Origin of the sequence: Oceanidesulfovibrio marinus (assembly GCF_013085545.1) — a bacterium.
In the GTDB taxonomy this organism is placed as follows: Bacteria; Desulfobacterota; Desulfovibrionia; order Desulfovibrionales; family Desulfovibrionaceae; genus Oceanidesulfovibrio; species Oceanidesulfovibrio marinus.
This window is the reverse complement of the sequence record NZ_CP039543.1, coordinates 342,300-457,642: the sequence shown is the minus strand read 5'-3', so window position 1 is coordinate 457,642 and position 115,343 is coordinate 342,300. Positions and strand designations below refer to the sequence as shown.

At 62.0% G+C, this 115,343-nt stretch carries 102 protein-coding genes and 1 tRNA gene (2 of these 103 cut by a window edge); 52 read left to right on the top strand and 51 right to left on the bottom strand.

Annotation, left to right across the window (positions count from 1 at the left end; translation table 11 throughout):
- From coaE to E8L03_RS02035, 8 genes are all read left to right on the top strand, one after another.
- On the top strand, window positions 1-888 hold the 3' portion of the coding sequence (gene coaE / locus E8L03_RS02070) for a dephospho-CoA kinase (RefSeq protein WP_171266426.1). It extends 792 nt beyond the left edge of the window; only the last 888 of its 1,680 coding nucleotides appear in the window; its start codon lies off the left edge, out of view; it ends in the stop codon at window positions 886-888.
- A 6-nt stretch (window positions 889-894) separates the two neighbouring features.
- On the top strand, window positions 895-1,629 hold the full coding sequence (locus E8L03_RS02065) for a rhomboid family intramembrane serine protease (protein ID WP_171266425.1): 735 nt from the start codon (window positions 895-897) through the stop codon (window positions 1,627-1,629).
- Between the two features lie 74 nt (window positions 1,630-1,703).
- Window positions 1,704-2,753, top strand: a complete 1,050-nt coding sequence (locus E8L03_RS02060) for a RodZ domain-containing protein (RefSeq protein ID WP_171266424.1) — start codon at window positions 1,704-1,706, stop codon at window positions 2,751-2,753.
- Window positions 2,754-2,793: 40 nt separating this feature from the next.
- The gene (locus E8L03_RS02055) at window positions 2,794-3,072 is read left to right on the top strand and encodes a 4Fe-4S binding protein (RefSeq protein ID WP_144305505.1); all 279 of its coding nucleotides are present in this window, start codon (window positions 2,794-2,796) and stop codon (window positions 3,070-3,072) included.
- 5 nt (window positions 3,073-3,077) lie between these two features.
- Entirely contained in the window at window positions 3,078-4,229 is a 1,152-nt protein-coding gene (locus E8L03_RS02050) for a 2-oxoacid:acceptor oxidoreductase subunit alpha (protein ID WP_144305504.1), read from the top strand.
- A gap of 16 nt (window positions 4,230-4,245) precedes the next feature.
- Complete coding sequence (locus tag E8L03_RS02045) at window positions 4,246-5,085, top strand: 2-oxoacid:ferredoxin oxidoreductase subunit beta (RefSeq protein ID WP_171266423.1); 840 nt, start codon at window positions 4,246-4,248, stop codon at window positions 5,083-5,085.
- On the top strand, window positions 5,082-5,714 hold the full coding sequence (locus E8L03_RS02040) for a 2-oxoacid:acceptor oxidoreductase family protein (protein WP_171266422.1): 633 nt from the start codon (window positions 5,082-5,084) through the stop codon (window positions 5,712-5,714). The genes E8L03_RS02045 and E8L03_RS02040 overlap by 4 nt, the downstream gene beginning before the upstream one ends.
- Before the next feature lie 235 nt (window positions 5,715-5,949).
- The gene (locus tag E8L03_RS02035; protein ID WP_171266421.1) at window positions 5,950-7,677 is read left to right on the top strand and encodes a SulP family inorganic anion transporter; all 1,728 of its coding nucleotides are present in this window, start codon (window positions 5,950-5,952) and stop codon (window positions 7,675-7,677) included.
- 219 nt (window positions 7,678-7,896) lie between these two features.
- Here the strand turns inward: E8L03_RS02035 and sucD are convergent, their stop codons facing one another.
- Window positions 7,897-10,059, bottom strand: coding sequence for a succinate--CoA ligase subunit alpha (sucD, locus tag E8L03_RS02030; RefSeq protein WP_171266420.1), 2,163 nt, complete (start codon window positions 10,057-10,059; stop codon window positions 7,897-7,899).
- Window positions 10,060-10,168: 109 nt separating this feature from the next.
- Between sucD and E8L03_RS02025 the strand changes: the two genes are divergently transcribed.
- The gene (locus E8L03_RS02025) at window positions 10,169-11,533 is read left to right on the top strand and encodes a radical SAM/SPASM family putative metalloenzyme maturase (protein WP_171266419.1); all 1,365 of its coding nucleotides are present in this window, start codon (window positions 10,169-10,171) and stop codon (window positions 11,531-11,533) included.
- A 63-nt stretch (window positions 11,534-11,596) separates the two neighbouring features.
- On the opposite strand, the gene E8L03_RS02020 is transcribed toward E8L03_RS02025, so the two are convergent.
- From E8L03_RS02020 to E8L03_RS01990, 7 genes are all read right to left on the bottom strand, one after another.
- Window positions 11,597-11,866 carry a hypothetical protein gene (locus E8L03_RS02020; RefSeq protein WP_144307468.1) on the bottom strand — a complete coding sequence of 90 codons (270 nt, stop codon included), beginning with the start codon at window positions 11,864-11,866 and terminating at the stop codon, window positions 11,597-11,599.
- A gap of 795 nt (window positions 11,867-12,661) precedes the next feature.
- Complete coding sequence (locus E8L03_RS02015) at window positions 12,662-13,009, bottom strand: DsrE family protein (RefSeq protein ID WP_171266418.1); 348 nt, start codon at window positions 13,007-13,009, stop codon at window positions 12,662-12,664.
- Window positions 13,010-13,447: 438 nt separating this feature from the next.
- Window positions 13,448-14,296 carry a 2-oxoacid:ferredoxin oxidoreductase subunit beta gene (locus tag E8L03_RS02010; protein ID WP_171266417.1) on the bottom strand — a complete coding sequence of 283 codons (849 nt, stop codon included), beginning with the start codon at window positions 14,294-14,296 and terminating at the stop codon, window positions 13,448-13,450.
- Window positions 14,297-14,477: 181 nt separating this feature from the next.
- A complete protein-coding gene (locus E8L03_RS02005) occupies window positions 14,478-16,163 on the bottom strand; it encodes a 2-oxoacid:acceptor oxidoreductase subunit alpha (RefSeq protein WP_171266416.1) in 1,686 nt (561 codons plus the stop codon).
- An 87-nt stretch (window positions 16,164-16,250) separates the two neighbouring features.
- Entirely contained in the window at window positions 16,251-16,766 is a 516-nt protein-coding gene (locus tag E8L03_RS02000; RefSeq protein ID WP_144307464.1) for a hypothetical protein, read from the bottom strand.
- Window positions 16,767-16,875: 109 nt separating this feature from the next.
- Window positions 16,876-17,382 (bottom strand): ferritin, encoded by a 507-nt coding sequence (locus tag E8L03_RS01995; RefSeq protein ID WP_144307463.1) that lies wholly within the window; start codon window positions 17,380-17,382, stop codon window positions 16,876-16,878.
- Window positions 17,383-17,673: 291 nt separating this feature from the next.
- Window positions 17,674-18,645: a deoxyhypusine synthase family protein gene (locus E8L03_RS01990; protein WP_144307462.1), complete on the bottom strand. Its 972-nt coding sequence runs from the start codon at window positions 18,643-18,645 to the stop codon at window positions 17,674-17,676.
- Window positions 18,646-18,977: 332 nt separating this feature from the next.
- Here E8L03_RS01990 and E8L03_RS01985 point away from each other — a divergent pair, with 332 nt between their 5' ends.
- A complete protein-coding gene (locus E8L03_RS01985) occupies window positions 18,978-19,625 on the top strand; it encodes a class I SAM-dependent methyltransferase (RefSeq protein WP_171266415.1) in 648 nt (215 codons plus the stop codon).
- 278 nt (window positions 19,626-19,903) lie between these two features.
- A tRNA-Arg gene (locus E8L03_RS01980) sits at window positions 19,904-19,980 on the top strand.
- 158 nt (window positions 19,981-20,138) lie between these two features.
- On the opposite strand, the gene E8L03_RS01975 is transcribed toward E8L03_RS01980, so the two are convergent.
- Window positions 20,139-21,089 carry an AraC family transcriptional regulator gene (locus tag E8L03_RS01975; RefSeq protein WP_144306485.1) on the bottom strand — a complete coding sequence of 317 codons (951 nt, stop codon included), beginning with the start codon at window positions 21,087-21,089 and terminating at the stop codon, window positions 20,139-20,141.
- Window positions 21,090-21,652: 563 nt separating this feature from the next.
- On the opposite strand from E8L03_RS01975, the gene E8L03_RS01970 reads away from it, so the two are divergent.
- The 11 genes from E8L03_RS01970 to E8L03_RS01920 all read left to right on the top strand — a co-directional run bounded on the left by E8L03_RS01970 (window position 21,653) and on the right by E8L03_RS01920 (window position 31,995).
- On the top strand, window positions 21,653-22,228 hold the full coding sequence (locus E8L03_RS01970; RefSeq protein WP_244963630.1) for a flavodoxin: 576 nt from the start codon (window positions 21,653-21,655) through the stop codon (window positions 22,226-22,228).
- Between the two features lie 100 nt (window positions 22,229-22,328).
- Window positions 22,329-22,829, top strand: coding sequence for a (R)-mandelonitrile lyase (locus E8L03_RS01965; RefSeq protein ID WP_171266413.1), 501 nt, complete (start codon window positions 22,329-22,331; stop codon window positions 22,827-22,829).
- An 84-nt stretch (window positions 22,830-22,913) separates the two neighbouring features.
- Entirely contained in the window at window positions 22,914-23,567 is a 654-nt protein-coding gene (locus E8L03_RS01960) for a carboxymuconolactone decarboxylase family protein (RefSeq protein ID WP_235896696.1), read from the top strand.
- Window positions 23,568-23,660: 93 nt separating this feature from the next.
- On the top strand, window positions 23,661-24,422 hold the full coding sequence (locus E8L03_RS01955) for an SDR family oxidoreductase (protein WP_171266412.1): 762 nt from the start codon (window positions 23,661-23,663) through the stop codon (window positions 24,420-24,422).
- A gap of 25 nt (window positions 24,423-24,447) precedes the next feature.
- On the top strand, window positions 24,448-25,464 hold the full coding sequence (locus tag E8L03_RS01950) for a zinc-dependent alcohol dehydrogenase family protein (protein ID WP_171266411.1): 1,017 nt from the start codon (window positions 24,448-24,450) through the stop codon (window positions 25,462-25,464).
- 119 nt (window positions 25,465-25,583) lie between these two features.
- Entirely contained in the window at window positions 25,584-25,997 is a 414-nt protein-coding gene (locus tag E8L03_RS01945; RefSeq protein WP_171266410.1) for a cupin domain-containing protein, read from the top strand.
- Window positions 25,998-26,056: 59 nt separating this feature from the next.
- Window positions 26,057-26,434 (top strand): tautomerase family protein, encoded by a 378-nt coding sequence (locus tag E8L03_RS20860; protein ID WP_208738263.1) that lies wholly within the window; start codon window positions 26,057-26,059, stop codon window positions 26,432-26,434.
- Window positions 26,435-26,444: 10 nt separating this feature from the next.
- Window positions 26,445-27,311 (top strand): cyclophilin-like fold protein, encoded by an 867-nt coding sequence (locus E8L03_RS01935; protein WP_235896695.1) that lies wholly within the window; start codon window positions 26,445-26,447, stop codon window positions 27,309-27,311.
- Between the two features lie 415 nt (window positions 27,312-27,726).
- Complete coding sequence (locus E8L03_RS01930; protein ID WP_171266409.1) at window positions 27,727-29,451, top strand: tetratricopeptide repeat protein; 1,725 nt, start codon at window positions 27,727-27,729, stop codon at window positions 29,449-29,451.
- Between the two features lie 213 nt (window positions 29,452-29,664).
- Window positions 29,665-30,294, top strand: coding sequence for a nitroreductase family protein (locus E8L03_RS01925; protein ID WP_144306477.1), 630 nt, complete (start codon window positions 29,665-29,667; stop codon window positions 30,292-30,294).
- 402 nt (window positions 30,295-30,696) lie between these two features.
- On the top strand, window positions 30,697-31,995 hold the full coding sequence (locus E8L03_RS01920; RefSeq protein ID WP_171266408.1) for a PP2C family protein-serine/threonine phosphatase: 1,299 nt from the start codon (window positions 30,697-30,699) through the stop codon (window positions 31,993-31,995).
- A 98-nt stretch (window positions 31,996-32,093) separates the two neighbouring features.
- Here the strand turns inward: E8L03_RS01920 and E8L03_RS01915 are convergent, their stop codons facing one another.
- The 9 genes from E8L03_RS01915 to E8L03_RS01875 all read right to left on the bottom strand — a co-directional run bounded on the left by E8L03_RS01915 (window position 32,094) and on the right by E8L03_RS01875 (window position 38,873).
- Complete coding sequence (locus tag E8L03_RS01915; protein ID WP_171266407.1) at window positions 32,094-32,654, bottom strand: DsrE/DsrF/DrsH-like family protein; 561 nt, start codon at window positions 32,652-32,654, stop codon at window positions 32,094-32,096.
- Between the two features lie 112 nt (window positions 32,655-32,766).
- Window positions 32,767-33,141 carry a DsrE family protein gene (locus tag E8L03_RS01910; protein WP_144306474.1) on the bottom strand — a complete coding sequence of 125 codons (375 nt, stop codon included), beginning with the start codon at window positions 33,139-33,141 and terminating at the stop codon, window positions 32,767-32,769.
- 33 nt (window positions 33,142-33,174) lie between these two features.
- A complete protein-coding gene (locus E8L03_RS01905) occupies window positions 33,175-34,101 on the bottom strand; it encodes a (Fe-S)-binding protein (RefSeq protein ID WP_171266406.1) in 927 nt (308 codons plus the stop codon).
- Window positions 34,101-34,403, bottom strand: a complete 303-nt coding sequence (locus E8L03_RS01900; protein ID WP_144306472.1) for a 4Fe-4S dicluster domain-containing protein — start codon at window positions 34,401-34,403, stop codon at window positions 34,101-34,103. The genes E8L03_RS01905 and E8L03_RS01900 overlap by 1 nt, the downstream gene beginning before the upstream one ends.
- 49 nt (window positions 34,404-34,452) lie before the next feature.
- On the bottom strand, window positions 34,453-34,764 hold the full coding sequence (locus E8L03_RS01895; RefSeq protein ID WP_171266405.1) for a winged helix-turn-helix domain-containing protein: 312 nt from the start codon (window positions 34,762-34,764) through the stop codon (window positions 34,453-34,455).
- Window positions 34,765-34,796: 32 nt separating this feature from the next.
- Window positions 34,797-36,764 carry a CoB--CoM heterodisulfide reductase iron-sulfur subunit A family protein gene (locus E8L03_RS01890; RefSeq protein ID WP_171266404.1) on the bottom strand — a complete coding sequence of 656 codons (1,968 nt, stop codon included), beginning with the start codon at window positions 36,762-36,764 and terminating at the stop codon, window positions 34,797-34,799.
- Entirely contained in the window at window positions 36,757-38,121 is a 1,365-nt protein-coding gene (locus tag E8L03_RS01885; RefSeq protein ID WP_144306469.1) for an FAD-dependent oxidoreductase, read from the bottom strand. The genes E8L03_RS01890 and E8L03_RS01885 overlap by 8 nt, the downstream gene beginning before the upstream one ends.
- Window positions 38,122-38,190: 69 nt before the next feature.
- Window positions 38,191-38,607: a hydrogenase iron-sulfur subunit gene (locus E8L03_RS01880; RefSeq protein WP_144306468.1), complete on the bottom strand. Its 417-nt coding sequence runs from the start codon at window positions 38,605-38,607 to the stop codon at window positions 38,191-38,193.
- Window positions 38,608-38,618: 11 nt separating this feature from the next.
- Window positions 38,619-38,873, bottom strand: coding sequence for a sulfurtransferase TusA family protein (locus E8L03_RS01875; protein WP_144306467.1), 255 nt, complete (start codon window positions 38,871-38,873; stop codon window positions 38,619-38,621).
- 485 nt (window positions 38,874-39,358) lie between these two features.
- On the opposite strand from E8L03_RS01875, the gene E8L03_RS01870 reads away from it, so the two are divergent.
- On the top strand, window positions 39,359-40,729 hold the full coding sequence (locus E8L03_RS01870) for a sigma-54 interaction domain-containing protein (RefSeq protein ID WP_144306466.1): 1,371 nt from the start codon (window positions 39,359-39,361) through the stop codon (window positions 40,727-40,729).
- 249 nt (window positions 40,730-40,978) lie between these two features.
- On the top strand, window positions 40,979-42,574 hold the full coding sequence (locus E8L03_RS01865) for a polysaccharide deacetylase family protein (RefSeq protein WP_171266403.1): 1,596 nt from the start codon (window positions 40,979-40,981) through the stop codon (window positions 42,572-42,574).
- A 56-nt stretch (window positions 42,575-42,630) separates the two neighbouring features.
- On the opposite strand, the gene E8L03_RS01860 is transcribed toward E8L03_RS01865, so the two are convergent.
- From E8L03_RS01860 to E8L03_RS01780, 17 genes are all read right to left on the bottom strand, one after another.
- Window positions 42,631-43,185, bottom strand: a complete 555-nt coding sequence (locus E8L03_RS01860) for a hypothetical protein (protein ID WP_171266402.1) — start codon at window positions 43,183-43,185, stop codon at window positions 42,631-42,633.
- A gap of 67 nt (window positions 43,186-43,252) precedes the next feature.
- On the bottom strand, window positions 43,253-44,464 hold the full coding sequence (locus E8L03_RS01855; protein ID WP_171266401.1) for a glycosyltransferase family 4 protein: 1,212 nt from the start codon (window positions 44,462-44,464) through the stop codon (window positions 43,253-43,255).
- Window positions 44,461-45,864: a right-handed parallel beta-helix repeat-containing protein gene (locus tag E8L03_RS01850; RefSeq protein WP_171266400.1), complete on the bottom strand. Its 1,404-nt coding sequence runs from the start codon at window positions 45,862-45,864 to the stop codon at window positions 44,461-44,463. The genes E8L03_RS01855 and E8L03_RS01850 overlap by 4 nt, the downstream gene beginning before the upstream one ends.
- Window positions 45,864-46,757: a glycosyltransferase family 2 protein gene (locus E8L03_RS01845; RefSeq protein ID WP_171266399.1), complete on the bottom strand. Its 894-nt coding sequence runs from the start codon at window positions 46,755-46,757 to the stop codon at window positions 45,864-45,866. Before E8L03_RS01845 ends, E8L03_RS01850 begins: the two co-directional genes overlap by 1 nt.
- On the bottom strand, window positions 46,747-47,733 hold the full coding sequence (locus E8L03_RS01840; RefSeq protein WP_171266398.1) for a glycosyltransferase family 2 protein: 987 nt from the start codon (window positions 47,731-47,733) through the stop codon (window positions 46,747-46,749). Before E8L03_RS01840 ends, E8L03_RS01845 begins: the two co-directional genes overlap by 11 nt.
- Window positions 47,730-48,719 carry a glycosyltransferase family 2 protein gene (locus E8L03_RS01835; RefSeq protein ID WP_171266397.1) on the bottom strand — a complete coding sequence of 330 codons (990 nt, stop codon included), beginning with the start codon at window positions 48,717-48,719 and terminating at the stop codon, window positions 47,730-47,732. Before E8L03_RS01835 ends, E8L03_RS01840 begins: the two co-directional genes overlap by 4 nt.
- The gene (locus E8L03_RS01830; RefSeq protein WP_171266396.1) at window positions 48,716-50,179 is read right to left on the bottom strand and encodes a flippase; all 1,464 of its coding nucleotides are present in this window, start codon (window positions 50,177-50,179) and stop codon (window positions 48,716-48,718) included. Before E8L03_RS01830 ends, E8L03_RS01835 begins: the two co-directional genes overlap by 4 nt.
- A complete protein-coding gene (locus E8L03_RS01825) occupies window positions 50,176-51,660 on the bottom strand; it encodes an O-antigen ligase family protein (RefSeq protein ID WP_167512574.1) in 1,485 nt (494 codons plus the stop codon). The genes E8L03_RS01830 and E8L03_RS01825 overlap by 4 nt, the downstream gene beginning before the upstream one ends.
- A 17-nt stretch (window positions 51,661-51,677) precedes the next feature.
- On the bottom strand, window positions 51,678-52,430 hold the full coding sequence (locus E8L03_RS01820) for a polysaccharide deacetylase family protein (RefSeq protein ID WP_144306456.1): 753 nt from the start codon (window positions 52,428-52,430) through the stop codon (window positions 51,678-51,680).
- Between the two features lie 24 nt (window positions 52,431-52,454).
- Window positions 52,455-53,558, bottom strand: a complete 1,104-nt coding sequence (locus tag E8L03_RS01815; protein WP_171266395.1) for a DegT/DnrJ/EryC1/StrS family aminotransferase — start codon at window positions 53,556-53,558, stop codon at window positions 52,455-52,457.
- 2 nt (window positions 53,559-53,560) lie between these two features.
- The gene (locus E8L03_RS01810; protein WP_171266394.1) at window positions 53,561-54,043 is read right to left on the bottom strand and encodes an acyltransferase; all 483 of its coding nucleotides are present in this window, start codon (window positions 54,041-54,043) and stop codon (window positions 53,561-53,563) included.
- Window positions 54,043-55,083 carry a Gfo/Idh/MocA family protein gene (locus E8L03_RS01805; protein ID WP_171266393.1) on the bottom strand — a complete coding sequence of 347 codons (1,041 nt, stop codon included), beginning with the start codon at window positions 55,081-55,083 and terminating at the stop codon, window positions 54,043-54,045. Before E8L03_RS01805 ends, E8L03_RS01810 begins: the two co-directional genes overlap by 1 nt.
- 2 nt (window positions 55,084-55,085) lie before the next feature.
- Window positions 55,086-56,345, bottom strand: a complete 1,260-nt coding sequence (locus E8L03_RS01800; RefSeq protein ID WP_171266392.1) for a sugar transferase — start codon at window positions 56,343-56,345, stop codon at window positions 55,086-55,088.
- A gap of 216 nt (window positions 56,346-56,561) precedes the next feature.
- A complete protein-coding gene (locus E8L03_RS01795) occupies window positions 56,562-57,287 on the bottom strand; it encodes a CpsD/CapB family tyrosine-protein kinase (protein WP_144306451.1) in 726 nt (241 codons plus the stop codon).
- Window positions 57,288-57,307: 20 nt separating this feature from the next.
- Window positions 57,308-58,945 (bottom strand): ExeA family protein, encoded by a 1,638-nt coding sequence (locus E8L03_RS01790; RefSeq protein WP_171266391.1) that lies wholly within the window; start codon window positions 58,943-58,945, stop codon window positions 57,308-57,310.
- Window positions 58,936-60,537, bottom strand: a complete 1,602-nt coding sequence (locus E8L03_RS01785; protein ID WP_171266390.1) for a GumC family protein — start codon at window positions 60,535-60,537, stop codon at window positions 58,936-58,938. Before E8L03_RS01785 ends, E8L03_RS01790 begins: the two co-directional genes overlap by 10 nt.
- Window positions 60,534-61,301, bottom strand: coding sequence for a polysaccharide biosynthesis/export family protein (locus E8L03_RS01780; RefSeq protein ID WP_171266389.1), 768 nt, complete (start codon window positions 61,299-61,301; stop codon window positions 60,534-60,536). Before E8L03_RS01780 ends, E8L03_RS01785 begins: the two co-directional genes overlap by 4 nt.
- 1,049 nt (window positions 61,302-62,350) lie before the next feature.
- On the opposite strand from E8L03_RS01780, the gene E8L03_RS01775 reads away from it, so the two are divergent.
- From E8L03_RS01775 to E8L03_RS01765, 3 genes are all read left to right on the top strand, one after another.
- Entirely contained in the window at window positions 62,351-62,833 is a 483-nt protein-coding gene (locus tag E8L03_RS01775) for a hypothetical protein (RefSeq protein ID WP_144306448.1), read from the top strand.
- A gap of 284 nt (window positions 62,834-63,117) precedes the next feature.
- Window positions 63,118-64,656, top strand: coding sequence for a B12-binding domain-containing radical SAM protein (locus E8L03_RS01770; protein ID WP_171266388.1), 1,539 nt, complete (start codon window positions 63,118-63,120; stop codon window positions 64,654-64,656).
- 802 nt (window positions 64,657-65,458) lie between these two features.
- Window positions 65,459-65,701, top strand: a complete 243-nt coding sequence (locus E8L03_RS01765; RefSeq protein WP_144306446.1) for a hypothetical protein — start codon at window positions 65,459-65,461, stop codon at window positions 65,699-65,701.
- 190 nt (window positions 65,702-65,891) lie between these two features.
- On the opposite strand, the gene E8L03_RS01760 is transcribed toward E8L03_RS01765, so the two are convergent.
- The 6 genes from E8L03_RS01760 to E8L03_RS20950 form a co-directional block, all read right to left on the bottom strand.
- Complete coding sequence (locus E8L03_RS01760) at window positions 65,892-66,545, bottom strand: amino acid ABC transporter permease (protein ID WP_144306445.1); 654 nt, start codon at window positions 66,543-66,545, stop codon at window positions 65,892-65,894.
- Window positions 66,546-66,725: 180 nt separating this feature from the next.
- Window positions 66,726-67,505: an ABC transporter substrate-binding protein gene (locus E8L03_RS01755; protein ID WP_171266387.1), complete on the bottom strand. Its 780-nt coding sequence runs from the start codon at window positions 67,503-67,505 to the stop codon at window positions 66,726-66,728.
- Window positions 67,506-67,519: 14 nt separating this feature from the next.
- Window positions 67,520-68,071, bottom strand: coding sequence for a CD3072 family TudS-related putative desulfidase (locus E8L03_RS01750; RefSeq protein ID WP_171266386.1), 552 nt, complete (start codon window positions 68,069-68,071; stop codon window positions 67,520-67,522).
- Between the two features lie 294 nt (window positions 68,072-68,365).
- The gene (locus E8L03_RS01745) at window positions 68,366-69,529 is read right to left on the bottom strand and encodes a multidrug effflux MFS transporter (protein WP_171266385.1); all 1,164 of its coding nucleotides are present in this window, start codon (window positions 69,527-69,529) and stop codon (window positions 68,366-68,368) included.
- Between the two features lie 425 nt (window positions 69,530-69,954).
- Window positions 69,955-72,096 (bottom strand): xanthine dehydrogenase family protein molybdopterin-binding subunit, encoded by a 2,142-nt coding sequence (locus tag E8L03_RS01740; protein WP_244963627.1) that lies wholly within the window; start codon window positions 72,094-72,096, stop codon window positions 69,955-69,957.
- On the bottom strand, window positions 72,093-72,572 hold the full coding sequence (locus E8L03_RS20950; protein ID WP_244963626.1) for a (2Fe-2S)-binding protein: 480 nt from the start codon (window positions 72,570-72,572) through the stop codon (window positions 72,093-72,095). The genes E8L03_RS01740 and E8L03_RS20950 overlap by 4 nt, the downstream gene beginning before the upstream one ends.
- 700 nt (window positions 72,573-73,272) lie before the next feature.
- Here E8L03_RS20950 and E8L03_RS01735 point away from each other — a divergent pair.
- From E8L03_RS01735 to E8L03_RS01720, 4 genes are all read left to right on the top strand, one after another.
- Window positions 73,273-74,103, top strand: a complete 831-nt coding sequence (locus E8L03_RS01735) for a glycine betaine ABC transporter substrate-binding protein (RefSeq protein WP_171268412.1) — start codon at window positions 73,273-73,275, stop codon at window positions 74,101-74,103.
- A 354-nt stretch (window positions 74,104-74,457) separates the two neighbouring features.
- Window positions 74,458-75,441 (top strand): TRAP transporter substrate-binding protein, encoded by a 984-nt coding sequence (locus tag E8L03_RS01730; protein WP_144306439.1) that lies wholly within the window; start codon window positions 74,458-74,460, stop codon window positions 75,439-75,441.
- A 5-nt stretch (window positions 75,442-75,446) separates the two neighbouring features.
- Entirely contained in the window at window positions 75,447-75,938 is a 492-nt protein-coding gene (locus tag E8L03_RS01725; protein WP_144306438.1) for a TRAP transporter small permease subunit, read from the top strand.
- Window positions 75,935-77,269: a TRAP transporter large permease gene (locus E8L03_RS01720; protein WP_144306437.1), complete on the top strand. Its 1,335-nt coding sequence runs from the start codon at window positions 75,935-75,937 to the stop codon at window positions 77,267-77,269. The genes E8L03_RS01725 and E8L03_RS01720 overlap by 4 nt, the downstream gene beginning before the upstream one ends.
- 181 nt (window positions 77,270-77,450) lie before the next feature.
- On the opposite strand, the gene E8L03_RS01715 is transcribed toward E8L03_RS01720, so the two are convergent.
- Window positions 77,451-78,119 carry a sugar transferase gene (locus E8L03_RS01715; RefSeq protein WP_144306436.1) on the bottom strand — a complete coding sequence of 223 codons (669 nt, stop codon included), beginning with the start codon at window positions 78,117-78,119 and terminating at the stop codon, window positions 77,451-77,453.
- A gap of 188 nt (window positions 78,120-78,307) precedes the next feature.
- A complete protein-coding gene (locus E8L03_RS01710) occupies window positions 78,308-79,024 on the bottom strand; it encodes a hypothetical protein (protein ID WP_171266383.1) in 717 nt (238 codons plus the stop codon).
- A gap of 894 nt (window positions 79,025-79,918) precedes the next feature.
- Between E8L03_RS01710 and E8L03_RS01705 the strand changes: the two genes are divergently transcribed.
- The 13 genes from E8L03_RS01705 (at window position 79,919) to E8L03_RS01645 (ending at window position 93,916) form a co-directional block, all read left to right on the top strand.
- Complete coding sequence (locus E8L03_RS01705; protein ID WP_167512570.1) at window positions 79,919-80,923, top strand: polysaccharide biosynthesis/export family protein; 1,005 nt, start codon at window positions 79,919-79,921, stop codon at window positions 80,921-80,923.
- Window positions 80,924-80,956: 33 nt separating this feature from the next.
- Window positions 80,957-82,441: a GumC family protein gene (locus E8L03_RS01700; protein WP_171266382.1), complete on the top strand. Its 1,485-nt coding sequence runs from the start codon at window positions 80,957-80,959 to the stop codon at window positions 82,439-82,441.
- Window positions 82,438-83,127 (top strand): CpsD/CapB family tyrosine-protein kinase, encoded by a 690-nt coding sequence (locus E8L03_RS01695; protein WP_171266381.1) that lies wholly within the window; start codon window positions 82,438-82,440, stop codon window positions 83,125-83,127. Before E8L03_RS01700 ends, E8L03_RS01695 begins: the two co-directional genes overlap by 4 nt.
- Window positions 83,128-83,308: 181 nt before the next feature.
- Entirely contained in the window at window positions 83,309-84,040 is a 732-nt protein-coding gene (locus E8L03_RS01690; protein WP_171266380.1) for a polysaccharide deacetylase family protein, read from the top strand.
- Window positions 84,037-85,347, top strand: a complete 1,311-nt coding sequence (locus tag E8L03_RS01685) for a lipopolysaccharide biosynthesis protein (protein ID WP_171266379.1) — start codon at window positions 84,037-84,039, stop codon at window positions 85,345-85,347. Before E8L03_RS01690 ends, E8L03_RS01685 begins: the two co-directional genes overlap by 4 nt.
- On the top strand, window positions 85,344-86,663 hold the full coding sequence (locus E8L03_RS01680; RefSeq protein WP_144306429.1) for an O-antigen ligase family protein: 1,320 nt from the start codon (window positions 85,344-85,346) through the stop codon (window positions 86,661-86,663). The genes E8L03_RS01685 and E8L03_RS01680 overlap by 4 nt, the downstream gene beginning before the upstream one ends.
- Window positions 86,660-87,709, top strand: a complete 1,050-nt coding sequence (locus E8L03_RS01675) for a glycosyltransferase family 2 protein (protein ID WP_171266378.1) — start codon at window positions 86,660-86,662, stop codon at window positions 87,707-87,709. The genes E8L03_RS01680 and E8L03_RS01675 overlap by 4 nt, the downstream gene beginning before the upstream one ends.
- The gene (locus E8L03_RS01670) at window positions 87,706-88,878 is read left to right on the top strand and encodes a glycosyltransferase family 4 protein (RefSeq protein ID WP_171266377.1); all 1,173 of its coding nucleotides are present in this window, start codon (window positions 87,706-87,708) and stop codon (window positions 88,876-88,878) included. The genes E8L03_RS01675 and E8L03_RS01670 overlap by 4 nt, the downstream gene beginning before the upstream one ends.
- The gene (locus E8L03_RS01665) at window positions 88,875-89,684 is read left to right on the top strand and encodes a WecB/TagA/CpsF family glycosyltransferase (protein ID WP_171266376.1); all 810 of its coding nucleotides are present in this window, start codon (window positions 88,875-88,877) and stop codon (window positions 89,682-89,684) included. Before E8L03_RS01670 ends, E8L03_RS01665 begins: the two co-directional genes overlap by 4 nt.
- Window positions 89,681-91,075: an MBOAT family O-acyltransferase gene (locus tag E8L03_RS01660; protein ID WP_171266375.1), complete on the top strand. Its 1,395-nt coding sequence runs from the start codon at window positions 89,681-89,683 to the stop codon at window positions 91,073-91,075. The genes E8L03_RS01665 and E8L03_RS01660 overlap by 4 nt, the downstream gene beginning before the upstream one ends.
- Window positions 91,076-91,077: 2 nt before the next feature.
- A complete protein-coding gene (locus tag E8L03_RS01655) occupies window positions 91,078-92,058 on the top strand; it encodes a hypothetical protein (RefSeq protein WP_171266374.1) in 981 nt (326 codons plus the stop codon).
- A complete protein-coding gene (locus E8L03_RS01650) occupies window positions 92,055-93,200 on the top strand; it encodes a GNAT family N-acetyltransferase (RefSeq protein WP_167512567.1) in 1,146 nt (381 codons plus the stop codon). Before E8L03_RS01655 ends, E8L03_RS01650 begins: the two co-directional genes overlap by 4 nt.
- 32 nt (window positions 93,201-93,232) lie before the next feature.
- Window positions 93,233-93,916, top strand: coding sequence for a GNAT family N-acetyltransferase (locus tag E8L03_RS01645; protein ID WP_144306425.1), 684 nt, complete (start codon window positions 93,233-93,235; stop codon window positions 93,914-93,916).
- A 29-nt stretch (window positions 93,917-93,945) separates the two neighbouring features.
- Here E8L03_RS01645 and E8L03_RS01640 read toward each other — a convergent pair whose 3' ends face one another.
- The 4 genes from E8L03_RS01640 to E8L03_RS01625 all read right to left on the bottom strand — a co-directional run bounded on the left by E8L03_RS01640 (window position 93,946) and on the right by E8L03_RS01625 (window position 98,303).
- The gene (locus E8L03_RS01640) at window positions 93,946-95,658 is read right to left on the bottom strand and encodes a right-handed parallel beta-helix repeat-containing protein (RefSeq protein ID WP_171266373.1); all 1,713 of its coding nucleotides are present in this window, start codon (window positions 95,656-95,658) and stop codon (window positions 93,946-93,948) included.
- 1 nt (window position 95,659) lies between these two features.
- Entirely contained in the window at window positions 95,660-95,950 is a 291-nt protein-coding gene (locus E8L03_RS01635; RefSeq protein ID WP_144306423.1) for a hypothetical protein, read from the bottom strand.
- Between the two features lie 41 nt (window positions 95,951-95,991).
- Complete coding sequence (locus E8L03_RS01630; RefSeq protein WP_167512565.1) at window positions 95,992-97,089, bottom strand: ExeA family protein; 1,098 nt, start codon at window positions 97,087-97,089, stop codon at window positions 95,992-95,994.
- 128 nt (window positions 97,090-97,217) lie between these two features.
- Entirely contained in the window at window positions 97,218-98,303 is a 1,086-nt protein-coding gene (locus E8L03_RS01625) for an OmpA family protein (RefSeq protein WP_216367929.1), read from the bottom strand.
- A gap of 906 nt (window positions 98,304-99,209) precedes the next feature.
- Here E8L03_RS01625 and E8L03_RS01620 point away from each other — a divergent pair.
- Window positions 99,210-103,661: a hybrid sensor histidine kinase/response regulator gene (locus E8L03_RS01620; protein WP_171266371.1), complete on the top strand. Its 4,452-nt coding sequence runs from the start codon at window positions 99,210-99,212 to the stop codon at window positions 103,659-103,661.
- A 179-nt stretch (window positions 103,662-103,840) separates the two neighbouring features.
- Here E8L03_RS01620 and E8L03_RS01615 read toward each other — a convergent pair whose 3' ends face one another.
- Window positions 103,841-105,478 carry a HAMP domain-containing sensor histidine kinase gene (locus E8L03_RS01615; protein WP_171266370.1) on the bottom strand — a complete coding sequence of 546 codons (1,638 nt, stop codon included), beginning with the start codon at window positions 105,476-105,478 and terminating at the stop codon, window positions 103,841-103,843.
- A 316-nt stretch (window positions 105,479-105,794) separates the two neighbouring features.
- Between E8L03_RS01615 and E8L03_RS01610 the strand changes: the two genes are divergently transcribed.
- The 3 genes from E8L03_RS01610 (at window position 105,795) to E8L03_RS01600 (ending at window position 109,556) form a co-directional block, all read left to right on the top strand.
- A complete protein-coding gene (locus E8L03_RS01610; RefSeq protein WP_144306418.1) occupies window positions 105,795-107,027 on the top strand; it encodes an inorganic phosphate transporter in 1,233 nt (410 codons plus the stop codon).
- A 44-nt stretch (window positions 107,028-107,071) separates the two neighbouring features.
- Window positions 107,072-107,749 (top strand): DUF47 domain-containing protein, encoded by a 678-nt coding sequence (locus tag E8L03_RS01605; RefSeq protein ID WP_144306417.1) that lies wholly within the window; start codon window positions 107,072-107,074, stop codon window positions 107,747-107,749.
- 451 nt (window positions 107,750-108,200) lie between these two features.
- A complete protein-coding gene (locus tag E8L03_RS01600) occupies window positions 108,201-109,556 on the top strand; it encodes an oligosaccharide flippase family protein (protein WP_167512562.1) in 1,356 nt (451 codons plus the stop codon).
- Window positions 109,557-109,565: 9 nt separating this feature from the next.
- Here the strand turns inward: E8L03_RS01600 and E8L03_RS01595 are convergent, their stop codons facing one another.
- Window positions 109,566-110,525, bottom strand: a complete 960-nt coding sequence (locus E8L03_RS01595) for a glycosyltransferase family 2 protein (RefSeq protein WP_171266369.1) — start codon at window positions 110,523-110,525, stop codon at window positions 109,566-109,568.
- A gap of 370 nt (window positions 110,526-110,895) precedes the next feature.
- Here E8L03_RS01595 and E8L03_RS01590 point away from each other — a divergent pair, with 370 nt between their 5' ends.
- The 3 genes from E8L03_RS01590 to E8L03_RS01580 all read left to right on the top strand — a co-directional run bounded on the left by E8L03_RS01590 (window position 110,896) and on the right by E8L03_RS01580 (window position 112,944).
- Window positions 110,896-111,474: a hypothetical protein gene (locus E8L03_RS01590; protein ID WP_171266368.1), complete on the top strand. Its 579-nt coding sequence runs from the start codon at window positions 110,896-110,898 to the stop codon at window positions 111,472-111,474.
- Window positions 111,467-112,099, top strand: a complete 633-nt coding sequence (locus tag E8L03_RS01585) for a hypothetical protein (protein ID WP_171266367.1) — start codon at window positions 111,467-111,469, stop codon at window positions 112,097-112,099. Before E8L03_RS01590 ends, E8L03_RS01585 begins: the two co-directional genes overlap by 8 nt.
- A 338-nt stretch (window positions 112,100-112,437) precedes the next feature.
- The gene (locus E8L03_RS01580; RefSeq protein ID WP_171266366.1) at window positions 112,438-112,944 is read left to right on the top strand and encodes an AbrB family transcriptional regulator; all 507 of its coding nucleotides are present in this window, start codon (window positions 112,438-112,440) and stop codon (window positions 112,942-112,944) included.
- A 108-nt stretch (window positions 112,945-113,052) separates the two neighbouring features.
- On the opposite strand, the gene E8L03_RS01575 is transcribed toward E8L03_RS01580, so the two are convergent.
- On the bottom strand, window positions 113,053-113,475 hold the full coding sequence (locus E8L03_RS01575; RefSeq protein WP_144306411.1) for a hypothetical protein: 423 nt from the start codon (window positions 113,473-113,475) through the stop codon (window positions 113,053-113,055).
- A gap of 273 nt (window positions 113,476-113,748) precedes the next feature.
- On the opposite strand from E8L03_RS01575, the gene E8L03_RS01570 reads away from it, so the two are divergent.
- Complete coding sequence (locus E8L03_RS01570; protein ID WP_171266365.1) at window positions 113,749-114,642, top strand: hypothetical protein; 894 nt, start codon at window positions 113,749-113,751, stop codon at window positions 114,640-114,642.
- Window positions 114,643-114,671: 29 nt separating this feature from the next.
- Here the strand turns inward: E8L03_RS01570 and E8L03_RS01565 are convergent, their stop codons facing one another.
- On the bottom strand, window positions 114,672-115,343 hold the 3' end of the coding sequence (locus E8L03_RS01565; RefSeq protein ID WP_171266364.1) for a flavocytochrome c. It continues 753 nt past the right edge of the window; only the last 672 of its 1,425 coding nucleotides appear in the window; its start codon lies beyond the right edge, outside the window; its stop codon occupies window positions 114,672-114,674.

Genomic DNA, 115,343 nt, shown 5'->3' with positions numbered 1-115,343 from the left:
ATCGGCCACCCGCTGCTGGGCGACCCGGTCTACGGCCCAGCGGATGCTGCCGCAACGTCTTTACTCAACGCCCTGCCCGAGGCCCTGCGCCCTACACGGCAGATGCTCCACGCCTGGAAGATCGGCTTCGACCACCCCATCACCGGCGAACGCATCGAGCTGGCCAGCCGCCCGCATCTGGACATGCGCCGCCTGCCCCTGCTGCTTTCGCGCTCGGTCCAGCGCGTCATCGTTACCGGCGTGGCCGGCAGCGGCAAGACCACCGCGGCGCGGCTGCTGTCCGAGGCTGGCTCCCCTGGTGTTTCCGCTCCGGCCCCGCTGTTCAGCGCGGACGCGGCCGTGGCCGAGCTCTACGCTCCAGGCGGCGACGGCGCGCGGTACATTGCCGGCCGATACGGCGACCGCTTCACAGCTCCGGACGGCGGCGTGGACAAGCGCGCGCTGTTCCAGGCCATGTGCGAGGAGCCGGGTCTGCGGCGCGAGGTGGAAGAGGCCGTGCACCCCATGGTCGGCCACATGATCGCCGAGTTCTGGAGCCGCCACGGCCGGGAGCGGTTCGGCGTGGCCGAAATTCCGTTGTTCCACGAAGCGGGTTGGAGAGATGATGCCGACGTGATAGTCTGTGTCTACTGTCCGGAAACGACCCGGAGCACACGGCTGCAGGAGACCAGGGGCTGGTCCGCACACACGGTGGCGGCCTTTGACGCCTGGCAGCTGCCGCAGGCGGCCAAGGTCCGCGGCTCCGACCTTGTGGTGGACAACGGCGGCGATGAGGAGCACCTGCACAAAAACATCGCCAGCCTGGCCGGCGTGCTGGCTTGGCTGCGGCGAAACCGCATGCATCGACTGCGTGAACGATTCCGCCGGCTCATGACGCCGGATACATAGGATACGATGTTTCCGATCCGCGACTCCATCCCCAGAATTCATACTCCCTGGGGCGTGTACATCATCATCGGCCTCAACCTCCTCGTCTTCCTTCTGGAGCTCACCCTGCCGCACGACGCGCTGGTAGGCTTCATCCATCTCTACGGCGTGGTGCCGGCGCGCTACTTCCACGCCCAGGGCACCATCTGGGAGCAATATCCCGGCGGCATTCTCAGCCTGTTCAGCTACATGTTCCTGCACGGCGGCTGGATGCACTTCATCGTGAACATGTGGACGCTGTGGATTTTCGCGGACAACATCGAAGACGTCATGGGCACGGTGCGCTTCCTTCTCTTCTACGTGCTCTGCGGGCTCTGCGCGCTGGGGCTGCACATGGCCTTCAACCAGCACTCCATGATGCCTGTGCTGGGGGCCTCCGGAGCCATTGCCGGCGTGATGGGCGCGTACTTCATGCTCTATCCCCACGCCAAGGTGCTCACCCTGATCCCGATCATAATTATTCCTTTATTTCTTGATCTCCCGGCCGTGCTCTTCCTGGGTCTGTGGTTTATCATCCAACTTTTCTCCGGCATCTCATCCGTGGGAGCCGCTGAAACGGGCGGCATAGCCTGGTGGGCTCATGCCGGAGGATTTATTGCGGGAATTTTGCTATTACCGTTATTCAGACAATCAAAGCGCTGTTACTTCTGTTACAACAGCCGCGGAAAGCGTATCGGGGTGGCCCGCTGGAGCGATCACTGAGCTTGTCAGAAATGGCCGCTTGCACTATGCCATAGCTCGCTCCCCCGGACATCTCATACAACCGCGAGAACGACATGCGAACGACACTATTTCTCCTCCTCACCTCCCTGCTCATTGTCGCCTCCGGCTGCTCTGTCGCCGGCAACAGCGAGGCCGTGGTCCTCGACACCATCGAACCCGGTGTTCAGAAGGTCACGCCCCTCGTTGACCGCAACACTTTCATGCCGGGCGACAACTCCACTGCGCCCTGGTACCGCGTGTACGACGACCAGACCAAGCAGTGGTACCCAGCCGAGAAAGACTCGTCCGGAGCCTGGGTGCCCACCAAAGAAGGCAAGCAGATGCGCGCCGACGACCTGAAGGCGCTGAGCACGCCGGACGAGGACAAGGTGACGGATTGGCGCAACGACACCACGGGCTTCATCTACAACCCGTCCCTCAGATCCACCAACGCCACCGGCAGCGGCGTGAAGGTTCATCCCACGCCCCAGCTGGACCTTGAACGGCAGAATGCGACCAATACGACCGAAGCGGATGACACCAAGGACATGGCCGTTGCCGAGGACATAACCGCTGGCGAGGATACGGCCGTCGCCGAGGACATGACCGCTGGTGCGGAGAACGAGCAAGTGCTGTGGGATGATAGCGGCGCCGAAGATTCTGCCCTCGCGGATAATGGCGGCGTCGAAGATCCTGCGCCCGCGGCGGACACGGCTGCCGAGGCATCCCCTCAGCCCACCGAGCGCGAAATGCCCTTTGCCGAAACCTCCGCGGCAGACACGGCCCCGGCGACCTCCTCTCCGGCTACCGTGGAAGTGCCCTCTGCCGACGCCCCCGCTACGGACATGGCCGCCGAGACCTCCACTCCGGCCACTGTGCGCGAGGTGTCCTTTGCCAACGCCTCCACCATGACCCTCGAAGGCTACGGCCCAACCTGGGTCACGGCGCTTATCGACGGCAGCGAGAAGCAGGACTACTACATCCGCGACGGCGAAACCATCAACATCAACTTTGGATCGTCCCTCAAGTTGGAAGTGGGGAACGCCCACTCCGTGCGGTTCACCCTGGACGGTGATCCCTACCCCGTCTCTTCCAGCGGCAAGGCGACAATCAGCATACCCTGAGGCTCTGGTTCACCAAACACCAACCAAAGGATCGTTTCAGATGCCCCCAAAGAAAGGTCAGACATGTGTGTATGCCTACCCTGACTGGTGCAAGGGGTGCGGCCTGTGCGTAGCGTTCTGCCCCACCAAGGTCTTTGAGCTCGGACCAACCGGCAAGGTCCAGGTGGTGCACGAGGAGGAGTGCATCAACTGCGGCTTCTGCGAACTCCACTGTCCCGACTTCGCCATCGCCGTCCTCCCCCGCGAAGAGGGATGCGCCGCCGATCTCCATGTGGCTCAGGAAATCCGCCAAAAAATGAAAGGATACCAGAAAGGATAGCCCTCATGGCACAGAAGGCCCGTCGCAAGAACAAGGAACTCTTCGCATTGGGCAACGAAGCCGTCGTTGAAGGAGCACTTCTGGCCGGCTGTACATTCTTCGCCGGCTATCCCATCACACCCTCAAGCGAAATCATGGAAGGCATGGCGCAGAGGCTGCCATGCAGCGAGGACGGCGTCTTCATCCAGATGGAGGACGAGATCGCCAGCCTCGGCGCGGTCATCGGCGCTTCCCTGGCTGGCCGCAAGGCCATGACCGCCACCTCCGGCCCCGGGTTCTCACTCATGCAGGAGCACGTGGGCTACGCCTGCATGGCCGAAGCGCCGTGCGTCATCGTCAACGTCATGCGCGGCGGCCCCTCCACCGGCCTGCCCACCTCCCCGGCCCAGGGCGACGTGCAGATGGCCCGCTGGGGCACCCACGGCGACCACCCCATCATCGTCCTCTCCGCATCCACCGTGCAGGAATGCCTGGAGATGACCATCGTGGCCTTCAACTTCTCCGAAAAGTACCGCGTGCCCGTCATCCTGCTCATCGACGAGGTCACTGCCCACACCCGCGAGAAGATCACCATCCCTTCGGAGCGCGAGTACGAGATATTCTCCCGCGTGCTGCCCTCCATGCCGCCGGAGTGGTTCAAGCCCTTCGAGGAGACCACCCGCGGCGTGCCGCCCATGGCGCCCATCGGCTCCGGCTACCGCATCCATGTGACCGGCCTGACCCACGACCCCATGGGCTACCCCACGCAGCGGCCCGACGAGGTGGAGGAGTTCACCCACCGGCTGTTCCGCAAGATCGACCAGCACTTCCCGGACATCGTCATCACCGAAGAGCACAACACCAAGGACGCCGAGGTGGCCGTAGTGGCCTACGGCTCGGTGGCGCGTTCGGCGCGCCTGGCCGTGGACCAGGCCCGCGAGCAGGGCATCAAGGCCGGCCTGCTGCACCTTAAAACGCTCTTCCCCTTCCCCCGCGCCGCCGTGGAAAAGCTCACCCGCCGCGGGGCCGCCATCCTGGTGCCCGAGATGAACATGGGCCAGATGTCGCGAGAGGTGAAACGCGTCAACTCGGGACGGGTGCGCGTGCGCACCATCAACCGCGTGGACGGCCTGATCATCACTCCATCGCAAATCCTCAAGAACATCGCCCAGATGTAGAGAGGGAGCGAACCATATGTCTCAAGTCACCCAGCTTATCCATCAATACCTTCGGCACAACAAGCGCTTCCCGCACGTGTTCTGCCCCGGCTGCGGCCACGGCATCGTGCTCGGCTCGCTGGTGCGCTCCGTGCACAACGCCGACCTGTCCAAGGACGAGGTCTGCCTGGTGGCCGGCATCGGCTGCTCCGGCCGCATGGCCGTGTACGTGGACTTCAACACGGTCCACACCACCCATGGCCGCGCCCTCACCTTTGCCACGGGCATCAAGATGGCCAACCCGGAGCTCACCGTCATCTGCGTCATGGGCGACGGCGACGCCCTCTCCATCGGCGGCAACCACCTCATCCACGCCGCCCGGCGCAACGTCGGCATCACGGCGCTCATCCTCAACAACAACATCTATGGCATGACCGGCGGGCAGTGCTCCTCCACCACGCCCATGGGCGCGCGCTCCATGACTACTCCCCACGGCCAGCTGGAGAACACCTTCGACATCGCGGAGTTGGCCAAGGTGGCCGGCGCAAACTACGTTGCGCGCTCCACGGCCTTCCACGCCAAGATGATGGACGCCCAGATCACAGCGGCGCTCACCCGGCCCGGCTTCTCCCTGGTGGAGGCCTTCTCGCCCTGCCACACCCAATACGGCCGCAAGAACAAGTTCCGCACCGTGGTGGACATGTATCAGGACCTCAAGACCCGCTCCATGCCCATGGACAAATGGAACGAGACCGACCCGGCCAAACGCGGCGACAAGTTCCCGGTGGGCGTATTCGTTGAACGCGACGAGCCCGGCCTGGAGGAGCGTTACGCCGCCATGTCCGCCGGCCTGCGCGCAAAGGAGGCAAGCGCATGAGCACCGCCGACAACCACACCGAGCTCAACCGATTCGAGCTGCGCCTCTCCGGCCTGGGCGGCCAGGGCATCATCACCCTGGGCAAGCTCCTGGGCTACGGCCTGGCCATCCACCACGACTACTACGTCACGCAGACCCAGAGCTACGGCCCCGAGGCCCGCGGCGGCTCCTCCCGCGCCGACCTTGTCATCAGCTCGCACCCCATCAGCTACCCAAAGACCGAGAACGTGGACCTGCTCGTGGCCCTCTCCCAGGAAGCCTGCAACGAGTACTACGGCGTGCTCAAGCCCAACGGCGTCCTGGTGGTGGATACGCTGATGGTCACCCAGACGCCCACCAACCGCTTCCTGGGCATGGAGTTCACCACCCTGGCCAAGGACAAGATCGGCAACACGCTGACCTTGAACACCCTGACCCTCGGCGCCATCACCCACCTTTTGCCGTTCGCCCAGCCGCGGCTCATGCGCAAGGCGCTGGAGGAGAACATGCCGGCCAAGATCGTGGAGCTGAACAAGAAGGCCTTCAACCTGGGCCTGCGCGAGGCCAAGAAGCACTTTGGCGAGGCACCCGCCATCTGGGAGCAGGCTGCGGAGCTCGCCGAGGAGGAAAACATCGAAGCGCTGGAGTAGCAGGAAATAATAACGGCCAATTAATTTTTCTTGACCTTTCCTGTCACTAAGGTAAATGACTGGGCCGGCCCGTGGTGCAATAGTCGCTACGGATGAGAATGCACTAGATGCCCTGGCCCTCCGGAGCCAACGCGACCAGGCCTCTGCGAAAGGGAACGACTTTCAGCCCCCGCTTTGCGGGGGCTTTCTTTTTTTGGTGCCACACCATCTTCCCCTATACGGAGTCTATTTCCCCATGAATCTTCTGCCTTCCCGCAAGGACGACCGTCCCTTTCTACCCGCCTCCATAACTACCATAGCCACCCACGGCTATGGCGTCGGACCCTTCACCCGCGACCTCATGGCCGGCCTCACCGTGGGCGTGGTCGCACTGCCCCTGGCCATGGCCTTTGCCATCGCCTCCGGCGCGTCGCCGGAACGCGGCCTGTTCACATCCATCGTCGCCGGTTTCATCCTCTCCGCCCTGGGCGGCAGCCGCTTCCAGATCGGCGGGCCCACCGGCGCTTTCGTTGTCATCATCTACTCCATCATCTTCAAGCACGGTTACGACGGCCTCGTGCTCACCACGCTCATGGCCGGCGTGCTCCTGCTCATCTTCGGCTTTTTCCGATTCGGCGCGCTCATCAAGTACATACCTTACCCGGTCACCACAGGTTTTACGGCCGGCATCGCCGTGCTCATCTTCTCCTCGCAGATGAAGGACTTCTTCGGCCTGACCATGGCCGACGTGCCGCCGCAGTTCGCGGACAAATGGACCGCGTACTTCCAGCACGCGAACACCATTAACATGCAGACCTTGCTCGTGGCCGGCCTCGGCCTTGGCGCCATCCTGGCCATCCGCAAGTACAAGCCGCGCATCCCGGGTCCGGTGGTGGGCGTGGTTCTCGCCTCCCTGGTGGCCTACATCTTCGGCCTCAACGTGGAGACCATCGGCAGCCGGTTCGGCGGCATTCCCAGCACCATGCCGGACATCGTGCTGCCCGAAGTGACCTTTGCCAGGCTACAGACGCTGTTGCCCGAGGCCCTGACCATCGCCCTGCTCGCCGGCATCGAGTCCCTGCTCTCCTGCGTGGTGGCAGACGGCATGACCGGCGAGAAGCACAACTCCAACGTGGAGCTCTCAGCCCAGGGCGCGGCCAACATCTGCTCCGTGCTCTGCGGCGGCATCCCGGCCACGGGAGCCATCGCCCGCACCGTAACCAACATCCGCGCCGGCGCCTTCTCCCCCATCGCGGGCATCATCCACGCCGCCGTACTGCTGGCCTTTGTCCTGCTGCTGGCCAACCTCGCCTCCTACATCCCCCTGGCCAGCCTCGCCGCCGTGCTCGTGGTGGTGGCCTGGGACATGAGCGAGGCGCGCAAGTTCCTGCGCCTCATGCGCGCGCCCAAATCCAACGTGGCCGTCATGTGCCTCACCTTCGGCATTACCGTGTTCATGGACCTCACCGTGGCCGTGGGCGTGGGCGTCGTGATGGCCTCCCTGCTGTTCATGCGCCGCATGAGCGAGGTCACGAGCATCGATGCCGAGGAAGAGGACACCGAGACCTGGAGCAACGAGGTGCCGCTGCCGGACGGGGTGCAGGTCTACACCATCGACGGCCCCTTCTTCTTCGGCGTGGCCGACCGCTTCCAGTCCATCCTCGCCGCTATGCAGAAGCCGTCCAAGGTCTTCATCGTCCGCTTCCACCAGGTGCCCTTTCTGGACTCCACGGCCATCAACGCCCTGGAGTCCGTGCACCACCGCTGCCAGATCAACGGCAGCACCCTGCTGCTCGCCGATGTCGGCCCCTCGGCCCGGGGCATGATGGAACGCCTCGGTGTGGACCTCCGCGTGGGCACGGACCACATCTTCACCAGCCTGGACGACGCCCTCAAGGCCGCGCACTGCCTGGTGGGCCCCGATCCCACCAACTGCCTGCCGCAGCAGCCCATCGCAGCCAGACCGGCTTTGTGTGAAGAGTAAAAAACGAAATGCGAGAGGGAGACCCTTTGCAAAGGGTTCTCCCTTCCCAACCTTTTCAATTAGGGGCGTATTTCTCGTTCGCGGACGAGAAATACGCCCCTTAAATTTTTCAACAAACCAATTGAAAGTCTTTGGAAAGGGGGTCCGGGGCCATAGCTGCGCATCCCTTTCTACCAGAAAGGTTTGCCCCCGGTCCGTTCTTCATTATTAAGCGATCTTCTACCCCAAAACCTTCCTGGCCAGCATCGACAGGCTTTCCAAATCGGGCGAGATGACGAAGCCGGCGGCGTGCAGGGCATGGAGCTTGCCGGCGATGCCGCCGCTGGACTCGTCGAGGATGGCGCCGGCGTGGCCCAGACGTTTGCCGGGAGGCGCGGTACGTCCGGAGACAAAGGCGATGAGCGGTTTGTCGTAGCCCGAGGCGGCAACGACCTCGGCGAACTCCTCTTCGGCCCGGCCGCCGATCTCTCCAATAACCATGACGGCGCTGGTCTCGGTGTTGTTGCGGATGAGCTCGAAGCACTCGGCAAAGGTGCAGCCGACAAAGGGATCGCCACCCACGCCGATGCACACGGACTGGCCCAGGCCAGCGGCGCTGAGCCGGGCGGCGGCCTCGTAGGTCAGGGTGCCGGAGCGCGAGAGCAGCGCGATGGAGCCGGGAGAGAACACGTGGCCGGGCATGATGCCGATCTTGGTCTGGCCGGGCACGATGAGCCCCGGGGTGTTGGGCCCGAAGAGCCGCAGACCGGCCTCGTGCACGGCGCGGCGCACGTAGAGCATCTGGGCCTGGGGAATGCCCTCGGTAATGCAGACGATGTTGGGGATGGCGTTATCCACGGCTTCCAGCACGGCGTCGGCGGCAAAGGCGGCCGGCACGAACACAATGGAAGCGTCGAAGGGCCCGGCCTTGCGCACGGCCTCGGCCACGCTGTTGAACACCGGCACACCGTGCACCTGCTGCCCGCCCTTGTACGGCGTGACGCCGGCGGCAACGGTGGTGCCGTACTCCTGCATCAGCCTGACGTGCTGCATGGCGGCGCGGCCGGTAATGCCCTGCACGAGAAGCCGCGTCGAACCGCTAAGCCCGAGCTCGGTCAGGGTGGCGGGGCCGGCGGGGCATTCCGGTTGAAGCGCCGGTTTCGCGGCCGCCTCCGCCCGCGGCACACTGGTGGACTCGTCCTTGGGGAACGGCTGCAGCGTCCGGTTTTTGGACAGGGTCTTCAGGATGGCCACGGCCTCGCTGACCTCGGAGGCCAGGTGAATGGAGTCGTAGCCGAGCCCGGTGAGAATTTTTCGGCCCTCCTCGGCCCCGTGCCCGGCCAGCCGCGCCACCAGCGGCTTGGGCGGCGCAGCCCCGGCCAGAGCTTCGGCCACGGCGCGCGCCACGGTCTCGCAAGAGACGATGCCGCCGAAAAGATTGAGGAAAACCATCTCCACGCGCTCATCGGAAAAGAGCATGTCAAAAGCCTTGGCCATGCGCTTCTGGTCCGCAGCCCCGCCCAGGTCCATGAAGTTGCCGGCGCGCAGGCCGGCGTAGTTGAGCAGGTCCATGGTGGCCATGGCCAGTCCGGCGCCGTTGGCCATGAGCCCGACCCAGCCGTCCAGCCGCAGATAGGCCAGCCCGGCGGCGCGGGCCGCGTTCTCCTCCGGCGTCACATGCGCGGGCTCGTAGAACCGCTCCAGCGTGGTGTCGATGTCGGCCACTGCGTCGTCGATCTCCACCTTGCCGTCCAGAGCGGTCCACTCTCCACTGTCCGAGTGCACCAGCGGATTGATCTCCAACAATAACAGGCCGTAAGACTTCACAGCGTCGAAGCACTTGCGCACCAGGGCCTTGAAGCCCGGCCACAGCCCCTTGAGCTTTTCCGGCGTGTTTTCGGGATGCTCCGGCCCGGAGGGAAAGAGGTGGAAAAAGGCGGCGCGGACCTGGTGCTCCGAGAGCCGGCCGCCGGAGGGCGACGGGGCAAGGTACTGCACCAGCGGCCCGGCACCGGCCGCGGCCTGCTTTTCCACATCCATGCCGCCGCCGCGCGCCACGGTGAAGGCGATGCGCTCCCTGTCGCGCGAGACCATGAAAGAAAGGTACAGCTCGCGGTCGAACCGCATGGCCGGCTCCACCCGGACCAGTGGCACGGCCTCGCCGTTGATCTCCATGGCGAAGAGCTTCTCGCACACGGTGGTGAGCTTGTCCGGGTCCTCGACGCGCACGACGCCGCCGGTCTTGCCCCGGCCGCCGGTAAGGACCTGCGCCTTGACGTACCACGGCCCAACGCCGATGGGTTTGTAGCTCGATGCGTCTTCCGGGAAGAGCAGCTTGCCGGTGGGAACGGCGATGCCAGCCTCGTGGAACAGCTTCTTGGAAATGTGCTCGTTACACAGCATGAAAGGTCGCCTCGGTTTTTCTCCGATAGAGATTCCTGCGGATGCGTGTATGTCGCCCCTTGTCGGCCGTGGCTTTCATGAATAGCCTATCCGGCAGGAGTTCGAAAGCATGACATCATCCATATCCTTCATGAATTGGCCCGAGTTCGCGCCCGCGCCGGTTGGTGCAACGCAGACGCTCTGGCCCCGCCGCGTAGTGGCGGAGCTGACCACCCGCTGCAACCAGCGCTGCCCCATGTGCGTGAAGCAGTCCCCGGGCTGCGGCATCGACGAGGGCGACATGGCCTGGGAGGTGTTCCGGCGGCTCGAACCGGCCTTCCCTCACCTCGAATCCCTGGTGCTCTCCGGCATCGGCGAGCCCATGCTCCACCCGCGGCTGGCGGATGCGGTCGCGCTGGCGCGCGCCTCCATGCCCGCGGATTCGCGCATAGCCTTCCAGTCCAACGGCGTGGTGCTCGGCTCACCACAGGGCCAGGACAAGGCAACCGCGCTCATGGACGCCGGGCTCACCTCCGTCTGCCTGTCTGTGGACAGCGCCGACCCCGGCGAGTACCGCCGACTGCGTCCCGGCGGTGAAACATCCCTGCTGGAACGCGCCTTCGCCTCCCTGAAGACCGCCCGCAAGCGGACCGACGCGCAGTTCGCCATCGGCGTGGAGACCGTGCTGTTGCGCGATACGCTGGAAGGGCTGCCCACGGTGCTGCGCTGGGTTGCGGAGCACGGGGCCGACTACGCCATCGTCTCCCACATGCTGCCGTACCACCCGGCCATGGAGCCGCAGGCCGCCTGGGACTGGCACACGGCCGAGGCCGTGGCGCTGTATCGAGAGTATGAGGACATTGCCCACCGCGAGGGATTGTCCCTGGCGGACCACGGCCGCATCGCCTTCAAGTACGCCAAAAGCGAGAAGGAAAAGCGGCTGTGCGCGCTGGTGGCCGCCATGCAGCGGGAGGCCGACTCCCGCGGGCTGACCATCAACCCGGAACGGCTCATGGCCGGCGGCAACGCTCTGGAGGAGACAGCGCGGCGCATCGAAGAGGTCATGGACAAGGCGCGCGAGATCGCCGCCGAGTACTCCATGGAGCTGCGCCTGCCACAGGTGCAGCCACGGCAGGAGCGACGCTGCGAGTTCGCCGAGGCGGGCACGCTGTTCGTGGCCATGGAGGGCACGGTCCACCCCTGCCATTTCCTGTGGCATCGCGCGGCCATACACCGCCACGGCGCATGGCGCACCCTGCCGGCGCGCAGCTTCGGCTCGCTGTTGGAGTCCGAGCTCCGCGACATCTGGACCAGCCCGGAGTACGCGCGCTTCCGCGAGGCAACCCTGCGCTACGACTACCCCTTCTGCGGCAGCTGCCGGCTGGGGCCGTGCAACCTGGTGGAGGATGCGGCGTTCGAGGCGGACTGCTTCGGCGTGGAGGTGCCGTGCGGGGAATGCCCGTGGGCGCTGGGCCTGCTGCAGTGCCTGAGCTGACGGACCGGTAACAGGCCGGTGGCCAACGCGCCACGCCGGCGTGCTTCCAAGGATGGAGAAAGGTCAGGAACGATAGACCGAGGCGAAGAAGAGCCAGGCGTCCTCGGCCTCGGCCAGCACGCTCTGGCGCAGCTCCTCGCCGGGTTTGGGATCGAGCCAGTCGAAATCGCAGAACATCTCGCCGGAGCGCAGGATATAGCGGCAGCCCCATTCCGCAGGAGCCGGGTGGCCCTCCTCCGTACGCTCAACCCGCGCCACAAAACGCGGAACCACGAGGCGGACCAGGTACGAGCCGCCGGTTTCCGAGATGCCGAAGACGTAGCGATCTTTCATGGGCTGCATTGTCCAACAAACGCCCGCGGCTGTCGAGGCGTGAGACATGGTGCTGCGCCATGGGATTTTCACACATAATCAGCTGTGATTACTTCATAAAAAAATCACATTTCTACAGTGCGCCACAATCTACTGAAAAGGTTAGGTTTTCCACAGACAGCTTGTGCACTGCTGGCCCTGCCTGTGGATAACCCCCTGAGGCCGATGAAATTTCGCGACGTGCAATTTTCTGTTGCAGCCTCTTTACACAACGCTTCGGGAGCAGTATTCTGAAATCAATGCTGGAGGAAGGTCCTCAGCAGAATGGTGATAACAGCAACGGAGGGTATCTATCGTTAATTCTCATTCCCATACCGGGCAGATGAGTGCCCTCTGGAATACACCCAGGAGCGCATAAGGTCCACCCCAGACGTCTGTCGCAGTGCAGTTGCACGTCGTCGCTGTACACAAGGTACTACTTGACGACATAAAAACATCGACTTCGCAACGAAGATCCATGCAACTGTCCACTTTGCAAAGTGCGGAACGACCTTGAAGGACACCGCCGCATAGCGCGGTCCGCGCAAATCCGGGTGTATTCCTTTTTGTTCACTGAAAAAGAACCGACCCATCCCCGATCGAGTTTTCCACAACAACAAAGCCCCTTTACAAGGGGCTTTATCATGCGCACCCTACGGCCGGCTGTCACGACGGCCGGGGTGCACAGTGTCCGGAACATAGAATCCGAGAGGTTCTGTCCCCCTCAGTTCCGCCTATTGCCACTGCGTATCTACTGCGCCAGATACGCCTGCAAGATCAGAATGTTACGATGGCGTACCCCTTCTCCGCATACTCGGCCATGGATGGATGGCCGCTCATGCCTTCGAGGAGCGGCAGCCCTTCGGCCAGCACGGCATCGGTTGCTTTCAGCTTGGCCGAGCACGCCTTGCACGCCCCGGCGATGAGCCCCTTGTCTTTGGCCTTTACATAGAGCGGATGCAGCATGTGCCCTTCCTGGGCCATCTTGGCCACCAGCGTGACGGACTCCCCCTCCAGCACGATGATCGCCTCGTGGCCGCGCTCATTCATATCCAGAACGTTGAGCAGCACGTGGATGAAGCACAGAGGCTCGCCGCGAAACGGAAACAGTGCGAACTTCGACATGGTATTACTCCGAGCAGAAAGTTATTAACTTTGCGCTCTTGCGGCATTCGCCGTTTGGCCCCGCCTGGGCGGGGCAGTTCTTATAACTGGAGAGCGAAAATGCATGTATTTTCTGCTCCCAGTAATATTTCTCCGTATCCATTAGATGTTCATGGGGTTCCGCTCCATCATACGTGAATCCCTCCGCACCGCAATAACCCGCCTCATCATTCGGACAATTTTCTTGTGCACAAAAAACGGCTCCCCCGAGTGGAAGGAGCCGCGTCATACAAGCGATTTCTGAAGAAAAATGTCCGTCGCCAGCTCACCGGCAGGCTGGTGAAAAACCGCGCCGGCAAAGCGCAAGAAAAGATCAAGGCCGACGCGTACATACAATACGTGAGGATTTGATCTTTTCGAAGCAACGCCGCCGGCGTGGAAATTTCACCTGCCTGCCTGCTAGGCGTACTGCATCATCACGCTGCGCACCAGGCCGCGGTCGGCCGGCTTGTTGAAGAGCTCGCCGCCGCAGGTGACCAGGGCCTCGCAGAAGTTGGGCCGGTCGTTGCGGTAGATCACGCCGGTGGGGATGCGGTCCCCGAACTCCTCGGCCTTTTTCATGGCCGCATCGAAGTCCGTGGGGTCGTAGCTGTCGTCCAGCTCGTACACGCGCTCCTTGTACCAGGCAAAGGTGTTGACCTTGTTGAAGGTGACACACGGCTGCAGCACGTCCACCAGGGCGAAGCCCGGCGTCTCGTGGGCCTGGCGGATAAGATCGGCCAGCTGGTCCACGTTGCCGGCAAATCCTCGGGCCACAAAGTTGGCGCGCAGGGCCACGGCCACGGCCAGCGGCTTGAACATGGAGCTCTTCACGCCCCAGGGCTGGGCCTTGGTCACGTGCCCTTCCTCGGTGGTGGGGCTGGCCTGGCCCTTGGTCAGACCGTAGATCTGGTTGTCGTGGGCCACCAGAACCATGTCCACGTTGCGCCGCAGCGCCGCGAGAAAGTGGTTGCCGCCCTCGCCGTAGTTGCAGCCGTCGCCGGAGTGGCAGAACACGGCCAGCTCCGGGTTGACCAGCTTGGCGCCCTGGGCCGGTGGCAGGCCGCGGCCGTGCAGGCCGTTGAACATGTTGCACTTGAAGTAGTGCGGCAGCTTGGCGGCCTGGCCGATGCCGGAAAAGTAGGCCACCTTGTGCGGCGGCAGGTCCATATCCGCCAGGGCCTTTTTCACGGCATCCAGTATCCTGAAGTTGCCGCAGCCCGGGCACCACGCGGTTTCGAACTCGCCGTAATCTTCAATGCGTCCCATGGGATATCTCCATGACCGATAGTCGGGTTTAGAAAGCTATTGCAAAATCCTCTTCCGGCAGGCTGTTCAAACATCACGCTGGCAAGGCGCACAACGAAGTTCAATGCCGACGCGCATACAGGTGACGTAAGGGTTTGAACTGTCTGCAGCAGCGCAACCAGCGGTGCTTCTCATCAGCCTGCTAGCCCAGCCGTTCGAGGATGTACTGCGCGGTAAAGGGCAGGCCGTCGTAACGCAGCACGCGCCCGTCCGGCTCGAAGCAGCCGGCTATCTTGAGCAGCGTGGCGAACTGGCCCGTGGCGTTGCCCTCCACGACCACCACCTTCTTGGCCGCGTCCAGGGTTTCGGCGTACTGCTCCGGCACCAGCGGCCAGACCTGGGAGAAGTGCAGCACCGCGGCGCTGGTCCCCTGCTCGTTCAGGAGCTGCGCGGCCTCCAGCGCCGGGCCCTGGGTGGAGCCCCAGCAGACCAGCAGCACGTCCGCGCCCTCCTCGCCCACGAGCAGCGGCGGCACCACATCGTTCTTCAGAATTTGCTCCTTGCGCATGCGCTTGTCCTGCATCTCGATGCGCACGCCGTGGTCCTCGGTGATGTGGCCGTTCGGGTAGTGCTCGTCCGAGTCCACAACCACCAGGTGCTCGCCCGTGCCGGGAACCAGCCGCGGCGAAACGCCGCTTTCGGTCACGGCGTAGCGCTCGTACGACGCCGGATCGTCCGTGGACTCGCCGGGCATAACCGGCTCGGGCAGGGAATCCAGATCAAAGGGCACGACGTCGCGGTAGTTGTCCGCCAGATATTGGTCCGTGAGCACAAAGACCGGGCCCTGGACTTTCTCGGCCTGGTCAAAGGCGCGGTGCGTAAGCCGGAAGCACTGCTCCAGGTCGCCCGGAGCGAAGATGGCGCGGGGGAACTCCCCGTGGCCAGCATAGAGCACCAGGTCGAGGTCGCCCTGCTCCGTGCGGGTGGGCAGGCCCGTGGCCGGGCCGGGCCGCATGGCCAGCACAAAGACCAGGGGCGTCTCGGTGATGCCGGCCAGGCTGATGCCTTCGCACATGAGCGCGAGCCCGCCGCCTGAAGTGGGCACGATGGCCCTCGCTCCGGCGAATGACGCGCCCAGGCCCATGTTCACGGCAGCAATCTCGTCCTCGGCCTGTTCAGCCACCATGCCCAGGGTTTCGGCGTTGGCGATGAGCGTGAGCGCCACCGAGGTGGACGGCGTCATGGGGTAGAAGGAGCAGAAGCGTACGCCCGCGGCCATGGCGCCCAGGGCGATGGCTTCGTTGCCGTTGATCATGATCTTTTCGCGGCCGGCGTCCGGCGGTGCGGGCAGAGCCGGAAAGTCCGGGCTCTGGTCGCGCAGCCACTGCATGGACTTGTCCAGCACTTCGAGGTTCTGGTTGATGATGTCCTCGCCCTTCTTCTTGAAGGTCTGGCGCATCAGCTCGGCCGGCACCTCGCGGTCTATGCCCAGGAGTGCGCAGAGCACGCCCAGGGCCGAGGTATTCTCGAACAGCCGCTTGGGAATGAGCTGCTTGTAGGGCACGGCCAGGGCCCTGGCGCCCTCGTCGTCTATGGACTCGCCGAGCAGCGCGATGCCGCGTTCGCCGAGCTGGTCCTTGTGCAGGGTGACGGTCTCCTGGTTAAGCGCCACGAGCACGTCCACCCTGTCCAGCGGCGCGGACACGGGTTGCGCGCTGCAACGGATGGCGAACGTGTTGTGGCCGCCGCGGACGCGCGACATGTAATCCTGGGTGACCGAGATATGGTATCCGGAACGGACGAGGCATTTGGAGAGCAGCTGGCCGACTGTCGCCAGCCCCTGCCCTGCCTCGCCGCCTATAAGTATATTGATGCACTCGATGGCCATGGGGCCTGACCTCCTTGGCTGCGTTGTGTTGGTTTGGGCGCGCGGCGAAAAGGCTTCGGTTCCGCCGGTGCTGGGCGACTGTGGGCGCTACGCCTCGTAGGGCTTCTTGTCGGCAAAGGTCCAGGCCTTGGGGTCCTCATAGTACCACTTCATGTCGTTGATGAGCATGAACTGGCCGCGGGCATCCTGCACCAGGTAGTGGAGGAACTTCTTCTCCACCGGCCCGGCGGCGGCCTGCTCCTGGTCCTCGAAGAAGCGGACAAGATCCAGCTCGATGGCCGCGGCCTCGTCGATGGAGGCGATCTCGTCCAGCGGGCAGCTCACCGGCTCGTGGCTCGTGGCGATCTTGCGGAACATGTTCGCGCCTTCGGCCGCCTCCAGCTCCATGGACCCGCAGGCCTCGGCAAAGCTCACACCGGCCTCCACCTTGTCGTGCAGCTCCTGCAGCCTGTCGCGGCGGGTTTTCTTGAGATCGCGCAGACGGACGAACACGTCGCGGATGACGCCGCCCTGGCAGGACTCGGCGTGCGCGTCGTAAAAATCAATGGCCTTGTCCACCATGCCCAGGGCCTGACAGAGCATCTCTCTGGAGCTCTCGGACATCGGTCCTCCCTTGTTCTCGGGCTCGGCGGCCCTCCCGGCGCAACAATGCGCCGCGCCGGGAATGCGCCGGGTTCGGATAGTGTATGGATGCGGATGGCTGCCGGGGGCCTTACTCGGCCGCAGGCGCCGGCGCGCGGCCGCCCAGCTCTTTATCCAGCATGAACAACCCTTCGCCCTTGTTGCCCACCAGCCGGAACCGGGCCACCACGTCGGAGAAGTTGTCCTCTTCCTCCACCTGCTCGGTGACGAACCATTGCAGGAAGATGCTCGTGGCATGGTCGCGCTGATCCATGGCCAGGTTCACCAGCTCGTTGATACGGCGGGTGACCTCGCGCTCGTGGCTCAGCCCGTATTCGAACACGTCCAGCATGGAGTCGAACGCGCCCTTGGGCTCATCGATGGCGTGCAGGCGCACGGAGCCGCCGCGCTCCAGAATGAAGTCATAGAACTTCATGGCGTGCATACGCTCCTCGTCCGCCTGGAGCCGCATCCAGCTGGCGCAACCGGGAAGGCCCTGCTCCGCGCAGTACGCGGCCATGGCAAGATACAGAAAGCTGGAGTAGAATTCCCACTTCACCTGCTCGTTCAGTGCATCGTTCATGGTTTCGTTCAGCATGATTCTCGATCTCTCCTGTATGGATTATCTCGTTTCGGCGCGACGTTGCGCAGCCGGAGCATGCGCCGGACGCGCGCAAAAACGCCGTCCGGAACATTCCATCTGTAATCTTAGACCATGAACGGCGCACGAGCGCAAGAGGGAGACCCGTGTCGAGTCTCCCTCCTGCGTTCGATATATGGTGCGCGAAAGAGCCGGCATGCGCCGGCAGGCGGGCTTAGAGCCGCCAGCAAAACCTTGTCTGCGTTTGCACGGTGTGCTCGGCGTAGCGACCGGCTTTGCTGGAGGCTCCTACTCGCCCATGAGGTAGGAGAAAATGAGTGGCGCCACGACAGAGGCGTCGGAGTTGATCATGAACTTGGGCGTGTGCGGGTCCAGCTTGTGCCAGGTGATCTTCTCGTTGGGCACGGCGCCGGAGTACGAGCCGTACGAGGTGGTGGAGTCGGAGATTTGGCAGAAGTACGCCCAGTGCGGCATGTCTTCCTTGTGCAAGTCCTGGATGAGCATGGGCACCACGCAAATGGAGAAGTCACCGGCGATGCCGCCGCCGATCTGGAAGAAGCCCACCGGCGTCTTGCTGTCAGCGCGCTCGGAGTACCAGTTGGCCAGGTGCTCCAGCTGCTGCGTGCCGCTCTTGATGAGGTTGTGCGAGGAGAGCTTGCCGGTCATCACCAGGGCGGTGAACTTGTTGCCCAGGGTGCAGTCCTCCCAGCCCGGCGTGTAGATGGGCAGGTTCTTCTCCTTGGCCGCCCAGACCCAGGAGCTCTCCTTGGGCATGCGGAAGTGCTCCTGCACCTCGGGCATGTCCAGCAACGCGTACATATACTCCCAGGGGAAATGCGACTTGCCCGCGGCCTCGGCCTCTTTCCAGAGGTCGATCAGGTACTTTTCCGCCTTGAGCATGGCCCATTCCGGAATGCACGTGTCGGTGACGCGGTTCATGCCCTCGTCGCGCAGCTCCGCTTCCTGCTCTGGCGTCAGGTCCTTGTAATGCGGCACCAGGCGGTAGTCCGGGTTGTCGAAGAGGTTGAAGAGGTCCTCTTCCAGGTTGGCCGCTGTGGTGCAGAGGCCATGGACCTTGCCCGCGCGGATGAGCGGGGCCAGAGAAATGCCCAGCTCGGCCGTGGACATGGCTCCGGCCAGGGTCACGAACATCTGTCCGCCGCCGGCCAGCAGCTCTTCCCACGCACGCGCGGCATCCAAGGTCTCGCGGGCATTGAAGTGCTTGTAATTCTTTTCCATAAACGCGCGCACCGTAGTCACTTCCTTCCTCCTTCCATATGGTCCATGTAATTTTTGACGGTTCTGTGACGGAACGTGGTGCTTACCACCATGCCGTGGTCCTGGCAACGCGCGCCCCTGGCAACAATCCAGGCAGGCCGGGACTCGAAACGGTAGCGCCGCGCCGCCAACCTGGCCGCCAGGACCGCTTGCATTGCGCATGAACCTTCCCTGGGATAATGAACATATCCGATGGTCAGGCACAACCGTTCCCGCCCCCCCCCGATCACGCACGCCTGGCACATGACCGGGCTCCGCCATCGGTCACCACACCAAAGACACGCGGGGCTGATCCCCAAAGAATACCGAAAACTATGACCGACTACCCAAAGCGTCTCAATATCGGCAGCGGCAAGCTCTTCAAGCACGACTACCTGAACGTGGACTGCGATCCCTTCTGGCGGCCGGACGTGGTGGCCGACCTGAACAGGCCCTTCCCGCCCCACGGCGTTGCCCAGACCGCGCGCTTCGGCGAGATCCGCATCGAGCCCGGCACCTTCGAGGAGATCGTGGCCCGCGACGTGCTGGAGCACATCCCCAATCTCGTCACCTGCATGAGCTCGTGCCTGTCCCTGCTGGCTCCCGGCGGCCACATGCGCATCATCGTGCCCTACGACCTCTCGCACGGTGCCTGGCAGGACCCCACCCATGTGCGCGCCTTCAACGAGCGCAGCTGGACCTATTATACGGAATGGTACTGGTACCTTGGCTGGCAAGAGGCGCGGTTCGAGCTGACGCGGCTCAATTTCGTGCGCTCCGAGCTGGGCCAGCGCCTGGCCGGCGAGGGCATGGACGAGGAGCTTATCCTGCGCACGCCGCGCGCCGTGGACGCCATGGAGGTGACCCTGGAGAAGGTGCTGCTCAGCGACAAGGAAAAAGCGTACGTGCAGAAATACCTGAAGAACCAGCTCGACCCGCCGGCGGAATGCTTCCCGGGCAATCCAGTGTGCGGGTGTGAGTGAGGGCCAGGCGACAGGAATACCGCCCCGTGACCACGGGTGAGGGCTGACTCGACAAACAAACCGCCGCGCAACTGCAAGCGAGGCCGGCGCAACCGACAAACCGCCGCGTGACGGCTGGCGAGGCCGGCGCGAAAGCCACCGAGCCGACTACACATTCAACGCGCTTAACTTATTATATTTTAACGCTATCCATAGGCCGCATCGGTATTTTTTTGAAACTTTTTCTCAAGTTGCTTGACACATCCAGGGGCATACCTTAGAAACTCTTTCTTCACGACGCGCCCGTAGCTCAGCCGGATAGAGCGCCGGACTACGAATCCGTAGGTCAGAGGTTCGAATCCTCTCGGGCGCACCAGAAAAATCAACCCCTGCCGACCACTGTCGGCAGGGGTTTTTCTTTTGTCGCTTATCTGCCCCTACTCTGCTCCCTTCTCCTGGATACGCCAAGCGTTCGAAGCCGACGGCTGCGGGCGCAAACTCCTTATAACTTCAGGCCCGAAGGGAGCTCGATGCTCACGCCCCCATCTCCCCTGCGTTGGGTTGTACTGTCTGGTGCAACCGCTTGATGTCGCGCAGCGGCGGGGCGCCGAATAGCCGGCTGTACTCGCGGCTGAACTGGGAGGGGCTCTCGTATCCCACCTGAAGCGCTGCGCTCGTGGCGTCCAGGTGGTCCATGAGCATCAGCCGTCTCGCCTCATGCAGCCGGATCCACTTCTGGAACTGCAGAGGGCTCATGGCCGTCACGGAGCGGAAATGGTGGTGGAAGGTCGAGGTGCTCATACCGGCCTGTTTCGCCAGGCCCTCCACCCTTAACTGCTGCGTGTAGTTTTCCTTCAACCAGTCGATGGCGCGCGCGATCTGATGGCTGTGGCTCCCTGCCGCCGCGATTTGCCGTAGCCGGGCGCCCTGTTCGCCGATCAGGAGACGATACGCGATTTCCCGCTGCAACATCGGCGCGAGAATCGGTATGCTTTCCGGTTCGTCAAGCAGGTCCAGCAACCGCAACAGCACGTCGAGCAGGGATTTTGAAACCTCGCTGACGGCCATGCCCCGGCCGGTCTGTTGCGTGCGGGATATTGGCAGGTTGCTGTCCACCATCAGCTGGGTCACGGCGCGCAGGTCAATCTTCAGCACAAGGCCGAGGAGCGGCACCTCCCTGCTCGCTTCGACAACATTCGCCACCACCGGCAGACCCACGGACGTAATCAGGTACTGGTTGGCGTCATAGATGTACTCTTCATCGCCGAGCAGCACACGTTTGGCCCCCTGGGCAACCAGACAGATGCTCGGCTCGTGCATGTAGCTCATCGGCTCTGTCGGCTCTTCGTAATGCATCAGCATCAATCCCGGGACCTCGGTTTCCAGGGGTGCTTGCTGCTCGGTCCATCGTGCTATCCGCTCAGCCAGCGCTCCACGCGAGAGACTCAGGTCGTCGCGCGCCAGGGTATTCTCATGGTTGCTCATTGAAGCCTCCTTTCACGGCCGTAATATAAGCCCTCCTCGTATTCAGACAACATATTTATCGGGCCGATCGGATAATCAGACAAGAATTCAAGAGAATCAGTCTATGCGCCAGTCTCTGTCGGCAGGAAAAGGCGATCACGGTTGAGAAAAAAGAGCCCCGGACGATCAGGCAAAAAAATCGCAGGATCGGTCTACTAATTGACGGCCCCTCTGCTCTAAAAAGCAATATAGGAAGAAACCAGCGCTGTTCGCAATCTGCATGGGGTTCGGCTCCGGAAAACCGTCGTGAACGATGCAGCGCCTGGAAGATTCGGCAGCACCATGGATGCAGCCACGATCATGGCGGCGGCTGATTGTTCGGATGATTACTCGCCCTGGACACAGGAGTCCGGAGCGAAATCCTGCAAGCCGGTGCAAGCGAATCCGGCGAATCCGCAGTCGTTGGCGTGCCCTTGGAGACAGTTTGTCAATCGTTGGCCAAATCGTGATGCGCGTGAATAGGAGATAATAATATGATCAGGTTCGTTAAAGGAACCGGGCCCATCAATTCTTCAAGAAGAAGCATGCTGAAAAGAACCATCGCCGGTCTTTTGGCCGGCATTGCCGCGCCTGCGTTCTCCCGGCTGTCTCTGGCCCATGCTGCGTCCACCAGACTTCAAGGCAAAAACGTCCTGGTCGTGTATTTCTCCCGCACCGGCAATACACACGTCATGGCCGAATATATCCATGAGATGGTCGGGGGCGATATTGTCCGGATTCATACGGTGGATCCGTATCCCGAGGAGTATCCGGCCACTGCGAGCCAGGCCAAGAAAGAGTTGGAGTCCGGCTATAAGCCGCCGCTGACGACAAAGATCGAGAACATGGCCTCGTATGACGTGGTCTTCCTGGGGTCCCCGCGCTGGTGGGGCACCATAGCCACCCCGGTCATTTCCTTCCTTTCCGAATACCCCCTGCCCGGCAAGACCGTTGTCCCGTTCATGACGCACGGGGGGAGTGGGCTCGGCCGTACCATGGCTGATGTCGGCTCGCTGTGCCCCGACGCTACGATCGAGCAGGGGCTCGCCATCCGGGGTGATGCGATCAGGTCATCACGTGAGGAGGTTTTCGACTGGCTGCAGACGCTCGGCATGGCATAGCGCCTCGCTTACGGTACCGACCGACAATGCAACATATCTGCACGAAAGGACGTGTTTTTCTCATTCTACCAAATCGGCTGCAAACGACAGGAGAGGAACAATGAAGTATCTGGCTCTTTTTATGACGCTTTTACTCTGTACCGCATCCGCCGTATACGCCGGCCAGGAACAGACCACGGCGCAGGAGAACACACCGCAGGTTGTCTACCGGGGTGAATCGCAGAAGTCCTTCAAAGGCCCCGAGGACCTGTTCACCGATGATGTTCAGGTAGATTTGCTGTTTCCCGCCAATGACACCGCGCATTACTCGGGAGCATATGTTACCTTCCAGCCTGGCGCCCGCACCAATTGGCACTTCCACCCGGCCGGACAGCATATGATCGTTACCTCCGGGATTGGCCTGACCGGGACCCGGGATGGCAAAGTCATCGAGTTCAAGGCTGGTGACACAATCTGGTGCCCGCCGGACATCGATCATTGGCACGGCGCCACGCCGGACTCCCCTATGACGCACCTCGTCATTACCGGTGATCTCAATGGTGAAAACGTGATCTGGAAAGAAAAGGTCACTGACGAGCAATATAACGCCAGGAAGGAGTAAGCCATGCGCCTGCAACATACGATTATTCTGGTAGTCGCAGTTTTTCTTATATTCAGTATCGCAACACGTTCGGGAGCTCAGAGTATGACAAACGAAACGTCTTTGGATGAAAAACAGCAGAGTATCGTCACCATTGCCGCGTTCACGGCAAGCGGTGAGCTCGACAGGCTCAAACCGGCATTGGTTGAAGGCCTGGACGCCGGTCTGACCATCAACGAGATCAAGGAAGTTCTGGTTCAGATGTACGCCTATGCCGGCTTCCCCCGCAGCCTGAACGGCATCTTTACCTTCATGGGCGTGCTGGAAGAGCGGAAGGCGCAAGGCATCGAAGACGAGGTGGGCAAGGAGGCCAGCCCGCTGCCCGCGGATATGGACCGGGACGAGTACGGCGCCAGGATTCGGGCCCAACTCTCCGGGCTCGACGAGGTGCCGCCTCCTGCCGCGTGGCAGAAGTTCTCGCCGGTCATCGACTCATACCTCAAGGAACACCTCTTCGCGGATATATTTGCGCGTGACGTTCTGGACCATCAGGCCCGGGAGCTGGCTACCATCGCGGCGCTTGCGAACATGACCGGCACCGCCGGGCAGCTCAAGTTCCACTTTGGCGCGGCCATGAACTCGGGGCTCACGGAAGCCCAGATGCAGGACTTCATCGTGGTGCTCGACTCCCGCGTGGGAGAAAAAGAAGCTGCACAGGCCAAAGAGGTGCTTCAAAGCGTTTTGAGCGAACGGAAGTAGCCTCAAAGGCGTCTCCCTCTATCACCCCGCGCTGATCCCGATGTGCCGATCGAGGGAGGCGCTATCCAAGGCCGTATTTATTGGAGAATTGCCATGAACATATCATTCGAGAACCAGGTCGCCCTTATCACCGGCGGTGCTTCCGGCATCGGCTGGGCAACGGCCAAAGCCTTTGCCGAGGCCGGCGCCGCGGTCGTCATCTCGGCGCGAAGCGAGGACAAGCTGCACGCGCGGGTCAAGGAGCTCGAATCGGCGGGACACAAGGCACTGGCCGTACCCTGCGATGTGAGCGTCGAAAGCCAGGTGCAGGAGATGGTCGAGAAAACCGTATCAACCTTCGGCCGGCTCGACGCGGCGTTCAACAATGCCGGCGTACAGAGCCCCATCGCGGAAACCGCGGATGCGAGCGGAGAAGAGTTCGACCGGGTGAATGCGATCAACCTGCGCGGCATCTGGAGCTGCATGAAGTACGAGCTGATCCAGATGCGCGAGCAAGGTAGCGGCGCCATCGTCAACACCTCATCCCTTGGCGGGCTTGTCGGCATTGCCGGCCGGGCTGCGTACCACGCCTCCAAGCACGGGGTGATCGGCCTCACCAAGAGTGCGGCGCTCGAGTATGCATCCAGGGGCATCCGCATCAATGCCGTGTGCCCCGGAATCATTGACACACCGATGGTCGCCGGCATGAAGGAGAGCGAAGGCGACGCCATGGCCGAGCTGATGAAGCTGGTGCCGATCGCGCGCCTCGGCCTGCCCGAGGAAATTGCCTCCGCCGTGCTTTGGCTCTGCAGCCCCGGAGCCGCCTACGTGATCGGCCATGCCCTCGTCGTGGACGGCGGCTATACCATTCAATGAGGTGGCGACACACAGGAGAATCATCATGAAAGGAGCTATGCTGTACGGTCCACGCGACATCCGTTTCGAAGAGCGCGACGACCCGAAAATCATTCATCCGACAGATGCCCTCATCCGGGTTTCGGCGGCCTGCGTTTGCGGGTCCGACCTGTGGCCATATCGGGGCATCCAGGAGATCACCGAGCCGACGCCCATGGGGCACGAGTACTGTGGCATCGTCGAAGAGGTTGGCAGTGACGTCACTTCGATCAAGCCCGGCCAGTTCGTTATCGGCTCGTTCTTCGCTTCCGACAACACCTGCCCCCACTGCCAGGCCGGATACCAGTCGTCGTGCCAGCACAGGGAGTTTGTCACCACAGCGCAGGCATCCATGCTGCGCGTGCCGCTTGCCGACGGAACCCTGGTGGCGACTCCGGAGATCCCGGCCGACGACCTGTTGCCAAGCCTGCTGGCGCTCTCCGACGTCATGGGCACCGGCTGGTTCGCAGCCGTTGCGGCCAATGTGCAGCCGGGCAAGACGGCCGTTGTTGTTGGCGATGGAGCTGTAGGACTCCTTGGCGTGCTCTCCGCCAAGCAGATGGGCGCCGGACGGATTATCGCCATGAGCCGCCACGAGCCGCGGCAAAAGCTTGCCCGGGAGTTCGGCGCAACGGACATCGTGACAGAACGCGGTGACGAGGGCGTGGCCCGCATCAAGGAGATGACGTCCGGCATCGGCGCAGATTCCGTGCTGGAATGTGTCGGCACGCAGCAGTCGATGATGCAGGCGATCGGTTCCATCAGGCCGGGCGGATATGTCGGCTACGTCGGCGTTCCGCACGGCGTCGCGCTCGACGGAGAGGCGCTGTTCTTTGCACACGTCCACCTCCATGGCGGTCCGGCCCCGGTGCGGCGCTTCCTGCCCGAGCTGATCGATCTTGTCTGGAGCGGAAAGATCAGCCCTGGCAAGGTATTCGACATGACCCTGCCGCTGGACCAGGTGGCGGAAGGCTACCGCGCGATGGACGAGCGCCGCGCGATCAAGGTGCTCCTGCGCCCGTAGCTGGACAATCCTGGTCCACGAGACTCTGCTGGCGTCAGCGTGTACAGTTGGATGAGCACGCTGACGCGGTTGCAGTGTGATGCTTCAACAACAAGGATAAACGAAAAGGAGTGATACCAATGTCTGAATCCTGCGATACGAATGTTTTTGGACGGGGTGAGGAAAACACAGCGTATGCGAAATACTTTGTGGGGCAGAGCTATCTGAAGATCCTCTCCACGGAGGGCGTTACCGTTGCCAATGTCACCTTTGAACCGAAGTGCCGCAACAACTGGCACATTCACCACGCGGACAAGGGCGGCGGACAGATTCTGCTGTGTACAGCCGGACGCGGCTGGTACCAGGAAGGGGAGAAGCCGGCTCGTGCGCTGAAACCCGGGGATGTCGTCAATATTCCCGCCGGCATGAAGCACTGGCATGGAGCGGCCAAAGACAGCTGGTTCACGCACCTGGCCGTGGAGGTTCCTGGCGAGAACACAAGCAACGAGTGGCTGGATCCGGTTTCGGACGACGAGTACGCCGCGCTCGATTAGGCTGTTTTTGCATCACGTTCCATGTGGTGAACATACGGAGACTCAGCATCGAGGGAAGGATGGAGAGCAAACTGTCGCGCCGCAACTTCATGGCCACGGGTGCTGTCGCCCTCGGTGCTGCTGTCACATGGGAGCTTACCGGGATCATCAGCGCTGGAGGAATCGCAGAGTCCGAAGCGCTGGCATCGGAAGGACTAGAGGAGAACACCATGCCGCATATCAGCGTCAAGCTCTTCCCTGGAAGGTCGGAAGAGACCAAGCAACGACTCGCCGACGCCATTGTGCAAGATGTGGTCGATATCATCGGATGCGAAGAAAGATCGGTAACTGTCTCTATTGAAGAAGTCTCCTCCGGCGACTGGAAGGAAAAGGTCTATGATCCGGAAATTCGAGAACAGATGGACACCCTTTACAAGAAACCAGGGTACTCCATGTAGGGAGACGATTGTGTATACGAATATAATTCGCCTTGCGCCTATGCTTTTGTTTGGGTTCATCGTTTGTGCTTCCATTGTTGCCTGCATCGGAAAAGCGAGAGCGTCTGAAGCGGATAGTGATTCCTTGGTCAATGGCCTTGCTTTGTCCGATATGAAGGTAACAATCACCTCCAAGGGACATACGGCAACATTCCAGTTGTATGGCACCAAAGCCGCACAAGAGTTCTACGACCAACTGCCCCTTAAACTGGATTTGACCAACTTTCGCGATGCCCAGTGGATGTTTTATCCACCCAAAAAGCTGAGCGTGACTGCCAACGAGGCGTATCACGACGGCAAAAAGGGAGAGCTGAGCTACTATGAACCCTGGGGTGACGCGTTCATGCTCTACAAGGACTTCTACGCGGGCGATGAAATGCACCGCCTTGGTGTCGGCTTAAGCGGAATCGATGATATAGCCGAAATGTCGGGCAATGCCATCATCCAAAAAATCGAACAGAATGCAGCAGGAGATGAAGCAACCATGCAGATGACCGTGAGTGCGAATGGAAATACTATTGTGTTTGAACTCAATGACAGCTCGGCAGCTAAAGAGCTTTACAGCCAGCTGCCGTTGGACATAGCCGTAGAAAACTACAGCAGCAATGAGAAGATCTTCTATCCGCCCAAGAAGCTGAATACTGCCAACACACCGCTCGCCAAAAACGTTCAGGCTGGAACTCTCGCCTACTACGCACCATGGGGAGACGTCGTCATGTTCTACGGCAGCTTTGGCTCGGCTTCTGGTTTATACGAACTGGGCCATGCCATAACGGGACGCGAGCATATCAAGCAATTATCTGGAACGATACGCATCGGGACAGGAAACACGCCGTAACAATGACACTGCTCAACGTCTGCAAATAACATTATGGAGTGCAGCGCTATTGCGCATGGTTCTCTATACTCGATACTATAACAACAACCTGAATTGCACGAGTTTTTGACTCGCAAAATTCAGTACATTGGGATTACGCCTTGCAGACTGGGCCGTGATCGCCTCCACATCGAATGTAAGTATCTCAAAGTCCGAAGGCGCCCTCTCACGCCTGGGTTTTGTCCTACGCCATCTCCAGATAGCCTAAAAACGCCTTCCCGGTGCAAAGCATTGGACACGGCATTCTATTTACTGTACCAGATCGTTTGAAATTATTCTGTCCTGGTGGGCTGTTAGGCTCTATGGACCGGACCAATGGCAAAAGAATTTATCTAACGTGAACGCAACACACATCTTTACCCTGATAGAATACGGTATGAAAATATCACAAAAATATTCCAAGCTGATATTCCTGGGAATACTAGCTATACTCGTATTGACTGTATATGGCCGCTCCTTGCATTTCAACTTCGTCTCTGACGATACTTTGCATATTACACAAAACACCCACATTCACCCCATTACTTTTAATAATCTTACATACTTCTGGAAAAATTCATATCAGGGTCTTTACATCCCCTTATCCTACACGCTGCTGATGATCCCTGCTTCTTTGGCTGCAGATGGTTCCTCTCCAACGAGTTTCGATCCTACTCCATTCCACGCAGCTAATATTGTTCTTCATTTTGCAAACTGCGCATTGCTCTTTGCTCTACTACTATCCATAACAGAATCATGTGCGGCATCGTTTGCCGGTACGATGTTATTCGCCATTCACCCCATACAAGCAGAGTCCGTAGCCTGGATATCGGAGTTCCGTGGTCTCTGGGCAACGCTATTCTCTTTCTTGGCCCTACGGTTTTACCTGACAGGTGTAGAACGCGACACCATTGGGAAGCGGTACATACTCGCCTTTGTTTTTTATATCATGGCATTGCTCTGCAAGCCTTCTACAACAATTGTACCGCTCCTGGCGTTGATCTTGGAACACATGATGTACAGGCGTTCAATTCTGACATCATTGCGGAGACTCTGGCCTTGGTTTTTTGCTGCCATTATACTAACGTGTATTAACTTCAGCGTGCAGGACCCAAACAGTTCGATGAGTATACATTCGGTATTGCTCCGTCCTTTGGTCGCGCTGGACGCTTTGGGTTTTTATATATCCTCGCTACTATTTCCAACCAGTCTTAGCTTCGGCTACGGCCGGACTCCGCAGGTAGCTCTCGCGAACTCGTTATCCAACATCAACATTTTCTTGCCGCTCGCCCTGCTCCTCATCCTTTTTGTATTCCGACGTCGTATTGGATTCGCCATCTATCCAATGCTGCTTATGGTCGCTGCCTTGCTTCCTGTCTTGGGTCTTATTCCGTTCGGCTATCAGGCCTACTCGACTGTTGCTGATCGGTACATGTACCTGGCGATGATCGGACCTGCGCTCTTGGTGGCATTATTTTGGCAGCACCTTAAGATAGTTGGACATGTTTCTATATTAATACTGTTATCATGTTTTGCCGCCCTTGGATTTCATCAGGTCGGATACTGGAAAACCAGAGACACGCTGCACATACGGGCTGTGGAGGTGAATCCGGAAAGTTACTCCTCTTTAACTTACCTCGCCCAGCTTGCTTTTGAGAAATACAAAAACCTCGATCTCACTGAAAAATTATACCGACAGGCAATACAGGTTTCGCCTAATGGAATCATGGCATACGCCGGTCTTGGTAAGATATTGGTTTTAAAAGGCAAAACAAAAGAAGCAATTCATTATCTTGCGATTGCTGATAGATCCAAATTCGTTCCAAGTGGAGTTAGTTACTACCTTGGATATGCATACTACAAGCAAGACAATAACGAAAAAGCCATACAATCGTTGGATAAATCCATTCGCGACTATCCTAGCGTGATGGAATCTTGGATACTTAAGGCAAATTTATTAAAGATGATGCAACACCCCAATGCTTCTGCTCACACTCTGCTTGATGCATTGAAAGTTGCCCCGAACAATGAAAAAGTCCTGCACGAGCTTGAAGCTGTCACTCCAGAGGTCGACGATCCTGAGCTTTTGAAGGAAATCGACGCCCGTCTGCACACACCGTGATACGTGTTGCAGCCGCCCGCTGCTGCCATCTACTCTTCCGGCGTACCTTTTCCATCCAACCCGTGACGCTGAACGGCGCTCCCTGAGCGTTGAACGACGATCGCGCGTTTCATTCCCTACAATTTCGCCACACCGTCTTGAAGGAGCCCTGCATCAGGAGTATACGATTCTTTTTAGCTGGAATTATAAACCCTTCAAACAAGGTGGTTCGTCATGAGCACAGCATCCCTCGGCGTCATGGACGCCATCTCGCAGCGGCACAGCGTCCGCGCCTTCACCAAGGAACCAGTCACCCCCGAGCAGTTGGACGCCCTGTTCCAGGCGGCGCGGCTGGCGCCGTCCAGCCTGAACTCCCAGCCGTGGCGCTACAAGGTAACGCAGGACCCGGCCATCCTTGAACAATTCGGCACCAAGGAGGTCTCCCGCACGCAGACCTGGCTCGCCGGCGCCGGGGCCATCATCGCCTGCTGCGCCGACATCTCCGGATACGTGCGCGATACCCAGGCCAGCGTATTTTTCTACAAGGAACACAACATCATGCAGGGCGACACCATGGAAGGCGTCGAGGCATATGCCGAGCGTGAGGCTTCGGCGGCAGAGAGTGCCAAGTTTGGCGCCGCGGCCATGAACGTGGCGCTCTCGGTCTCCTTCATGATGCTGCGCGCCGTGGAGATGGGGCTCGGCACCTGCTGGGTAGGCATGTTCAACGAGCAGAAGGTCAAGGAATTGCTGGGCATCGACCCCGCGCTACGCATCGTGGGCCTGCTCGCCGTGGGGCACCCGGCTCCGGGCCAACCCACGGAGCACAATCGCAAGCCCCTGGAGGAGATCATCCTTCCGTAAGCTGGTTGAATCGTTGATGTGCGCCGCGGCCAGCGCTTCTGCTCCAAGCCGTGAGATCGCATTCACAACACACAAAAGGGGACGTGCGAAAAATCGTATGTCCCCTTTTCCTTTGGTCTCTATCATATTGCCGCGCTCCAGCAGCGTAATTCGTATCCGATACAGACAAGTTCTGGCTCGCACTCTACCGCGCATTGTGCATGCACTGCCGTCTGTCTCAAGTATTTTGTAGCGCAACAACAGCATTCTATTGCCAAGTAGTCATCGTTGAACTAATATTCATCCATTACACAAGGCACTATACGGCCATATTTCATAGTGCTGTTGTATGATACTTCCAGATACACTTAAGTGTTATTAACATTCTTGCATCATTATTTAATTTTGGAGTACAGTAACGCAATGAATATAGACATCGACCAACTGAAGCGATCACACAGGCAACTGATGCGCCTGCGCCAATGCTTCACCTCCTGCTACGACATCTCCTCGTCTCTTTCTCTGGAGGTGGTGCTGGACAGCCTTATGCTCAATGTCATGGACAACTTGGGCGCGGAGAACTGCAGTCTCTACCTGGTGGACGAATCCAGAAACGAGCTCTTCCTGAGCCTGTCCAAGGGCCCCCTCGGCAGCGCCATCCCTGCGGGACAGCGGCTCAAACCCGGCGAGAAGATTCCCGGCCGCGCCTGGCAGGAGCGGCGCACCATCCACGTAACCAGCGAAGAGCTGGAGCCCGGCAGGGACCTCATCTCCCCACTGGCCGGATCCTGCGAAGTAGAGACCACCCTGTGCATCCCGCTCATGGCCAACGACCGCGTGCTGGGCGTGGCCAAGATCACCAACAAGCGCCTGGGCGGCGTGTTTGACGACGACGATCAGGAGATCTTCGAGCTGGCCTGCCGCCAGGCCGCCATCTCCATTCAGAACGCCTACCACCACCTGAATGAGCTGGAGCTCCAGAGCCTGGAGTCCGAGTTTCTGCGCGCCGAGGAGCTGCGCAAGATGCTCCTGCCGGATTCAGATCCGGCCCTGCCCGGCTGCCGCATCAGCGCATCCTCCATAAGCTGCAAGAAGTTCGGCGGGGACTACCTGGGCTACCTTGCGCCGCAGAACGGGGAGAGCGTGCTGGGCATCGTGGTGGCTGACGCCGTGGGCCACGACCTGTCCGCCGGCCTGCTGATGGTCTCGCTGCGCGCCTACATCCACTCCCAGTCCAAATTTCTGGACAAGCCCCAGACCATGATCGGCAACGTCAACGCACTGTTCGCGCAGGATACCGAGGGCGAGGGTTACTTTTGCACCCTCTTTTTGCTCGTACTGGATCAGGAACACAAACGTCTGCGCTGGGTCAGCGCAGGCAACCCGCCAGCCCTGCTCTACGACCCGGCCGCCGACAGCTTCCAGGAGCTCAAGGGCGGCGGCCCCTGCCTGGGCTGCATTGCGGAGACCGAGTACCAGGTCTTCGAGTGTCCTGCGCCCGCGCCGGGCAGCGTCTGCGTGGTGGCCACCGACGGCATCTATGAGGCGTCCCGCCTGGACGGCGGCATGTTCGGGGCCGAGCGCGTCAAGGAGATAATCCGCAGCCATGCCGGGCAGCCGGCGGAGGCAGTCCGCGCCGCCCTGCTCGACTCGCTCCAGGATTACTGCGGCACCGAGGAACGCGACGACGACATCACCATTGCCGTGGTCAGCTTTGACTAAAAACACGCCGGGGAGCTCCGGCAGCTCTTCATCCTGCCAGGGCTCCCCCCAACTTGTTGTATCCAGCGGTCGGCGGCATGCTCTGCATGCCGCATCCTTTATATGAACAGGGTCACGGCACTCTGGTTGGCCTCCTGCAGGAACTTGGCAACCCCGGCCAGGGTGATGTTGGGGTAGTCGCGCAGCTCGTCCGCGGACAGGCCCATGACATCCAGAGACATCTCGCAGATCACGATCTCCACGCCGTAATCCGCGGCCTGCCGAATCAGATCGTCCAGCGAGAGGACGCCCTTCTTCTTCATGATAGACTTCATCATCCTGCGTCCCATGCCAAACATGTCCATGCGCGAAAGGTGCACGCCGTCCGGTCCGCTGGGCAGCATCTTGTCGAACATCTTGGCCGTGAACTCCGGCTTGGATACGGTCTTGGCCGGGTCCCGCATCACCGTGGTTCCCCAGAAGGTCATGAACATCACTACGCGGTCGTACATCGCGGCCGCGCCCACGGCGATGATAAACGCCGCCAGCAGGCGGTCGAGCTCGCCGCTGAACACAACCATCGAGAGCTGGTCCTCGGGCATCCGCGCCTGCATCTCCTCGATGCGTTCTTCCAAGAGTGCGATGCGTTTTTCGAGATTCTGCATGAGATCGGCTTCCATAATACGCCATCCTTGTAAAATGCTTCAATAATCAATGCGGAGAGAGGCAATCCTCTCTCCGCTTCTGGGGCTCGGACTGCAACGCAGCCAGCCGGAGATTCTCAACAGCCGGCTAAAATACGAACACGGCGTCGGCCTCGATGGCCGCCACGTTGACTGCGCCGCCGGCCGTGGTCTCCGCACCCTCGATGAGTTCGCTCTCGTCGATGTTGCGCTCGGCGATGCACGGCTTGCAGACCTTGATCTCGCCGCCCAGGCTGCGGAAGTCTTCCATCAGCTTCTTGATGGGCGGGAACCCGCCGCCGGCCACCATGTTGTCCACAAAGCCCTTCTTACCCAGGTACACGCCGTTGGACTGCAGCACCACAGTGGCCTGGATATCCATGGCCAGGGCTGCGTTGCCCAGCACGAACGGCAGGTGGGCCTTCTCGGGGTCGTCGTTGGCGTGGGTGGCGATATACAGAATCTTTTCCTGTTTCTCGGACATGGCTCTTCCCTTCCTTGCGGGTTGATTATTCGGTTACACGCTGTTGGCCAGCACCGTGGAAAGATCCACGATGTTTGCGCCGGATTTCTCAAGATTATTCAGACAGATCGGGCACATGGCCACGACCTGCTCGCCTGTGGAGTCCAGGGACTCCAGCCGCCGCGAGCCGATCTGGGAGGACAGCTTGGGCGAGATGGACTCGGCCGGCCCGCCGCAGCAGCTCGTGTAGGTGCCGCACTCGCGCACATCCACGCACTCGTAGCCCAGATCCTGCAGCGCCTTGCGCGGCTTGTCCGAGAGTTCCAGATAGCGGCCGTAGAAGCAGGGATCGTGCAGGGTCAGCTTCTTGCCGCCGTTCTCGCCGTGCAGGGTGAGGTTCTCGAAGTACGTGTGCACCTCGAAGGACGCGCCCACATACTTTGGGTACAGCACCTTGAGCGCATAGGTCGTGTGCGGGTCGATGGTGATGATCTTGTGCACGCCGGCCTTGAGCAGCTTTTCGGCCACGCGCTCGGCATGGCGGACAAAGCTCTCCTGGTCGCCCAGGTCGTACAGCAGGATGCCGCTGTACTCGTCCAGCTCGGGCCGGTAGCCAAAGCTCTGCCCGGACTTGCGCAGCACCTTGACGATATCCTTGAGGTACTGGCCGGCCTTCTGCTTGCCGGCCGCCGGGGTGAGCATGGCCAGGCCGGCGCCGGAGATGAGCTTGGGCACGAAGCGCGCGTATCCCAGATACGACATCCACCTGGTGTCCTCGAACCGTTCCAGCTGCTTGGTGGCCGTCTCGATGTACGGCACGAACTGGTACATCAGACCGGTCATCAGCAGGGCGTCGCCGTCCCTGTCCAGCTTCTGGTCCTTCCACCACGTGTTGACCATGCCCTTGGGCACGCCGAACGGGCTCATGGTCTTGCGCACGTTGTCGGCCAGAACCTCTATGATGTCCCTTGGATTGTACATCAGGACCTCCTCCACTCGGCCACGACGCGCCGTTTCAGGGTCATGAGTACTTCGCCCGGGTTGGCGCCCCGGGGGCACGTCTGCGTGCAGAGCCCGCAATGCAGGCAGCGCCACAGCTCCTGCGCGTGCTTCAGGATCAGATCCTCGGCCCCTATCTGGATGTAGCGGATCATCTTCCTGGGAAAATGGTCCGAGACCAGGGGGCATATCGCCGCGCACGTGCCGCAGTTAAAACACTCGGCTCCGGTATCTGTGCCGGATTGTTCCAGCTCTTTGATGAACTCGGAATTGACCGTGGCCATCTTGATTCTCCTTAACGTAAAGGCGTACGGCGGTTTGGAATCGTCCGCATTACTCGTCGCCCGCATCCGTGCCGGTCAGGGCGTAGCGGTAGTAGCTGCCGTCCTTGTCGGCCTCGGCCACCTGGCCGAACTTGCGCATTGTGGCGATGATCCAGAGCGTCTTGTCCGTGGGCAGGCCGGCGGCCTCGGCAATCTCCGGCACCGTAGCGCTGTCCTTGGCCAGAAACTCCTTCACGGCCTTGATCGCCTTCCTGCTTTCGCGGGACTTTGCGGAGGCGGCCTCCACCCACTGTTTGCGCTCGCCGCGCAACGCCTTCATCGCTTCCTTGTCCAAAACGCCTTGTGTCTGTTCGTGTGCCATGGGGTCCTTCCTTATAAATCTGACCTTATGGATCAGGCGGCTGTCTCTTCTTCGACGGCGGGTTCTTCCTTGGCCTCCCCAGAGTCCTCAAAGGCGACGTCGGAGATGATCATGTCCACCATCGATTCGTACTGACGCAGAGTCCAACCGTTGACGTTGATTGCGTTTTCCGGACAGACCGCCACGCATGCGCCGCAGCCGAGGCACAGGGCGGGCGTCACCTCCGCGCGGGTCACGGTCTCGCCGCCAACCTCCATCTCGACCAGCTTGAGCGCGCCGTCGTTGAGGCAGGCGTCCACGCAGGCGCCCGCGCCTGTGCACTTCTGCAGGTCCACCTCGGCCACGAATGGATCGAGCTCCACAAAGCCCTTGCCCAGGAGCGAGACGGCCTTGACCGCCGCAGACGACGCGGCGTTGCTGACCTCGCCCACGTCCATGGGCGCCTGGCAGGTGCCGGCCAGAAACACGCCGGCCATGGGCAGCTCCACCGGCCGCAACTTGGGATGCACCTCCAGCAGGAAGCGGTCCGCGCCCACGGGCAGCTTGAGCATGTCCACCAGGTCGTGGATGGGCGCGGGCTCCATGCCTGTGGCCAGGACCACCAGATCCACCGGGACCTGCAGTTCCTCGCCAAAGGTCAGCTCGTCCTTCACCTCGATCTCCAGGGGATACTCGCCGGCGATGCGGCGCACCACAGGCGGCTCCTCCACGTTGAAGCGCATGAAGACCACCCGGTTGGCCGAGGCCTGGGCGTACATCTCCTCCTGCCCGCGGCCGTAGGTGCGGATGTCGCGGTACAGCTCGTACACGGAGGTGTCCGGGAAGGACTCGCGGATGGTGTTGGCCGCGTTGATGGAGGCCGAGCAGCAGACCCGCGAGCAGTACTCGTTCAGGTGCCCGTTCTCGTCTTCCTCGTGGACTCCGGGAATCTGCCGGCTGCCCACGCAGTGGATGATAGCCAGGCTGCGGATGCGCCGGCCGTCCAGATGCAGCTGGCCGCCCTTCTCGTCCTTCATTTCCGACAGCTTCTGGAGCAGGTCCGGCAGGGTTATGACCTCCTGGTTCTCGCCAAAGCCGTACTCGCCGGTATGGGGTGTGTACGAGGAGAAGCCGGTAGCCAGGACCACCACGCCGGTTTCCAGCGCGATGTTCTGCGGCAGCATCGGCCCGCCAACGCCCTTGCCCGGAACGTACTGCCCGGGGCTCGGGGCCTCGTCTTCGGCTGCTGTTGTGGAGAGCTCTATGGAGAACTTGCCCACGTAGCCGCCGTAGGAACTCAGGCTCGCGCCGCAGTACACGGTGATGCGCGGGTGGCTCAGGGTCCTGGCGGCCAGGTCCCTGACCACGGTCTCGGCGTCCTCGCCGTAGGGGGCCAGTTTTCCTAACCGGGAGACGCCGCCGCCCAGGTATGGAGACTTCTCGATAAGCACAGTCTCGATGCCGCGATCGGCCATGTCCAGGGCAGAGCGCATGCCGGCCACACCGCCGCCAATGACCAGGCCGCGACGCAGTGCGTCCACGCGCAGTGGCTCCAGGGGTTGCATCAGCCGGGCCTTGCCCGTGGCCGCACAAACCAGGCGCGTGGCCTTGTCCGTGGCGGCATCGCCGTGGTGCACCCAGCTGACCTGCTCGCGGATGTTGGCGTGCTCGTACTGGTAGGGGTTGCCCCCGGCCCGGGCGATGGCCGAGCGGAACGTGGTCTCATGCAGGCTGGGCGCGCAGGACGCGACCACCACCCGGTTGACGGCCCCGCTCCGGAGGTCGTCCATGATCAGCTCCTGGCCGGGGTCCGAGCACATGAACATGTTCGTTCTGGCCACGGCCACGCCGGGAACGTTCTCCATACGGCTGCGCACTTTCTCCACATCCACGTGGTCGGAGATGTTGCCGCCGCAGTAGCAGATATAGACGCCCACCTTGGCCTGGTCCTGCGACTCCTTGTTCTCCAAAGACTCGGGGGCCGGTGCGTTTTCGGGGCTGTTTTGCTTTGCGTCACTCATGGACGGCCTCCTTGATTCTCTCGTCCCCCAAACCTTGCGGGGAACTTGCCAACTGGCCTTCTGTGGCGTCTTCATGCAGAGCGGTCAGATACTTTGCGGCTTCCATGGCCGCGCCACCCGCCTCGGTGATGGTGTCCACGATGTCCTTGGGTCCTGCCGCCGTGCCGGCTACGAACACGCCTTCCAGATCGGTGAGGGACGGGCCGGTCTTGGGCTGGATGGTCTTGATGAAGCCGTCCCCGCCGATGGACACGGGGCACTGGCCCTGCGGCGACCAGCCGGGCAACATGCCGGCGGAGAGGACGACCATGTCGTGCTCGCGGGTCGTAACGCCCTCGCCTTGCTGATCCTCGTAGTGAACCGCCACGGCGCCGTCCTCGCCCGTATCCAGCGAGGCGACCTTGGCCTTGACGAACTCGATGCCCATGGCCTTGGCGTTCTGGTAGAACTGCTCGTAGTTCTTCCCGAAAGCCCGGATGTCCATGTAGTAGATGGTGATGTCCGCCAGCGGCAGCGAGCCCGAGAGCAGCATGGCCTGCTTGATGGCGTACATGCAGCAGACCCGCGAGCAGTAGGAAACGCCCATGCTCGCATCGCGGGACCCGGCGCACTGCACGTAGGCAATGGAGTCCGGGATCATGCCGTCGGAGGGCCGCAGCACCCGGCCATAGGGCCCGTGGGGCGCCAGCAGCCGCTCCATCTGCATGGAGTCGATGACGTTGGGGATTTCGCCCATGCCGTACTGGCGCTTGTCGTTGATGGATGTCAGCTCGAACCCGGTGGCCAGGACCGCGGTCTTGGCCGTGATCCGGTAGCTCTCGGGCTGCTGGTTGTAGACGATGGCGCCGGTGGGGCAGATGCTGGCGCACTTGCCGCAGAGCATGCAGTTGGTCACGTCCAGCACGGCCTTTTGCGGAATGGCGTTGGAGAACGGGATGCGGATGGCCTTGCGGCCGGAGAACCCGCCCTGCTCCACGTCCGGCACCGAGACCGGGCATTCGTACTCGCATTTGCGGCAGCCGATGCACTTGTCGATGTCCACGTAGCGCGGCCGCTGCGTTACCGATGCCTCGATGGCGCCGTCCTTGCGCTCGATATCGTTAACGTCGCAGTAGGTGAACAGGGTTATCTGCTCGTGGTGCGCCGCGGCGGCCATCTTGGGCGTGGTGATGCAGCTTGCGCAGTCCAGGGTCGGGAAGACCTTGGACAGCCTGATCATCTTGCCGCCGATGGAGGCGTCCTTCTCTATGACGGCCGTGCGGTAGCCCTGGTCTGCCAGGTCCAGCGCGGATTGAAGGCCGCCTATGCCGCCTCCGATCACGATGGCGTCAAACTCGTATTCGTGTGCGGAGTCCATGTAGTGCTCCCTGACAAAGCACGCCGGGGTCGGCGCGGCTTGTCGTGTGCCGGGGCCGGGCCGGCCTGCTCATGCCTGAGTAGGCCGGTCCAGCTCCTCGATAACCTGGTTCATCTGATTCACTTCGTTGAGGAAGGCCCTGTTGCACACCGTGCAGATGGCGGTGAGCCGGAGCCTGCGGATATCCAGCCCCTGCTCCTTCATGAGGGCGTAGATATTGTCCAGCCGCTGCGCCATGGCCTTGTATGCGCCCTCGTAGGGGCACTCTTCGCCGCACGACATGATGATGATTCCGCCGATCCCCTTCTTGAAACAGTCCAGGTAGAATTGCTCCGGAAAGAGAACCGGGGCCTTCACCTTGAGGATGTACGTGTTGGGCGGATACGAGGCGTGCGCCTGGCCCACGGAGTCCGCGCCCGGATAGGCGCAGCTCTCGGTCGCCAGAATCAGGATCTTTCCGTGCTCGTTCACGCGTGCCTGGCCCATAGCTACCTCGCTTACTTCTTCCGGCGGACGAAGTGCTTGTCGTAACCGTCCACGGAGAGCATACCCAGATACTCGTGGCCCACCTTCTTGGACCAGGCCGGGATGTCGGTCCGGGTGCCGGAATCGTTGGAGTAGATCTCGATGATCTCGCCGACCTTGACCTTGCCGATGCCTTTCTTGGCTTCGAGAAGAGGGCCAGGGCAGGCGCTGCCACGCGCATCTGCGGTGCTGCTGACTTCGACTGTGGAAAGATCGATCTCGGACATGGCTACATCTCCTTGTGTGTGGTTCGTTTCAAAACAAAGGTGATTACCGTGTACGGCCCTTTGACTTCGAAGTTGATATGGTCAAAACAACAGTCCTTCCGGATTCGTTTCAGATCCTCCACGAACGATTCATCGTCGCACAAGATCTCGATGCTCCCCCCCGGCGGCAATCTGTTCATGATCGCTTCCACCTGAAGTATGGACAGAGAGGTGATTGAGTTTCGGATGTCGACACGGACCATTCCCTTTCGCTCCATGTGTGCCCAATCGTTTGCATCGTTGCCCTGGGTAATAGCGACATGCGTGCCAACGCGGCCGGGCCGTGGCGAATTTTCGACATTACTCAGCAACTGTTTGTATTGACTGTAAATTTTTTTAAAAGCGGGGTGACTGGACCAGAGAATTCGCCACGCCCCTTGCGTAGAGGGTGTTCAACTGTTATGTTTCTGAACAGCTGTTTCGTTAACAAGCTGAACAGGTGAACCATGAAGCCATACGACCTCAACGAGTATTGGAAGACCGTGGTGAACACGATCCAGGACGGCGTGATGATCGTCGATCCCGATGGCCTGATCGTCTCCACCAACCGCGCCTTCGAGGACATCACCGGCTACTCCCACCAGGATTTGATCGGCGAGCGCTGCACCGTGCTCAAGTGCACATCCTGCGAGTACGCCCGCGACCACAAGGGCTGCCACTGGTGCGCCATGTTCCGGGTGGGAGAGCTGCGTCAGCAGCGCTGCGCCGTGACGCGCAAAGACGGCTCCACCGTGCATGTGCTCAAAAACGCCAAGGTCTTGCGGGATGGTGAAGGTGAGGTCATCGGCGCGGTGGAGACCATGACCGACGTGAGCGACCTTCTGGAGAAGGAGACGCAGATCGAGTCCTATCGCAAGGTGCTGCTGGCCGAGGACTCCTACCACGGGCTCATCGGCAACTCCCCAGCCATGCTCAAGGCCTACGACATGATTGCCAACGCGGCGCAGTCGGACGCGCCCGTGATCATTTACGGCGAGAGCGGCACCGGCAAGGAGCTGGCCGCCGCCGCGGTGCACGAGGCCAGCCCGCGCAAGGACAAGCCCTTCGTGAAGGTCAACTGCGCCGCGCTGAACGAGGCCCTGCTGGAGAGCGAGCTCTTTGGACACGTCAAAGGCGCGTACACCGGCGCGCACCGCAGCCGCACCGGCCGCTTCGAGCTGGCCGGCGACGGCGACATCTTTCTGGACGAGATCGGCGACATCCCCCTGAGCACGCAGGTCAAGCTGCTGCGCGTGCTGGAGGACAAGATCATCGAGCGCGTGGGCGACCACAAGCCCATCCCGGTGGAGGCGCGGATCATCTCCGCCACCAACCGCGACCTGCAGGCGCTCATCGAGGCGGGCTCATTCCGACGGGACTTTTTCTACCGCATCAATGTCATCCCCATCCGCATGCCCGCCCTGCGCGAACGCCAGGGCGACATCCCCCTGCTGGCCGAGTCCTTCTTCCGCCGCATCAAGCTGCGCAGTGGAAAGAACATTCAGGGCATTGCGCGTGAGACCATGGACCTGCTGGTGAACTACGCCTGGCCGGGCAACGTCCGGGAGCTGAAAAGCGCCTTCGAGTACGCCTTCATCGCCTGCCGCGGCGACATGCTGGAGCCCGGCAACCTGCCCGGCGAGATCACGCAGAAGGCAAACGACGCCTGCCCGGAGCCGCAGCAAATCTCCGGCGACATCGACGAGATCAAGAAGCAGCGGCTGGTCCAGGCCCTGCAGACAGCCAACGGCAACCAGTCCGAGGCGGCGCGGGCCCTGGGCATCTCCCGCACCACGGTCTGGAACCAGATGAAAAAGTTCAATATCGCGGCCGAGTGAGGTTCTTATAAGGCCGGACACATTGCCGGAGCGCATCGGGGTCCACGCCCCGCCATTACCGGATCGCTTGAGAAACGGTCCGCCTGCGGATATCGTGCAGCGACTGGTAGTGGCGGCTGCGGCGCATGTTCAGCTATTGAACACACGCCAGACCCGGCGTTTCCATCCTCTGGTAACAAACGATAATGCCGCGCAGCCGCGCACCGTCCGGAACCAATAGCCGCTAAATGTCCTGCCTGGAGCCTTGTAATGATTACGGTGTGCTGTGCCGATGCGGATCGCCCGCTCGTCAACGAGCTGTTCGAGCTGTTCAAGACGCCCTTCCGCTTCCATACGCCGGGCGAGGAGGCGCGCATCCTGCTCCACTGCTCTGGTCCGGCGCCGGAGCTGCCCGCACCTCCGTCCTGCGTCATCACGTACAGCCCGACCGCGCAGAACGACTCGGGGCAGAGCAATCCCCCTCGCGCTGTCCAGTTTCTTGGACACGAGCTGCCTATCTACGGCCTGCTGCGCGCGTTTTCCCCCGAGGACGGCGAACCCTTTCTCGTGTCCAGGGACGGCGTGTGGGGCGTGCGAAAAATGGGCGAAGAAACCGACGCATTCCACCTGGGCTATGACCTGCTCGCGGAGCTGCGTCTGCTGCTCACGGACGGCCAGCCGCAGGAGTGGGCCCCGGTCCCGACACTGGACCTGCACATCGCCCTGCTGCGGGAGTGCCTGCGCGCCGCCGGCGTGGAACTCTGCGAGGTGCCGCCGCGGCCGCACGGCGTCAGCCACTTTGTCTGCCTCACGCACGACGTGGACTTCGCGCGCCTGCGCGACCACGGCCTGGACCACTCTACCCTCGGCTTTCTGCACCGCGCCACGGTGGGCTCGTTCCGCAAATGGCTGCGCCGGGACATACCCGCCCGCTATCTCGCGGCCAACCTCCTCGCCGCGGCCAAGACGCCGCTCATCCTGGCCGGGCTGGCCAGGGACATCTGGCTCTGCTTTGACGAGTACCTGCGCTTGGAGGACGGCAGGCCATCGACATACTTCATGATTCCCTACAAGGACCGGCCCGGCGAGAACGTGGGCCTGGACCATCCGGAGCGCCGCGCCGCGCGCTACGACGTGCTCAGCCTCGCCCCGGAGCTGCACAAGGTGCGCGAGGCCGGCTGCGAAATCGGCCTGCACGGGCTGGACGCCTGGCGCGACCCTGCCGCGGCGCAGGACGAGCGCCAACGCATCGCACAGGCCAGCGGTGAGACACCCGCCGGCGTGCGCATGCACTGGCTTTGCTTTGACGAGGGCTCACCCGCCGTGCTGGACCGGGCCGGCTTCGCCTACGACTCTACCTGCGGCTACAACGACGCCGTGGGCTTCCGCGCCGGCACGGCCATCGTCTTCCGGCCGTCCGGGACTGAGAATTTACTGGAAGTACCCATGCATATTCAGGATATGGCGCTCTTCAACAGCAAGTATATGGACAGGAACGCGGCGCAGGCCATGGACGACTGCATGCCCGTGGCCGACCACGTCCTGGCGCACGGCGGCGTGCTCACCCTGCTGTGGCACATGCGCAGCGTGGCGCCGGAGCGCAACCTTGGCGAGTTTTACCAGGAGCTGCTGCAAATCCTCAGCGAACGTGCGACCCGCTTCGCCACGGCCGCCGATATCGCGGCGTGGTTCCGGGGACGGCGGGGAATTATCTTCGGGGATGACGGGGATGACGGGGCTGTTCTGCTCGCGGAGGGGGCGGCCACGCAGGGGTACGCGCTGCTGCGCTATCCGGCCGGAGCGCGCACGGCCATGGGGCAGGCTCCTGCGCCCAGGGAAACGCCGCTCCAAAGCGATGTGGACTGATGGCCCTACAGATTGATTGATTCGGGGACGTACATCTTACGCAGCGTGGCCGATGGCTACTGCATCTCCCGCACCTCGCCTTCATTGATCTCCTGCGCCTCTTCCTCGTTCACCTGGTTGGGGGCGTACTCGTCAGTGGTTTTCAAGCCATAGGAGTACTCATAGAGGTGCTCTTCCTCTTCCTTCAGATGCACCTCGCAGATGTTGGGATCGCGGTTCACCACGGCAAGACAGAAGTACATATCCTCGCCGGATAGTCTGTTCCTGCAGATATCCGGTCGTTGCTGAACAATGGCCTCGCACATGGCTCTGTCCCAACGCACAAGCTCTGTCTGGCAGATGGAAACATCCTTTGTAATGATGGCGGTGCACATGGCCCTCATGCGTCCTTCCAGATGCATGTTGCAGACGCCGATGTACGAGTCCGTAATGCCCAGACACAGATAACCGTCGTCATCGCCGGTGCCGTCGTAGCAGGAGTCCGGGCTGTCCAACGCCAGTGCGCGGCACATGTTGCGTCCATGGCCGAACACGGTGAAGCCGTATGAGTCCGCCACGGCACCCACGATAAATATGCACAGCAATACGATTGTGTAGAATATCCTGATCATATGTCCGGCCTCTGCGTATAATACATATTACTGCGATACAACATGAATACATTTCGTGTCGCTGGTGTCAGCGATGCATGCTCTCGACTATCTCCAGGTACTCGACCTTGTGGCGCTCCCACATCACCGGTTCCATGCGTTGCCACGCCTGCGCGGTCATGGCTGCGCGGCGCTCCGGGTTGTCCATCAGCGCCGCAATGGTCCGCGCCATGTCCTCCGGCGATTCAGACTCGTAGTACGCCAGGGCATCCTCGCCAAAGAAGTCCAAGACCGCCTCGGTCCGGGAGGCGATGACCGGCTTGCGCATGGCCACGTACTCGAACAGTTTATTCGGCAGCATGATGTCCGTGTAGACGTCCTTGATAAGCGCCACCACGCACAGATCGGCCGCGCGCATGGGCTTCAGCAGCTCGGTAAAGGGCTGATAGCCGTGGAAGGCCACCGCATCCCCCAACCGCAGCTCCGCGCACAGCGCCTCCAGCTCGGACTGTTGCTCGCCCTGGCCCACGATGTCCAGCCGCACGTTGCGGCCCTGGTCCAGCAGCAGCCGCATGGCCCGGATGAGCACGGCGTAGCCGTACCGCGGCAGGATGCTGCCGTGGCTGAAGAGCCGGAACGGCTCGCCCTCCTCGTTCTGCAAAGACGCATCGGATTCCGCCGCTGCCTGCGCCTCTTCCGGCAGCTCCGGGACGTTCAGAATAATGGAGAGCTTGCCGGGCGCGAGTCCCCTGCTCCGAAAAATCGCGGCGCACTGCTCGTTCACCGTGATGATCCGGTTCGCCGCCTTCAGGCTCAGCCATTCCAGCACCTTGAGCAGCCGCACCAGGGGATGCCGGCTGGGGATAGCGTAGATGCTCATGAACAGCTCGGGCATGACCTCGTGCATGTCCAGCAGCACCCGAGCCCCCAGCAACCGCGGCATCAACGCGCTGAACACCAGGATGTCGGGCATGGTGTTCACCTGCACCACATGGAACCGCCTGCGGACGTGAAGCTTCAGGCACGCCAGCGTCGCGAGCAGAAGGAAAACGGAGTAGTTCCAGACATATCCCAGCACACCGCCACGCTTGTGCGACATGGGCAACCTGTGGATGCGGGCTCCGCGCCATGTGTCCTCCCGAGGTTCGCCCTCCTTGCGCAGGCAGACCACGTCCACCTCGTGCCCGCGCTCCAAAAGCGCGCTCACCTCCTTGCGCACGCGCGGGTCCTGCGGAAAGTAGTACTGCCGCACCACGCAGACGCGCATGGGGTCGCCGGTCCTGCCGCCGCGCTCACTCATTGCTGCTGGAACTCGAATGCGCCGATGTCCGGCGCCTTGCCTTGTGGCCTGGGGTTGCCGTCGAAATCGTCCTCCACGCCGGCATCGACGCCGGCATCTATGGCCGGGCTGCCCTGGGCCAGATGGAAATCAAGGCCGGCCGGGTCCATAAATTGGGGATCGACGCCCATAAGGTTGGCCCCCTGCAACACCGTGAGCGGCGGGTTGTCCTCGCTGGTCACCTGCATGTCCTCGTCGTTGCTCCAGAAAATGTTGTTCTGAACTACGTCGAACGCCGGCCCCGGAGGCCATGGCCCGCCTGAGTCGAGGTAGCTGGTGAACAGGCCGATGCTGTTGCCGTAGAACACGTTGTGCAGGATCAGGTTGTCCTGACCGGCGTTGACCTCCAGGCCGATGCCCGGCCCCACGGCCGGGTCGCCGGAGTCCATATTGTCGAGAAAGAGGTTGTTGCGGATCACCAGCCGGTCAGAGGTGTAGCAGTCCATGCCCCAGCCGGGCCCGTTGGAAAAAACGCTCTTCTCCACAATGCTCCGGGTGGCGCGCTGGATGAGCACGTTGCCCAGGCGGTAGCGCATGTCGCCGATGGTGTGAACCGCGCCGAAGCCGTTGTGGTCGAAGCGGCAGTTGATGATGCGGATGTCGGTCAGCTCGCCCGGAGACTCGGCCATGAGGCTCGCGCCGTACTCCGGATGGTCGTGGATATTGACGTTGCGCAGGATGATGCCGTTGGACTCCCCGGCCTCATAGGCGTTGATCCCGGTTTTCTGGATGCCGGTGCTGCTGATGTCCACGTCCTGGACCACGAGGTCGTACACCGATCCCGCCAGCCAGATGCCCACGGCGTTGCCGGGTCCGTTGTCGTAAATCTCGCCGTTTTGGATATGCACGTCCATGGCCCCATCCACGCGGATGCCGTCGTGGCGGTTGTGGTGGACGTAGTTGCCCAGCAGATTGACGTTGGAGCCGGTGACGTGGATGCCGAAGACGCCCCCGGATACGTCGAAGCCCTGCACCGTGACGTGGTTGCCGGAAATGAAGAATCCAGGACCGCCGGCGCCATGGACCTCGGGCCGGTCCTGGCCGACGAAGATGATGGGCGTGTTTTCCTTGCCGGAGTGCTCCAGCACGACCGACTCGTTGTACTCGCCCTGCTCCACATAGACCGTATCCCCGGCCCGGGCCACCCTCGCGGCCTGGGCAATGGTGGCGAACGGCGCCGTGGAGGAGCCGTCGTTGGCCCCGGTAGCGCCAGCCTCCACATGGTAGGTGGCCGCCTGCGCCGAAACAGCCAGAAACGCCAGCGCGAGCACGGCGATGCACGTCAGAATGCGCCGCAGCAAGGATGCCCGCGACGCGTTGAACCGGCCATGCGGCCGGCATTGCGGCGTATCATACATCATCAGACGCCTCCTTCGTGGTTTCCTCGTAACCCGATCCGCGCCTTCAGGCGGTGGAGCTGCTCCCGGCGGAAGTACGCGCGGAACTCGCTCGAAACCTGGTACGGCTCCCGGCGCAGGCGTGCGCCGAAGTAACCGGCCAGGAGCGCGGCCGCGCCGAGCACGCAGGGCCGCTCCCGCAGGCGCGATACGGCCCGCACGATCTCGAACAGGGGCGTGTAGCCGATACGGTGGTCCTGCACGCCCAGGCGCACGCGCGCCTTCCACACGCCGGCGCCTTCCGTGCCGGTGAGGCGGTGGTGCAGCACCTTGAGCTCCGGAAAGGTCCGCGTCTCCCAGCCATGCATGCGCGCGGATATCTCGGCCACAGCGTCCTCGCCGCAGGTCACGGGCTGGTACCCGCCGATCTGCTCGTAGCACGCGCGACGGAACATCTGCACCGGGCCGGACACGCTGCCCAGGCTTTGCACCTGGCGCACGAACCCGCCGGGCGTCTTGTCCCACAGGCCGCCCCCGGCTATGCCCAGCTTCGGATTTTCATCGAACAATTGCAACAGCGCGCGGTAGTAGTCCGGCCCAAAGGTCACGTCGGCGTCCAGGATGCCCAGGTACGGGCAGGCGATGTCTTCGAGCAGCGCCATGCCCTCGCGCAGGGCCATGACCTTGGAGGAGAAGTCGCGCTGTGCGCTCCCCTGCCTGCGCAGCAGCCGGATGAAGCCATGGCGGCCGGCAAAGGACTCCACAATGGCGTCGGTTTCGTCCGTGGAGCCATCGCTGACAATAACCCAGCGCAAAGGCTGGATATCCTGCGCAATGACCGACTCGATGGTCGCGCCGATGTACTGCGCCTCGTCGCGCGCCGCCGTGATGAGGACGTATCCGCCGTCACCCGCCATGGCCCAATTGCTCCTTCGGTCGCTCCTTCGGGCTTTGCAGGCCCCATCCCGGGTTGAGCAGCCGGCCCAGACAGGCGAGGCTGCGGCGCGCCTTGCTTTGGAAAATATCCCGCTGCGACGGCCGCGCGATCATCCCGGCTACACCGAAAAGCACGCGCACCGCCTCGTGCAGCATGGTCACCAGCCGGCACCAGACCATTCCGAGCATCCCGTAATGCTTGGCCCAGTACCGCAAAGAGCTGCGCTTCAGCTCCAGATAGAACGGCACTGGTGCGTTGTCCGAGCTGCCGCCGCCGTAGTGGATCACGGCGACCTGCGGGCACAAACAGATGGACCATCCGGCTTGGTGGAATCGCTTGCACCAGTCCAGGTCCTCTCCGTACATGAAAAAGTCCGAGTCCAGCGGCCCGACCTGGTCCAGGGCCTCGCGCCGCACGCCCAGAAAGCAGCCCACCAGGGCGTCCACCTCGTGCTCCCGGTCATAAGCCGATTCCGGGGCGAACTCCCCGCTGGCTATGCCGAACCGCGCGAGAAGCCGATCCAAAGCCAGAGCGCGCAGCACGATGTTCCATGGGTTCGGCAGAATCAGGCAGTTGGCCTGCAGGGTCAGGTCCGGGTTCAGCACCTTCGGCCCCACCATGCCCGCCTCGGGATGCGCATCCATATAGGCGTAGAGCTCGGCAAAACCGCCGGTGTGCATCTCGATGTCCGAGTTGACCAGAAACACGTATCGGCCCTGGCAGTAGTCGAAGCCGAGGTTGTTGCCGCGGGCAAAGCCCAGGTTGGAGCCGCTCTCCACCAGTGTCACCTGCGGAAACTGCTCGCGCACCATGGCCACGCTGCCGTCGGTGGAGGCGTTGTCCACCACCACGCACTGGAACTCCGCCTCCCCCATGGAGCCGTACACGGAGCGCAGGCATTTTTCGAGATAGCCGCGGCCGTTCCAGTTGACGATGAGCACGGAAAAATCGGTCATGCCGCACCGCCGCGGGGCCTGTAGTTTCTGAGGAACGCCCGGTGGCCGACGTGGAAGAGGATCAGCCGGGTCAGGGGGTTGCCAATGGCCGGGATACGATCCAACAGAAAGCTCGCCAGCGGCACGGTGAGCGGCCGGACAAGGGCGTTGCCCACCGCGGCTCCCAGAATGCTCTTGGCCACGACGCGCGGGCCGGTCTCGCAGTACCAGCTTTCGTGGACGTGCTCGTACAGCTCCGGGTCGTCGCGGCTGCCGAGCTCGGCAAAGTACCGGCCGTACGCCTCGCTGAAGCGCACGATCTGCGGCAGTGTCCTGTCGTGGTAGTGGCTGCCCACGGCCTTGTCCGCCAGGTAGAGCCGCATGCCCTGGTCGTGCAGCCGCTTGCCCAGCTCGATATCGTGGAAGATGGCCAGGTCCTCGTCGAACCCGCCCACGGCGCGTACAAACGACGCCTTCATGGAGACGTGGCCGGAAAAGACGTTCCACCAGGGCAGCTCAGCCCCGGGCTCGATGTCGTCCCACTGCCCGGCCGGGTTCATCAGCCTGCGCAGGCCGGTCAGGGGCAGGTCCTCGGGAAAACGGACCACGCCCAGCAGCACGACATTCTCCTCTGGCCGGAGGGTGTGCCCCTCCAGATGCGCGGCCAGCACGTCCGGTCTGGTCACGATGTCCGCATCCAGGAACAGCACCAGTGGCGCGCGAACCCTGGCCAACCCGGCGTTGCGCGCGGCCGAGGCGTTGGAGTTGCGCTCCAGCCGGATGGCCTGCAGCCACTCGCCGCGCGATTGCGCGAACTCCTGGATCAGATCCCAGCTGCCATCCGTGGAGCAGTCGTCCACCACAATCACTTCATACGGTGCGTCCAGCCGCTGCTCTTCCAAGGCCTGCAGGGTCCGCAGCACGATGTCCCCGCGGTTGTAGTGCGGTACGACAACGCTGATGGCCGGGGTGGCGGCCGAGGTAGATTTCTGCGTCAGCTGCGTCATGGCTCGCTCCTGCGCAGCTTGCCGGGCAGGCGGCTGGCGAGCATGTCGATGCCAGTGCGGGCCTCGTGGGTGCTCACCTCCCGAACCACGAAGACCAGAGCAGCCGCATACACGGCCATGGCCAGCGGCACCCGCACAAAGAGGTTCCAGCCCAGACTGTCCATCAGCACCAGCGCGCCGGCCATTACGGCAGTAGCCACGGCTATGCGTCCCATGCACGCCAGCAGCGGACCAAGCCGCAACGATTTATGCAGCAGCCGGACCAGGACAACGAACATCAGGCTCTCGGAGATCAGGCAGGCGGCGGCCGCGCCGGCCGGGCCGAACGCAGGGATGAGCCCTACGCAGGCGATCAGCGTGCAGGCCGCGCCGGCCGCGGATACCCGGAGGGCGGTCCGCTCCCGATTCATGGACATGAGCATGGAGCTGAACAGGGAGTTCATGTAGTCCGGCACCAGGGACAGCGCCAGCAGAGACAGCACCGCGGCGCTCTTGAGGTACTCCTGCCCGAAGATGAGCACCACGGCGTCGCGCCCCACGAACAGGATGCCCACGGCCAGGGGCAGGCTGAGCAGCGAAAGATAACGCAGGCCGTCATGCAGCGTGGTCGAGAACTCGGCCTCGGACCGCCCCCAGGCCAGGGACAGCGCCGGCAGGATGGCCCAGCTCATGGCCTCCGGCAGCATGCCGAACGGCTCCACGAGCTTCAGGCCAGCGGCGTAGATCCCGGCCGCGGCGTCGCCCTGGAACATGCCCAGTGCCACCGTGGGCAGAAACATGTTCAGGTTGATGCAGATGACCATGAGCGCGAACGGGATGCCGCGGACGAGCAGTCGCTTGGCGTAGCGCTTATCGGGCCGGACCCAGCGCAGCCCGAGGTCCCGTTTCGCAAAATACAGGGCCAGGCCGATGGCCAGCGTCAGGGCGGCCAGCCTGGCGAACAAAATCTCTTTGAGTCCGAAGTGAAGCAGCAGCAACACGACGCTGAGCATAAAGGAGCAGGAGGCGAAGACGAACCGCACCTGCCCTTCCCGCATCATGATCTGTCCGGCGCGGAACAAGGAGCAGATGAACCACATATGCCGTTGCGCAGCCACGGCCAGGAAGGCCAGCATGATGACGAACAGCGAGCCGTGGTCCTGCCCGCGCAGGGAGACGAAAAGCATGCAGCACAGCGCGGCCGGCAGGTAGAGCCCTCCCTTGATGACCGAGATGTTGACCAGGAAGCGGCTGGCCCGTTGCGGCTTTCTGGCCACGTCCCGCACGGCCATCCTGTCGAACCCGAAGTCGAAGACGATCAGAAACATCTCGGACGTGGCATAGGCAAAGGCCAGCAGGCCGAACTGCTCCACGCCCAGAAACCGCGCGATGAGCACGGTGATGACGATGCCGAGGATCTTGACCAGGACTTCGGTCGCGATGAGGATGGCGGCGTTGCCGAGGAACCGTTTCCTGCTCATGGCCTGCGCACGCTTCTCTCTGCCCCGCCGTACCGCGCAAAACGGGAGCAGCCCAGAACGATGCCTGCCAGAAAGCACATGTACTGGAAGCGCGTGCCGCCGAAGGAGACGTCCTCGAACATGGAGGAAGCGAATATCCCGGCCAGGCCTGCAAAAGTTCCGAGACACAAGAGGTTTATTTCCGCCAGCCTGGTCCTGATGCCGCGCAGCCCCTTGAAGAACAGGGACGTGCAGGCGAACAGGAAGAGGACCAGCGCGGGTATGCCGAGCTCCGCGGCCAGGTAGAGCAGCATGTTATGTGCGGCCAGCGGTCCGTCGTCCTCGCCGCCGATCATCACGCCAGGATCATACTCCAGCACCACCTGCTTGTAGTTGCCCAGGCCCACGCCCTCCACCGGGTTCGCTTGGATGACTTTGAGCGCCGACTTGGCCAGGGGAATGCGCGACTGCGCAGCGTCGGACTCATCGGAGGACAGCCGGTTGACGATGGTCCCGGCGAACGGCGCGGCCATCATCCCCAGCAAGGGAATGAGGATGGCGAGCATCACGAACGCGCCGCGCAGCCTCCTGCGCGAAAAGCTGCGCTGGGACAGCGCGATAATCACCATGATGGCCAGGAAGAAGCCGATCCAGCTGCCGCGCGACAGGGTGGTGAGCAACGCGATGAAGCCCAGGATGAACGCGCCGAGGCACAGCGCCTTGAACCGCGGCTCCAGCCTGGCGACGCCGAACAGTCCCAGCGCCGGCAGCATGCCCACGAATATCAGGCCGAGGTCGTTGGGGTGGCCCATCAATCCCCTGGCGCGGATCATCTCCGAGCCCACAACCCAGAAGTCCTCGGGCGAGCCGAGAATGTTCAGCCCCAGGACGGCTACCGTAACGTACTGCAGGATGGCGAGGAGCCCGCTGAAACCAGCGGTGAGCGCCATGCAGGTCATGACGAACCGGGCCTTCTCCGCGGAGTCGATGTAGTTGGCCATGAACAGCACAAGGAAGAAGGACGTGAGCAGGCCGGGGATGCGATCCGCCGTGAACTCGGGGTACGTTGCGAAGGTCAGGCTGAAGATGCCCCAGGCCACCAGCACGCCCAGCGGCAGCATGACCGGGGCGAACCAATCCACAGCCGTCTTGCGCCACAGCACCCGGCTGATCCAGATGAAAACCAGCGCAGCCAGGAACACCGCGGTGATCTTGATGGTGATGCCCGGCTCCAGCACGGTGTTGCCGTAGCCGCGGCGAATCCAGGGGTTGATGTCGTACGGCGTGGCCATGAAGAAGACCAGGCCGAGGAACAGCGGCTTCTCCAGCGACCTCATGGCGCGGACCATGAGCGGCAGTACGGCGGCGAACACGGCTATGGCCAGGGTCCATTTGCTGGAGCTCCCCAGGGCAATGGCGGAGCCCAGCACCACGGCAAAGCCGACGATGCTGACCGCCAGAATGTTCTTCTTAAGGTTGTGCTCGTGCAATGCCGTGCTCATGTCCGCTCCCTGCCCGTTCAATCCAGGGGGCATTTCAACCGCCGCAAGGTCTCGGCCCACGGCCGGGAGGCCAACGCAAACCGCGCCGGACCGGTCCTCGCGCCCATGGCGATGCGCGGCAAGGCCCATGCCCCGCCTTCGGACATGCCTGCTGCGCATGCGGTTGCATACCCCGCCTGCCGCGTCCGGGCCGCCACCCTGTCGTCATAGGCGCCGTACGGATACGCCAGATGTTCCACCGGCGCGCCCAGCGCGTCCTCCAAGGTCTTCCGGGAGCGCTCCAGCTCTTCAGAGGTCTGGGCCTCGTTGCACCGGGTCAGGTCGCAGTGGGTGTGGGTGTGGGATTGGAAGGATATCCCGTCGTCCGACATCTCCCGCGCCATGTCCCAGGTCAGCAGCGCCTTGTCCCCTCCGCCCTGCCAGTCCGAGCGGCCGCCCACGCGTCCGGTTGCGAGAAAGATCGTCGCAGTCATGCCCAGCCGGGCCAGCACAGGAAAAGCGTTGGCATAGTTGTCCAGGTAGCCGTCATCAAAGGTGATTGCAACCTGACGCCCGCCTCTGCCCAGCGGCCCGCGCATCTTCGAGCGGTACGCCCCCATGGTGACCGTCTCCACGTCGCGTTTGTGCAGCGATTCCATCTGCCTTGCAAACGCCGCCGGGCTGACGCACAGCCCGTCGTCCTCGCCCGGAGCCAGATCCGCAATCCGGTGGTACATCAGGATCGGGATCGCGTTGAACGATTGCAGCAACCTGGAGATGAAGGAGCCCATGGTGGTTGTGCAAGCGTGCGCCGTCTAGCTCACGAAGTCCTTGATGCAGCCGGCCACGTACTCGATCTGCTCCCGGGCCAGCTCCGGGAACATGGGCAGGGAGAGGGTCTGCCGCGCGCATTGCTCGGCCACGGGGAAGCTGCCCGCCGGCACGCCGAGGTGGGCGTAGGCCTTAGTCAGATGAATCGGCACGGGGTAGTGGATGCCGCAGGCCACGCCTTTGCTTTGCAAATGCTCGATCAGCGCGTCGCGCTCCGCGTGCTGCACCGTAAAAAGATGGAAGATATGCGTGCGGCCCTCGGCAATCCTGGGCAGGGAGAGACCGGGCACGCCGTCGAGCAGCTCCATGTACACGGCGGCGTTCTCGCGCCGGGCCTGGTTCCAGGCTTCGAGCTGCTTCAACTTGACCGACAGCACCGCGCCCTGCAACCCGTCGAGCCTGGCGTTGAAGCCGATCTCGTCGTGATAGTACTTGGCGGACTGCCCGTGCTCCCGGAAGCGGCGGACCGCAGCGGCCAGCTCGGCATCGTCCGTCACCACGGCGCCGCCTTCGCCGCACGCGCCGAGATTCTTGCCGGGGTAGAAGCTGAAGCAACCGGCCGTGCCCATGGAGCCGGCACGGCGTCCGTTATACGCTGCGCCGTGTGCCTGCGCTGCGTCTTCAACAACGGAAATACCATGTTTATCCGCTATGTTGAGGATGGCGTCCATATCGGCCATCTGTCCATAAAGCTGGACAGGGAGAATGGCCTTCACGCGCGGGCAGATGGCCTGCTCCAGCTTGGCCGGGTCCATGGTCCAGGTGCCGGGCTCCACATCCACGAAGATCGGGGTGGCCCCGCACAGCGAGATGACCTCCACCGTGGCGATGAAGGTATTTGGCACGGTGATCACGGCGTCGCCGGGTCCCACGCCCATGGCCATGAGCACGGCCCACAGCGCAGCCGTGCCGTTGCTCACGCCCACAGCGTGTTGCACGCCGCAGAACGCGGCGAACTCGTCTTCGAACGCTTTCACAAACGGCCCGCCGGCAAACGCGGCGGACTCCATGACCTTGCCCATGGCCTCTGAAAGCTCGCTGGCTATAGAGCTGTTCTGGGCTTTGATATCGAGAAACGGAACGTTCACGTTCAGTCTTCCTTGCTTTCTTTTTGTAAAATTTTCGCCGGATTGCCGACAACAGTGCAGCCGGCGGGCACGTCCTTGGTCACCGTACTGCCCGCGCCCACCAGGGCATTCTCGCCGATGACAATCCCGCCCAGAATGGTTGCTCCCGAACCGATGGACGCGCCGGCCCGGACCAGCGTGGCTTGGCACTCCCAGTCCCCGTCCGTCTGCAACGAACCGTCCGGGTTCACAGCCTTCGGGTACTTGTCGTTGACGAACACCACGCCGTGGCCCACAAACACACCGTCCTCGATGGTCACGCCCTCGCAGATAAAGGTGTGGCTGGAAATCTTGCAGTTGCGGCCTATGCGCGCATTCATCTGAATTTCCACAAAGGTGCCGATGCGGCTGTTCTCGCCGATGAAGCAGCCGTAAAGATTGACGAAATCCCGGACAACAGCGCCCTGGCCCAGGACCACGTCGTCAGCGATGCGCTGGGTGGACATCAGGCTCCCACCGCTGCGAGCATGCGCTCCTCGGCCAGATCCACCTTGGCGCCGCCATTGCGGAGCGATGCCGTGGCGGCTTCGAGAATCCGGACAACCTGGAGGCCGTGCAAGCCGCTGGACTGCGGATCGTGATCTTTGAGAATGCAGTCGATGAAGTGCTGGCACTGTATCTGCAGCGTCTCAATCTGCTTCACATATGGCGCGTAGACGTCGCCGTAATGGTACGAGAAGTGGAAGTCGGCAAAGGTATCATAGTACGGCGGGTTCTCGACACGCTTGTCGAATATCTTGATCTTCTCCATGGACTCCATGTCGTTGTACACAAGCATTCTTCTGCTGCCTACAATGGTCATCTCGCGGACCTTGTTGGGGTCCAGCCAGCTGCTCTGTATGGTGGCGAACCCCCTGCCATCGAAGTTCAGCGTCATGTTCGTGATGTCTTCGATATCTTCGCGGATGTTGCCCTTGCCCTGACAGTTCACGGACTCGGGGTACTTCTCCATGAGGTGGAGAATTATGGAGATATCATGCGGCGCAAGGTCCCAGGCCACATTGATGTCGGATTGGAACAGACCGAGGTTGAGGCGTCGGCTGGAGATGTACAGGATGTCGCCCAAGGCACCATCCGCGATGATTTCCTTTATCTTGCTCACCACTGGATTGTAGATAAAGGTGTGACCGACCATAAGCTTGAGATTTTTCTTTCGCGCCAGCTCTATAAGCTCTATTGCTTCGGCCGATGTCTTTGTCATCGGCTTCTCGATAAGCACGTGCTTGCCGGACTTCAATGCCTTCTTGGCCATGGAGTAATGCAGGCTTACTGGTGTGGATATCACCACGGCATCCACGCTGCTGTCTGCCAGGAGCTCATCATAGTCGTTCGTAGGAGTGATGGTCCCGTACAGCTTTGTGATGTGCGCAAGGCGCTTGCTGTCCAGGTCGCATACGCGTGTAACAGCACAGTCCGTCAGATTATTGAAGTTGCGAACATGGTTTGGTCCCCAGTATCCACAACCAACCACTGCTATATTCAGCATCTTTAGCCCCCGCTTCCTTCCTGAGCGCCTATCTGTTTTTTCTCGAACATCTGATGTAAAATGACAGCAGGAGTGAGGAAAATGATTCTGCAATCCAGCCAGAAAGACATCTGCCTGGAGTAACGGATATCCAACCGGGCCATCTGCCGGAAGGACAGGCTGTTCTTGCCGCTCACCTGCCACAATCCAGTCAAACCAGGAAAGCTGTCGAATCGTCCGGTCTGCCAGCAGGCGTACTCCGAAACTTCATATGGTATTGGCGGGCGAGGCCCGACAATGCTCATTTCCTTACGCAGTACATTGAAGAGCTGTGGCAGCTCGTCAATACTTGCCTTCCTCAAAAAGTCCCCAAAAGGAATAACGCGTGGATCTTTGCCCAGATCCAGCTTCACCATCGGCTTATCTTCATCCTCGTCACTGCTCCGAGCACTTTTGATGAGCTGTTGCACATACTTTTGATGCACGTCGTGATCGATATTCACGTGCATTGTGCGGAACTTGTACAGCTCGAACCGTCTTCCGGCATAGCCGATGCGTTCCTGCTTGAAGAAGACGGGCCCCGGAGAAACAATTTTTATCAACAGCGCAACGGCGAGAAAGAGCGGCGAGAGCAGCACCAGAGCCACGGACGCAATGACGATGTCCATGGTGCGCTTCCACAACGGCATGGCCCGTTTGCTCATCAGCTTGAGCTCGGTGATAGGCGCCGGCTTGGCCTTTTCTCGCAAGCCCACGGGTTCGGAGCTGCGCATCGCGCCCGAGTCCCGTCCTGGCCCGCTCCCCGCGCCGCTTCGGGCGTCGCCTCTGCCCTCTGCTGAGCCACCAGCACCCTTGCCGGGTCCACAGCCCGCGCCGTCGTCAGAGCCTCTGCCGTCCTGCGCAGAGTGCACGGTATACACGGGCTTCGGTTCAACGGTCATGGCCGCCAGGATCTCCTCGGCCACATTGACGGCGGCTTCCATGCTGGCGGCGCCGATGAGCAGCGCGCCGATGCACTCGTTGCCGCACCAGCCGACCTCGTCCGTGGTCCGCAGCCGCCGCGCCAGTACGCCCAGCAGGTCCTGCGCAATCTCGGGGTAGGTATCCAGGTCGACCAGATGGAACTCGATAACGAAAAACGGGACGCCGGTGCGGGCAGAGCGATTGTATTCGCGCTGTACAAAGGTCGCGAACTCCTCCTGGCTGCAAATACTGACAACCGGCCCCTTCTTGGGCTTATTCCCGTGCAAGACGAGCCCACGCAAGCGTTGTCCAAAGCTCATGGCTTACCAACCAAAGCATCTCTCAGAAACCAAGACGCCAATGCAAAATTTACAAAACAATCAGTACACATGCCATTGACAAAATTTGCGAACTTTCAAACAACAAAGTTACGCTTTCAAAGCACAATGGATATCATGCTGATTGATCCCCCCCACCACGGTGGACTGCTACCAGCATATACAACTACGACACCAGGTACGACATTAAAACTCAAACTAAATGTGATTATAAATAAACTGTGGTATATGATATTGCTGCTTGTTGAGAATTACCCCAAGAATGTTACTATTATGCGTCATGATAGACTTGACAGACTTGTTGGCCACCTGCCAACGCGTCTTTTCGGATTCAACCACCAGAATTGCGCCGTCTAGGAATTTCGTAATGACAAGACTGCTCGGATTAATGACAACAGGAGGCATGTCGAGGAGAATCATGTCGTAATCGTTCCGCAATGCCTCGAACATCGGCTTATAGTCGGCGTCACGGTTCACGCGGGCCCTGCACACATACAACGTGGAGGACTCGATCTGATGCACCGCATCGCTGTTGAGCATTGGCGCATCGTCATCCTGTGAGGTGGCGCCGTTGCGATGGATATTGAAGTAGCTGGCAGTACCGTAATTATGCTCCGAGAAATCGAGAACCAGCACCTTCTTGCCAAGCTGCGACACGAGCACCTTGGCGAATTCCCTGCACAGCACCGAAGAGCCCTCGAACATGCGAGACTCGTTGAATGATATTATCCGGCAATCCATGTCCGGCAGAGCCGTCATGACATACTGGTAAAGATTCACCATCGAGTTGCTGAGGCCCTCGCTATTGCAGATAACGCTGCCAGCAGTGTTCGACATATGCCCATAGCTGGTCTGCATCGAGCTACTATCGTAACCCTTGTGCTCTTTTTCAACACGCTGCAGTGCTTCAAAAATCTTTGTCATTGCAACCTCGCAACATATTCCTAATCGGCTTGCACGATACGGGTATTCCCATCCGCACGGCTACCAGATGCATTCGCGCCCAGAGGAAGAATCAGCTGCTCGCCAGGGTATATTTGATCAAAGTTCTGCAGCGATGGATTAAGCTGCTTTACACGCGCCATAAGACTATGGGAAACAGACTGAAAATGCGCCTTCAGGATCATGGATACGCAGTCTCCTGGCAGGACCTCCACTGTAAAGGTATGATCCGACACATCCTTCTTCAGCGGTTGTTCCAGACGATCAACGGACGATTCGCCAGCCGTAGCGACGGGAGAGACATCCTGAGGAGCACGGCTGCTTTGCATTGAGACGGAAGTGGCGTCCACACCCGGCGTTTGCGCCGCAGGAGCAGCCGCCGGTGATGGTTGGGGTGTTTTTGCTGCCGAGGCGACACGAGGCTCCGTCGGGATCGGCCCCTCCGTTCGCGCTGGCGCCGCCGTTGAAGCCGCTATCGCAGGCTTTGCTACGTCCGCGCTTTGCTGCTGCGCAAGGCTGGCTGCGAGCCCGCCCTGCCGCCCTGCCGGAGGAACGGTCTCCGGCTCCGCTGCTTTCTCCACGCTCTTGCTCGCCGGCTTCGCTGCTTCCACCGCAACGGCTGGAGCTGCGGGGCTCACCGGGGACGCGGAGGACACCGCCGTCGCCCCGGCCGCTGGCAGCAACGGCTGATTCCGATCCGAAAGCTGAGTCTGCTGGCTGGACAGTGAAATGTTCGAGCCCAGCATCACAACAGCCAGAATTACGAGCGCCAGCCCGGCAAGGGCTGTGGCGGGCCGCCGTATCCAGGTGGTCCGGACTGTGGAGCGCGCCTGGTAATCCCGAATTACGTGGCGGATCAGCTTCCGCGTGATGGAGGACTGCTGCTCCGCAAACCCGGCTATCAACGCGTTGTCGCAGATGATGTTCAGGAGGCGCGGCGCGCCCTTGGCAAATCGGACGATGGACTTGAGCGCACCGGCCGAGAAGATGGCGGCGCCTTTGCCGCCGGCCAGGGCCAGGCGGTGCTGGATGTAGTCCCGGCTTTCCCGCGCGGTCAGGGGCCGGATCACGGCGCGAACGGCGATGCGCTGCCGCAGCTGCCGCAGCTCCGCGCTTTCCAGCTTCTGCTCCAGCTCGGGCTGGCCGACGAGCACGATCTGCAAAAGCTTGTCCTTGCTCGTCTCCAGGTTGGAGAGCAGCCGGAGCTGTTCCAGCGTCTGCACGGGCATGGCCTGGGCGTCATCAATGACCAGCACCACGGTCCTGCCGGCGCTGTACTCCTCGATGAGTATCCGCTGCAGCTGGTCGAGCAGCCGGCTCTCGTCGGCGCCAGGCTCGATGGCGGTCTCGGGCGAGAGCTCCTCAATGAGCATGCGCAGCAGGGAGACAAAGTCGACGCCTGTATTGAAGATGTACACCAGACGGTTGCGGCTTTGGTCGCACTCGTCGATAAAGGCCCGGACTACCGTGGTTTTGCCCATGCCTATCTCGCCGGTGATGGAGATGAACCCCTTCCTCTTCTCCACGCCGTACAGGATCGCGCCCAGCGCCTCCTTGTGGCTTGGGCTGAGGAACAGAAACTCCGGGTCCGGCGTGATGTGGAACGGCTCTTTGTCCAGGCCGTAGTAGTTCAGATACACTTCTCGAACTCCTTATTGGAGACCGAGGCGATGACCGGCAGCTTGAGCCGCCTTTCGACCTCCTCCTCGGACTTGAGCGAGTCGTCGAAGTACTCGAGCAACAGGGCCAGGCCGATACCGCCGAACAAGCCGAAGAACATGCCCACCAGCAGGTTGATGGTCCGCTTGGGCAGGATGTGCTCCACAGGGAAGGTGGGCGGCTGCACGATGCTGACGTTGGAGATCTTGGCCTGATCCAGAGCGTTGGCGATCTTGGAGCGCAGCAGGTTGTCGCGGTACTGCAGGTACTCGTTCTGCAGCACGTTGACCTCGCGCTGGAGCTGTTTGAACTCGACCTCGCTGGAGACCAGCTCGTTGAGTTCATTCTCGGCGTTCTGCAGCGACTCTTCGATGGCGTCCTTGCGCGCAAGCTGCTCCCGCAGAACAACGCGCTCCTCTTCCAGCTCCCGGGAAAGCGCGCTGTAGATGGGGTCGGGCATCTCCGTGACCTGCGTCAGCGTCTCCTTTTCCTTGGAGAGGGCGAGCTCCGCCTCCTTAATCTGCTCGCGCAGATTGATGAGCGGCCGGTAGGAGTCGGTGTAGCGGCCGGCCATGTCGATCTCCTTGAGTCGCAGGTCCAGCAGCCGGCGCTTGATGGCGTTGGACGCCACGCCGCCGTTGGTTTCGCCCACGACCTTTTCCTGGACCGATACCTGCGGAATGTCTTTGAGGACCTTCTCGATGTAGGCGATTCTGGCGCGGCTGGAGCTGATCTTCGGCATGGCGCCGTCGAGATTGCCGTGCTGGGTGCCACCGCCGAGCTCCGCCTTGAGCCTGCTGATGCGGTCCTGCAGAGTCTGCTTTTGCAGATCCACGGAAGCGATATGGTGCTTTTTCTGGAAGTCCTTGAGATCGTTTTCCTTATCCGTCAGGCGCTGGAGGATGGAGGCTGCTTCCCTCTCGAAGAACTCGGGCGTGGCCTGGGACTTGTAGACCTCGATGTGGTGCTGCAGATAGGCGTCGATGTAGGCATGGAGCACCTCCTGGGCGAAGTGCGGGTCCTCATCCCTGTAGGAGAGCGTCAGTGTGGCGCTCTTCTTCAGGGCCTCCACCTTGAAGTGCTTGTGCACCTCCTTGATCACCTCCATCCGGAGCTTGTCCTGCCTGGACAGGTCGTCCGGATTGTCGCCCAGGCCCAGGCCGATGGAGTTCAGCAGCTTCGAGATCAGGCCGCGGTCGTGCGAGAAGGCTTTGACCCCCAGCTTTTCCACAACCTTTTCGCTGAGGAACCGGCTTTCGAGCACGCTGAGCTCGGAGTTGACCTCCTCTTCGCGGAACTGGTTGAGGTTGGACGTGGGCCCCACGACGGAGGCGTCCACCCCAACGCTCTCGCGCCCGACACGGAGCAGCACCCGTGCGTCCGATTCGTAGACGTTGGGCGTCAGCAAGGACACGATCAGCACGGAAACGACCACGCCCAGGAAAAAGAGCACGATCGTCCTCTTGTGCCGGAACATGGACTGCAGAATGTCGCGGATAGAGCTGCGCCCCTCCCGCGGCAGCAACTCTTCCAGGGCTTCCCGGTGGAGCGTGTGTTCGCGGTCGGCTATCATTGCGGTACAACCCCTATGGTCTCGGTCACGTCCCCGGTTGTGGTCGAACGCGTATACTGCAGCGCGGTGTTGGGGATCGTCTTGTTGATGTACTGGTCCACGAACTGATCTATGTGGTCGATCGGGGTCCTGGGCACAAAGACGATGTCCCTGGGCTGCAGAACGACCGGCACGCTCTCCTTGCCGTCGATCTGCTCGGCGAGGTCGATGGCCGCGGCGTAGCGCTTGCCGCCCGTGTGCCGCACCAAGATGACGCCGGACATGCGCGCCGAGGCTTTGAGCTGGCCGCCGGCGGCCATGATGGCTTCAAGCGCCGTCATTTCCGGGCCCAAAGCGATGAGGCCGGGCGTGAGCACCTCGCCGCCGACGTACACGTACTCCTTGGCGTAGTTGCGGACAACTATGGAGATTTCTGGATTCTTGAGGGTCGAGGCGTAACGCGTTTTCAGCTCGGCGGTCAGCTCGGGCACGGTCTTGCCGGCCGCCCTGACCTCGTTGACGATTCCGAGATCGACGTAGCCGTCCGGACGGATCTGCTGAATCTCGTTGAGCTCCGGCCAGTAGGTGAAACGGACCTCGATCTCGTCCCCGGTGCTGAGCGTGTGGAGCTCCTGCTGTGGCTCGTTGTGGATCTCACTCTCTGCAATGGGCTGGGCATAGTAGCCACACCCGGAAAGCGCCAGACAAACACACAGCCAGACCAGCCGCCGGAACGCTCCGCCAACGTGACGTGTGGCATGCCGGCTGACCAAAGATTGAACCATGGCAACCATCTTCAGCTCCACTTCTCTGCTGCAAATATCATTGATTCCCCCCATTGAGACGTCATCCGAAGGGCGGACCATGCAACGCATGGTGAACTCAGAAGAGACATAGTCGCTCCGCCGCCTTATATTCCGGCCCAGCAACCGAATTCCTACCTCCGCAAGATGTGAATCAAGCCGATTTCAAAGACTTCGGCCCATGCGGAAAGTGTTTCTCGCAGTACCCGACAACTTGTACTCAATAGCTTCGCACGATGGTGCCGCCCCAAGACCTATAAACACACCCTAATTATATGCGAACTTTGTTACTTGTCGTCTCTGCGTTGAGCGGTTGCCGTACACACATTCCAACGACCAATCGTGTGCGGATCAGACACTTCCCCCTGTACTGCAACATCCGATCATTACACCTGTTTTTCTGGGGCTACGGCCACTCTGCAAGTATGCTACGCACGTTGGCCCCACCTATTTTTGCGACAACCAGTCGATAGTATAAACCTATACCAATCGTTTTTGCCGAAATAGAATACCTGTATTATACATGAAGGACTGGTGCGATTCCGCGCACAGCCGTCCAAGAAACTCCCCACAGGTCGTATCATGATGGATAGGCCTTGCTAGTACAATATTGCTACTATTTCAACAAGTAATTTACAGCTCGCCTGCCCGGCCCGATCTGTGACGGGTATTTCGCACAGCAATTATGTGATTTTTCGGGATATCGCCATGCGCCACCCTACTTGGGCATATAATTCCCCCCTGCTGGCAGACTCCGCCGCCGACATGGTCAAAGTCCGCATTCCATATCAGCAAGTTACCCTAGTCCCATGACCATTGGGGCAATATTGCAAATACTGTTCCCAGCACAACGCCTTTACAATTCTTTGCATACAAAAATTCTTAGTTGTAACTATTTGAAATAACACGATACTTTTCGCCAGACAGAATATCGCTAACACGAACGACAACAGCCGCGCCCTGACTTCGGTCAAAATTTTGCTTGGGAACCAGTACTAAGAAAAATTTGCCACCCCCGCAGGAGGTCCCTAATGACAACAGTTTCCGGCTTGTCCGTCTCACAGTGGCTGGCATCGACAAATGTCAGCGAAGCGAACGCCATTTACAACAGGAACGATCAGAACTACGGCGGCTCCTCCGCCTCCACCTCGACCGGCGACACCGTGACCATCTCCGACCAGGCCAGGGAGATGCTTCAGGCCCAACTAACGGCCCCGTCGGACGGGGAGGCTGGCCAGAACGGCTCGTTCGACCAGAACGGCTCATCCGACCAGGGACTGCCGGCCGGCACTTCCGCCTCGGCAGGCGCATCGAACGGCATGAGCCGCACCTCGTCTTCGGAAGACCAGATCAAGGAGATCGAGAAGAAGATCGAGAAGCTCGGACAGGAGATCAGCGAGCTCCAGGCCAAGGCGGCAACCGATCCCATCGCCAAGGCCCAGCTCGGCACCAAGCTCAACGAGCTCGCGCAGCTCCAGACGCAGCTTGCCGAGCTGAAGCAGCAGCAGGGATAGCGCTCCCGCCACAGGCTCACAGGGAGCGGAAAGGGGCCGGCCGGTGCATATCCGGGCGGCCCTTTTTATTGCCCCCGCGCCGGCCGCCGTGCCGAAGAAATGCCTTGGCCACTTATTTTCACCGCCCGCCCCGAAAGCGTTCCGCAGCAACGCTAGGCCGTGCATCCCTACCACTCCCATCAATCGCCATCCCCAAATTATCCCCATTCGGGTTCACCCGGTCCGGGAGTACGATGTGTCGTTTGCTTGTGGACGTGTGCGGCTGCAACTTAACGGAGCGCTCGATGAACATTTTGCTCGTCTACCCCAACTGTCCGGAAACGTTTTGGAACTTCAGAGCAGCCCTGAGCTATGTCTCCAGAAAGGCGACCCTGCCTCCGCTGGGGCTGCTCACGGTGGCGGCCATGCTTCCCGCGTCCTGGGAGCGCCGGCTCATCGACCTCAACGTGCGCTCCCTGAGCGATGCGGACATTTCCTGGGCCGACATGGTCTTTATCGGCGGCATGATTGTGCAGAAGGACTCGGCGCTGCAGGTCGCCAGGCGGTGCAAGGACATGGGCAAAACCGTGGTGGGCGGCGGTCCCTTGTTCAACGCCTTGACCGATGACTTCGCCGAGGTTGTGGACCATTTCGTGCTCGGCGAGGCAGAGATCACCCTGCCGATGTTCCTGGAAGATCTCGCCCAGGATGTCCCGAAACGCGAGTACGCATCCGACGTCCGGCCCGAGATCACCACGGTGCCCATACCTGAATGGCGGCTCATCAACCCGCGCGATTACTACGTCATGCCCCTGCAGTACTCCCGCGGCTGCCCCTTCAACTGCGAGTTCTGCGACATCGTCCTGCTCAATGGCCGCATCCCGCGCACCAAGCCGCCGGAGCAGATGATGGCCGAAGTGCAGGCGCTGTACGACGCCGGCTGGCGCGGCGGCGTGTTCATCGTGGACGACAACTTCATCGGCAACACCCGCGCCGTGAAGCGCTTCCTGCCGGAGCTCATCGCCTGGCAAAAGGCCCATCGCTACCCCTTCACCTTCATCACCGAGGCCAGCGTGAACCTCTCGGACGATGCGGAGCTGATGCGGCTCATGAGCGAGGCCAACTTCAATAAGGTCTTCCTGGGCATAGAGACGCCGGAGGAAAGCAGTCTGAAGGAGTGCGGCAAGCACCAGAACACCTCCCGCGACCTGGTCCAGGCCGTGCGAACCATCCAGGGCCACGGCATGCAGGTGATGGCCGGCTTCATCGTAGGGTTCGACAGCGACACCGAGTCCACCTTCGACATCCAGATCCGCTTTATCCAGACCGTAGGTGTGGTCACAGCCATGGTGGGCCTGCTCAACGCCCTGCCCTACACCCGGCTGTGGCACCGGCTCCGCGAGGAAAAACGCCTGCTTGCGGAAACAAGCGGCGACAACACCGACGGCCGCATGAACTTCATCCCCAAGATGGATTGCGCAACCCTGCTGGCCGGGTACCGGCGCATCGTCGCAGAGATCTACTCCTGCCGGTCCTACTACCGGCGCATCGGCACCTTCCTGGAGCACTACACCCCCACGGCGCGGCGGCACTGGAACGGCGAGCAGACCCTTGCCCTCTGCCGGAGCATCGTGCGCCTGGGCGTGCTCTCGCGCCACCGGCTGCACTACTGGCGGCTCGTAGGCAAGACGCTGTGCACGCAGGTCCGGGCACTGCCCGAGGCCATCGAGCTGGCGATCATGAGTGAGCACTTTTTCCGGCTGCGCGAACGCCTGATCCGCGAGGTGGACGGCTGCCTGGAGCAAAGCGCGCCCAAGGAAGTCCTGCCCGCCGCTGGGCGCTGATCAGACGCACCCTCCAACCCACCGCGGTCTTTCCGAATCCCTTCTCCGGGACGCCTCTCTATGTTTCCGGCAGCGTCATTTTTTTGCGCCTCGTACGCATCATCTTGGCATCACATACTATTCTCGACTTCGACAATGTCGTTGAACCGGCGAAAATTGGTCCTCCCCGTGCCGAAAATTTTTTCATAAAAAAATTGTTCGGGTTGCCCATTTCTTTCCAGTTGAAATCACGACGCATCCGCGACGCTGACCCATAAAGTGTAGCTCCTCCAAAAAGTCGTGCTTCCTGACTGCGTTTCCAGGCCGCTGAAATTCCGCAAAATCCCAAACGAGCCTTTCGCATTCTTCAATTCATGATGCATCAAATTGGAGACGATCTACACTTCACACAAACTCCGATTGTGATTATGAATTTGTCATTCACTTGTGCTTCTTTGGGTCCGGTTCATTTTGGAGTGAGCGTTTCTCTCCTGCTCAAATCTGCATTTCGCGTTTGGACATGACGCGCTCATGCAGCTCCCAAATGCTCCAATATGGCAGCATATGTCTTGTCCGGGCAGTGCATGCCCAGGCGATACTCTGTTCAATGCTGCGGTATACGCTGCGTATGTAGTGTCAATATGCCCTAAAAAGGCTCATACGCAGCAAACTCCTTCATTATATATGGAGTAAAACTATGAAAAATGCTTTCGTTGTTCTTGCTCTTCTTTGTGCACTTGTTCTTTCCGGATGCGGGGAGCAGAAAAGTGCTGAAAACACAAAGGACAAGTTCGCCGGGACATGGGTCAGCGAGAATCACTCCATGTACATCTGGCCCTGCGGCGCCAAGTACATCCTCGAGTACACGTTCCCTTCCGAGGACGATCCCCACGCGATGAAGAAGGTCAAGGTCCCGGCAGAGCCCAAAGGCGGCCGTCTCTACGTCACGGTCCGGTTCGACGAACAGACCATCGCGCCCATGGGCAACGGCGATATGCTCGTCTTCCAGGACCGGCCCTACAAGCGCACCCAGACCGTCTCCGAGCTGGGAAAGCGTAAGAAGTAGCAGCGATCAAGGACCCCTTCCCTCCTTGAGACGCCGAAAACCCCGCCGGGAATGCGCTCCTGGCGGGGTTTCTGATTTCACGCGGCCGCTGCTCAACCAGCCTTGGTATGGTTCTGCCCTCAATATCGAAGAGCATCCAGGCCGGCGTGCGCCTTCCTTATATATGGAAGAAACGGAAACGAGCTTCCGTCTACCTGCCGTACGACAGCCTGTGTTCCAGAAATTTGGACAGCCAGGACACGCAGTAGGTCATGAGCAAGTAGATGGCGCCGATGGCCAGGTAGATCTCGAACGGCCGGAAAGTGCGCGTATACACGAGCTGCCCCATGCGCGTGAGCTCGGTGATGGCCAGCACCGAGACCAGGGACGAGTCCTTGAGCAGCGCGGAAAACGAGTTGACCAGCGGCGGCACGGCCGTGCGTAGCGCCTGGGGGAAAAGCACATAGAGCAGCGCCTGGATAGGCGTCAGGCCGGTGGAGAGCGCGGCCTCCTCCTGCCCGGGTTCCACGCCCAGGAGCGCGCCGCGGATGATCTCCGCAATGTACGCCCCGCCGTTCAACCCCAGCCCCACGTAGGCGGCGGTCATGCCGCCCAGCTTGATGCCCACCGTGGGCAGCCCGTAGTAGATGAAAAAAAGCTGGATGAGCAGCGGTGTGCCGCGGAAGATCTCCACATACGGCGCCGTGATGCGTGACCAGAAGGCGGACCTGGCCCGCGCCGCCCCCACCACGAAGCCGATGATCAGCGCCAGCAGAAACGACAGCACGCTGATCTTGATGGTGATCCACGCCCCCAGCAGCAAATCGCCGGAGGCGCGGGTCAGGATATCAAACTGAAAATCCATGATTTCAAAATAAAATCAATCTATTACGCATTTAAGCGCTGCTCCGAGGGGCGCTGCCCCTCGGCCACCCTGCAAGGGGCCAGTGGCCCCTTGACCTCGTTCTGGGGGTCCGGGGGAACTGTTCCCCCGGCCGCCGGAGGCATACAAACGCAGCAAGATCTTTCTTTATAATGACAGGCCCTACTCCACCGTCAGCCACTTATCCAAGGCGGCCTGATAGGCGCCGTTCTCGCGGATGGCGGCCAGTGCTTCGTTGAGCCTGGCGGTCAGCGCCTCGGAGTCCTTAGGCAGCACCATCACGATCTCGGCCTCGTCCAGGGGCGCGCCGGTAACCTTGTAGGTGTCCGGGTCCTGCTTGATCTGGTTCACGGCGTAGGCGTAGCCCACCACCAGGGCGTCGATGCGCTCGGCCTTGAGGTCCAGGAACGCCTCGGGGTTGTAGTTGTAGCGCTTGATCTCCTTGAGCCCGTCCAGCTTATCCACTAACTGCTCGCTGCCGGAGCCGAGCTGCACGCCCACGACCTTGCCCTTGAGGTCATCCGCGCCGGCCAGCTCGGGTGAATCCTTGCGCACCACGATGACGTCCGCCAGCTTGTAGTAGACGTCGGTGAAGTTGACGTTCTTGCCCCGCGCCTCGGACTTGGACATGCAGGTGATGAGCACATCGTAGTCGCCGGTCATCAGCCCGCCCAGCAGGCCCTGCCACTCGGCGTCCATGAACTTGGCCTCCACGCCGAGCTCCTTGGCCACGGCCTTGCCCATATCCACGTCAAAGCCCTCAAACTCACCCGTGCTCTCGTTCTTGGACTCGAACGGCGGGTAATGCGCGGCAAAGCCTACGATCAGCTCGCCGCGATCTTGCACCTTGGACAAGGAATCGTCCTCTGCACGGCATACGCCGCCTGCGACAAGCAGCGCCACAACGGCGGCCACAACCATGAAAACTGAGCGACGAAACATGGATATCTCCTTTATTAAGAAGTTCGCCTGTCTACGGCAACAAGCTGTTCGGGATTGGACTCCTCCACGGCGAAAAGCGGCACGTCGATGTGTCGCGCGCCAAGCCCGGCCAGCAGCTCTTCCATGAACACGCCCTGGCCCGGGCCGAATGTGATGTTTGCTAGCTGCTCGGGAATATTGGATTCCGGCGCGGAAATTTCGCCGCCCTCGTAGCCGAAGCAGGTGGTGCGCACGCCGCAGTTGGGGCTGCCGTCCACACCCACGAGGCCGGTAATCTCGTACCCGGCCGCGGCGAACGCCTGAATCTGGTCAAGGACAGGCTCCAGCATGGCCCGGCACTGCCGGCGGAAAGCGGCGTGCTCGTACTGCTCCTTGGTCATGCCGAAGCGGCGCATGCCCATGGCCACGGTCTCCGGGCACGGCAGCTGCACCAGGCCCACGCCCGCCTCGATGCTGGCGCGCAGGGGCTCCATGCACACGCCCGGGCAGGTGGCCAGCGGAACGACCTTGGCGTTGGCGTTGAGCAGACAATGACAGACGACGAGAATGCGCTTGCCGCGTTTCACGGGCATCCGTTCCTTGTGATTTGTTTGTCAGTGGTTCCAGATTGTTCGCACACAGGCGCATCCACGGCCAATACATTGTATGGACAATTTTTAATCACATTCATCGGAAATAAAAATACATAACTCCACCGGCGATCCGGGTGTGCAGCCGACACGCCGATCTTGGGAAGGAACCATCCAGATTTTGCGCATGCCCCGACCGCATAAGAAACAAAAAGGACCGAGACGGTATTCGCCTCGGCCCTTGAGTGGCAGGTATCGGAGCGCCCAGGGCGTCCAGAACTCTGGACTGCCTTAACGTGCTTCGCGCTTCTGCTGTCGGTGCAGGTAGACCACGGCTACAAAGGGCAGGGCCGAGCCGATCACGGACAGCATGCCGATGAACATGGCTTTGGACGGCCACCAGTCAAAGGATATCAGCTCCATGGCGATGGCGCCGAGGAGGAAGAAGGCGAAGGTCACCAGAGCCGATGCTGCGCCCACGTCTTTCTCCACCTGCTCCAACACGATGTTCATGCTGATGGGCCGGCTGAGGCCCACGAAAAAGGAGATCGCGCCCATGGGGACCAGGAACAGCATGGGGGTGGCGCCGCCGGTGACGAGCATGCCGACCCCGCCCGCCAGGAGCCCCACCAGGGAGAACAGCAGGATGGCGTACGTGGAGTGCCCAACGCACAGCCGTGAGCAAAGCAAGGACCCGATCATCATACACAGAGCGTTGAAGCCGAAGTACAGGCCATACGTCTCCGCGCTCATACCGAAGCCCACAATATAGATGTTCGAGGACGCCGCGACAAAGGAGAAGAAGCCCGCCGGCATGATGCAGAAGGCAAGCGTGTACGAGATGTAGCTGCGGTTCTTCAGAAGCACGACATATCGCTGCGCCACAGAGAGAATGCCGCCGCGCGTGCGCTCGAACTCCGGCTCCTTGAGCCGTAGCGCGCCGTACAGCCCGGCCAGGGCGAGCGTTCCCTGGCAGATAAAGATCCACCGCCAGGACAGGTACTTGAGCATGAACCCGCCCAGCATGGGCGCAACCATGGGGCACAGCGGTATGATGACGCCGATGTAGGCCAGAATCTTCTGGCGCTCCTGGCCCTCGTAGAGATCCTTGGCCAGGGCCAGTGACAGGGCCGATGCCGCAGCGGCGCCGGTGGCCTGGACCATGCGCGCGAGCACGAGCATGGTGATGGAGCCGGCGCTGGCGCACAAGAGGCAGCCGACGATGAACAGCAGAATGCCCCAGCGCAACACGGGCTTGCGGCCATAGCGGTCGGAAAGCGGACCATGCACCAGGAGCAGCAGGCTGAAGGTGCCGAAGTAGACCACCAGCGAAAGGTTGGCCTCTGGCAGCGAGATGTTCCATATCTCCTGCAACGTAGGAATTGCAGGCAGATACATGTCGGTAGACAGAGCAGGAAACGCAGCAAGCAAAGTTAGCAAGAGAAAATTAGGCATAGCGAATTCAAATAACCCATTAAAAGAACAGATAAATCAACATCAAAGCACAGGGCTCTGACGCGAGGACCTCTGAAGAAAAAAATCAACTGGGGACGCCGTGGGCGGACGGAAACCGGGACGGATCGCGATCAAATATTCACTTCATCCAGACAGTGGGGCCATGGGTACCACATCGCCGCAAAAAAGCCACACCTAAATATTGTCCGCGCCATTGCGAGATTTTCGCCCGGATCAGCCGACCTGCACCCGCGCAACGAAAATACGTACAATGGGTTGTCCCCACCGCGCCGGAAGCGTAATGGGCCGCCACTGCAGCCTGGGCCACGTCCGGACCACGTCCGAACCGGGCGAGGCTTCACCCCGAACAAGGCTCCCCTTCCCTCTACTCCGATCCGCCCGACTGGCCTCGGCCACCGCCAGCCCTACGCTTTCCGATCCAGCGCCTCCTTCACCCGCGCCGGCGTCATGGGAAGCTGCAGCACCCGTGCGCCGCAGGCGTCGAATATGGCGTTGGCCACGGCGCCGCCCACGGTGATGATCGCCGGCTCGCCCCCGCCGTGCGGCGGCTCGTCCGGCTTGTCCAGAATGATGGTTTCGATCTTCGGCAGCCACGAGAATCGCGGCAGCTCGTAGGTATCGAAGTTGCGGTCCTCCACAGCGCCGCCGGTAAAATGGACCTCCTCGGACAGGGTGTAGCCCAGGCCCATGGTGATGCAGCCTTCCATCTGGATAACCGCGCCGGCAGGGTTCACGCACAGGCCCATATCCTGCGCGCAGACAACGCGTTTGACGGTCACGCGGCCCGTGCTCTGATCCACATCCACCTCGGCGATGGTCGCCACAAAGGTGTCGGCGTCTATGCCGCAGGCAATCCCCCGCCCCTTGCCGCTGGGCGACGGCGCCTCCTGCCAGCCGAACTTCTCGGCCGCGGCTTTCAGCACGGCGCGCATCCTGTCGTCCGAGAGGTTGCGCAGCCGGAACTCCAGCGGGTCCACCCCGGCTTTGGCGGCCATGATCTCAATCTGCGATTCCCGCGCAAAGGTATTGGTGTTGTTGGCCGGAGCGCGCCACGCTCCTACGGCGAACGGATGCGCCTTGGACGCGGCTCTCCAGCTGCCGTAGCTGGTGGTCTTATGGTGGGGGATGGCGTAGAAATGCTCGGCCCCGCGGTTGCCGGCAAAGTAGACGCCGAAGTCCCAATATGTGATGTCGCCGTCCTTGCTCGCGCCGGAGTTGATCGTCACCACCGCGGCCGGCCGGAAGGAGTCGTGGAAGAACTCATCGCTACGGCTCCAGGCCACCTGCACCGGCGCGCCGGCCAGCTTGGACAGCCGCGCCGCCTCCACCACCTGCAGATTGCGGGTCTTGCCGCCGAAGCCGCCGCCCAGAAACGGCGAGATCACCCGCACGTTCTCCTTGGGAATGCCCAGGACCTGGGCAACCTGCTCCTGGGCCGGAAACGGCGTCTGGGACGAGGGCCACACCGTAACGCGGTCCCCTTCCACATGCACCGTCGCGGTGTGCGGCTCGATGGGCGCATGGGCCACGTAGCCGTCCAGGAAGGTCGTCTCGGTATGGAGCTGCGCGGCGTCTTTTCCGGCCTTCAGGTCGCCTCCGGACGCCAGCGTCTGTCCGTCGGGCGCTGCCTGCACCAGGTGGTCGAAGATGCTCGTGTCGTCCAGGCGTACATTGTCCTGCCGCTCGTACTCGGCCTGCACAAGGTCGAGCGCCGCCGCGGCCACGTCCCATTGCGGATGCAACACCGCGACCATGTCGCCGTCGCGGATGACGCGCACGCCCTCCACAGCCTCGGCCTTCGAGACATCCACGGACACCAGCCGGGCCCCGTGCGCCGGCTCGCGCAGGATGCAGGCGTACAGCATGCCCGGCAGCCGCATGTCCCCGGCGTACTGGGCCGCGCCTGTCACCTTCGCGTGCGCATCCATACGCAGCTGCGGCCGATTCATTATGGTGTACTCGGAGGGGTCCTCCAACCGCGCCGGCCCGGACGCGGTTCGCTCGATGCGCTTGCCCTTGGTGAGCGCGGCGTAGGTCACGGATTTGCTCGGATCGCCCTGCACAAACACGGTGCCGTCCCGCGCCTCCAGCCTGTCCTCCGGAACGCCCAGCTCCTCCGATGCCAGAGTCAGCAGCGCGGCGCGCGCCTCGGCCGCGGCCTGGAGCAGAGCCGGCCCGAACACCCGAGTGGTCAGGCTGCCGAAGGTGCCGCGGTCCCAGGGGCATACGTCCGTGTCGCCCAGCACCATATCCACGTTGTCCAGCGGCACGTTCAGTTCGTCGGCCAGCATCATGGCCAACGAAGTGACGATGCCCTGCCCCATCTCGATCTTGCCTGAGTAGCAGGCCACCCGGCCGTCCTCGCCGATGTGCAGGAAGGCGTTGAAGTCGGTGGGCAGCTCCTGCGCCATGGCCTCGTCCGGCGCGGAGGGTAGCTTGCCCACGGTGAAGAACACGAAGAGCCCGGCGCCGGTGAGCTTGATGAACTCGCGGCGGTTCAGCCGGAATCGGCCCTCGTTCGCTTGATTTTTGTGCTGTGTTCTCATGTGGCGGCGCCTCCTTCCATTTTCGAGGCAGCGCGGATCGCGTCCACGATCCTTACATGCGCGCCGCAGCGGCAGAGGTTGCCTTCCATGGCGTCGATGATCTCTTCCCTGGAAGGCTCGGGGTTGGCGTGCAGCAACGCCACGGCCTGGAGGATCATGCCCGGCGTGCAGTAGCCGCATTGCAGGGCGTCGTGCTCCATGAAGGCCTGCTGCACCGGATGGAGCGCCCCGTTTTTGGCAAGGCCCTCGATGGTCGTCACGTTCTTGCCCGCAACCTCGGCCATGGAGGTCTGGCAGGAGCGCACGGCCTGGTTGTCCACAAGCACGGTGCACGAACCGCACAGCCCGATACCGCAACCGTACTTGGTGCCGGTCAGGCCGAGATCGGTACGCAGGACCCACAGCAATGGCCGGCTGTCATCCACAAGCAGGGTGCGCCGCGCGCCGTTGAGGGTGAACTCGATTCGTTCCTTCATGGCGGTCTCCTAAGGTTTGCCGAACACGACATCACGTGCAGAGGCAGTTACAAGTTACATATTATGTAATATATAACATGAGTAACCGCAAGAAAATGAACAAATAAATTGGCCATTGTGCCAAAAAAACACCGCCGGCGCTCCGAAGCACCTGAGTTGAAAGGCGATATGCAATCGGTGCCGTGCCGCGTACCCTCGAAAAAGCAGCCCGCCTGTGGGCTGCTACGTCTTGCCCAAGTGAGAAATCGTTACCCCTCGCGATGGAGGCCATGACGCATAAAATCATACTATGCGGGCAGAGTACGCACAACGCGACGGCGGTTCTATACCCGAAAGGACGCACGCGAAGTCAGGTGCCCCCGCCGCTCAAGCCGATTTTTACCCGAAGATATATTTCGAAAATTAGTCAATTTCCGCCTCTGGTTGCGGGGATTGTTCTATCCCCAGAGCTGCTCCTACTCATATTCCGCCAGAGGACTAAACATTACTCGAAAACTGTGATAGAAAATATCCCAGCACATCCAACGGTTTGATTCAGAATCGTAAAACAACGATACATTGTCTCAGCTTTCCATTGTTGTGCGGACCTTGCACTGTCTCGATCCGCACCGTGCTATAGTCAACGTCCAGAATAATCCAACAAACTACACCCGCTGCAAGGAGAAATGATTTGAAGAATCTATTCAAGCTACTGATCGCAATGGCTCTGGTACTGGCATGCGCTACGCCCGGCATGGCGGCAGATAAGCCCGAGGTGAAGCTCGCCTACGTGGAGTGGGACTGCGCCGCGGCCAGCACCAACCTCGTGAAGGCGGTGCTGCAGGAGAAGATGGGCTACGACGTGGAGATTCTGCCTGTGACCGCCGCCGCCATGTGGATGGCCGTGGGCACCGGTGACGTGGACGGCCAGGTCACCGCGTGGCTGCCCGTGACCCATGCCGACTACCTCAAAGAGGTGCAGGGCAAGGTCGAGGACCTCGGCCCCATCGTGGGCGGCGCCAAGCTCGGTTGGGCTGTGCCGTCGTACGTTGAGGTGGACTCCATCGCCGACCTCAACGACAACGCCGACAAGTTCGACGGCAAGATCATCGGCATCGACCCCGGCGCGGGCCTGATGCGCCTGTCCGAAAAGGCCATGAAGGAGTACAACCTCGATAAGTTCGAGCTGATGGAAGGTTCCGGCTCCACCATGACCGCGGCCCTGGCCAACGCCATCAAGAACAAGGAGTGGGTCGTGGTCACCGCGTGGTCGCCGCACTGGATGTTCGGCCGCTGGGACCTCAAGTACCTGGACGACCCCAAGGGCGTGCTGGGCGAGGAAGAGCAGATCCACACCATCGTGCGCAATGGCTTGAATGACGACATGCCCGAGGTCTACGCCATGCTGGACAACTTCCACTACGAGAGCCCGGACCAGCTCCAGACCCTGATGGCCTGGAACCAGGAAGACGGGGCCGACCGCTACGAGAACGCCAAGCGGTTCATGAAGGAGTACCCGGAGCTGGTGGAGTCCTGGCTGCCCAAGAACTAATCCATATATATTGCGCGGAACGCTGCCGGGGCAAACCTCCCGGCCGCGGCTCGTGTCCAGTCATGCCCGGGGACGCCGGATCGAGTATCCAGTCCCCGGGCATTTTTCGTTCCCATGCACGGCGGCCACAGGGCCGCGTTCATTTTTTCCGGCCATTTTTCCGACATGGACATGGCCAACGATCTCCGGGCATTGCGCCCCGTATCTCCGGGTTCTCCGGCCCCGGAAACCAGCGCGCGGAATCGTAACACGTTTGCCTGCCAATCCCAAAAATGGTAACAGCCTGGAAACAATAACCAACCCGGGCACTTTCGCATGCCCTCCAGAAAAACCGTTATTCCCGGAGGATGCTCCATGTTCAAACGCTTTCTACTCGCACTCGCCTTCGTGGTGCTGGCCGCACCGGCCGCCGTGGCGGACACCATCGCCATGGACTGCAACGCCATCTACCCTGCGTCCAACTTCCACACCATCGGCGCCCAGAACTTCGCCGAGAAGGTCAAGGAGTACACGGACGGTTCGGTGGACATCACGGTGCATCCCGGCGGCAGCCTCGGCTTCAAGGGTCCGGAGCTGCTCAAGGCGGTCAAGGACGGCACCCTGCCCATGAGCGACATCCTCATGGGCGTGGTCTCGGGCAGCGACGAGATTTTCGGCCTGACCACCATGCCCCTGCTGGTGAACTCCTATGAGCAGGCCATGCAGTTCTACCAGACGGCCAAGCCCTACTACGAGAAGGCCTGTGCACGCTGGAACCAGAAGCTGCTCTACGCCGCCCCCTGGCCCCGCAGTGGCCTGTACACCAAGAAGCCCGTGGAGAAGCTGGCAGACATCGCCGGCCTCAAGATCCGCACCTACGACAAGAACGGCGCCGATTTCCTGCAGCGCGCCGGCGCCAGCCCGCAGTCCCTGCCCTGGGGCGAGGTCTACACCGCCCTGTCCACCGGCCTCATCGACTCCGTGCTGACCAGCGCCACCTCCGGCAAGGACGGCAAGTTCTGGGAAGTGCTCGATTACTTTACCAAGCTCAACTACTCGTATCCGCTGAACATGCTGACCATCAACATGGACTACTGGAACGCCCTCTCTCCGGAGCAGCAGGAAGCCATGGAGAAGGCCGCGGCCGAGGTTGAGGACGCCCAGTGGAACGCCTCCAAGAAGAGCGTCGAAGACTCCATCGCCGCGCTCAAGGAGAACGGCATGACGATCAACGAGATGACCCCCGAGCTGGCCGCATCGCTCAAGAAGATCGCCGTGGAGATGCGCGACGAGATGAAGGAAGATAACGGCCCCGACTTCAAGGCCGTGCTCGACGAATTCAGCGAAGACGTCAACTAATCCCGATGCGTCGCATACTTGCAATTGTGGAGGGCCTCTCGAAAGCAGGGGCCCTCCTTTCTGTCCTGGCCATGTCGGCCATTGTGCTGCTCATTCTGGTTGAGATCTTCGTGCGGGCCGTCTTCGACTCCTCCACCCAGGTCGCCAGCGAGTACTCCGGCTATCTGATGGTGGCGCTGTGCCTGCTCGGTTTCGCGTACACCTTCCACGAGAAGGCCTTTATCCGCATCGGGCTGCTGCTGCCGCGGCTCTCCAAGGCGTGGAACAGGCGGTTCGAGATCGTGGCCGGGCTCTTCGGCCTGGCCATCACCGGCTACGCCCTGACCTACGCCGTCTCCATGACCTACGAGTCCTGGGCGCTGGGCATGCAGGCCGACACCATGGCCGAGACCCCGTTCTGGATTCCGCAGCTCGCGGTGCCGCTGGGCCTGGCCCTGCTCTGCCTCCAGCTTGCGGCCTTTGTGGCCGACCGCCTCTTGAAACGGGACGACTCATGATTCACGACCCGCTCATTCTCTCCCTCGTCCTGCTGGTGGTCATGTTCGCCCTGCTTCTGGCCGGGCTGTGGATCGGCTTTTCCCTTCTGGCGACGGGCATTGCGGGCATGCTGCTCTTTGCGGTGCGGCTGCCCCCCACCATCTCCATCTGGGACAAGATCGGCGATCTTCTGGCCAACTCGGTCTGGAACTCGCTCAACTCCTGGGCGCTCACGGCCTTGCCATTGTTCGTGCTCATGGGCGAAATCCTCTTCCGCACGGCCATCAGCACCAAACTGCTCACCGGTCTGGTGCCGTGGCTCACGCGGATTCCGGGCCGGCTCTACCACATCAACGTCGTGGCCTGCTCGCTGTTCGCGGCGGTCTCGGGCTCCAGCGCGGCCACCACGGCCACGGTGGGCAAGATCACCCTGTCCGAGCTCTCGGACCGCGGCTACGACAAGCGGCTCTCCATCGGCTCCCTGGCCGGAGCCGGCACGCTGGGCTTCCTCATCCCACCCAGCCTGATCATGATCATCTACGGCATCCTGTCGGACACCTCCATCGGCAAGCTCTTCATCGCCGGGGTGCTGCCGGGTCTGACGCTGGCCGCCATGTACTCGGGCTGGATCATCATCCAATCGCTGCTGCACCCGGAGTACCTGCCGCCCATCGAAGAGAAGATCGACTGGGGCCACCGTCTGCGCTCGCTCAAGGATCTGGCGCCGGTCTTTGCGCTCATCGCCGCCGTGCTGGGCGGCATCTACATGGGCGTGACCACCCCCACGGAGGCGGCGGCCATCGGCGTGCTGGGCTCGCTCATCCTGGCGCTGGCCTTCCGCAACCTCACCTGGACGAACCTCAAGGAAGCGCTGTTCGCTGCCGTGCGCACCAGCTGCATGATCTGCTTCATAATCATGGGCGCGGCCTTCCTCTCCCAGGTAGTGGGCTTCATCGGCATTGCCCGCGCGGTCAGCGTGTTCATCGCCAACCTGGGCCTTTCGCCCTACATGCTCATCTTCGTACTGGGGCTCATGTACCTCTTCCTGGGCATGATCCTGGACGGCATCTCCATCGTGGTCATGACCCTGCCCATCGTGCTGCCCATCGTGATCCAGGCCGGGTTCGACCCGCTCTGGTTCGGCATCTTCGTGGTCATCATGGTGGAACTCTCGCAGATCACCCCGCCCGTGGGCTTCTCCATCTTCGTCATCCAGCACATCTCCAGGGAGAACACGCCGGCCATTCTCAAGGCCACGTTCCCCTTCTTCATTATCATGCTGCTGATGACCATCCTCCTCTGCATGTTCCCAGAGCTGGTCTTCTACCTGCCCAAGCAGATGGTGGGCTGAGGATAGGCGCCGCAGGCGAATCGAAGCGACTGTGGAAGGGCCCGTCTTGCGGGCCCTTTTTTTTACGGCTGGAGCATGCGCCGGCCAATGCGGCGTACGCTGTTTCCCCGCAGAGAAACGTCGCGTCCGCGGCGGGAGGAGACAAGCACGGGAAAGGAGGGAGGTGGACGACGGTCGGCGTCTACTTGGCGCCTTTGCCGGACAACACCGCAGGAATGGTAAACAGCAGAATCCTGAGGTCCAGCCAGAAGTTGACATTACGCAGGTACTGAATGTCCAGGCGCACCCAACCGTCGAAGTCCTCGTCCTCCCGGGCGGAGATCTGCCACAGGCAGGTGATGCCGGGCTTGAGGTCCCGCCGCATGCAGTGCCACGTGCACATGCCGGCGTCTTCGGTCACGGGCAGTGGCCGCGGCCCCACCAGGCTCATGTCGCCGCGAAACACGTTGTAGAACTGCGGCAGCTCGTCCAGGCTGTACTTGCGCAGAATCCGCCCCAGCCGCGTCACGCGGGGGTCGTCGGTCATCTTGAAGGCCGGGCCGTTGCGCTCGTTGAGGTGCATCAGCGTAGCCTTCATCGCTTCGGCGTCTGTCCGCATGGAGCGGAACTTGTACAGGGTGAATGGCTGGCCGCCCAGCCCGGCGCGCTTCTGCAGGAAGAACACCGGCCCCGGCGAATCGAGCTTGATGGCAACGGCGATGGCCAGCAGCAGCGGGGAAAAAACAACCAGGGCGATGGACGAGCCTACGCGATCCATGGCGAGCTTCCAGTAGGGCGTCGGCTTGTTGAACAACGTCTCGATGATGACGTTGCGCACTTCAGGTGTGATGCGTTGGTCTTCTTTCGCCATGGTCTTTGCGCCGCTATCCTGTTGCGCGGGCACGCACCGCGGTCAATACCAGGGGGGTACGCGTGCGAAGCTCTTCGCCGGCCTTGTCCGAGGCGTCCCATGCGTCGTGCTCGATCATCGCCCGGGAATCCTTCATCGGACAGCTCCATGAAACGCGGTGGTAAGCCGTTCTCTGGCGAAACCCGGCTTCAATCCGCCTTGGGCGCGGAACCGGCGTCCGCATCCGTAGTGGCGGTGACAGGAACGCCGGCCCCGTCGTTCCCCGCGTCGCTGGGGTTGAACGCCAGATGCATGCTGCGAATCTGCTCAATGCTTTTGCGGGGCAGCAGCAGCCTGAGCTCCACAGTACCGTCTCCGTTAGGCGAAGCTTCCGTGACGCCGGACGAGCTGCAGACGCAGCCGTTGCTGATGAGCATCTCCAGCACTTCGACATTGCCGGCCGCATCCTCCAGGGAAATCTCGGCCGTGCCGTCCAGCTCCCCATGGCCGTGGTCGCCCTTGCCGTCGTTGTAACCGTCGCCGGGAAGATCCGGGTGCGACTCCGTGGGGAACTCGTAGACCTCCGCGGCGTCCGTAGCCTCTCCGGACTGAACCTTGGCCAGGCGGCTGAGGAAAAACGTGGCCCCCTGCCTGGTGGTGCCGGCCATGAGGACGCCCAGGGTGGTCTCGTTGAACCATCCGATCTCGTCGGTGAGGCGGACGAAGGAACGCAGAAAGGAAAAAAAATCGTTTGCAGAAGGGTCGCCAGCGTTTTGGGAAACAACCGGGAAGAGAATCAGGGAAAATGTCTGCCCGAAACGGCTGGCGCGGCAGCGCTCCTTTTCCACCAGCTTGCGGAACTCCCCCCTGGTCAGGACACACTCGGTGTCCTGCTGCTCGGCATTGGGCGTAGGAGAAGAGAACAATCCTCGAACGCCTCTGAAAAACTGAAGTTGCTTCAGACCCATAGCAAGCTCGCCGGTGGTGCCGCCATGTAACGGCGGACGCTGGAGTGGTTCCCGGTCTCCGGAGCCCCGGGCGCCGCACATGCGGTCACGCGAACCTTTGGCGAATCAATTCCCCCGGTCCATGGATCGCCATAAAGAGGAGGTGATCTTGAAAGCGACCGAGGCCGAATTGTCTACATTTTCCCGACTTGTGGCCGGAAAAATCGGACATCAAGAGAGTCTTTTTGCTGTTGTACCTGTTGCATATTGCTACAATCGGTTGCTCTCTTTTCACCCTATAGATAAATTAAATAACACCATAAAAAACTCATTAATGAAGCATGCCAGGCGATTGGCCTCACCTCTCAGGCGATACCTATCTACCTGGAGTGAAAGATGATTCACGGCCCGTAACTTCAGCTAATACCGCGTGAATTGACTTTTGGTCAAGATAATCGGACATCTTGCCCGTATCCTCCCAACATTTTTTGGGGTTCGATACATTTTTCTTTGCATGCCAGCCACTTCATGCTTGACCGAAATTCGGAAGCATGGGTATATTTTTCGCATATCCCCCTAATCGAAAAGTGCCCTCGAAAAATGTGTGCACTTGCGCACGCACGAGACACTTGTTTCCCATCTCGTAGGCTGAAGCAAAAACACGGCCAAATCGACCTGGGAATGCGCTGATGGACACGACTGCACGCTGCACTCCCGGTGCGTACCCGGATGGTGCGGCCAGCCTTGGCGATGCGCGCACCCTTTTTGCAAAATGATGCAAAAAATGCAGATGATGCGTGCGTTCCGAATCGACGCAACAAGGCTGACCCGACCAGCGGATGCGCCCGACAAACTACGACGAAGGTGCACACCATGCGTATTCTCCTCTTCCTCCTCGCCGCGCTGCTGGCTGCCGGATGTGGGCACACCGGTCCATCCTTCAGCGACACCGTGATTCATCCGGCTCCGTCGCAGGAAGCATTCATTCCGGCCAGCTACACCCTGGGACCCGGCGACGTCGTCGAGGTTCTCTACCACTCGAACCCGAGGCAGATGGTCACCCGATACGTCATCGGCCTGGGTGACACCCTGCGCATCGAGTTCTACAAGCACCCGGACATGAACCGGGACGTGGCCGTGCGGCCGGACGGCTTCATCTCCCTGCCCCTGGTGGGCGAGGTGCAGGCCTACGGCAAAACGCCCTCCGACCTTCGCCAGGCCCTGACCAAAGCCTACAGCGAGTACCTCAGGCGGCCCGACATCACCGTCATCGTGGCCGACTTCGACGCCAAGCTCGACGAGCTCAAGGAGGCCGTGACCAACGCCGCGCGGGGACAGGCCAGGCTCGTCACCCTGCGGCCCGACGGCGCCATCACCCTGCCCTACATCGGCGATGTCCAGGCGGCCGGGCTCACCATGCCGCAGCTCAACGCGAATGTGGAAGAGAAGTACCAGACGCTGGTCGGCGGCGGGCTGGGCATCACCATCGACCTGAACGACGCCCAGTCCAACGTGGTCTACGTGATGGGCGAGGTGAACCGCCCCGGCTTCTACCAGCTCAGGGGCCCCACCACGGTCACCCAGGCTGTGGCCATGGCCGGCGGCTTTGCCGACACGGCCTACACCGACGAGGTCGTACTGGTCACCAGAGGCGCGCAGAGGCAGCCCATGGGACGGGTCATCGACATGGACGACATCATCGGCACAGGCAACATCGACAGGGACGTCATGCTGAAACAGTACGACATCGTCTTCGTTCCCATGTCGCCCATGGCCAAGGCCGGCCTGTTCGGCCGCCGTCTCTGGGAGCTGATCCCGGCCAGATTCTCCGGAACCGTGGGCTATCAGGTCTTCTCGAATCTCACTCCGACGGATTGATTCGCTCAACCCTTGGAACTGAAGGGATATGTCATGACAGAGAACGAAAGCCGGAACATGTCGCTGCGCGACGTCCTGAACTTCGTCTTCAAGTACCAGAAACGCATTCTCTGGATATTCTTCTCCGTGTTCATCGTGCTGGCGGCCGTCCTCTTCCTGATGCGGCCAGTCTACGAGTCCACGGCGCGGATCATCATCCAGATAGGCCGCGAAAACGTCTACACGCCCATGACGTCCGACTCGCAGCAGCTCTTCGACTTCTCCGTGGACCAGCGCATCAACTCCAAGGTCGAGCTGCTCACCGGCGTTAACTCCATCGAACGGACCATCAAGGCCCTCGGCGTGAAAAACGTCTACCCGGACATCGAATCCCGGCCGTACGTCGCCACGCGGTTCTTCAACTTTCCGCTGCCGTCATTCTCCGATGAGACGGACATGCAGAAGGCCATCATGCTGTTCAAGAAGAACCTGGACGCCTCGCGCAAGGACAAGACCGACTTCGTGGAGGTGGCATTCAACCATCCGGACCCGGTCATTGCCCAGGCCGCCCTGGCCAAGCTCGTGGACATCTTCATCCAGGAGCACGTGAACCTCTACCAGGAGTCAGAGCGCTACAAGTTCCTGGTGAGCCAGGTGGACTCGCTACGCAACGACCTGGAGCAGTCCGAGGCCAATCTCAAAACGTTCAAGTCGGAGCACAACATCGCCTCCCTGTTCCAGGAAAAGACTATCCTGCTGGAGCTCAAGGCCACGGCCGAGCAGAAGCTGTTGGATACCCAGAGCGACATCAGCGAGAACCAGGGCCGGCTCGATTCCCTGCAATCCTCCGGCACGGCAGAGTTCGGCCAGGAGACCGACCTCAACCCCATCTCCATCAGCGAGATTCGCAGGATGATCGCGGAGCTGCGCCTGCGCGAGGAGCAGTACCTCAACGATTACACGGCCAAGAACCCCCTGGTGATAGGCATCCGCAAGGAGATCCGCACCGCCGAGTCGCTGCTGCACGGCGAGGAGCAGGCCTACCACGACAAGGCCAAGCTCAGCATCATCCACACCCTGGAGTCTCTGCATACCAAGGAGGCGCGGCTGCTGGCCAAGCACAAGGACTACGACAGGCAGCTGCAGGAGCTCGTGGACCGGGAGACCGCACTCAAGGACCTGGAACGCAAGGTCAGCATCAACGAGGACAACTACAAGCTGTACGTGAAGAAGCTGGAGGAATCGCGCATCTCCAAGGAGATGGACGAGCAGGGCATCATCAACGTCAGCACCGTTGATCCGCCTACCCTGCCCATCAAGGCGGTCAAGCCCAAGATCGGCATGGGCCTGGGCATCGCCGCCCTTGTGGGCGTGCTCATCGCCATGCTCGTCTCCCTGTACAGCGAATACTTCTCGCACACGATGAACTCCGCGGAAGAAGTGCATCGCTGGACCGGGCTGGATGTCGTCGCAATCCTGCCGGATGCCGAAGAATCCTCTGAAAAGAAAAGACGAATCTCGCAGGGAGAACTGGCGTGAACACTCACAGCACGCAGTCCGAAGTGTCCCGGATGCCCCTGGTTTTTTCCAAAAAAAACGGCGTGACAGAACAGCTGCACCGCCTGCGCCGCTCCATAGCCCAGCACCAGACGGATAGCGAGCACGCCACGCCCACAGTGGGAATCTGCAGTTCCACTCCACGCGAAGGCGCCACCACCACGCTGCTCAACCTGGCCGCGCAGGCCGTGAGCCTGGGCGAACGCGTTCTGCTGATCGACGCCAACCTCAGAACGCCGCGCCTGCACGCCATGTTCAATCTCAAGCCGGCCCCCGGCTTCACGGACCTGGTCCTCTCCCGCGCCAGCCACGACAAGGTGGTGCAGCGCACCGGCAAGGAAAAGCTCATGCTCGTCTCCTGCGGCAGCGTTGTGCAGAACACCGAAAGCCTGCTGAACTTCCCGGGCCTGCCCATGCTCATCGGCGAGTTCCGCAGGATCGCAGACCTGGTGCTCGTGGATCTGCCGCCGGTCAATCCGTCCATCGAGGCCGGTCTTGTGGGCCAGGCGCTGGATCAGGTCTACCTGGTCATCCAGGCCGAGAAGTCGCGCTGGGAGGTCGTCTCCAACGCCAAGGAACAGCTCAACAGCTACTCCGTCAACCTGTGCGGCGCCGTGCTCAACCGCCGCCGCCATTACATACCGGAATGGCTCTACAACAAGCTGTGAGCGCCACAGCAGGCATATGAAGCTGTTAAAAAAGTTTTCTCACGGCAGGCTGTTCAACAATCACGCTGGCAAGGCGCAGGAAAAGTTCAAGGCCGATGCCTGTACAAGATACGCAAGGCTTTGAATTTCTTGCAGCAACGCAGCCATCGGAAGAGTTTTTACAGCCTGATATGCGAGCGTCATGCCGACCGTTATTCTCATGTACCACCGCCTCTCACGCGAGCAGGCGCAGCCCTATGCCGTGCCTGTGCCGGCATTCACGCGGCACATGCGCATGCTGGCCGCAAGCGGCGCCTCTGTGGTCTCCCTGGATGCGGCATCCGGCATGACAAAGGCTGCGCGTCGTTCCAGGCATCTGCAGGTCTGCCTCACTTTTGACGACGGTTGCGAGGACTTCTACACTCTCGCCGCACCCATTCTTTCCGACCACGGCTTCACCGCCGCCGTGTTCATGACCACCGCCTTCATCGGCAAGACAGCGCCCTTTGACGGCGCGGACACGACGTTTCTTTCCCGGTCCATGCTGCAGGAGCTGCACGCCGCCGGGTTCGCCATCCAGAGCCACACGGCCACGCACCAGGACCTCACCACTCTTTCCCCGGACGCCCTGATGCAGGAGATGTCCGGCTCCCGCAGCATGCTGGAGGACATTCTCGGCGCGCCGGTCCACCACGTGGCCTATCCATACGGCCGATACAACGAAAGCGTGGTCCAAGCCGCAGCAGGCGCCGGATACCGCTATGGATACTGCGCCGGCCACTGCCCCTCAGGCCCATACACCACGGCGCGCATGGCCGTGCACGGCGGCGATTCCCCACTGGCCTTCTCCCTCAAGATGAAGGGCATTGCCGGATCGTTGCGCAGCCTTAAATGCACGCTCCGCGACCGCGTCTTCCGGGAGCCGGCCTCATGACGGCAGCCATCTCGGAGTCCATGCGCCTGGCTCGCTTCAAAAGGCTGACCTCCGGCGAATCCAAAGGGCTGCACGGCGGCCTGCTGGTGCTTCTGGACCAGGGCATTGTCAGCGGCCTCAGCTTCCTCACCGGCGTGCTCGTGGCGCGCTCCTCCTCCAAGGCGGAGTTCGGGCTCTACACCCTGTGCCTCACCATCCTGTTCATGGCCCAAAACGTTCAACAGTCCCTTGTCTCCACGCCGTACACCGTGTTCAGCCCGCGCAGGAGCCAGGCGGAACGGCTCTTCTTCACGGGCTCCCTGGTGCTGATGCAGCTCGTGCTCGGCGCCGTGCTCATCGCCCTGGCCTACTCGGTCGGCGGCTTTCTGACCGGTTTCGAGGAGTACGCCAACCTCGGTCCCGTGCTCCTGTGCCTCTGCCTGGCGCTGGAGTTCTGCCTGTTCAAGGAGTTTGCGCGACAGGTGAACTTCAGCCACGGCTGGAACGGCCACGCGCTCCGGCTGGACGCCGTCGTCTTCGTGCTGCAGTGCGGTGTTGTGGGCTGGCTGTTCCTCTCGGGCGGGCTGAACCCGCAGCGTGTTTTCCTGGCCATGGGCGGGGCCTGCGCCGCAGCCGTGGCCTATTGGCTCTATGGCCTGCGCGGGCGGGTATGCATCTCCCGCGCGCATCTCCGCACGGATCTGAACACCATTTTCTCCTTCGGGGTCTGGCCGTTCCTGGCCGGCATCACGCTTCTGGCCACCAACCAGAGCTACCCCTGGTTCCTCACCAGCTTCCACGGCGCACAGGCCACGGGCGAGCTCGCCGCCGTGCTCGGCATCATCAACATCATCAACCCCCTCATGCTGGGCATCGGCAACTACCTGGGCCCCAGCATCATGCGGCAATACTCCGAGGGTGGCGCGTCGGCGCTGCACAGATTCGTCGTCAAGACCACGATTCTGCTCATCGCCTGCATGGCCGTGTTCTGCGTGGCCATGGCCCTGCTGGGCGGACAGCTCGCCGCGTTTGTCTACGGCCCCGGGTACGCCGGCGTCGGCCCGGTCATCGGCCTCATGTCCCTGGGCGTGGCGGCTGACGTGGCCTCGTTCGGCTTCCGCGGCGGCATCATGGCCCTGGAGCAGCCCAGGCGCCTTCTGCATATCAACCTGGTCCAGCTTGCGCTCTGCGTGGGGCTGGCCTTTGCGCTCATCCCACCCTACGGCAAAATAGGCGTGGGGCTGACCATGGCGCTTTGCAACGCGGCGGCGCTGGGCCTGCGCATCCTCGCCTACCGCCACGCCTTCAGCCAGCGAGGACGCACGTGAACACACCCCGGACCGGCACGCCGTCTTCCATGCACATCCGAGACCACCTGGATCTGTTCTCCATCGTCGCCCTGGGCGTCATTTTCTACCTTGCCACGCCGTACTGGTTCTCGTGGACCCGGGACTACTACAACGTCGCCTTCCATCTGGACGGCGCGCAGTTCGATTACATGAAGGCAGTCCTCGAAGGGAGCATCTACCGCCGTGTCGGCCTGCTCTGTCTGGCGCTTTACGGGGTAGATTGCCTGATCCGCGGCCACTACCGCCTGCGCATGCGGGACTGGCTGGGCCACCTCTGCATCCTCTTCATGGTCTGGGCCACGGCCAGTCTGCTGTGGTCGGAATCCTCCGGGCTGGTCCTGCGCAAGATCATCATCCTCTGGTGCCTCGCCATCGGTGCCTTTGGCGTGGCCACCCGGATGAATCTCACCAGGCTGCTCACCACCATGCTCATCCTCTCGGCCGGCACCATGCTTCTCTCCCTGGCCGCCGAGCTGTACTACGGCAACTTCGACCCCTTCACGTCCAGCTACCGCTTCGCCGGCGTCATGCACCCGGTTATCCAGGGCTGGAACTGCGGCCTGCTGCTGCTCACCGCCTTTGCCCTGCTCTCCTGCGGCTACCGGCCCAGGCGCTGGCTCATCCTGCTGGCCCTGTGCGGCCTTGCCGGCATCCTGCTCACCAAGAGCCGCTGGCCCCTGGCCACGGGCCTCATCGGCGTGTTCACCATCTCCCACTTCACATGGTCTCTGCGCAGCCGCGCCGCCGTGGTGCTCTGGCTCGCCGCCGCCGGCTGCGTGGTGCTGCTCTTCTACTTCAACGATCCCAGCGTTCCGTTCCGGAAGGCGCTGTCCATGGGCCGCGGCGATGAAGCGTTGCTGGGCGCCGGCACCCTGAGCGGCCGCACCCATCTCTGGTCCCTGGTCATCAACCTGTGGCAGGACAAACCGTTTCTGGGCTACGGCTACAACGCCTTCCAGATCCCATCCATCCTCAACTACCTCAACGCCCGCATGAGCTGGCTGCCCACCAACTGCCACAGCGCCTACCTGCAGATGCTCCTGGGCCTGGGCGCCGTGGGCCTTATCGTCTTCCTGGGCATATTCCTGCTCGCCGTGCGCAAGGCGCTGTACTTGGCGCGGCGTCATCCGCTGGAATCGTTCAGCTTCGGCCTGCTCGTCAGCCTCGTGGCCAACATGCTCATCGAGGCCCCCGTAATCACGGACCCGTCCCTGATGACCTTCACCGCCTACGTCATCATCATCCGGCTGGCTTTCCTCAGCGACAGCACGGACGAGATACGGAGCGGCGCATGACGCCGAAGACCGGCCAGACGGAAGGCGCTTCCCAGACGCCGGCTTCCGCGGACGACGCCGCAGCGCCCACACTCAGCGTGGTCATCCGGACACGCAACCGCGCCGAGATGCTGCGCCGCACCATTGAGAGTATCCAACAGCAGCAGGATGCGCCGGCCTACGAGATCGTCGTGGTGGATAACAACTCCGCGGACCACACCGCGCAGACGGTCCGGGAGCTCGCCGAGGAGTCCGCCGTGCCCGTCCGCTATGTCCACGAACCGGTGGAGGGGCTGGTGCCGCCGTTGGAGCGCGGCATTGCCGAGTCGCGCGCGCCGCTCATCGCCTTTTGCGACGACGACCAGACCGCGGCTCCGGACTGGCTGCGCGAGCTCATGGCCGCACGCCAGGCCACCGGGGCCGACTACATCGGCGGCTCCATCCTGCTGGAGCTCCCGCCCGGCAGCGCCAGGCCCGGTCCGGTGGCGCGGTACATGTTGGGCGAGCACGCCTTTGAGGGACCGGCCCGAAAGCTGGAGGACAAGGCGGTCCCGTCCCTTGGCAACATGCTCATCGCGCGCGAGCTCCTGCGCGCTGTGGGTCCCTTTGATCCGCAATCCTTCTGCGGCGGCGAGGACACGGACTACACAGCCAGGGTCCGCCGCGCCGGCCACGGCGTGTTCATCGCTCCGGCCGCCGTGGTCTTTCATATCATTCCACCGCACCGGCTGCACAAAGACTATCTCTGCTGGGTTTCCCGGCGCTGGGGCAGCAACCTCGCCCGGCGGGACGCCCCAGGAGGCGGGTTCAGGCTGGCCGCTCTGGCCGTCGCCCGGCTGGGTCAGGCCCTGTGCCTGCGGCTCCCGCGTCTGATTGTGTGCAGAGTGCGGGGCAACGCCATGGCCGCGGCCGACGCCGAGTATCTCCTGCACCGCGCCTGGAGCTATGCCCGCAGCAGCCTTACCCGGCTCTGGCCCGGCCTCTTTCCCCAGCCGCGGTTCCATGCCTCGCTGGAGATCTCGGCCGAGAGCCGCTTCACCCGAGCGGCGTCCGGGGCCGCCTCATGAAGATTCTGACCGCCCACAACCACTACGCCGCCCACGGCGGCGAGTGCGTGGTGTTCATGCGCGAGGCGGAGGCCCTGCGCGCGGCAGGGCACGAGGTGGCCACCCTCACCCGCACCAGCGCGGACAACGGCCATGGGCTCATCGCCAGAATCCGGCTGGCCGCCTCCAGCTTCCACTGCAAGGACGCCGTGTGCGAGGCGGAGGACATCATCCGGGACTTCGCGCCCGACATCGTCCATTTCCACAACCTCTACCCGCGCATATCGCCGTCCGTGATGCTGGCCTGCAGCCGCGCCGGAATCCCGGTGGTCTACACCTGCCACAACTTCCGCACCGTCTGCCCGGTGGGCACGTTCAGCAACGGCAGCAGCGACTGCTTCCGCTGCACGCCGCGGAACACCCTGCCCTGCATCGCGCGTAACTGCCGGGGGTCCTTGCCCGAAAGCATGGTCTACGCCCTGCGCAACATGGCGGCCTGGAACCGCGGCGCATGGAACGCCGTCACCCTGTTCATCGCACCAAGCCACGCCGTGCGCGATACCCTTGCCACCCGCGGCCTGATCGGTGAAAAGATACGGGTGGTATACAACCCGGTGCCCATCCCCGAGCGCCCGGCCGACCCGGCCCGCGGCGAGTACGTCGCCTTTGCCGGCCGGCCCTCGGCCGAGAAAGGTTTCGCCCAGCTCTTTGCCGCGGCCGCCATGCTGCCGGAGATTCCCTTCCGCGTTGCCGGCAACGGCTTCGATGCGGTCGCCTCCCAGGCGCCGACCAATGTTTCCTTTGCAGGCCACCTGCCGGAATCCGGCATGCAGGAGTTCTGGCGCAACGCGCGCCTGGCCGTGGTTCCGAGCTGCTACATAGAACCCTTCGGCCTGACGGCGGCTGAGGCCCAGGCCACGGGCCTGCCCGTGGTCGCCTTCGATACGGGCGGCCTGAGCGAGATCGTGGGGGATGGCGTGACCGGCGCGCTGTGCCCGTGCGGCGACGTGCCGGCGCTGGCAAGCCAGATCGACCGCATCTGGAAGGACACGGACATGCAGCGCTCCATGGGCGAGAAAGGCAGGGAACGCGCCGCCTCGCTGTTCTCCATGGACGCGCACATGGAGCGCCTTCTGGCCGCATACGCCGAGGCCGTCGAGCTGGCCCGCGCGGAGAGCTCAACGCCATGACAGCCATGCCTAAAAAATATCCAGTCTTCGGCGTGCTCGTCAGCGCCACCACGTACGACGAGGCCGCCACGTGCATCATGGAGAAGGCCGCGGCACGCGAGAGCTGCGTGTCCACCTACATGCCCGTGCACAGCCTGATGCTCGCGGCACGCAACCCGGAGTACCGCGCCATCGTCAACTCCTTCGAGCTGGCCTGCCCGGACGGCCAACCCGTGCGCCACGCCCTGGCCATGCTCCACGGCCGCACCCTGCCGGACCGCGTCTACGGGCCGCAGCACATGCTCGTGCTCTGCGAACGCGCAGCGCGGCAAAACATCCCCGTTTACCTCTACGGCAGCACCCCCCGGGTGGTGGAGAAGCTTGGGGACACGCTCCGCGAGCGCTTTCCGGGGCTCGATGTGGCCTACTGCGAATCCCCGCCATTCCGCACGCTCAGCGATGCCGAGCTGATTGAAACGGCCGAGCGGTTCAACGCCAGCGGAGCCGGCCTCTTTTTCATCGGTCTGGGCTGCCCGCGGCAGGACGAGTTCGCGGCGCGCATCCGGGACAAGGTGCACGGCGCGCTGCTCTGCGTGGGTGCGGCGTTCGATTTCCACGCCGGCGAAAAGCCCATGGCTCCGGCCTGGATGCAGCGCCACTCCCTGGAGTGGCTGTTCCGGCTGTGCAAGGAGCCGCGCCGGCTCTTCGGCCGGTACTTCGTCTACAACAGCCTGTTCCTGGCCTACCTGGGCCGGGATATCCTCCGCCGGCGGCTGGGCATCGGACGGAACGAACAAAGCACTGACGAGAAGGACACACGGCCGTGAACTACACGAGCCTTTCCTTCTGGCTGCTTTTCTTTGCCGTGGCCGGGGTGTGCCTCGCCGCGCGCGTCGTTTTCCGCCGTACCCTGCACACGGAATCCAACACCGTGGACCTGGTGTTGCTGGCTCTCGCCAGCCTTGCCATGTTCGCCTGCTTCAGCCCCCTCTCCTGCGGCATTCTCATCGTCGAGGCCGGGCTGACACTGCTGCTCACGCGCGCCGCTGTCCAGGCCGAAACAAGGAGCCGGAGCAGAGCCGTCCTTGCCGCGAACCTCTTCGTGTTGCTGGGAACCCTGGCGTTCTTCAAGTATGTCAACCCGGCGCTGACGGCCGGCGCGGCCGGCGCTCCCCTGGCTCCATGGCTGCCGCCAGGCATTTCCTTCTACACCCTTGCCATGGCCGCCTTCGCCATAGACAGCGTACGCGAGAAGGAACGCCCGCCGAACCTTCTGCTTTCCGGCAACATGTTCGCGTTCTTCCCGCTGGTGCTCTCCGGCCCCATCGAGCGCAAGGGCCATCTCATCCCGCAGCTCAGGCGCTTCGCCTTCACGCTGCGTCTGCCGGATGCGGCCGCCGGCCTGCCGTGGATCGTGCTCGGCTTCTTCTTCAAGTTCGTGCTGGCGGACAACATCGGGCCGTTCATCCACACCCAGCCCGCGGACAACGCCTACCTCGTCTGGCTGGCCTCCCTGCTCTTCGGCCTCAAGCTCTACTTCGACTTTGCCGGATACAGCTTCATCGCCCTGGGCGTGGCGCGGCTCTTTGGCGTGGAGCTGCAGCTCAACTTTCTGGCGCCGTTTCTGTCCACCTCCATCCGCGAGTTCTGGCGGCGCTGGCACGTAACCCTGCTCACCTGGCTGCGCGACTACGTGTACATTCCCATGGGCGGCAACCGCACCGGCATCTGGTTCGTCAACGTGCTCGTGGTCTGGCTGCTTTCCGGCGCATGGCACGGCAGCAGCCTCAACTACCTCTGCTGGGGCCTTCTGCATGCCTGCTACATAGGCCTGGAGCGCCTGTTGTCCCCAATCTTCAAGCTGCCGCGCTTCTTTGCCTGGGTCGTCACCTTCACGGCCGTGACCTTCTCGTGGGTAGTGTTCTACGAAAGGGACATGGAAACGCTGCTGCACAAGGCGCGCACTCTGGTTAGGCCGTCGGCGTACTCCGGCCGCATGCTTGCGGAGGCCCTGAGGCATTACCCGATTGGCGACATCCTGCCCCTGGCCGGAATCCTGGCTCTATCCCTGTGCATTCTGTGGTGCGAGCTCGTCCACAAGCATGATGCCAATCCCTACGCCGTGCTGCTGGACGTCCGCGTGGCCATCTTCCTGGCCGCGTGCCTGCCTTTGCTCAGCGCCGGCGTATCCACCCCCTTCGTCTACTTCGCCTTCTAGCCATGCGGAACCGAACCATCATATACGCCATTGTCGCCGCGCTCCTGGCTGCGGCGTGCCTTGGCGCGGTGTACACCGCGTGGCTCAACCCGGAGATCACCTGGCTGATGCAGCTCCGGGACGTCAAACAGGCCGCTGCGGAGCGCAAGGGCCCGGACCGCATCCTGCTGTGCGGCGGCTCCACAGTGCTCTTCGGGCTGGACAGCGAACGCATTGCGCAGGTCACCCGCCGGCCGGTGGTGAACCTGGGGCTGCACGCCGGCATGGGCGCTCCGGCCCTGCTCGGTTTCGCCGCGCACTTCGCCAGGCCCGGCGATCTGCTGGTGCTGTCCGTGGAGCCCGATCTCTTCATGGGCACGGTGGAGCCCATGCGGCTGGGCAACCAGTTCATGCTGCTGGCCGGCTTGGGGGACGAAGCCATGGGCGGCGTACCGCCGATCGAGCCCACGGGCCCTGCCTTCCGCGCCGGGCAATGGCTGGACCTGGCCAACCCCGGCCTGCGGCAGCTCGCCAACCATTTGGGCAAGATCATCACGGGCAGGCAGGTCTATCGCTACTCCGCGCTCAAGCCGGACCACTTCGGCTACATGCGCGGCAAGCTCCAGATTCCACACCCGCCCGCACATGGCTCGCTGAGCGTCTCCAGCGACTGGCGCACGGCCCTGATACGTTTCCAGGCCCACATGCAGGCACGCGGCGTGCGCACGGTGTACTCGCTGCCGTGGTTCGAGACATCGTTGCCGCCCGATGCAATCCGCGAGGCCTGCCGCCAGTACCTGCTGGACATCGGCGCGATCATGCCCGTGCTCGACGATTTCGACTGGCAGGCCATGGGCGATCCGGACAACTTCGCCGACTCGGCCGGCCATCTCTCGCTGCCCGGCGCAGACATGCGCTCCGACGCCCTGGGCGCGGCCCTGGCCTCAGCCAGCTACTTTGTCCCGGAACCGGCCACGCAGTCCGCACAGGATCAGCACGAATGAGCACGCTGGAACTGACTGTCATCGACTCCACCGAGGGGCTGCAGGCCCTGGAAGCGCCGTGGCGGCGGTTGTTGGCGAGCTGCCCGGTCAACGACCTCTTCCTGGAGCCTGACTGGCTGATCCTCTGGTGTCGCCATTTCTCGACTCCGGGCATGCTGCGCGTGCTGGCCTTCCACGACAACGGCGAGCTCGTTGGCCTTGCGCCGTTCAAGCTATCCGGGCGGGTGTTCCGCGTCCTCAGCTTTGCCGGCCTGCCGCAGTCCGACCGGCTGGACATCATTGCCGCGCCGGACCGGGAGGACGAGGTCATACACGCCACGGCGAAGTGGCTGGCTGGCTCCAGGGAATGGGACATGCTCTTCCTGCGCGCCTTCGGCGTGTTCTCCCAAAACCCAGAGCTCTTGCGCGACGCGTTGCACGCCGCCGGACGAAAGGCGCGCCTGGAGGAGGACTCCGTCTATCCGTTTCTGGACATTGCGCACGACGCGAACGAGGGAGTCCCATCCCACTTCACCAGCAAACGCACCCGGGAGTTCCGGCGCTGCCGCCGACGCATCGGCGAACTCGCTCCGGCCAGCGCGTTCCGCAAGTTCACGGCCCTGGACGACGACCTGGCCGGGATGATGGGCGACATCAACCTGAACAGAAGCCTCAAGGCGGAGCGCGGGGAGACGCATTTTGATCGGCCCGAGAGCCTGGCCTTCCTGCGCGAGGCGTCGGACCTGTATGCGCGGTCGGGCCGCCTTCGCGTATACGGATATGCGGAAGAGCCGCGGCTTCTTTCCTATGTGCTCTGCTTCGTCGCCGGCCGGCGCATGCTGGCGTACATAACCAGCTTCGACAAGGAGTACGCGGCATACGGCCTCGGCGGTCTGACCATTCTGGACGCCATCCACTCCGCCTGGGAAGCCGGCATGGAGGAGTTCGACTTCATGGAAGGTGGTGAGCGGTACAAGTACCGCTTTACCGAGACGGAACGTGCCAGCCGGCGGTTGATATGCTACAACGCCACGGCAAGAGGCGGCTTGCTGCGTCTGATGATGACCTGCAAACCAGCGCTGCAACGGATGCTGCAGGAGCACTGCGTGATGGGCGCGCCGCTGCGCATGGTCCGGCGCATCTACCAGAAGATCATTTCCTGACGCCGCGGCCACTGCGAACACAAAGGATAGAGATGGGCCAGATCGCACAGATCCGATCCAAGATTCGCGAACACGGAGTTCTCGGCTTTTTCCGCAAAGCGGCGCAGCGTATCTACCGCACCAGGCTGCACAGGCGTTTCATCGTCTACTGTGCGGATGCGCAGGATCTGCAGGGCCGTCTTCCGGAAATTCTTCCGCCCGGCTTCACGCTGGCACGGCGCGCCGAACGATCGGCCATTTCCGAGAGTGAGGCTGCGCAGATTGCCTCGCTCAAGGGAGAGCGCAAGGCTGAGCAGGAGTACGCGGAGCGTTTCGCCCTGGGCGCGGCGCTCTGGCTCTACAAACAGGGCGATACGGTCCACTGCTTTGTCTGGTGGTATCAAGGCCTGTCACTGGATGGGCTGGTCCCTCTTGCCCCCTATGACGTCTACCTTTCGGACGGCGCCTCGTTTCCGGAGCACCGCGGGCAAGGCGCCATCGGCTACTTCCTGGACTCCCTGCTGACACAATGCCCGGCATACGGCGCCCATCGCGTCTTCTACGCCATCCAGACCTGGAACAAGCCCATGCTCCGCAGCTCCGCAAAGATGAAGTTCAAGCCCATCGGCGTGGTGGATCACGTGCCGCTGTTCGGCAAGCAGTTCCAGATCTGGCACGCCCTGGAAGATGCTCCAGCCTATCTGGCAAAGGCCATCCGCTCGGGAAAGCGATCCTGACAGCGGCTGCTCACGTAAGCCGCCGGGAATCAGCCGCCCTGATATTCCACCGCGCCGGCATCCGGTAGCGCTTTTCCGCCTGGAGCGGACGGCACCGAACGCGGATTGCCGAAGTAATCCACGGCACCCATGGCCGCGTCCGGGGTTCCGGCGTCCAGCGCGATATCCCCTGGCTCGGGCCGCAGGGCTTCGGGCTCCAACACCTTCTCCAAGCGCTTTGCTGCGGCGCGGGAGTTTTCCTCCAGGCCGGTCTTGGCGCGAATGGACTCCAGGCCCGACACGGTGGGAGACTGCGAAGCGTCGTCCGTGAGCACCACGAGGGGGTCGCCGCTCGCCCGCAGGAACACGTTGTAGTCCGAGGTGTTGCCCGTCGCGCCCAGAGACTCGTTCTCCTGAAGCACGATGTCCGTGCCCTGGGAGGCCACGAAAAGATTGTTGCGCAGGGAGACGCGGCGCATCTCGTTGTGCTCCTGCCGCGGCAGGCCCTGGACGAGCACGCCCAGGCCGTTGCCGGCCAGCGTGTTGTTGCGGATGAAGACGTCGTTGGATGCGGCCACGATGATCCCGAACTCGTTGCCCAGGATCATGTTGTTGCGGATCAAGGCCCCGTCCATGATCTCCACGGCCACGCCCACGCTGTTGCGGCGGGCAAGGCTGCGCTGCACCACCACGTTGCGGCTCAGCACGTCGATCCAGATTCCCGGACCGTTGTTATCCTCCACGCGCAGGGCGTGGAGCGTGAGCCCATTGCAGGACATGGACGCCTTCACGCCGCCGGCCTGCCAGGTAGGATCAAAGCCGCGCGTGTTGTTGCCGCGGAACTCGGAGTCTGCCACCACGATGTCCTGGGGCGGCCGGTTGGGCACGGGTTGCCAGCCATGGGCCTCGTCCGTACCCAGGACGGTGAGCCCCAGATTGCCGTTGTCCAGAAACCGGCAGCGCTCCACGCGGTGCTCCTTGCCCACCACGGCGAGTCCCGAGAAGTCCGACTGGCGGAAAGTGCAGTTGCTCACCAGCCAGCCCGTGCCCCAGGCATTGACCATGGAGCCGTAGATGCCCAGCGAGGTGAGGTTGGAGTGCGCGAACTCCAGCCCATCCAGGACGATGAAGCTCCGCTCCCGGGGGATCAGAACAAAGGGCCGCACCGAGGCTTCCACGAGCTGCGCATTGGGGTCCGCCCCCGGAGCAAGCCGGATGTACAGCGTCTTGGACGACGCGTCATAGAAAAAGGAACGCTCCACAAGGTCGCCCGGCCCGTCGCCGATGGGCGGCAGGAAGACGTGGCCGTTGTTCACCAAAGTATGGAACGGCGAGGCCGCGCCGATCTGCGCGAGCTGCACGCCGTCCACGAACACCTGCTGGCTGTTGACCGGCCAGCCCGGACGCTTCCACACACCGTTGCCGGCGGGCTGCCAGCCGGTGACGCGGTCCGAGCCTTTGACCACGACCTTTTCGCCCTCAGCGGCCGCTATGCGGATGGGCGTGTCCGGAGAATTGCCGCTTCTCGGCAGGTCCAGGGCCTCGCGGTACTCGCCTTCGTGGATCAGCACGGTATCCCCGGCCTGGGCGCGCTGCACCGCGGCGGTGATGGTGCGGCACGGCTTCCCGGCGGAGCACACGCCCTTGTCGTCGGCGCCGGGGTCCCGGTTGTCCACATGATACTCGGCCGCCGCACATACGCCAGCGGGCAGCAACAGCAACAACACGACAAGGAAAATAATGCGGCATGAAACCCGCAACATGCTATGGCTCGACACGGTATGGCTCTCCGGAACGCTGATCCACAAACTCATCCGGCTCGGTGCGGACGTAGTAGATATTTCGCTTCATGTTCACCAGCGTATTCTTATCCAACTGATGGATGACTTCCATGGTCACCATATCGCGGAAGTGATTCGTGTCCACACGGGCTATAGTGTTCCCTGTCCACTCACTGATGAGCTTTTCACATAATCCAGTCTTCGGGATGATGCAGATGGCCACAAGCATCGCAAGTACAACAGCGCATCGCCTGCAGAGTATCGTGATAGTCATTCCATTGCTCCCGTTTCGAGAAGGATGCCCTATGTGCGCCATCACCAGATGTCCAACGCCCCTGTACGGTACAGGTGGTAGACCATACCCGCGGCAAAAAGCAGCACCGAGGCCGCGAGCACATAGACATGCCGTCTGCTTTTGGGGGGAGGTGCGTCGCGCGCGCCCCGCAGCTGCATATCGAACGGCGTCTCGGTGGCGTCTTCCTCGGGGAGGTCGTTCATCGCAAACACGTCTCCGCTTTCCTCTGCCGGCTGATCCTGTCCGGCAGGGTTCGGGGCCGCCTGCAGATCCGCCGCTCCGGATGCGCCTGGCCCGGACTGGGCGGTTCGCTGCAGCACCTGCTCGACCTGGGCGTTCGGCTGCGCCTGCGACGCCTTGAGCCGCTGGGAGCGCAGCTCGTTGGCGCGCTCCTTGAACCACGCCAGATACTCCTGCGCCAGGTTGCCGTAGCCCAGCTCCACGCTGGCCGCCTTCACGTCCTCCACACGGACCACGTCGCCGCCGCGCTCAAAGGTGTGCTGCAGCGCCATCTGGCAGATATTGTTGATGAGCCGCGGGATGCCGCCGGACACGTGGGCCGCCAGGGCCATGGCCGCCTTGGTGAAAACCTCGGTGTTAGCGCCGGCCGTCTGCAGCCGGCTCGCGATGTACTCGCGCGCCTCGCCGGGCCGCAGCCTGTCCAGCTTGTGCAATATGGCGATGCGCTGCCGCAGGGGCTCCAGCTTCTGCTGGTTGAGCAACACCATAAGCTCCGGCTGGCCCAGCAGCAGGATCTGCATGAGCTTGAAGGTCAACTGCTCCAGATTGGTGAGCACCCGCACGGCCTCGAAGACGTCGTCGTTCATGTGGTGCGATTCGTCGATGATGAGCAGGCACGTCCGGCCCTGCTCATTGTTCAGCAGCAGCCGTTCCCGGATTCTCTGAAGTATGAAGGAGCTGGACCCGCCCTCTTCCACGCCAAGCTCTCTGGCCACAAAGGAGAAGAGCTCCATGGCGTCCTTGGGCGGCTCGGCCAGCCAGATGAGCTGGGTTTCCTGCGAGAGCGTGTTGACGAGCTTCTGGCTGAGCGTTGTCTTGCCGGAGCCGATGGGGCCGGAGATGACAATGAGCCCCCTGCCCACCTGCACTGAGTTCATCAGGCTGGCAATGACGCGCTTGTACTGGCCCGTTGCCTGGAAAAAAGCAGGATCGGGAACGTTCTCAAATGGATATCTGCTTAATTTGAAATGCTCAAGATACATTCGCGCTACCTGTCCACCGTGCTTTATTGTCGCGCCTGTTGTCTATTTTTTTGGACAATCCAGATGTCCACGCGCCTGTTCTGCTCGCGGTTTTCCGTAGTCGTGTTGGGAACCAGAGGATGTAGATTGCCCACTCCGGCCACGCCCACGGCCTCCGGGGCTACGCCGCCCGCCACGAGCAGGTTGCGCACCTGCCGGGCCCGCGTCAGAGACAACCCGAAGTTGGTGCCGTACAGGCGCCGCAGCTCCGGCCCCAGGGGAACGTCGTCCGTGTGCCCCACCACCAGCAGCCGCTCTCCGGGGGACAGCCGCACCGTGGCGGCCAGCTCCTCGATGCGCCGCAGGCTGTCCGGCGGCAAGGTGTCGTGCCCTTTGACAAACATCCGGCCAGCCGACACCCGGGCCAGCAGCGTCCGCGCCTGACCCCCTGTTTCTTGCGGAACGCCCTGCTCCTCGATGACGTCCGAGGCGGAATCGCCATCCCCGGTCAGTGATGCAGCGGTTTCTGCGCCAGCGCCCGATTCGCCAGGCAGCGCGGCAGTCTCCTCTATCGTCTGGGAAGCGGATGCTGCGGCGTCTTCGGAATCATGCTTTCGGGCATCCATATACTCCGACGGGTCCTGCGGGAAAAGCCCCGGCGGGGAGCCGCCGGATTCGGTGGGACTTCTCGCCTCCACCGAGGCCACCATCGGCCGCGTAACCTCCGTCGTTCCTTCCTTGGCCCCGGCGCTCTGGGTGACCTCCTGACCGACATCCTGAGCAACCTCCTGAGCTCCGGCATCCAGAGTCGCGGCACGCTTCACCGGCTGCCGTTCCTGGTCAGCGGGCGACGCAGCTGCGGATTTCTCTTCACCCTCCACAGAGGCGACAGGATCGATCACTGGCCAGTCGGCCTCGATCGCTGGGGGCGAAGGCTGAACCTCTTCGATTGCTAAAGGCGCGGACTGGACGTCTTTGGCAGCAACAGATTGCTGCGCAGGCTCCGGCGCAATGGTCTCCAGAGCCGCGGGAGTTTGCGGATCTGCCGTCGGCTCCTGTGTCTGATGCGGCGCCTTTGCCGTGCCTGCTCCGATTCCATCGGCGTCCAACGCCGGCTCGGTCTTTGCCATGGTGGGTTGCGCGTCTCCTGGCCCTGGACTGTCCGCAGCCGAATCGTTTGTATCGACCAAGTCCGCATCCGCAGGCGACAGCAGTGGCGGCTGCGCCGCCGTTGCGCCGGTCTGCGCTTCCGGCCGCTGCGTCTGGGCAGAGTCAGGGGGCACGATTCGGGCTGCAGCGGTTTGCGACGCGTCCGCCGGCTGCCCCGTCAGTATGGCGAGCTGCTGCGTCACGGCTGTGCGTATGGTGGATAAGTCCACGCCGTGCGGAAAAAGGCTGTCCACCGTGAAGAGGTACAGCGCCCCCGCCACGAAACAGACGGAAAGTATATAGCTGACGACCTTGCCCATGGCTCCCCCCGGTGACGGATCCCCCCGCGCCGGACACTGCCTGCGTCCATACGCCAGATATGCGCCCGTGCCGCCCTGTGCGCGCTGGCACATGAACGACCATACCATGAAATCCGCCCGCCCTCGAACCTTTCTGCTCTGGAACTCGTATTGAGAACCTTCAACGATTGCACCGATTATTTCAATATGAAAAATCGCGCGGCGCACACGCGCGGACCACGCCCCGCCGGCGGCTGTACCGGGGCCTGGCATACACCGACGCAGCAACGCCTCGCATCCATCAATAGATTGTATGGAATTTTGTATTTGTTCTTGAGCTCCACCATAGCCGATGCTAAGAATCATGGCTCAATGCAGTACTCTACTGCATGTGCGCCCAGGGGGGCGGCGCACCGATTCATGTCAATGGGCTTGCGCTGTGAAACCAGCCGGTTCCATGTTTGGCCGAATAACCAGAGTGCTTCATCTGCACCAATTAGGCTAGTCGCGCCAACCTGTTATACGCCCATTGATATTTTCTAGACAAAGAAGTCTAGTTCAATCGAAAAAGCTGCCGATAAAGGTTTCATGCGTATGCTAGACACCTCGCCCCCCGCCATCGTTCAGACAAGGACTCGCCTGCACATCTCGGATGATCTGCTGGGGCGTGAACGCGAGCTCGGCTTTCTGCTGCAGACCTTCGAGCAGTCCAGCCTGGGCCGCGGCCAGCTCCTGCTCGTGCCCGGACAATCCGGAGTGGGCAAGACCGCGCTGGTGGACAAGGCGTCCTCGATCCTGCATGAGCGCAACGGCATTTTCTGCAGAGGCAAGTTCAACCAGTACCAGAAGGGCGTGCCATACTTCGCCATCCGCCAGGCCATGATGGATCTATGCGACTCCATCCTGGGGCTGGACGATCCGCAGCGGGAGGAGCTCCGGCAGAACACATCGCACGCCGTGGGTCCCCATGGCCAGCTGTTGATCGATCTGGCGCCTTCGCTGGAGGACTTTCTCGGGCCGCAGCCGCCCGTGCCGGAGATAACGCCGCTGGAGGCAAGGCACCGCTTCGCCAACATCATCCGGAATTTCCTGGGCGTGTTCAGCCGGCCGGAAACACCCCTTGTCCTGTTTCTGGATGACTGGCAGTGGGCTGATACGGCGTCTCTCGATCTCCTCAGACAGCTGCGCATCGGCAAGTCGTTGCGCTACTTCCTGCTCATCGCCGCATACCGTGACAACGAGGTGGACGACTCGCACCCCTTCAGGCTCGTCCTCGGCGACATCACCCGTCAGAACGTGCCCGTGGAAACCCTGTCGATACGAAGCCTCGGCCAGCCAGAGGTTGCCCGCTTCGTCCACTCCACCCTGGCTCCGCGCATTATGGATGGCGGCGCGCTTGCGGAGCTCGTGTTCCAGCATACGCACGGCAACCCGTTCTACATGCGGGCATTCCTCAACTACATCCATGACTCCGCGATGGTGCGGTACGACGAGGGCGCCGCGGTCTGGCGCTGGAACAAAGAGGATTTCCGGGAAGAGAACCTGCCGCGGGACGTGGTGGACCTCTTTGCCAGGCAGCTCTCCCGGCTCCCTTCCACACATCAGGACATCATGGCCCGCGCGGCATGCCTGGGCAACCGATTCGATCTGGGGCTCCTCGCCATCGTCAACCAGACCACGCCAAAGCAGTGCCTGGAGCTGCTGGGCCACGAGCTGGCGCACGGCCTGCTCGTGCCTGTCGGCCATACCCAGACAAAGGACGGCGATCCTACCGAGCTGATGTTCGTGCACGACCGCGTCCAGCAAGCCGCGCACAGCCTGATCGACGAGCGGAAGCTGCCATGGACCAAGCTCTACATCGGCCGGTTGCTGCTCTCCAAGCTCGATCAAAACAACATTATCGATCGCATCTTCGAGGTGGTGGACCACCTGAACGCCGGCATACCCTTCATCCAGGACACCGAGGAAAAAGCCACGGTGGTGGAGCTGAACGTCACAGCCGCGCGCAAGGCAAAGGCGGCCATCGCTTACGACTCCGCCCTGCAATACCACCGCACCGCCGGCAGCCTGTTCAACGACGAGGCATTCTCGGAATACATGTGGCAAGAACGCCACGGCCTCTGCATGGGGCTGTACAAGGAGTGGGCAGAGAGCGAGTTTCTGGAAGGCGATCCCAACCTGGCCAAAGACCACATCCGGCTGGCCGTTTCGCGCGCCGGCTCTGCAGTGGAAAAGGCCGAGGTCATCAATATCCTCATCATCCAGAACACGCTGCAGGCCAGGTATGCGGAGGCCATAGAGGCCGGCCGGGAGGGCCTGGCGTTGTTGGGCATCACCCTGCCCGAGGACGACTTCGACGCCAGGCGGGACCAGGCCATAGACGAGGTGTTCCAGGAGCTGGAGGGCCGTAGCGTGGAGTCGCTGTACGACCTGCCCGAGATGACCCACCCGGAGATGCGCACGGCCGCCAAGCTGCTCATCACCATGGGGCCGCCGTGCTACCGTTCCCACCAGAAGCTCTGGTCCGTCCTGGTCCCCATGGTGGTCGGCCTTACTTTGCGCCACGGCAACCTGCCCCAGATCGGCTACAGCCACACCGCCTTCGCCGGGTTGCTCATCTGGGTGCGCAACGACTTCGAGACCGCCCGCGCATTTACCGATCTGGCCGAGCGTCTGATGACCACGAAGTTCCACTCGCCATCCGACCAGAGCGTTTTCTACCTGATGATCGGCAGCTCGGCGCGTTTCTGGTTCTCCTCCCTTGCCAATAGCAGCACGGACTACGGCTCGGCCTATGAGATCGGATTGCAGTCCGGCAACCTGCAGTACGCTGCATACGCCTTTGGCCACAACATGTACTGCCGCTACTATCAGGGCACGGCCCTGCCCCTGCTCATCAACGAATCGGAGCAGTCCCTGGCGTTCAGCAGGACCCGGCTGAACCTCTGGGCCATCGACCTGCTGGAAGGCGGCATCGGCATCTTCCTTGAGCTGGCCAGGGCCAATCCGGAAGGCGCCTGGGACGAAGACGCCTACCTGCGGCGGGTAACAGAGCACAACAATATCCAGGTCCTGTGCATCCACAAGGTGCTGCGCGCTTCGTTCCACCTGTTCATGGGCGACCTGGACAAAGCCCTGGTCATGGCCCAGAAGGCAGCCCCCATCATCTACACGGTCGGCACGCAAGGACTCCTGCCGTGGCCGGAGCATCTGATCACCACCCTGTTCATCCTCACGGGGCTATACAGCGACGCGGATGCAGAGCAGCAACGGGCGTGGGACCATCAGCTGGAAGAATCCCTCGGCAGGCTGCACTCCTGGTCGGAACACAACCCCTCCAACTTCGAGCACGTCTACCTGCTGGCGCGGGCCGAGATCGCCCGCATCCACGGCGCCATTGCCGAGGCCATTCCCCTGTACGAACAGGCCATGACAGCCGCAGCCGCCTCCGGGTTCCTGCAATGGGAAGCCTTTGCCAATGAGCGCGCCTCGATGTTCTGGAAAAATCGCGGCAATACGATGGTTGCCCTTTCCTACCTGCAGCAGGCCTACAGCGGCTACGGCCGTTGGGGCGCACGAGCCAAGCAGGCCAGAATGGAGGAAGAGTTCGCCGCCCTGGCATCTGCCGCTTTCCCTGGTAACGCCGCGGCCATGCGCACCCCGAACGACGCCTTGGCGCGTACGCAGGCCGTGATCATCCAACGCCAGATGAATCTGTTGCGTTTCCATTTCTACGAATCGTCGGTCAACGAAAAGCTCCAGCTTGCAGAGCGCCAGGCCACGGAGCTGGGCGAGGCCACATCGCATCTGCGCGAGGAAGTGGCCCACCGCAAGAAGATCGAGGAGAACCTGCGGGAGAGCGAGGAGCAGCTGCTGCGGGCCAAGGAGCAGGCCGAGGCGGCCACCCACGCCAAGTCGGAGTTTCTGGCCAACATGAGCCATGAGATCCGCACCCCCATGAACGGCGTGCTGGGCATGCTTCAGCTCCTGGAGACCACGGTCCTGACCGAAGAGCAGGAGGACTATGTGAAGACCGCGGTGACGTCCTCCAGACGGCTCACGGATCTACTGTCCGACATCCTGGACCTGTCACGGATAGAGGCCGGCAAGTTCAGCCTGCAGGAAGCTCCCTTTGAGCTGGCGGATCTCCAGCGGGCCGCGCTCGACGTGTTCGAGCTGAACGCTCGCAACAAGGGGCTGACCCTGCGGTTCGAGTTAAGCCCCGGCCTCCCCAGGAACGTGATTGGCGACGAGACCCGGCTGCGGCAAATTCTTTTCAACATCGTAGGGAACGCCATCAAGTTCACCGAGCAAGGCGGCGTCTGGGTGCACGCCATGCCCCTGCCCTATACACAAGGCAACCAGCAGCGCATCCTTTTCGTCATCCGGGACACCGGCCCCGGCATCCCGGACGAGATGCTGGAGCAGATCTTCGCCCCATTCGTGCAGGCGGAAAGCTCGTTCATCCGCAAGCACCAGGGCGCAGGGCTTGGTCTGTCCATAGTCCGCCGCCTGGTCGAGATGCTGGGCGGCGAGCTTGCCATCGACAACGGCTCCGACACCGGAACCATCATGTACATATCCATTCCCTTCGGCCAGGTGCAGCAGACCCCGGAGGCGCCGGAGGAGCTGCCGTTGCAGGCGCCGCAGGTCGCGGCCAGATCGACAGTCCTCGTGGTGGAGGATGACGAAGTCAACATGTTCTCGATCAGCAGGATGCTGGTGAAGTCCGGCCACAACACCCTCGCGGCGCACAACGGCAAAGAAGCGATCCGCGTGCTGGCCGAGAACGCCGTGGACTGCGTGCTCATGGATGTACAGATGCCCGTGATGGACGGCGTGGCCGCCACCAGGGCCATACGCGAAGGCAAGGCCGGGCCCGGCAACATGCGCGTGCCCATCATCGCGCTAACGGCGTGCGCCATGATGGGCGACCGGCAAAAGTTCCTCGAAGCAGGCATGGACAGCTATCTGGCCAAGCCTGTGGATCTGGAGGAGCTGCAGCGCCTTGTCCGCCAGACCCTTGATTCCACATCGTAGGATCGTTCCACATCCTGACGTACGCAGGCGCGGCCTGCACGTTCCTGCACCGGAAACCTTACGTCGCGCGCGGTTCGGAACGCCGCGAATCAGGGCCCTTTCCCTTTCCCGACTCCGGCGCTCCGGCAGTTCCAACGGCCCGCGCATCTGGATGTGGAAGACGCCTTTCCCTTCTCCTTCTAGGCCGAGGTCTCCTTGGCTCCGGACTCCGCAGCCTCGCCGTCGGCGGCGCGCAGTGTGAAGCGGAACAGGGCGCCGGGGCCGTCATCCGGCGTGACCAGCTCGATGCCGCCGCCGTGGGCGCGCAGAGAGTGCTGGCACAGGGCGAGCCCCAGGCCGGAGCCGCCGCGCTGGGCATTGCCCACCTCCGGAGCACGGTAAAAACGCTCGAAGATGCGCTTCTCATGGCCGCGGGGAATGCCGGGGCCGAAGTCGCGTACCTCGAACACGCAGGTGTCACCCTCGCGCATGCCCCGGATCTGAACCGCCTGGCCCTTGGGACTGTAGCGGATAGCGTTGTCCAGAAGGTTGCGGAACACGGTCTCCAGCCCCTGGCGGTCCGCCAGCACGAGCTCCGCCTCCGGCGCGATGTCGCGCTCGATGCGCAGCTCCTTGTCGCGCGCCGCGTACTCCAGGGTGGTGAAGGCCTCGTCCAGAACGGGAGAGACCCGGATGGGCGTGGACTCCACCTCCCCGTCGTCGTGCTCCAGCCGCGTGAGCTGCAGCAGGTCCGAGACGATGAGCGTCATCTGGCCGATATTCTTGAGAATGACAGCCAGAAACTTGCCACAGTTTTCGGGCAGGCCCTCCATATCCATCAGGGTCTCGGCGTAGCCGCGGATATTGGTCAGCGGGGTGCGCAGCTCGTGCGACACGTTGGCCACGAAGTCGCTGCGGATGGACTCCAGACGGCGCACCTCGGTCGTGTCGCGCAGCACGATGACCGTATTGCGGCCGCCGCCGTTGTCCCTGAAGGGCTCCACGATGACATCAAGGTCGCGCTCCGCATAGTGGAAGCTCAGAAGCCGCGTTCCGGAGTACTCGGGATCAGCGCTCATCTCGTCCACCAGATTCTGCAACCGCGGCTCCATGATGACTTCGAGCAGCGTCCTGCCCTGGCGGAGCGTCTCGCCCGGGACCATGTTCGCGAAAGCCGGATTCCAGTCGCGGATCTTGCCGCTGCCGTCCACAATGAGCACACCCTCACTCAGGGAGTCGAAAAGCGCGGCGCGCTGGCCCTGCTCGTCCTGCAGCTTCTGGATGTTGGTCTGGATGTCGGAGGCCATACGGTTCACGGCCTCGGCCAGCTGCTTGAACTCACTGCCGGGGTAGACCCGCAGGCGGTCGCCGTAGCGGCCTTCGCCGATGGCCCGCGCCGCGGCCGAGAATGCGCTGATGGACCGCGTGAGCGAACGCGAGAGCAGAAGTCCTATGAGCAAGGCGGCCAGCACGGCCAGCGGCATGGACCACCAGAGGATGGAGAGCATGGCGGCGCGGCGGGCCTCCACATCGGCCATGGGCACGGCCAGGCGCAGCACGCCGCCGGGCAGCTTCTTGGCCGCGTAGATCAGGTCCTTGTCCAGAGTGGCGCTGTGCCGCTGCGAGAACCCCACGCCCGAGTCGAGCGCCTCGATGACCTCCGGTCTTGTGGAGTGATCCTCCATATCGGGGACCTCGGCGGCCGGCACGTTGGAGTCGGCCAGCACATGACCGTTCTCCATGTATGTGATGCGGAAGCCCAGCTTGGAGCCCACGCGCGTGACCCAGGCGTCCAGGCTCTCTTCCGTGGAGGCCTTGTCGCGGTCGTCCATCAGCATGGACACCAGCTCCAGGTTCCGCCTCGCGCGTTTTACCGTCTCATCGCGCAGCTGCGTGTCCAGCCTTCGCCCGTACAAAAAAACTGTGAGCGCCACGAAAGCCAGAACAAGAACGAGGAATGTGATAAATATCCTGGATCGAAAAGAATAACGTGTCATTAAGAAAACCTCTTCCTGGTCAAAGCAAATATTTTAGTTGACCAGCATTTTCGTGAATTGTAGCAGATTCATACTTTTTGGTTCTGGCGGCCGTCAACACTGCGCCACCCAATTGTCACCTAAATGTAACAAAACTATCCCGATTACCATCCCGCCCATGCTTTTCGACATCTTCCTTGTCCTCTCCATCGGCGCAGGACTGCTCATGGCCTTCAACCTGGGGGCCAACGACGTTGCGAACTCCATGGCCTCGGCCGTGGGCGCGCGGGCGATCACGGTCAAACAGGCGGTGTACATAGCCGGCATTCTCAACTTCGTCGGCGCAGTCTTCCTCGGCTCCCACGTGACAGCGACCATCAGCAAGGGTATCATCAACCCGGATATCATCAATGATCCCACGATCATCATGCTCGGTATGTTCGCCGCACTGGTGTCTGCGTCGCTCTGGGTGCTTGTCGCCACACTCACATCGCTGCCGGTTTCTTCCACCCACTCCATCGTAGGCTCCATCCTGGGCTTCGGCCTGGTGGCCGGCGGTCCCGGCGTGGTAAACTGGGGAACCATGATCAGCGTCGTGCTCTCCTGGATCATCTCGCCGTTCTTCGGCGGACTCATCGCCTACGGCGTGTTCACGCTCATCCGCTCGCGCATCCTGATCAGGCCGAACCTGATCGAGAGTTCACGGCGCTGGGCTCCGCGCTGGATAGCCTTCACCATGCTGCTGCTGATGCTTTCCTTCATGTACAAGACGCCGGCCGGCAAGTCCCTGCACCTGCCGCTCCCGGTCAGCCTCGCGATCACCCTTGGCGTGTGCGCCGTGGCCTGGCTGCTGGGCCGCATAGTCATCAATCGCCTGTGTGATAAGATGGAAGACAGCGTGGACGGCGTGGAGTGCATCTTCCGCCGCATGCAGATTGGCACCTCATGCTACGTGGCCGTGTCCCAGGGCGCCAACGACGTGGCCAACGCCATCGGTCCTGTGGCCGCCATCTTCATGATCGCCAAGCACCACCAGCTGCTGCCCAAGGCGGATGTGCCGATCTTCCTGCTCGTCATAGGCGGAGCCGGCATCGCCATGGGCATCGCCATCTTCGGCCGCCGCGTCATCGCCACCGTGGGCGAGCGCATTACCACGCTGACAAACACGCGCGGTTTCGCCGTGGACTTCGGCGCGGCCACCACGGTTCTGGCGGCGTCCTCCATGGGCATGCCGGTCTCCACCACGCACGCGGCTGTGGGTTCCGTGGTTGGCGTGGGCCTGGCGCGCGGTTTCGCAGCCGTAGACTTCCGTGTGCTGGGCAAGATAGTACTCTACTGGTTGCTCACGGTGCCGATTGCCGCATTTACGAGCATTGTCATTTTTCAGATTCTCAGATGGACTCTTACTTAAGCTAGATGTTGACATCGGCCGTCGCCGGTCATGAGGAGGCAACCATGTCATTGCGTATACCTTTTTTTGGAATTGTTTCGTCGCGTTCACCGCTGAAGCGGCTGATGGAGCACTACGACAAGATCGCCCAGGGATGCGAGCCCATCGAGGATTCCCTGATGTGCTACATCTCCGGCGGGGGCGTGTGCCGCGAGTTCAAGGAGCTCTCCAACGAAGTGGACGAGCTGGAAGACAAGGCGGACAAGATCAAGCGGAGCATCCGCAATCACTTGCCCATGGGCCTGTTCATGCCTGTGGATAAGACGGTGTTCTTCAACTACACGCGCATGCAGGACAATATTCTGGACGAGGGCCAGCGAGCCATGAACTGGCTGCTCATGCGGCGCGTCGAGATTCCCCAGGAGTTCCAGCAGGGGCTGGTCGACCTGGTGAGCGAGTGCATCCAGACGGTGAAGCTGCTCCGGGCCGCCCTGGAGGCCACTGTGGGCTTTCTGCACGGCGAGCATTACGACCGCAACCGCGCCAAGGACGCCATCCGCGCTGTGCGCAACCAGCACAGGGAGGCGGCGCAGACCAAGCGTGCCCTCGTCATTGCGATCTACAACTCGGAGATGGACTTCAAGGATATCCACCAGCTTATCCACTTTGCCGAGGACATTCTCTCCATGAGCCACAACACCGAGGGCTGCGCCGATCTCCTGCGCGCGATGATCGCACGCTAGGCGTACTATATTTGTGTAATGCAGCGGGCAGGGATGAAGAGTCCCTGCCCGTTTTGTTTTGGGACCTCCTTCAAGCCTGCCATCCACCGCGCAGGCGCTTTGGCAAACGTCCGCTCTACTCCGGCAGCATCAAACGGCGCGCATCTGATTATTGGCGGAGCCGCAGAAAATATGTTGAATTGCCGAGGAGAAGTGATATCGTCAATGATGCTTGGATGAACTCGTCCTTGAAAGCATCATGCATATACATAATGGCACACAATTGCGAATACGCCCATTTTCCAGTGCCCATCTTCACAACTGATTATACTGTCCTGTGTCTCCATTCTACAAAGACTCCTATTCTCCTGCGCTATAACATCTTCCCCTGCTCCTCCACCCTGCGACACCAGTTGAAGCTCTTCTTATGGACATAGCCACCAAAGTAAAAAGAGGCGGAAAGGTTCTCGCGATGCGTCAAGTCACGTACATGGGCTTGTCTTTCGCGAACACAATGGTCATCGCCCGCATGCTGGGTCCGGTGAACTACGGTATTGCCTCCATCACGCTCAACTACTTCTTCTTCGTCTTCTGGTTCGCAGACCTTGGAACCGGGGATTACATAGTCAAGGAACAAGAGATTTCCGATGATGCCCTTCGGAGTCTTGCATCGCTCCACCTGGTGCTCGGCATCGTTCTGGCCGCGCTGTTTTCCCTTGCCGCGCCCATACTTGCCTGGGCGTCAACCCAGCCGGAGATAACGCCCCTTGTCCGCTGTGTCTCCATCGCCCTGCTCTTTGAGCTGCTGGCCAGCTTCTCCATCAATCTCATGCGCCGCGAGCTCGACTTCGCCTACGTCGGCGGCATCGAGATGCTCTGCCAGGTGTTCATCTACACCACCTCGCTCACCCTGGTCTTTCTGGGCGCGTCCTACTGGGCCCCGATCATCGGGCTCATGGTGGGATCGCTGTCCAAGTTCATTCTCGCGTATCGAAAGGCGCCCTACCCCATCTCGCTGTACCTCAAGAAACAATATCTGAAGCCGGCGCTGAACTTCGGCCTCCGGGTCTCAGGCGCCCAGGCCCTGAGCAATCTCAAGGTGCTGCTCGTGCCCCTGGGCGTCACGCCCATCCTGGGCATCGGGGCCGCCGGCATCATCAACCTCACGGTCCGCCTCACGCAGCAGCTCTCACTGCTGCGGCAGGTTACCCGCTTCATGTCGCTGGGAGTGCTGTCCAAGTTCGCCACGGACAAGGAGAGGCTGGCCCGCGTGACCAGCAAGGGCATGGCCTATCAGGCCCTGATGATCGGCCCGGCGCTGGCGCTGTTCGCCGTGTTCAGCACGTGGCTCATTCCGCTCGTGTTCGGCGAAGAGTGGTTCGTCAGCGCCAAGCTGTTCCCGGCTGTGGCCCTGGCGTTCGTCATCCTTTCGGTGTTCGACCTGCACATCACCATTCTGAAGCTCTACGAAAAGCTGGGCGCCATCGCCTTGCACTTTCTTGCCTACTTCCTGCTGCTCTACTCCACGGCGTGTCTCGGCATGTACCTGTTCGGCATCTGGGGCTACATCATAGGCCAGCTCTTCTCCACGCTCAGTGTCTTTGTCCTGCTGCGATATACACACAGGGTTCTCACGGGCATCGACTACAGCAAGGCGTTCGGCATCGTCCTGTTCTCAGCCATACCGCTCGTTGCCAGCGTATTCATGAAGCCGATTCCAACGTTTGTCGTGTACATCGTCTCCATGACTATGCTGTTCATATTCAGCAAGACATCGCGCGAGATAGTGGTCGAAGTGCTGCGGAGTGCAAAGCCGACCCATTCATAGAACTCTGGGTTACGGCTTGAGCGTCTTGCGTACACTGTTGCGGAATGCGTTATACCTGTCTCTTCCTGCAATACCGATAAGCGCCAGCGATGCGGCAAGGCGTATGCTGTCTTTGGAGAACGCGTACGACGGATTTTTGCGGATCGATTTCACATAGTATTGCCAGGCGTCTTTCCAGCTCATGCGTTCACTCTGCAATGGTTTCCACGCCATCACATTGTAGGATTGGCTGAACGCGTCGCGCATGATGCGGTCGAGCTCCCGACCGTGCAGCTCCTCCGGCGCATCCTTGGACGCCTTGGTGAGAAAGCGGTTGATGCTGATCTCGCGCGTCGCATACTGCATGGACAGGCTTGTGTCGTACTGGCGATACTCCACGAGTACCTCCGGCACTACGGCGAACTGATAGTGCCGTGCAATGCGAATCCACATGTCTCTATCGTTGCAGTTCTTCAGCTCCGTATCAAACAGCCCGACCTTCTCGAAGCATTCCGCGCGTATGACCGGCGTGCTGCCGCAGACCAGAAAGTTCTCCTTGAGCAGCTCCCGCCACACCCATCCTTCCTGGTAGTACTTATACTCCTTGTCTCTGGACGCGCCATTTTCGTCAATGGAGAGGACATGTGTGTACACAAGACCAACTTCTTCATTGTTATCCAGCAGCGTGACCTGCTTTTCAAGCTTTGTCGGATACCATATATCATCGGCGTCGATGAATGCGAGATATGCTCCGGATGCGATCTGTATGCCCTTGTTCCGCGCTGCGCTGGCTCCTGCATTCTGCTGGCGCAGGACTGTGACGCGCTCATCATCGATTGTCTCGCTCCATTCCGAAAAATTATCGGTCGATCCATCGTCCGTAATAATCAGCTCGAAGTCCTGGTACGTCTGAGCCATCACGGATTCATAGCTCTCCTTGATGTACGGCATGGAATTGTACGCTGGCATTATGATGGAAACTTTCGGCATGGTCTGGTTCCGGCTCCGTTGTATGGTGCGTGCATCAATGCTCGGTCATGTCGCAGTTTGCTTCCGCGGGTTGCGAGTCGCCACATTGTACATGAATTCCACCGCAATACCAGCGCGACGACCCGGCCCGGCCGGATAACGCCGACAGATCCGACGCGCCATCGTCCCGGAAGCGTTGGCCCGCCGCCCCCTGTCCTCCGTTCCGGCGCTGCCCGCAGGCCACCGCCCGGACCGCCGGCGCCCGATATGTTTATTGAATGATTTTCCGGACAGCGGTTGCCCACCGACGCTCGGCAGTGCTATGCTCAGACTCCATGGATTAGCGGCGTGACCGTATTGCCAAACCGCTATCCATGCCGGAGTCGCCATCATGATGTTTCGCATTATCCCAATCGCCACAGCCATATATCTGCTGTCAGCCGCCCCTCTCCGCGCCGGCGACACCATCATCTGGTACGACGAGCCCTGCGACGAAATGCATTCCGTCGTCATGCAGGAGCCTGGCCCCTACGAGCGGCGCGTTCTCGAGTCCATAGTCATGGCAAAGTACGACATCCCGCCGAGCGGGACAGGCGCCATTGCCCCTCCTGCGGATAGCCTGGAGGACGCCGCGGCGGGCAACGGGACGCACATCCCTACGCCGGACACCAATGGCACGGCCACCGCCGGCGTCACCAGGGACGCCCGGCCCGCGAAGTACGCCCAGACCCGCCTGGAGGCCCTGAGTAAACGCAGCGACGCCATCGACCGCGCCATGCAGGACGTCCAACGCGACATCAGTTACAAGCGATACCGCCAGGACCGCATCTTCAACCGCAACGAGGCAAAGTGCATCCAGCTGAAGTACGAGATCAACCAGCTGCGGAACGACCTGGAAATACTGGCGGAAATGAAAATGAACGTGGAGGTGACCAGACATGCCCTCCAGATGCAGCTTGCCGATGAGTAGCCGCGGCGCAGATCCCGGCGCCCTTGCCTGCCGCGTTCTGCGCGCCGCCGGGCTGCTCGTCCTTGCCGCTTGCTTCGTGGTCATATCCGCTGCCGTGGCCCTGGCACAGGAGTCCGGCCGCAACGTTATCATCTGGGATGACCCGCGCGGTGGGGAGCAGCGTCTGGACGTGGGACCGTCCCTGCCGCCGCCCACAGCGGCGGAGCAGGCGCAGCAGGACGAGAAGGAAGCGCAGAAACAGCGGCTGGAGGAGGAACGGAAGCGCAGGCTGGAAGCCGAGCGGGACAAGAGCAGATTGGAACGAGACATCGCCGAGCTGGAGCGGCAGATTGCGGCCATCGATCAACAGATTGCGGACCTGCGCGCCAACCGCACGCCGCCCGATCCATATCCCAACACCTACTGGTACAACGGCGTCTACTACGGGGGATTGCGGAACCGCGACCGCCTGGAACGGGACCGCCTCCGGCGGCAGTACTACCGGCGGTACGGCTACCCAGACAGGTCCGGCTATGGCGACAAGCCTGGATTCCACGGACGCCCTGCCCCGCGCGCCCAGCTCGGCGGCGGAGGCCAGCACCCCCCGTCCGCTCCCCAGGGGCGAGGGTCCCTGCCCCGCCGTTAGAACCGCAACGTCCCGGCGGGCATACTTGCGACAGACAACGTCATGTATTGTGCGGTCTTCACCACGGCCGCGCCGCCCATCCACGCTGTCCATGATATTGGACACACCTGCTGCTGACAATCTGACAATACAGCGCATCCAGGCCAAAGACATCGCATGCCGGCTGCCTGGATTCGGAGAGAAGGCCGCGCTTCGTTCGCCGTCATGGGGACCTTGGCCTGCGGCTGCTCCGTAGCGCGTTTCGGCCATGCGCACTTGCCGGACGTGGTCTACAGGCGTACACCCCCGGGGGTGGATGCGGCCATGCGCATTCGCGCAACTTCCAGGAGAACACAGCCATGACCTCTGTTGTCGATATCATCCTGATCGTCGCAGCCGGCGCAGCCGGCGGCATACTCCTCAACCGCACCGGCTTTCCCGGCGGCGGCCTCATCGGCGCCATGGTGGCCGTCATGCTGTTCAAGGCATTGAAAGGCGCCGACATCACCCTGCCCTCCAACGTCAAGCTCGCCGTGGAAATTCTCATCGGCATCACCGTGGGCACCATGTACTACCCGGGCATGCTGTTGGAGCTCAAACGGCTGGCCGGCCCCATCCTCGTGTCCAGCTCGCTGCTCATCGTGCTGGGGTTCGTCATCGCCATCATCTACGCGCGGTTCGGCCTGCTGGATTCCTCCACGGCCTTCCTGGGCACCAACCCCGGCGCACTGTCCGCCATGATCGGGCTGTCCACCTCCATCGACGCACAAACGCCGCTGGTCCTGGCCTTCCACTTCACGCGCATCGTGTTGGTTATTTTAACAGCCCCGTTTCTGCTCAGGCTGTTCAACTACCTGATGCGATAGCCAATCCGGCAGAACACAGACCGGGACACGCACCCCTTTACGCTGGAAGTCTCCTGCGTGGTTGGGTCAAACCAATGCACGCATGGAATCGCCCACACAAGGGCAGAATCATTCACCAGACTCGCCCGGCTCGATGCGTTGCCACTCTGTGCGGGAAACAGAAGCACGGATGCGGCTGCCGCCGCGGCCGTCTGGATCGATGCTCAACGTGGCGTCCCGCCGCCCCTTGATGGCAAAGAGACGGTAGCTGTCACCGGTCTGAAAGTCCGAGATCAGGTCCCAGCCATCCTCCTTGAACCGCTCCGAGTAGAAGGCGACCGTATCGGCCGGCGGCAACGGCGCGGTAACGCGCGTGACGATGTTGTTGGGCAGCACCAGCCGCTGCACAATCTTCGCCCCCTCTGGCAGCCAGACCATGAGCTGTTCTTCGTTCTGCGCGGGCGTCTGGGTCTGCGTTTGGGCCTGCGCCGCTCCCCCCAGGAAAACCAGGAGCAGGCAGCATGTAACTATCTGGAACCATTGTCTTGGCATATCAATAACTCTGCACATTATCCCTTTATAATCACTCAGGCAGAAAATGGAAATGTTGCACAAGGAAAGATGTGGGGCGGAAAGCGCGCCGCCGTGTCGTCATGCCGGCCCCCGGCCGCGGCTTCACAAGCGTCTCTACCGCATGCTATGAAAACTGATTCACGCCGGCCGGGCCCTGCCCCCGGCGTCCGCCCGAGGAAGACAGCGCACGAATTGCCACGGCGCGGGCTTCCTCGCCCTGCAACAGACAGACGAACTACCCGGAGCATTCTCATGGACGCATCACAGCGCATCGCCCAGGTCCTGCGCGACTGGCTGGGCGAAGAGCGCCCCATGGACGACGAGACGCACCACTTCATAGAATCCACCTACGGCGCGCTGGGCGACGAGGAGCTGGCCGCGCTGCTCAATGGCGATGACGCCGAGGCCGTGACCCTGCGCGAGTTCATGCTGGAACCGGACGAGGCAGTGCGCATGGCCGTGGAGGCCGAGGCACGCGAAAATCAGACGGACGAGGCGGACGTGGCCGCGGCGCTTTCCGGGCTGAAGCCCGTGCTGGCAGTGAGGACGGCGCTCGGCGTGGTGCGCCTGCCCCTGGATGCCGACGATTGCCGGATGCTGGCCCGGCGTCTGCGCTTGGGTTGGGTCCCGCGGCCGGAGCTTTCCGCAGGCGCAGCCGAGGGACTGGACGAGGAGCAGGCCACACGACTGCTGGTGCGCTGCCGGCAACGCAACCTGGGCGGCGAAGATACGCCCGAGGCGCAGGCACGCTTCCTGGGCGACCTGGCCCGGCGTTCCGGCTCCGCGCCGACCTTCTTCACCATGTTCGGCCGGCTCGCCCCCCTGCTCTCCGGGCTGGAGAGCGACGAGGCCGTCTATGCCGGCCTGCAGATGCACAAGGCGACCCTGGCCCGCGCCCTGCGCGAGCTCCAGGAGTTCGAGCGCGACCTCAAAAGATCGAACATGGAGACCATGCTCCTGCAGGGTCGGCGCATTCCGGAGATCAGCGTCGATGAGACCCGCGCCACGATCATGGACATCGACCGCGCCTGCCTGGCCGTGTTCGGCCGCACCGAGGTCCTGCCCGACCAGGCCGTGATGGAAGCCGACCACGGCAGCTTTGACCCGGACGAGGACCTGGACCGAATCTTCGACATCTTCGGATAAGACTGAAAGCCGCAGTCGGCGTGAAATTTTCAACGGGCTGCCGCGCGGCCCGCTATCCTGCCGAAGACTATGCACTCCGCAATGGCTGCGCTGCCCAGACGGCTGTCGCCGTGGGTCCCGCCGACCACCTCTCCGGCGGCATAGAGCCCCGGTATGATCCGGCCGTCGCAGTCCAGAACCCGCGCCTCGGCGTCCGAACGCAGGCCGCCCATGGTGAAGTGCACCTTGGGCCACGTGCGCATGGCGTAGAACGGCGGCTTTGGTGGCTGCGCATCCGCCAGGATCGACTTGCCGAACGCCGCATCCTCGCCCTTGGCCACACCCGCGGCAAAGCTGTCGATGGTCTGTTCCAGCGCATCCACGGGCATGTCATACGCCGCGCCCAGCTCGGCTGTGCTCTCGAAACGCCGCACCACGCCGCGCCGCAACGCCTTGGCCGGGTCGTAGCTCGCCACCTCACAGGCCATCTCGTCCGCGATGGACACGGCAGGGTGACCCAGCGCAAGAATCGCGTCGCTGCGGGCCTTGCGGTCGCCCAGCTCGTTCATGAACCGCTTGCCCGTGGTCGGGTCCACTACCAGGCCATAGGGAAATGCCGCGTAGCTGGCAAAGCCGGGGCCTGTGCCGAAGCCTTTCTCGTCCGGGCTGCCCCAGGGGCCGAGCTGGATGCGGGAAAGCTGCACAGGAGCCGCGCCCAGCCG

Coding starts and splice junctions, on each gene's coding strand:
- E8L03_RS01620 (WP_171266371.1), top strand. CDS start 99,210: ATGCGTATGCTAGACACCTCGCCCCCCGCCATCGTTCAGACAAGGACT.
- E8L03_RS01700 (WP_171266382.1), top strand. CDS start 80,957: ATGACAGAGAACGAAAGCCGGAACATGTCGCTGCGCGACGTCCTGAAC.
- E8L03_RS01590 (WP_171266368.1), top strand. CDS start 110,896: ATGATGTTTCGCATTATCCCAATCGCCACAGCCATATATCTGCTGTCA.
- E8L03_RS01930 (WP_171266409.1), top strand. CDS start 27,727: ATGAAAATATCACAAAAATATTCCAAGCTGATATTCCTGGGAATACTA.
- E8L03_RS01605 (WP_144306417.1), top strand. CDS start 107,072: ATGTCATTGCGTATACCTTTTTTTGGAATTGTTTCGTCGCGTTCACCG.
- E8L03_RS01810 (WP_171266394.1), bottom strand. CDS start 54,043: ATGTCCACCCAGCGCATCGCTGACGACGTGGTCCTGGGCCAGGGCGCT.
- E8L03_RS01995 (WP_144307463.1), bottom strand. CDS start 17,382: ATGCTGAACGAAACCATGAACGATGCACTGAACGAGCAGGTGAAGTGG.
- E8L03_RS01725 (WP_144306438.1), top strand. CDS start 75,447: ATGCGTCGCATACTTGCAATTGTGGAGGGCCTCTCGAAAGCAGGGGCC.
- E8L03_RS01920 (WP_171266408.1), top strand. CDS start 30,697: ATGAATATAGACATCGACCAACTGAAGCGATCACACAGGCAACTGATG.
- E8L03_RS01830 (WP_171266396.1), bottom strand. CDS start 50,179: ATGAGCAGGAAACGGTTCCTCGGCAACGCCGCCATCCTCATCGCGACC.
- E8L03_RS01740 (WP_244963627.1), bottom strand. CDS start 72,096: ATGAGAACACAGCACAAAAATCAAGCGAACGAGGGCCGATTCCGGCTG.
- E8L03_RS01655 (WP_171266374.1), top strand. CDS start 91,078: ATGCGGAACCGAACCATCATATACGCCATTGTCGCCGCGCTCCTGGCT.
- E8L03_RS01585 (WP_171266367.1), top strand. CDS start 111,467: ATGAGTAGCCGCGGCGCAGATCCCGGCGCCCTTGCCTGCCGCGTTCTG.
- E8L03_RS01615 (WP_171266370.1), bottom strand. CDS start 105,478: ATGCTGATGGACGACCGCGACAAGGCCTCCACGGAAGAGAGCCTGGAC.
- E8L03_RS01895 (WP_171266405.1), bottom strand. CDS start 34,764: ATGGCACACGAACAGACACAAGGCGTTTTGGACAAGGAAGCGATGAAG.
- E8L03_RS01910 (WP_144306474.1), bottom strand. CDS start 33,141: ATGTCCGAGAAACAGGAAAAGATTCTGTATATCGCCACCCACGCCAAC.
- E8L03_RS01875 (WP_144306467.1), bottom strand. CDS start 38,873: ATGTCCGAGATCGATCTTTCCACAGTCGAAGTCAGCAGCACCGCAGAT.
- E8L03_RS01665 (WP_171266376.1), top strand. CDS start 88,875: ATGACAGCCATGCCTAAAAAATATCCAGTCTTCGGCGTGCTCGTCAGC.
- E8L03_RS01805 (WP_171266393.1), bottom strand. CDS start 55,083: ATGCTGAATATAGCAGTGGTTGGTTGTGGATACTGGGGACCAAACCAT.
- E8L03_RS01855 (WP_171266401.1), bottom strand. CDS start 44,464: ATGAGTGAGCGCGGCGGCAGGACCGGCGACCCCATGCGCGTCTGCGTG.
- E8L03_RS02040 (WP_171266422.1), top strand. CDS start 5,082: ATGAGCACCGCCGACAACCACACCGAGCTCAACCGATTCGAGCTGCGC.
- E8L03_RS02035 (WP_171266421.1), top strand. CDS start 5,950: ATGAATCTTCTGCCTTCCCGCAAGGACGACCGTCCCTTTCTACCCGCC.
- E8L03_RS02005 (WP_171266416.1), bottom strand. CDS start 16,163: ATGGCCATCGAGTGCATCAATATACTTATAGGCGGCGAGGCAGGGCAG.
- E8L03_RS01890 (WP_171266404.1), bottom strand. CDS start 36,764: ATGAGTGACGCAAAGCAAAACAGCCCCGAAAACGCACCGGCCCCCGAG.
- E8L03_RS01820 (WP_144306456.1), bottom strand. CDS start 52,430: ATGGGCTCCTTCATCTCCAGGTTGCTGCAATCGTTCAACGCGATCCCG.
- E8L03_RS01835 (WP_171266397.1), bottom strand. CDS start 48,719: ATGACGCAGCTGACGCAGAAATCTACCTCGGCCGCCACCCCGGCCATC.
- E8L03_RS01765 (WP_144306446.1), top strand. CDS start 65,459: ATGTACATCTGGCCCTGCGGCGCCAAGTACATCCTCGAGTACACGTTC.
- E8L03_RS01885 (WP_144306469.1), bottom strand. CDS start 38,121: ATGGACTCCGCACACGAATACGAGTTTGACGCCATCGTGATCGGAGGC.
- E8L03_RS01860 (WP_171266402.1), bottom strand. CDS start 43,185: ATGATCAGGATATTCTACACAATCGTATTGCTGTGCATATTTATCGTG.
- E8L03_RS01575 (WP_144306411.1), bottom strand. CDS start 113,475: ATGCCAAGACAATGGTTCCAGATAGTTACATGCTGCCTGCTCCTGGTT.
- E8L03_RS02000 (WP_144307464.1), bottom strand. CDS start 16,766: ATGTCCGAGAGCTCCAGAGAGATGCTCTGTCAGGCCCTGGGCATGGTG.
- E8L03_RS01955 (WP_171266412.1), top strand. CDS start 23,661: ATGAACATATCATTCGAGAACCAGGTCGCCCTTATCACCGGCGGTGCT.
- E8L03_RS01670 (WP_171266377.1), top strand. CDS start 87,706: ATGAAGATTCTGACCGCCCACAACCACTACGCCGCCCACGGCGGCGAG.
- E8L03_RS01650 (WP_167512567.1), top strand. CDS start 92,055: ATGAGCACGCTGGAACTGACTGTCATCGACTCCACCGAGGGGCTGCAG.
- E8L03_RS01945 (WP_171266410.1), top strand. CDS start 25,584: ATGTCTGAATCCTGCGATACGAATGTTTTTGGACGGGGTGAGGAAAAC.
- E8L03_RS01800 (WP_171266392.1), bottom strand. CDS start 56,345: ATGAGCTTTGGACAACGCTTGCGTGGGCTCGTCTTGCACGGGAATAAG.
- E8L03_RS01675 (WP_171266378.1), top strand. CDS start 86,660: ATGACGCCGAAGACCGGCCAGACGGAAGGCGCTTCCCAGACGCCGGCT.
- E8L03_RS01645 (WP_144306425.1), top strand. CDS start 93,233: ATGGGCCAGATCGCACAGATCCGATCCAAGATTCGCGAACACGGAGTT.
- E8L03_RS02015 (WP_171266418.1), bottom strand. CDS start 13,009: ATGTCGAAGTTCGCACTGTTTCCGTTTCGCGGCGAGCCTCTGTGCTTC.
- E8L03_RS01630 (WP_167512565.1), bottom strand. CDS start 97,089: ATGAACTCAGTGCAGGTGGGCAGGGGGCTCATTGTCATCTCCGGCCCC.
- E8L03_RS01685 (WP_171266379.1), top strand. CDS start 84,037: ATGACGGCAGCCATCTCGGAGTCCATGCGCCTGGCTCGCTTCAAAAGG.
- E8L03_RS01705 (WP_167512570.1), top strand. CDS start 79,919: ATGCGTATTCTCCTCTTCCTCCTCGCCGCGCTGCTGGCTGCCGGATGT.
- E8L03_RS02010 (WP_171266417.1), bottom strand. CDS start 14,296: ATGGGACGCATTGAAGATTACGGCGAGTTCGAAACCGCGTGGTGCCCG.
- E8L03_RS02055 (WP_144305505.1), top strand. CDS start 2,794: ATGCCCCCAAAGAAAGGTCAGACATGTGTGTATGCCTACCCTGACTGG.
- E8L03_RS01845 (WP_171266399.1), bottom strand. CDS start 46,757: ATGGCGGGTGACGGCGGATACGTCCTCATCACGGCGGCGCGCGACGAG.
- E8L03_RS01745 (WP_171266385.1), bottom strand. CDS start 69,529: ATGCCTAATTTTCTCTTGCTAACTTTGCTTGCTGCGTTTCCTGCTCTG.
- E8L03_RS01625 (WP_216367929.1), bottom strand. CDS start 98,303: ATGGCAAAGACCGAGCCGGCGTTGGACGCCGATGGAATCGGAGCAGGC.
- sucD (WP_171266420.1), bottom strand. CDS start 10,059: ATGCTGTGTAACGAGCACATTTCCAAGAAGCTGTTCCACGAGGCTGGC.
- E8L03_RS01925 (WP_144306477.1), top strand. CDS start 29,665: ATGAGCACAGCATCCCTCGGCGTCATGGACGCCATCTCGCAGCGGCAC.
- E8L03_RS01975 (WP_144306485.1), bottom strand. CDS start 21,089: ATGAGCAACCATGAGAATACCCTGGCGCGCGACGACCTGAGTCTCTCG.
- E8L03_RS20860 (WP_208738263.1), top strand. CDS start 26,057: ATGGAGAGCAAACTGTCGCGCCGCAACTTCATGGCCACGGGTGCTGTC.
- E8L03_RS01635 (WP_144306423.1), bottom strand. CDS start 95,950: ATGACTATCACGATACTCTGCAGGCGATGCGCTGTTGTACTTGCGATG.
- E8L03_RS01795 (WP_144306451.1), bottom strand. CDS start 57,287: ATGACAAAGATTTTTGAAGCACTGCAGCGTGTTGAAAAAGAGCACAAG.
- E8L03_RS02020 (WP_144307468.1), bottom strand. CDS start 11,866: ATGAAAGATCGCTACGTCTTCGGCATCTCGGAAACCGGCGGCTCGTAC.
- E8L03_RS01600 (WP_167512562.1), top strand. CDS start 108,201: ATGCGTCAAGTCACGTACATGGGCTTGTCTTTCGCGAACACAATGGTC.
- E8L03_RS02045 (WP_171266423.1), top strand. CDS start 4,246: ATGTCTCAAGTCACCCAGCTTATCCATCAATACCTTCGGCACAACAAG.
- E8L03_RS01760 (WP_144306445.1), bottom strand. CDS start 66,545: ATGGATTTTCAGTTTGATATCCTGACCCGCGCCTCCGGCGATTTGCTG.
- E8L03_RS01775 (WP_144306448.1), top strand. CDS start 62,351: ATGACAACAGTTTCCGGCTTGTCCGTCTCACAGTGGCTGGCATCGACA.
- E8L03_RS01570 (WP_171266365.1), top strand. CDS start 113,749: ATGGACGCATCACAGCGCATCGCCCAGGTCCTGCGCGACTGGCTGGGC.
- E8L03_RS02060 (WP_171266424.1), top strand. CDS start 1,704: ATGCGAACGACACTATTTCTCCTCCTCACCTCCCTGCTCATTGTCGCC.
- E8L03_RS01640 (WP_171266373.1), bottom strand. CDS start 95,658: ATGTTGCGGGTTTCATGCCGCATTATTTTCCTTGTCGTGTTGTTGCTG.
- E8L03_RS01870 (WP_144306466.1), top strand. CDS start 39,359: ATGAAGCCATACGACCTCAACGAGTATTGGAAGACCGTGGTGAACACG.
- E8L03_RS02065 (WP_171266425.1), top strand. CDS start 895: ATGTTTCCGATCCGCGACTCCATCCCCAGAATTCATACTCCCTGGGGC.
- E8L03_RS01880 (WP_144306468.1), bottom strand. CDS start 38,607: ATGGGCCAGGCACGCGTGAACGAGCACGGAAAGATCCTGATTCTGGCG.
- E8L03_RS02050 (WP_144305504.1), top strand. CDS start 3,078: ATGGCACAGAAGGCCCGTCGCAAGAACAAGGAACTCTTCGCATTGGGC.
- E8L03_RS01720 (WP_144306437.1), top strand. CDS start 75,935: ATGATTCACGACCCGCTCATTCTCTCCCTCGTCCTGCTGGTGGTCATG.
- E8L03_RS01915 (WP_171266407.1), bottom strand. CDS start 32,654: ATGGAAGCCGATCTCATGCAGAATCTCGAAAAACGCATCGCACTCTTG.
- E8L03_RS01755 (WP_171266387.1), bottom strand. CDS start 67,505: ATGTTTCGTCGCTCAGTTTTCATGGTTGTGGCCGCCGTTGTGGCGCTG.
- E8L03_RS01785 (WP_171266390.1), bottom strand. CDS start 60,537: ATGATAGCCGACCGCGAACACACGCTCCACCGGGAAGCCCTGGAAGAG.
- E8L03_RS01960 (WP_235896696.1), top strand. CDS start 22,914: ATGACAAACGAAACGTCTTTGGATGAAAAACAGCAGAGTATCGTCACC.
- E8L03_RS01780 (WP_171266389.1), bottom strand. CDS start 61,301: ATGGTTCAATCTTTGGTCAGCCGGCATGCCACACGTCACGTTGGCGGA.
- E8L03_RS01850 (WP_171266400.1), bottom strand. CDS start 45,864: ATGATGTATGATACGCCGCAATGCCGGCCGCATGGCCGGTTCAACGCG.
- E8L03_RS01965 (WP_171266413.1), top strand. CDS start 22,329: ATGAAGTATCTGGCTCTTTTTATGACGCTTTTACTCTGTACCGCATCC.
- E8L03_RS01735 (WP_171268412.1), top strand. CDS start 73,273: ATGGCTCTGGTACTGGCATGCGCTACGCCCGGCATGGCGGCAGATAAG.
- E8L03_RS01770 (WP_171266388.1), top strand. CDS start 63,118: ATGAACATTTTGCTCGTCTACCCCAACTGTCCGGAAACGTTTTGGAAC.
- E8L03_RS01730 (WP_144306439.1), top strand. CDS start 74,458: ATGTTCAAACGCTTTCTACTCGCACTCGCCTTCGTGGTGCTGGCCGCA.
- E8L03_RS01950 (WP_171266411.1), top strand. CDS start 24,448: ATGAAAGGAGCTATGCTGTACGGTCCACGCGACATCCGTTTCGAAGAG.
- E8L03_RS01905 (WP_171266406.1), bottom strand. CDS start 34,101: ATGTACAATCCAAGGGACATCATAGAGGTTCTGGCCGACAACGTGCGC.
- E8L03_RS01595 (WP_171266369.1), bottom strand. CDS start 110,525: ATGCCGAAAGTTTCCATCATAATGCCAGCGTACAATTCCATGCCGTAC.
- E8L03_RS01690 (WP_171266380.1), top strand. CDS start 83,309: ATGCCGACCGTTATTCTCATGTACCACCGCCTCTCACGCGAGCAGGCG.
- E8L03_RS01900 (WP_144306472.1), bottom strand. CDS start 34,403: ATGGCCACGGTCAATTCCGAGTTCATCAAAGAGCTGGAACAATCCGGC.
- E8L03_RS02025 (WP_171266419.1), top strand. CDS start 10,169: ATGACATCATCCATATCCTTCATGAATTGGCCCGAGTTCGCGCCCGCG.
- E8L03_RS01865 (WP_171266403.1), top strand. CDS start 40,979: ATGATTACGGTGTGCTGTGCCGATGCGGATCGCCCGCTCGTCAACGAG.
- E8L03_RS01580 (WP_171266366.1), top strand. CDS start 112,438: ATGACCTCTGTTGTCGATATCATCCTGATCGTCGCAGCCGGCGCAGCC.
- E8L03_RS01715 (WP_144306436.1), bottom strand. CDS start 78,119: ATGGCGAAAGAAGACCAACGCATCACACCTGAAGTGCGCAACGTCATC.
- E8L03_RS01970 (WP_244963630.1), top strand. CDS start 21,653: ATGCTGAAAAGAACCATCGCCGGTCTTTTGGCCGGCATTGCCGCGCCT.
- E8L03_RS01840 (WP_171266398.1), bottom strand. CDS start 47,733: ATGACCGATTTTTCCGTGCTCATCGTCAACTGGAACGGCCGCGGCTAT.
- E8L03_RS01825 (WP_167512574.1), bottom strand. CDS start 51,660: ATGAGCACGGCATTGCACGAGCACAACCTTAAGAAGAACATTCTGGCG.
- E8L03_RS01610 (WP_144306418.1), top strand. CDS start 105,795: ATGCTTTTCGACATCTTCCTTGTCCTCTCCATCGGCGCAGGACTGCTC.
- E8L03_RS01985 (WP_171266415.1), top strand. CDS start 18,978: ATGACCGACTACCCAAAGCGTCTCAATATCGGCAGCGGCAAGCTCTTC.
- E8L03_RS20950 (WP_244963626.1), bottom strand. CDS start 72,572: ATGAAGGAACGAATCGAGTTCACCCTCAACGGCGCGCGGCGCACCCTG.